This window comes from Collinsella sp. AF37-9, assembly GCF_003475115.1.
Classification (GTDB): Bacteria; Actinomycetota; Coriobacteriia; order Coriobacteriales; family Coriobacteriaceae; genus Collinsella.
On sequence record NZ_QROQ01000002.1, the window covers coordinates 52271 to 167231 of the forward strand.

Annotated in this window: 100 protein-coding genes and 1 riboswitch (1 of these 101 only partly in view); of the genes, 49 read left to right on the top strand and 51 right to left on the bottom strand. The window is 60.2% G+C overall.

From position 1 onward, the window contains the following. Positions 1-472 precede the first annotated feature (472 nt). Positions 473-1426 carry a tRNA-dihydrouridine synthase gene (locus DW024_RS01020; RefSeq protein WP_118376741.1) on the top strand — a complete coding sequence of 318 codons (954 nt, stop codon included), beginning with the start codon at positions 473-475 and terminating at the stop codon, positions 1424-1426. A gap of 144 nt (positions 1427-1570) precedes the next feature. Here DW024_RS01020 and DW024_RS01025 read toward each other — a convergent pair whose 3' ends face one another. The 3 genes from DW024_RS01025 to DW024_RS01035 form a co-directional block, all read right to left on the bottom strand. Further along, entirely contained in the window at positions 1571-1837 is a 267-nt protein-coding gene (locus tag DW024_RS01025) for a ribbon-helix-helix protein, CopG family (RefSeq protein WP_117645840.1), read from the bottom strand. A gap of 328 nt (positions 1838-2165) precedes the next feature. Then, positions 2166-2411 carry a glutaredoxin gene (locus DW024_RS01030; RefSeq protein WP_118376742.1) on the bottom strand — a complete coding sequence of 82 codons (246 nt, stop codon included), beginning with the start codon at positions 2409-2411 and terminating at the stop codon, positions 2166-2168. A 51-nt stretch (positions 2412-2462) separates the two neighbouring features. After that, positions 2463-3290 carry a TipAS antibiotic-recognition domain-containing protein gene (locus DW024_RS01035; protein WP_118376743.1) on the bottom strand — a complete coding sequence of 276 codons (828 nt, stop codon included), beginning with the start codon at positions 3288-3290 and terminating at the stop codon, positions 2463-2465. Positions 3291-3430: 140 nt separating this feature from the next. On the opposite strand from DW024_RS01035, the gene DW024_RS01040 reads away from it, so the two are divergent. Both DW024_RS01040 and DW024_RS01045 read left to right on the top strand, forming a co-directional pair. After that, positions 3431-4168 carry a tRNA (N6-threonylcarbamoyladenosine(37)-N6)-methyltransferase TrmO gene (locus DW024_RS01040; protein ID WP_233541292.1) on the top strand — a complete coding sequence of 246 codons (738 nt, stop codon included), beginning with the start codon at positions 3431-3433 and terminating at the stop codon, positions 4166-4168. Between the two features lie 112 nt (positions 4169-4280). Continuing rightward, on the top strand, positions 4281-5492 hold the full coding sequence (locus DW024_RS01045; protein ID WP_118376745.1) for a MalY/PatB family protein: 1212 nt from the start codon (positions 4281-4283) through the stop codon (positions 5490-5492). A gap of 96 nt (positions 5493-5588) precedes the next feature. On the opposite strand, the gene DW024_RS01050 is transcribed toward DW024_RS01045, so the two are convergent. Then, on the bottom strand, positions 5589-6068 hold the full coding sequence (locus DW024_RS01050) for a pyridoxamine 5'-phosphate oxidase family protein (protein WP_055252525.1): 480 nt from the start codon (positions 6066-6068) through the stop codon (positions 5589-5591). A 41-nt stretch (positions 6069-6109) separates the two neighbouring features. Further along, entirely contained in the window at positions 6110-8914 is a 2805-nt protein-coding gene (locus DW024_RS01055; RefSeq protein WP_158572102.1) for a transporter substrate-binding domain-containing protein, read from the bottom strand. 198 nt (positions 8915-9112) lie between these two features. Between DW024_RS01055 and DW024_RS01060 the strand changes: the two genes are divergently transcribed. From DW024_RS01060 to DW024_RS01070, 3 genes are all read left to right on the top strand, one after another. Then, positions 9113-9538: a potassium channel family protein gene (locus DW024_RS01060; protein WP_055252221.1), complete on the top strand. Its 426-nt coding sequence runs from the start codon at positions 9113-9115 to the stop codon at positions 9536-9538. A gap of 36 nt (positions 9539-9574) precedes the next feature. Then, the gene (locus tag DW024_RS01065; RefSeq protein WP_118376747.1) at positions 9575-10108 is read left to right on the top strand and encodes a TIGR00730 family Rossman fold protein; all 534 of its coding nucleotides are present in this window, start codon (positions 9575-9577) and stop codon (positions 10106-10108) included. Between the two features lie 125 nt (positions 10109-10233). Next, complete coding sequence (locus tag DW024_RS01070; RefSeq protein WP_118376748.1) at positions 10234-11532, top strand: chloride channel protein; 1299 nt, start codon at positions 10234-10236, stop codon at positions 11530-11532. A 182-nt stretch (positions 11533-11714) separates the two neighbouring features. Here DW024_RS01070 and DW024_RS01075 read toward each other — a convergent pair whose 3' ends face one another. Genes DW024_RS01075 through DW024_RS01085 form a run of 3 tightly spaced genes read right to left on the bottom strand, consistent with a single transcriptional unit; the run spans position 11715 to position 13695 of the window. Then, positions 11715-12413, bottom strand: coding sequence for an ABC-2 transporter permease (locus DW024_RS01075; protein ID WP_118376749.1), 699 nt, complete (start codon positions 12411-12413; stop codon positions 11715-11717). Next, positions 12410-13291 carry an ABC transporter ATP-binding protein gene (locus DW024_RS01080; RefSeq protein ID WP_117582837.1) on the bottom strand — a complete coding sequence of 294 codons (882 nt, stop codon included), beginning with the start codon at positions 13289-13291 and terminating at the stop codon, positions 12410-12412. The genes DW024_RS01075 and DW024_RS01080 overlap by 4 nt, the downstream gene beginning before the upstream one ends. A 23-nt stretch (positions 13292-13314) precedes the next feature. Further along, positions 13315-13695, bottom strand: a complete 381-nt coding sequence (locus DW024_RS01085; protein ID WP_117582838.1) for a GntR family transcriptional regulator — start codon at positions 13693-13695, stop codon at positions 13315-13317. A 469-nt stretch (positions 13696-14164) separates the two neighbouring features. Here DW024_RS01085 and DW024_RS01090 point away from each other — a divergent pair, with 469 nt between their 5' ends. From DW024_RS01090 to DW024_RS01100, 3 genes are all read left to right on the top strand, one after another. After that, a complete protein-coding gene (locus DW024_RS01090; protein ID WP_117717017.1) occupies positions 14165-15778 on the top strand; it encodes a peptide chain release factor 3 in 1614 nt (537 codons plus the stop codon). 156 nt (positions 15779-15934) lie between these two features. Beyond that, entirely contained in the window at positions 15935-16657 is a 723-nt protein-coding gene (locus DW024_RS01095) for a VUT family protein (protein ID WP_233541293.1), read from the top strand. Positions 16658-16666: 9 nt separating this feature from the next. Next, a complete protein-coding gene (locus DW024_RS01100; RefSeq protein WP_117757275.1) occupies positions 16667-17347 on the top strand; it encodes an SDR family NAD(P)-dependent oxidoreductase in 681 nt (226 codons plus the stop codon). Between the two features lie 50 nt (positions 17348-17397). Here DW024_RS01100 and DW024_RS01105 read toward each other — a convergent pair whose 3' ends face one another. Together DW024_RS01105 and DW024_RS01110 are read right to left on the bottom strand one after the other, a co-directional pair. Further along, positions 17398-18123 carry a uracil-DNA glycosylase gene (locus DW024_RS01105; RefSeq protein WP_118376750.1) on the bottom strand — a complete coding sequence of 242 codons (726 nt, stop codon included), beginning with the start codon at positions 18121-18123 and terminating at the stop codon, positions 17398-17400. 86 nt (positions 18124-18209) lie between these two features. Beyond that, on the bottom strand, positions 18210-19112 hold the full coding sequence (locus DW024_RS01110; RefSeq protein ID WP_117803779.1) for a DMT family transporter: 903 nt from the start codon (positions 19110-19112) through the stop codon (positions 18210-18212). 158 nt (positions 19113-19270) lie between these two features. On the opposite strand from DW024_RS01110, the gene DW024_RS01115 reads away from it, so the two are divergent. After that, positions 19271-20137, top strand: a complete 867-nt coding sequence (locus DW024_RS01115; protein WP_118376751.1) for a LysR family transcriptional regulator — start codon at positions 19271-19273, stop codon at positions 20135-20137. 27 nt (positions 20138-20164) lie between these two features. Here DW024_RS01115 and DW024_RS01120 read toward each other — a convergent pair whose 3' ends face one another. Next, entirely contained in the window at positions 20165-21547 is a 1383-nt protein-coding gene (locus tag DW024_RS01120; protein WP_118376752.1) for an MATE family efflux transporter, read from the bottom strand. Between the two features lie 178 nt (positions 21548-21725). Here DW024_RS01120 and DW024_RS01125 point away from each other — a divergent pair, with 178 nt between their 5' ends. Beyond that, positions 21726-22541 (top strand): putative RNA methyltransferase, encoded by an 816-nt coding sequence (locus tag DW024_RS01125; RefSeq protein ID WP_118238029.1) that lies wholly within the window; start codon positions 21726-21728, stop codon positions 22539-22541. Between the two features lie 128 nt (positions 22542-22669). Here the strand turns inward: DW024_RS01125 and DW024_RS01130 are convergent, their stop codons facing one another. Then, complete coding sequence (locus tag DW024_RS01130; protein ID WP_118376753.1) at positions 22670-23071, bottom strand: hypothetical protein; 402 nt, start codon at positions 23069-23071, stop codon at positions 22670-22672. Between the two features lie 435 nt (positions 23072-23506). On the opposite strand from DW024_RS01130, the gene DW024_RS01135 reads away from it, so the two are divergent. After that, positions 23507-24211 carry a class I SAM-dependent methyltransferase gene (locus tag DW024_RS01135; RefSeq protein WP_118376754.1) on the top strand — a complete coding sequence of 235 codons (705 nt, stop codon included), beginning with the start codon at positions 23507-23509 and terminating at the stop codon, positions 24209-24211. Between the two features lie 48 nt (positions 24212-24259). On the opposite strand, the gene DW024_RS01140 is transcribed toward DW024_RS01135, so the two are convergent. Continuing rightward, the gene (locus DW024_RS01140) at positions 24260-24556 is read right to left on the bottom strand and encodes a hypothetical protein (RefSeq protein WP_118376755.1); all 297 of its coding nucleotides are present in this window, start codon (positions 24554-24556) and stop codon (positions 24260-24262) included. Positions 24557-24633: 77 nt separating this feature from the next. Between DW024_RS01140 and DW024_RS01145 the strand changes: the two genes are divergently transcribed. After that, a complete protein-coding gene (locus DW024_RS01145; RefSeq protein WP_118376756.1) occupies positions 24634-25122 on the top strand; it encodes an N-acetyltransferase in 489 nt (162 codons plus the stop codon). A gap of 118 nt (positions 25123-25240) precedes the next feature. Here the strand turns inward: DW024_RS01145 and mscL are convergent, their stop codons facing one another. After that, on the bottom strand, positions 25241-25666 hold the full coding sequence (gene mscL / locus DW024_RS01150) for a large conductance mechanosensitive channel protein MscL (RefSeq protein WP_118376757.1): 426 nt from the start codon (positions 25664-25666) through the stop codon (positions 25241-25243). 244 nt (positions 25667-25910) lie between these two features. Between mscL and DW024_RS01155 the strand changes: the two genes are divergently transcribed. The 3 genes from DW024_RS01155 (at position 25911) to DW024_RS01165 (ending at position 31671) form a co-directional block, all read left to right on the top strand. Beyond that, positions 25911-27914: a translation factor GTPase family protein gene (locus tag DW024_RS01155; RefSeq protein WP_118376758.1), complete on the top strand. Its 2004-nt coding sequence runs from the start codon at positions 25911-25913 to the stop codon at positions 27912-27914. A gap of 93 nt (positions 27915-28007) precedes the next feature. Beyond that, positions 28008-29126 carry a BREX system ATP-binding domain-containing protein gene (locus DW024_RS01160; protein WP_118376759.1) on the top strand — a complete coding sequence of 373 codons (1119 nt, stop codon included), beginning with the start codon at positions 28008-28010 and terminating at the stop codon, positions 29124-29126. A 52-nt stretch (positions 29127-29178) separates the two neighbouring features. Further along, the gene (locus DW024_RS01165; RefSeq protein WP_118376760.1) at positions 29179-31671 is read left to right on the top strand and encodes an excinuclease ABC subunit UvrA; all 2493 of its coding nucleotides are present in this window, start codon (positions 29179-29181) and stop codon (positions 31669-31671) included. A 40-nt stretch (positions 31672-31711) separates the two neighbouring features. On the opposite strand, the gene DW024_RS01170 is transcribed toward DW024_RS01165, so the two are convergent. From DW024_RS01170 to DW024_RS01190, 5 genes are all read right to left on the bottom strand, one after another. Next, the gene (locus DW024_RS01170; RefSeq protein WP_118376761.1) at positions 31712-32812 is read right to left on the bottom strand and encodes an ATP-binding protein; all 1101 of its coding nucleotides are present in this window, start codon (positions 32810-32812) and stop codon (positions 31712-31714) included. 111 nt (positions 32813-32923) lie between these two features. Then, positions 32924-33523 (bottom strand): tRNA (cytidine(34)-2'-O)-methyltransferase, encoded by a 600-nt coding sequence (locus DW024_RS01175; protein ID WP_118376762.1) that lies wholly within the window; start codon positions 33521-33523, stop codon positions 32924-32926. A 102-nt stretch (positions 33524-33625) separates the two neighbouring features. Continuing rightward, positions 33626-34756, bottom strand: a complete 1131-nt coding sequence (locus DW024_RS01180) for a GTP-binding protein (RefSeq protein WP_118376763.1) — start codon at positions 34754-34756, stop codon at positions 33626-33628. Between the two features lie 86 nt (positions 34757-34842). Beyond that, entirely contained in the window at positions 34843-35184 is a 342-nt protein-coding gene (locus DW024_RS01185) for an arsenate reductase family protein (protein WP_055252194.1), read from the bottom strand. Between the two features lie 17 nt (positions 35185-35201). Next, a complete protein-coding gene (locus DW024_RS01190; protein ID WP_117635528.1) occupies positions 35202-35825 on the bottom strand; it encodes a flavodoxin family protein in 624 nt (207 codons plus the stop codon). A 334-nt stretch (positions 35826-36159) separates the two neighbouring features. On the opposite strand from DW024_RS01190, the gene DW024_RS01195 reads away from it, so the two are divergent. Next, a complete protein-coding gene (locus DW024_RS01195; protein WP_117635527.1) occupies positions 36160-36480 on the top strand; it encodes a DUF3784 domain-containing protein in 321 nt (106 codons plus the stop codon). 284 nt (positions 36481-36764) lie between these two features. Here DW024_RS01195 and DW024_RS01200 read toward each other — a convergent pair whose 3' ends face one another. Further along, entirely contained in the window at positions 36765-38294 is a 1530-nt protein-coding gene (locus tag DW024_RS01200; protein WP_118266781.1) for a diguanylate cyclase domain-containing protein, read from the bottom strand. A gap of 126 nt (positions 38295-38420) precedes the next feature. Next, positions 38421-41138 carry an EAL domain-containing protein gene (locus DW024_RS01205; RefSeq protein WP_118266783.1) on the bottom strand — a complete coding sequence of 906 codons (2718 nt, stop codon included), beginning with the start codon at positions 41136-41138 and terminating at the stop codon, positions 38421-38423. 324 nt (positions 41139-41462) lie between these two features. Here DW024_RS01205 and DW024_RS01210 point away from each other — a divergent pair, with 324 nt between their 5' ends. Then, on the top strand, positions 41463-42332 hold the full coding sequence (locus DW024_RS01210) for a patatin family protein (protein ID WP_118376764.1): 870 nt from the start codon (positions 41463-41465) through the stop codon (positions 42330-42332). Positions 42333-42507: 175 nt separating this feature from the next. On the opposite strand, the gene DW024_RS01215 is transcribed toward DW024_RS01210, so the two are convergent. The 3 genes from DW024_RS01215 to thiM are packed head-to-tail and all read right to left on the bottom strand — an operon-like array spanning position 42508 to position 44384. Beyond that, the gene (locus tag DW024_RS01215) at positions 42508-43203 is read right to left on the bottom strand and encodes a thiamine phosphate synthase (RefSeq protein WP_118376765.1); all 696 of its coding nucleotides are present in this window, start codon (positions 43201-43203) and stop codon (positions 42508-42510) included. Then, the gene (locus DW024_RS01220) at positions 43200-43541 is read right to left on the bottom strand and encodes a thiamine-binding protein (RefSeq protein ID WP_233541294.1); all 342 of its coding nucleotides are present in this window, start codon (positions 43539-43541) and stop codon (positions 43200-43202) included. Before DW024_RS01220 ends, DW024_RS01215 begins: the two co-directional genes overlap by 4 nt. Before the next feature lie 3 nt (positions 43542-43544). Next, the gene (thiM, locus tag DW024_RS01225; protein WP_055250739.1) at positions 43545-44384 is read right to left on the bottom strand and encodes a hydroxyethylthiazole kinase; all 840 of its coding nucleotides are present in this window, start codon (positions 44382-44384) and stop codon (positions 43545-43547) included. A 51-nt stretch (positions 44385-44435) separates the two neighbouring features. Then, a riboswitch (TPP riboswitch) is annotated at positions 44436-44546 on the bottom strand. A gap of 161 nt (positions 44547-44707) precedes the next feature. Here thiM and DW024_RS01230 point away from each other — a divergent pair. The 4 genes from DW024_RS01230 (at position 44708) to DW024_RS01245 (ending at position 49269) form a co-directional block, all read left to right on the top strand. Further along, the gene (locus tag DW024_RS01230; RefSeq protein WP_118376766.1) at positions 44708-45616 is read left to right on the top strand and encodes an HAD-IIB family hydrolase; all 909 of its coding nucleotides are present in this window, start codon (positions 44708-44710) and stop codon (positions 45614-45616) included. 10 nt (positions 45617-45626) lie between these two features. Further along, on the top strand, positions 45627-46523 hold the full coding sequence (locus DW024_RS01235; protein WP_118376767.1) for a LysR family transcriptional regulator: 897 nt from the start codon (positions 45627-45629) through the stop codon (positions 46521-46523). A 155-nt stretch (positions 46524-46678) separates the two neighbouring features. After that, positions 46679-47812 (top strand): 5-methyltetrahydropteroyltriglutamate--homocysteine S-methyltransferase, encoded by a 1134-nt coding sequence (locus DW024_RS01240; protein WP_233541295.1) that lies wholly within the window; start codon positions 46679-46681, stop codon positions 47810-47812. A 122-nt stretch (positions 47813-47934) separates the two neighbouring features. Beyond that, a complete protein-coding gene (locus DW024_RS01245; protein WP_118376769.1) occupies positions 47935-49269 on the top strand; it encodes a uracil-xanthine permease family protein in 1335 nt (444 codons plus the stop codon). 59 nt (positions 49270-49328) lie between these two features. On the opposite strand, the gene DW024_RS01250 is transcribed toward DW024_RS01245, so the two are convergent. The 4 genes from DW024_RS01250 to DW024_RS01265 all read right to left on the bottom strand — a co-directional run bounded on the left by DW024_RS01250 (position 49329) and on the right by DW024_RS01265 (position 55560). After that, a complete protein-coding gene (locus DW024_RS01250; protein WP_118376770.1) occupies positions 49329-49994 on the bottom strand; it encodes an alpha/beta hydrolase in 666 nt (221 codons plus the stop codon). 207 nt (positions 49995-50201) lie between these two features. Continuing rightward, entirely contained in the window at positions 50202-51992 is a 1791-nt protein-coding gene (locus tag DW024_RS01255) for a carbohydrate-binding domain-containing protein (protein ID WP_158572103.1), read from the bottom strand. Between the two features lie 271 nt (positions 51993-52263). Then, a complete protein-coding gene (locus DW024_RS01260; RefSeq protein ID WP_158556470.1) occupies positions 52264-54039 on the bottom strand; it encodes a carbohydrate-binding domain-containing protein in 1776 nt (591 codons plus the stop codon). Positions 54040-54246: 207 nt separating this feature from the next. Beyond that, positions 54247-55560, bottom strand: coding sequence for an NCS2 family permease (locus tag DW024_RS01265; RefSeq protein ID WP_118376772.1), 1314 nt, complete (start codon positions 55558-55560; stop codon positions 54247-54249). 193 nt (positions 55561-55753) lie between these two features. Here DW024_RS01265 and DW024_RS01270 point away from each other — a divergent pair, with 193 nt between their 5' ends. Then, positions 55754-56173: a peptide deformylase gene (locus DW024_RS01270; protein ID WP_117563534.1), complete on the top strand. Its 420-nt coding sequence runs from the start codon at positions 55754-55756 to the stop codon at positions 56171-56173. A gap of 131 nt (positions 56174-56304) precedes the next feature. After that, positions 56305-57270, top strand: coding sequence for a choloylglycine hydrolase (bsh, locus tag DW024_RS01275; RefSeq protein ID WP_117629622.1), 966 nt, complete (start codon positions 56305-56307; stop codon positions 57268-57270). Positions 57271-57372: 102 nt separating this feature from the next. Here the strand turns inward: bsh and DW024_RS01280 are convergent, their stop codons facing one another. Then, positions 57373-58284, bottom strand: coding sequence for a DMT family transporter (locus DW024_RS01280; RefSeq protein ID WP_118376773.1), 912 nt, complete (start codon positions 58282-58284; stop codon positions 57373-57375). 118 nt (positions 58285-58402) lie between these two features. Between DW024_RS01280 and DW024_RS01285 the strand changes: the two genes are divergently transcribed. Continuing rightward, positions 58403-59260: a LysR family transcriptional regulator gene (locus DW024_RS01285; protein WP_117757314.1), complete on the top strand. Its 858-nt coding sequence runs from the start codon at positions 58403-58405 to the stop codon at positions 59258-59260. Between the two features lie 202 nt (positions 59261-59462). Beyond that, positions 59463-60944 carry an aminotransferase class I/II-fold pyridoxal phosphate-dependent enzyme gene (locus DW024_RS01290; protein ID WP_117637011.1) on the top strand — a complete coding sequence of 494 codons (1482 nt, stop codon included), beginning with the start codon at positions 59463-59465 and terminating at the stop codon, positions 60942-60944. A 199-nt stretch (positions 60945-61143) separates the two neighbouring features. Here DW024_RS01290 and DW024_RS01295 read toward each other — a convergent pair whose 3' ends face one another. Beyond that, positions 61144-61554 (bottom strand): peptide deformylase, encoded by a 411-nt coding sequence (locus DW024_RS01295; RefSeq protein ID WP_118376774.1) that lies wholly within the window; start codon positions 61552-61554, stop codon positions 61144-61146. A 214-nt stretch (positions 61555-61768) separates the two neighbouring features. Between DW024_RS01295 and DW024_RS10170 the strand changes: the two genes are divergently transcribed. After that, positions 61769-62680 carry a hypothetical protein gene (locus tag DW024_RS10170; protein WP_199576899.1) on the top strand — a complete coding sequence of 304 codons (912 nt, stop codon included), beginning with the start codon at positions 61769-61771 and terminating at the stop codon, positions 62678-62680. A gap of 425 nt (positions 62681-63105) precedes the next feature. Here DW024_RS10170 and DW024_RS01305 read toward each other — a convergent pair whose 3' ends face one another. From DW024_RS01305 to pdxS, 3 genes are all read right to left on the bottom strand, one after another. Next, entirely contained in the window at positions 63106-64227 is a 1122-nt protein-coding gene (locus DW024_RS01305) for an IS110 family transposase (RefSeq protein WP_118376775.1), read from the bottom strand. A 267-nt stretch (positions 64228-64494) separates the two neighbouring features. Further along, positions 64495-65082: a pyridoxal 5'-phosphate synthase glutaminase subunit PdxT gene (gene pdxT / locus DW024_RS01310; protein WP_118376776.1), complete on the bottom strand. Its 588-nt coding sequence runs from the start codon at positions 65080-65082 to the stop codon at positions 64495-64497. Between the two features lie 20 nt (positions 65083-65102). Beyond that, complete coding sequence (pdxS, locus tag DW024_RS01315) at positions 65103-65993, bottom strand: pyridoxal 5'-phosphate synthase lyase subunit PdxS (protein ID WP_118376777.1); 891 nt, start codon at positions 65991-65993, stop codon at positions 65103-65105. 143 nt (positions 65994-66136) lie between these two features. Here pdxS and DW024_RS01320 point away from each other — a divergent pair, with 143 nt between their 5' ends. Continuing rightward, positions 66137-67573, top strand: coding sequence for a PLP-dependent aminotransferase family protein (locus tag DW024_RS01320; RefSeq protein ID WP_158572104.1), 1437 nt, complete (start codon positions 66137-66139; stop codon positions 67571-67573). Positions 67574-68114: 541 nt separating this feature from the next. After that, on the top strand, positions 68115-68996 hold the full coding sequence (locus tag DW024_RS01325; RefSeq protein ID WP_158572105.1) for a hypothetical protein: 882 nt from the start codon (positions 68115-68117) through the stop codon (positions 68994-68996). 242 nt (positions 68997-69238) lie between these two features. Here the strand turns inward: DW024_RS01325 and DW024_RS01330 are convergent, their stop codons facing one another. Continuing rightward, positions 69239-69802 (bottom strand): ferritin family protein, encoded by a 564-nt coding sequence (locus DW024_RS01330; protein WP_199576901.1) that lies wholly within the window; start codon positions 69800-69802, stop codon positions 69239-69241. A gap of 254 nt (positions 69803-70056) precedes the next feature. Between DW024_RS01330 and DW024_RS01335 the strand changes: the two genes are divergently transcribed. The 6 genes from DW024_RS01335 (at position 70057) to DW024_RS01360 (ending at position 75789) form a co-directional block, all read left to right on the top strand. Then, on the top strand, positions 70057-71277 hold the full coding sequence (locus DW024_RS01335) for an iron-containing alcohol dehydrogenase (RefSeq protein WP_118376781.1): 1221 nt from the start codon (positions 70057-70059) through the stop codon (positions 71275-71277). Positions 71278-71285: 8 nt separating this feature from the next. Then, a complete protein-coding gene (locus tag DW024_RS01340) occupies positions 71286-72665 on the top strand; it encodes an aldehyde dehydrogenase (RefSeq protein WP_118376782.1) in 1380 nt (459 codons plus the stop codon). A 91-nt stretch (positions 72666-72756) separates the two neighbouring features. Beyond that, positions 72757-73083, top strand: a complete 327-nt coding sequence (locus tag DW024_RS01345) for an HIRAN domain-containing protein (RefSeq protein WP_117582884.1) — start codon at positions 72757-72759, stop codon at positions 73081-73083. Between the two features lie 18 nt (positions 73084-73101). Next, positions 73102-73281 carry a hypothetical protein gene (locus tag DW024_RS01350; RefSeq protein ID WP_117582885.1) on the top strand — a complete coding sequence of 60 codons (180 nt, stop codon included), beginning with the start codon at positions 73102-73104 and terminating at the stop codon, positions 73279-73281. Positions 73282-73347: 66 nt separating this feature from the next. After that, positions 73348-73893 carry a metallophosphoesterase gene (locus tag DW024_RS01355; protein ID WP_118376783.1) on the top strand — a complete coding sequence of 182 codons (546 nt, stop codon included), beginning with the start codon at positions 73348-73350 and terminating at the stop codon, positions 73891-73893. Positions 73894-74031: 138 nt separating this feature from the next. Continuing rightward, complete coding sequence (locus tag DW024_RS01360; protein WP_118376784.1) at positions 74032-75789, top strand: DUF2130 domain-containing protein; 1758 nt, start codon at positions 74032-74034, stop codon at positions 75787-75789. Between the two features lie 79 nt (positions 75790-75868). Here the strand turns inward: DW024_RS01360 and DW024_RS01365 are convergent, their stop codons facing one another. The 3 genes from DW024_RS01365 to DW024_RS01375 form a co-directional block, all read right to left on the bottom strand. Further along, positions 75869-78550 (bottom strand): RNA helicase, encoded by a 2682-nt coding sequence (locus DW024_RS01365; protein ID WP_118376785.1) that lies wholly within the window; start codon positions 78548-78550, stop codon positions 75869-75871. 309 nt (positions 78551-78859) lie between these two features. After that, the gene (locus DW024_RS01370) at positions 78860-79699 is read right to left on the bottom strand and encodes a tRNA (guanosine(46)-N(7))-methyltransferase TrmB (RefSeq protein ID WP_117582889.1); all 840 of its coding nucleotides are present in this window, start codon (positions 79697-79699) and stop codon (positions 78860-78862) included. Between the two features lie 118 nt (positions 79700-79817). Beyond that, entirely contained in the window at positions 79818-80690 is an 873-nt protein-coding gene (locus tag DW024_RS01375) for a hypothetical protein (protein ID WP_022094355.1), read from the bottom strand. 267 nt (positions 80691-80957) lie between these two features. Here DW024_RS01375 and DW024_RS01380 point away from each other — a divergent pair, with 267 nt between their 5' ends. The 4 genes from DW024_RS01380 (at position 80958) to DW024_RS01395 (ending at position 85457) form a co-directional block, all read left to right on the top strand. Beyond that, entirely contained in the window at positions 80958-81680 is a 723-nt protein-coding gene (locus tag DW024_RS01380) for a helix-turn-helix domain-containing protein (RefSeq protein ID WP_118376786.1), read from the top strand. Continuing rightward, on the top strand, positions 81680-82576 hold the full coding sequence (locus tag DW024_RS01385) for a DUF4097 family beta strand repeat-containing protein (protein WP_158572106.1): 897 nt from the start codon (positions 81680-81682) through the stop codon (positions 82574-82576). The genes DW024_RS01380 and DW024_RS01385 overlap by 1 nt, the downstream gene beginning before the upstream one ends. A 97-nt stretch (positions 82577-82673) precedes the next feature. Further along, positions 82674-84581: an elongator complex protein 3 gene (locus DW024_RS01390; RefSeq protein WP_118376788.1), complete on the top strand. Its 1908-nt coding sequence runs from the start codon at positions 82674-82676 to the stop codon at positions 84579-84581. Next, the gene (locus DW024_RS01395; protein WP_118376789.1) at positions 84582-85457 is read left to right on the top strand and encodes a spermidine synthase; all 876 of its coding nucleotides are present in this window, start codon (positions 84582-84584) and stop codon (positions 85455-85457) included. A 135-nt stretch (positions 85458-85592) separates the two neighbouring features. Here the strand turns inward: DW024_RS01395 and DW024_RS01400 are convergent, their stop codons facing one another. The 9 genes from DW024_RS01400 to DW024_RS01440 form a co-directional block, all read right to left on the bottom strand. Then, positions 85593-88037, bottom strand: a complete 2445-nt coding sequence (locus DW024_RS01400) for a DEAD/DEAH box helicase (protein WP_118376790.1) — start codon at positions 88035-88037, stop codon at positions 85593-85595. A gap of 116 nt (positions 88038-88153) precedes the next feature. Next, a complete protein-coding gene (locus DW024_RS01405; RefSeq protein ID WP_117645733.1) occupies positions 88154-89458 on the bottom strand; it encodes an ATP-binding protein in 1305 nt (434 codons plus the stop codon). Beyond that, a complete protein-coding gene (locus DW024_RS01410) occupies positions 89451-91211 on the bottom strand; it encodes a TerB N-terminal domain-containing protein (RefSeq protein WP_233541296.1) in 1761 nt (586 codons plus the stop codon). Before DW024_RS01410 ends, DW024_RS01405 begins: the two co-directional genes overlap by 8 nt. 88 nt (positions 91212-91299) lie before the next feature. After that, positions 91300-92085: a DUF554 domain-containing protein gene (locus DW024_RS01415; protein WP_233541297.1), complete on the bottom strand. Its 786-nt coding sequence runs from the start codon at positions 92083-92085 to the stop codon at positions 91300-91302. A gap of 49 nt (positions 92086-92134) precedes the next feature. Then, positions 92135-93565, bottom strand: coding sequence for a hypothetical protein (locus DW024_RS01420; RefSeq protein WP_118376791.1), 1431 nt, complete (start codon positions 93563-93565; stop codon positions 92135-92137). Positions 93566-93583: 18 nt separating this feature from the next. After that, positions 93584-93865 (bottom strand): hypothetical protein, encoded by a 282-nt coding sequence (locus tag DW024_RS01425; RefSeq protein ID WP_118376792.1) that lies wholly within the window; start codon positions 93863-93865, stop codon positions 93584-93586. After that, positions 93849-94448 carry a hypothetical protein gene (locus DW024_RS01430; RefSeq protein WP_118376793.1) on the bottom strand — a complete coding sequence of 200 codons (600 nt, stop codon included), beginning with the start codon at positions 94446-94448 and terminating at the stop codon, positions 93849-93851. Before DW024_RS01430 ends, DW024_RS01425 begins: the two co-directional genes overlap by 17 nt. Before the next feature lie 89 nt (positions 94449-94537). Further along, positions 94538-95047, bottom strand: a complete 510-nt coding sequence (locus tag DW024_RS01435; protein WP_118376794.1) for a hypothetical protein — start codon at positions 95045-95047, stop codon at positions 94538-94540. Next, complete coding sequence (locus tag DW024_RS01440; RefSeq protein ID WP_118376795.1) at positions 95044-95340, bottom strand: hypothetical protein; 297 nt, start codon at positions 95338-95340, stop codon at positions 95044-95046. Before DW024_RS01440 ends, DW024_RS01435 begins: the two co-directional genes overlap by 4 nt. A gap of 346 nt (positions 95341-95686) precedes the next feature. On the opposite strand from DW024_RS01440, the gene DW024_RS01445 reads away from it, so the two are divergent. The 3 genes from DW024_RS01445 to DW024_RS01455 are packed head-to-tail and all read left to right on the top strand — an operon-like array spanning position 95687 to position 99312. Continuing rightward, the gene (locus DW024_RS01445; RefSeq protein ID WP_118376796.1) at positions 95687-97288 is read left to right on the top strand and encodes an FAD-binding oxidoreductase; all 1602 of its coding nucleotides are present in this window, start codon (positions 95687-95689) and stop codon (positions 97286-97288) included. Between the two features lie 2 nt (positions 97289-97290). Continuing rightward, entirely contained in the window at positions 97291-98106 is an 816-nt protein-coding gene (locus DW024_RS01450; protein ID WP_118376812.1) for an electron transfer flavoprotein subunit beta/FixA family protein, read from the top strand. Continuing rightward, complete coding sequence (locus tag DW024_RS01455) at positions 98107-99312, top strand: electron transfer flavoprotein subunit alpha (RefSeq protein ID WP_118376797.1); 1206 nt, start codon at positions 98107-98109, stop codon at positions 99310-99312. It begins immediately after the preceding gene. On the opposite strand, the gene DW024_RS01460 is transcribed toward DW024_RS01455, so the two are convergent. Continuing rightward, a complete protein-coding gene (locus DW024_RS01460; protein WP_118376798.1) occupies positions 99309-100121 on the bottom strand; it encodes an HD domain-containing protein in 813 nt (270 codons plus the stop codon). The two genes, DW024_RS01455 and DW024_RS01460, sit on opposite strands and share 4 nt — an antisense overlap. A 162-nt stretch (positions 100122-100283) precedes the next feature. On the opposite strand from DW024_RS01460, the gene DW024_RS01465 reads away from it, so the two are divergent. From DW024_RS01465 to DW024_RS01480, 4 genes are all read left to right on the top strand, one after another. Continuing rightward, positions 100284-100940, top strand: a complete 657-nt coding sequence (locus tag DW024_RS01465) for an AzlC family ABC transporter permease (protein ID WP_255413751.1) — start codon at positions 100284-100286, stop codon at positions 100938-100940. Next, entirely contained in the window at positions 100930-101253 is a 324-nt protein-coding gene (locus tag DW024_RS01470; RefSeq protein WP_035137063.1) for an AzlD domain-containing protein, read from the top strand. The genes DW024_RS01465 and DW024_RS01470 overlap by 11 nt, the downstream gene beginning before the upstream one ends. 150 nt (positions 101254-101403) lie before the next feature. Continuing rightward, positions 101404-102426: a 2-keto-3-deoxygluconate permease gene (locus tag DW024_RS01475; protein WP_118376800.1), complete on the top strand. Its 1023-nt coding sequence runs from the start codon at positions 101404-101406 to the stop codon at positions 102424-102426. Between the two features lie 190 nt (positions 102427-102616). Further along, the gene (locus DW024_RS01480; RefSeq protein WP_158572108.1) at positions 102617-103759 is read left to right on the top strand and encodes a diguanylate cyclase; all 1143 of its coding nucleotides are present in this window, start codon (positions 102617-102619) and stop codon (positions 103757-103759) included. Positions 103760-103860: 101 nt separating this feature from the next. On the opposite strand, the gene DW024_RS01485 is transcribed toward DW024_RS01480, so the two are convergent. Together DW024_RS01485 and DW024_RS01490 are read right to left on the bottom strand one after the other, a co-directional pair. Then, entirely contained in the window at positions 103861-104796 is a 936-nt protein-coding gene (locus DW024_RS01485; protein ID WP_118376802.1) for a DMT family transporter, read from the bottom strand. Positions 104797-104895: 99 nt separating this feature from the next. Beyond that, a complete protein-coding gene (locus DW024_RS01490; protein ID WP_117655184.1) occupies positions 104896-108642 on the bottom strand; it encodes a phosphoribosylformylglycinamidine synthase in 3747 nt (1248 codons plus the stop codon). A 184-nt stretch (positions 108643-108826) separates the two neighbouring features. On the opposite strand from DW024_RS01490, the gene DW024_RS01495 reads away from it, so the two are divergent. Next, positions 108827-110389 carry a cation:proton antiporter gene (locus DW024_RS01495; protein WP_118376803.1) on the top strand — a complete coding sequence of 521 codons (1563 nt, stop codon included), beginning with the start codon at positions 108827-108829 and terminating at the stop codon, positions 110387-110389. A gap of 161 nt (positions 110390-110550) precedes the next feature. Here DW024_RS01495 and DW024_RS01500 read toward each other — a convergent pair whose 3' ends face one another. After that, a complete protein-coding gene (locus DW024_RS01500) occupies positions 110551-111300 on the bottom strand; it encodes an SDR family NAD(P)-dependent oxidoreductase (RefSeq protein WP_117629660.1) in 750 nt (249 codons plus the stop codon). 217 nt (positions 111301-111517) lie between these two features. Then, positions 111518-112861, bottom strand: a complete 1344-nt coding sequence (locus tag DW024_RS01505) for a homoserine dehydrogenase (RefSeq protein ID WP_118376804.1) — start codon at positions 112859-112861, stop codon at positions 111518-111520. Between the two features lie 494 nt (positions 112862-113355). Between DW024_RS01505 and DW024_RS01510 the strand changes: the two genes are divergently transcribed. After that, complete coding sequence (locus DW024_RS01510; RefSeq protein ID WP_118376805.1) at positions 113356-114543, top strand: ABC transporter substrate-binding protein; 1188 nt, start codon at positions 113356-113358, stop codon at positions 114541-114543. 139 nt (positions 114544-114682) lie between these two features. Next, positions 114683-114961, top strand: the beginning of a protein-coding gene (locus tag DW024_RS01515) for a branched-chain amino acid ABC transporter permease (RefSeq protein ID WP_117637818.1). It continues 603 nt past the right edge of the window; only the first 279 of its 882 coding nucleotides appear in the window; the start codon lies at positions 114683-114685; the stop codon falls past the right edge of the window.

Sequence of the window (114961 nt, forward strand, 5' to 3'; positions counted from 1 at the left end):
GGGGGGGGGGGGGGGTCAATTCTGAATGTGACAAATGGGCTGTTCCTTTGTCACATCGGGGACTGCGGAATCGAGGTCTAATACTTTTCCCGAGAAGTGAACGAGTGAAAACGGACTCCCGAAGCATCGACACTTTTGGCGTGCAATTTCCTGCGGTTTTGCCAGTCAAATCCTGCGGTTTTGACGCCTAAAAATGTCAATGCTTCGGGGGTCCAAATACAGCCGTTCACTTCTCGGGAAAAGTATTAGACCTCGAAATATGGGCGGCGTTCGCGAACGGCAACTAGCTTGCGTCCGGTAGCCGGCACTTGGGGCAAAGGGACTGCCCTTTTGCCCCTTCACCATTGCATCGTATCTGGTGTGGAAAAAATATCGCCTGCGTTCTCGCGCCTGCGAAGAGTTCCTGAACCGCTTGAATGGGACGTGACAAAGGGACTGTCCCTTTGTCACATTGATTTGAGAGTGGATGTTGATGAATTTATCGCTGGCCCCTATGGAGGGGATTACCGGGCATGTGTTCCGTCGCGTGCATGCGGAGTGCTTTGGCGCGCTCGATTGTTATTACACGCCGTTTTTGCCGCCGCCGCGGGTGGGCAACCGCTTTGGTGGCAAGGCGTTTAAAGAGGTCGATCCTGCCAATAACCAGGGGCTTAACGTAGTACCTCAGCTGATGTCCAAGAATGCGGACGAGTTTGTGTGGGCGGCGCAGGTGCTCGCCGAGATGGGGTACCGCGAGGTCAATCTCAACCTTGGCTGCCCCTCGGGTACGGTTGTTGCCAAAGGCAAGGGTTCGGGCTTTCTGCGCAACCTGGATGAGCTCGAGGTGTTCTTGAGCGACGTGTGCGAACGCTCACCCTTGCCGGTGTCGGTCAAGACCAGGCTGGGGTTGGAAAGCGATGACGAGTACGAACGCGTGCTCGACCTCTATTGCCGCATGCCGCTGGCAGAGCTGATCGTGCATCCGCGCGTGCAAAAGGACCGTTATACGGGCTCGCCGCGCAAAGAGTTTTACGGCGAGACGTTGGAGCGGGCGCCGTTTCCCGTGGCCTATAACGGCGACATCTTTGATCTTGAGGACATGGATGCGCTGGTGGGGGCCTATCCCGGAACACGCCACGTAATGTTGGGGCGCGGCTTGCTTGCGAATCCCGCGCTGGCTCGCATGGTTAAGGGCGGCCCTGCCGCCACGGCTGCCGACTTGCAGCGCTTCCATGACACGCTGTTTGCGGCCTATGCGGACGAGATTGGAGGCAACGCGGTCTTTCGCATGAAGGAGTGGTGGTTCTACGCCAAATGCGCCTTCGCCGATCCCGCTACCGTGCACAAGCTCGTGCGCAAGACCAAAAAGGTCGATGAATATCGTGCCGCCGTCGAGCGCGTCTTTCGTGAACAGCCGCTTGCGCCTACCGCGCGCTTTTGCGGCTAGTTAGTCATCGGGGACGTTCTTTAACGACTACTCATTTAAGTGCGTCCCCAACGACTATGTTGCAAAAGCTGTACGTCAGCACCCAAAGATGTCGAAAAAAGTCGACTTTGGATGCTGACATACACGTTTGGGTTCGGCGGGGGACTAGGCAATCCTTGCGTCAAGGGTAATGAGCTCCCTGAGCCGCTCTGCGCGTGTCTGCCCATGACGCTTTGCCTTTGCGTCAAATGCTTCAAGAACCGATTCACCCACACGTGCCGATAAAACAACGCTTGGTTCATCGGAAATCGGCGGCCTTCCCAACTTGACGGTGTGGCCCTTTGGCCACTCATCTTTTTCGTATGCCGCTGCGGCTTTTTCTAGCTCACCGGGAGCAAACCCCATCATCTTTTCGAGCTGCTTGGCGTCCATAGTGCCTCCTATCGATCGATTCCGATTTCCCTGAGCACCTTGCGCGTAGGAGGGACAAGGGCGTGGTAAATGATGTAGCCATCCCGATCGGGGCAACATCGAGCGATGAGCTCCATGAGGCGGCTTCTCTTTTTGTATACAATTTTGTAGACAAAAATACAAGTAACTAGTCATTTAAGAACGTCCCCAATGACTACCTGTGGTGGGCCCATGCAAAAAGCTGTACGTCAGCATCCAAAGATGTCGAAAAATGTCGACTTTGGATGCTGACGTACATGTTTGTGCCGTATGGGTTTGTGCGTTGGGGCCGGCCGACCGCAATAGAACGCTAGAGCAGGTTCTTCTGTATCCACGCGATGATGTCGTTCGATTCGTAGGGTGGCGTGCCGTCAATGAACAGGCAGGGAACTTGGCGCTTTCCGCCGACGGCGATGAGCGTCTGCTCGGCATCGGAATCGGTCGAGATATTACGCTCGGGGATGGTCACGCCGTTATCGGCCAGGAAGCGCTTGACCTTTATGCAATACGGGCAGCCGGTCATAACGTAGAGCGCGAGCTCGTGATCAGTAGCCATAGGTCTCCAATCGGTTGAGGTTTCGATTGAAATACCCAAAGCCGCCGCGGTCTATGCACGCGTCAACGACGACTCGATTGCCTGTACCAGAAACGCCGTGGCTCCGGTGCCGCAGGGCTTGTCGTAGTAGTCAACAAAGCGCTGGTCGGCAAGATAACCATTGGCGAGGCCCAGGTATGCTTCGTCCTGGGGCTCGTGTCCCCAGTTAAGGCCAACCCATCGGCGGTGCATTGCGACAAGCTTGCGGGCTTCGTTACTCTTTGGATCGCCGTCGTCCATGGCAATCGAGAGCTGGCCCAAAATCGCGCGCTCGAGTTCTTTCATGTCGTTCCATGTCTCGGGATCCATATCCAGCAGTGCTTCGTTTGCGGCGTCGATCGCCTCGTCGCCATAGCGCGCTCGCGCCTCGGCACCGTAGCGCTCCTCGTTTTCCTGCACGGTGCGCCAGCGCTCCAGTTGGGGCAGCACGGCGCCCATGAGCGAGACGGCCTCGTCGAGTGACATACCGGTGTTTTGCGCCAGACGCGGGGCGCAATCCTCGATCATCGCCTCCATCGTAGTCTCGTAGGTGTACTTGCCGCGGTCGTAGCACCACTTGCAGTAATGGTCGGTCGTGGCGCCCGCGGCATCGGTGCCGCAGTCGTCGGGCGTGAGTATCATGCCGCAGCTCTGGCAATAGTGCTCGGGCATTTCGAGCAGGTGCGACAGCGGTTCTCCGGTTACGGCGGCAATGAGCTTCATCATGTCGATGCCCGGTGTGACCTCGCCGCGTTCCCAACGGCTGACGGCTTGGCGCGTGACGTAGAGCTTGGCGGCGAGCTGCTCTTGGGTGAGATTGTTGGCGCGACGGACGGCGATGAGCTTTTCTGCGAAGGCCATAACGGCTCCTTTCTGCTGGTTGATGGCTTAAGCATACGCGGCGGCAGGCACCCTTCCAAGCAACCGTTGGTTGCATGCAGATGGCGATGAGCGGGAATCGCGGCCCCTCGCCCGCGCACCAGTGCCGTACAATGACCGGCATGGAACCTATTGCACACATACATACCGACCTGCCGCAGAAGTTCGGCATTCCGCGCAACAGCTTTTTGGCGCCTCATCTTGAGGGGCGCATCGTCTTTGAGCAGGAATTTGCCTTTAACGCGGCAGTTGAGGGCCTGGACTCCTTCTCTCACCTATGGCTGCTCTGGCGCTTTGAAAACGGAACGCCCGGCGGCACGGCGGAAGACATCGCCGCCGATGCCAAGGCGCAGGACAGGTCCGGCACCAACGCCAAGTGGTCGAAGACCGTGCGTCCGCCGCGCCTGGGTGGAGCCGAGCGTGTGGGCGTGTTTGCCACACGCAGTCCGTTTCGCCCCAATCCCATCGGGCTTACCTGCGTCAAACTCGATCGTGTCGAGCTTACCGACGACGGCCCTATCATCCATGTGTTGGGGGCCGACCTGCGCGACGGCACGCCCATCTACGATATCAAGCCCTACATTCCGTTTGCAGACTGTCACCCGGACGCGACCGGCGGCTGGATTGAGGACGCGCCGTGGCAAGAGCTTGACGTTAAGATCCCGCAAGCACAACAGGATATGGTCCCACCCGCAAAGCTTCCCGGCCTGGTCGAGGTCCTTCGCCAAGATCCGCGCCGCGCGGGCAGCAAGCACGAGCCAAACCGCGTGTACCATCTGGCCTACGCCGGGCTCGACATATCGTTTACGGTTGACGGAACCAGGCTGACGGTAACCGCCGTCAACGATGCGCAAGACTAGCCGGCCGCACGTCCGCATCTGCTAAATTCAACGCCAAACCCCATGCCAAAATCGCCCGTGCTGGTGGACAATAACGCCTACCGAAACAATCCGCTTTGCACGGGAGCTCAGCATGAAATACGACTTTACTTCGCTTGTCGACCGCCACGGTATGGACGCCATCGCCGTTGACTCCTGGGGCGAGATCCCCGGCATGGCCCCGAACGCGCCCGATGAGGGCTTCGACCGCATCCCCATGTGGGTGGCGGACATGAACTTTGCCACGGTGCCTACGGTCCAGGAGCACATCATTGAGCGCGCCCAGCACCCCATGTTTGGCTATTTCGATCCGCGCGACGAGTACTTCGACCGCATCATCGAATGGCAGAGCCGCCGCAACGGTGTTAAGGGCCTGCTCCCGAAGCATATCGGCTACGAAAACGGCGTACTGGGCGGTGTCGTGTCGACGCTGCGCGCGTATGTCCAGCCGGGCGATGCGGTGCTGGTCCACAGCCCCACCTACATCGGCTTTACCAAGTCCATCGAGGCTGCGGGTTATCGCATTGTCCACAGCCCGCTTAAGCTCGACGACCAGGGCGTGTGGCGCATGGACTTTGAGGACATGGAGCGCAAGCTCGCCCAAAACCACATCCATGCCGCGGTGTTCTGCTCGCCGCACAACCCCTGCGGCCGCGTATGGGAGCGCGATGAAATCGAGCGCGCCATGGACATCTATCGCCAGCACGATTGCGTGGTGATCTCGGACGAGATTTGGTCCGATATCATCCTGCCGGGTCACAAGCATATCCCGACGCAGTCGGTGAGCGAGGATGCCCGCATGCGCACGGTTGCCCTTGATGCGCCCAGTAAGACGTTCAACCTGGCGGGCCTGGTCGGCAGCTACCACATCATCTATAACGAGACGCTGCGCGACCGCGTGAGCGCCGTGTCCAACAAGACCCACTACAACGAGATGAACGTCCTTTCGATGCACGCGCTTATCGGCGCCTACCAGCCGCAGGGCTACGAGTGGGTCGATGAGCTCAACCAGGTCATCCAGGGTAACATCGCCTATTTCTGCGATTACGTGGACGAGCATTTTGAGGGCGTGTCATATTCGCGCCCGCAGGGCACGTATATGGTGTTCCTGGACTGCACCGAGTGGTGCCGCGATCATGGCCACGATATTCAGTGGCTGCTCGACGAGGGCGCGCGTGTGGGCGTGGGCTATCAGGACGGCCGTCCATTCCGTGGACCCTGCCACATTCGCGTGAATCTGGCACTGCCGCTTTCGCGTGTAAGGGAGGCGTGCGAGCGCCTGGACCGCTACGTTTTTGGGGTATAGGGGGCGCTCGATTCGAGTGCTGCCCCATGTGCCCACGCCGTCAAAATGCGTGGGCACATGGGGTGCAGAGGGTAGCGAGCGCGTTTTCGGCATTCGCTACTTTTCATGAATCTGCTTGCCGCAAAGATGTTCAATCGAAATCTCGTAGAGTTGGACGCCCTTTATGTCTTTGGCGATCTCCTCCTCGACTTCTTCGGCAGAAGGGTAGTACTTAAGCGCGAGCTGACGGACTTTGTCCTCGATAAACGCGGGCGCTTCATCTACCAGGCGACAACGACCAAAGACAACGGTACTCATAACGTAGGGAGCCCAGTCGCCGTCCTTGTACCACTCGTTGCCGTAAACGGTAAAGCAGACTTTATCATCATGCTTGAGTGAATCGACCTTGTGGCCAGCCTTGGCGCCATGGAAATAAATCTTGTCGTGCTCGGCGTCAAAGAAGTAGTTGACGGGAATGGCATAGGGGTAGCCATCATCGCCGTTGACGGCAAAGACGCCGCGCTTGCAGGTAGCGAGCAGTTCGCGCGCTTTCTCGTCGGTGATGGCGCGTTTCTTTCGACGTAAGGGCCTAAACATCGTTGGCTTCCTTTCTACTGCGCATGGTGGTTGAGCACAAACTATAGCGAAACAGCCCCGTTTTTCTTGATACAGGCGAGTGTGTTTTTGAGCTTGCTAAAGTCGAGCGGTTTGGGCAGATGGGCGTTCATGCCGGCGTCGTGTGCCGCCTTGGCGTCTTCGGCAAAGGCGTTGGCGGTGAGCGCGATGATGGGGATGTCGGCCGCATCGGCCTTTTCGCTCAGGCGGATCGCGCGGGTTGCCTCGTAGCCGTCCATGCCCGGCATCATGATGTCCATCAGGATCGCATCGAAGCTGCCGGCGGGACGACCAACATATAGATCGACCGTTTCGTTGCCGTCGGCGGCGCGAGTCACGACGATGCCTTCGCTTTCGAGCAGAGCTTGGGCAATCTCGGCATTGAGTTCGTTATCTTCTGCCAAAAGGACGTTCATGCCGGCGAGCGAGCAGCTGGTTACCTGCGTGTCTGCACATTCTTTTATCTGAGGGTTCTTGTCGATATCGAGCGGAATCCGGACGTCAAACGTACTCCCCACGCCAACCTCACTCGAAATCTCAATCGTGCCGCCCATCATATCGATGAGCGATTTGACGATAGACATGCCAATGCCGGTTCCTTGGAACTTGCTGCGCGCATCGTCGCCTTCCTGGGCAAACGGCTCGTAAATGTGTGCCAAAAACTCGGATGTCATACCAATGCCGGTATCCGAGACGCTAAAGCAAAACACGGCGTGCTCGTCGTCGACCGGTTTGATGGTCGATGAGAACGTGACGGTGCCTCCGTGCTTGTTGTACTTGATGCTGTTGTCGAGCAGGTTGACAAGGATCTGCCGAATATGGGTGGGGCTGCCGATCATATATTGGTCGACAGCGTAGGGCTCGCTGGTATCGAGCATGGTTATGCCACGGTCTGATGCGCGGAGCTTGCACAGTACGAGCGCATTGTCGCACAGCTCTTTAAGGTTGAATGATTCGTGCTCGAGCGTCACTTTGCGCTCCTCGATCCTGCCCATCTCGAGGATGTCGTTAATCAGTGACAGCAGGTGATTGGCGGCAACGCGCGCCTTGGCGCGGCTTTCGCGGGCGACCTGCATGTCGCCTTCTCTCAATTCCTCAATTTCGATAAGACCCAGGATGCCGTTGAGCGGCGTGCGGATGTCGTGGCTCATGCGCGTGAGGAAAGCGGTTTTGGCGGCGTTGGCGGCATCGGCTTTCTGCCGTTCCTCCTGTGCGCGGTAAAGCGACCAGACAAGGATGACGATGCCGGTGAGCAAAATGCAGATGACGACTGCCGCAATGACGATGCGGTTGCGGTAGAGAAGTCGGAACGCATCCGATTCTTGCGCCGAGTACGATGTGGGGAAATAGCTGTTTGCAGAGAGCGATTCACCTGCATTGACGATGCCCTTATTGATGATTCCCAGCAGCTCGGGCTTGCCGCGCGAAATTAAACACGATAGTTGCGCCGTGTTGGTGAGTTCCTGTGTTTCGAAATCCTCGATGTCGTAGATGTCGCGGAGAGTTTCCAGGCGCGTGCTGGGGACAATGATGCAACGTGCCTTCCCCTCATTGAGGGCTTTGAGCACCTCGCCGTCATTCGAATACTCGGTTACCGTTGCGTTCGGAAAGAGACTTTCGAGCTCAAAACGGTTAACGATTGTGCTCTTTGTACAAGCGATGTTCTTAAGGTCGCTGTTCAGGTTTTTGCCACTGTGAATGGCGGTCAGCGAAACCGTTCCCATCGAGTTTGACTGGATGACCCCTGTCTGCTCGGCGAGCCAGTAGTCGCGAAACAACGGCAGGGCGACATCGATGGTTCCGTTGGAAAGGGCTTTGATCATTTGCTTGTTGTTCGAGAGTGCGATTGTTTTGACCGTAATGTCAAACTTGTCGTGCAACGTCGTTGCAAGCGAGGCGAGCGACCCTTCCATCTCGCCGTCGTCATTTTGCGTACAGTAGGGAAGTTGGTTTTTAAGATAGCCGAGCGTGATGGTATTGCCGTTTTCTTTGAGCCAGGTGGTCTCGGTGCCGGTGAGCGATGACGAGCCACTGTTTTGGGTCGAGTAACTCGTTTTGACTTCCTCGTTATAGCGCGGGTTATCGCGGGCGATGGTCGTCATGGCGGCGTTGATGTCGTTCATCAGGTCAGGGCGGCTTTTGGGAACGGCAAAATAGTAGTCGCTCGAGCCTACGTAGAACATGGGTGACGCATCGGGCGACGAAATGGTGTCGTTCATGATGACGGCGTCGACCTCGCCGTCTGCAAGCGCCTCAAAGAGGGCGCTGCCGGTGTCGATTTCTTTATAGGTGCAGGTAACGTCTTCGTTGGCGAGCCACTGCTGGCCGACGATAGTTTGCATAACGCCAGAGTTGCAGCCGATGGTGAGGCCTTGGAGCGCCTGGGGGTCACCCTTGGCCAGATCGTCGCGGTCGGGCCTGGCGTAGATGTAGTAGCGCTCGGTGCCCTCGGGGTTCGAGGAAAAGAGCAGCTTCTGCTCGCGTTCTGCCGAATACGAGATGTTGGGCATGAGGTCGATTTCGCCTGCTTCGAGCATGTCCATAAGCTCGGAGAAGGTGCCGCTAACGTATTCGTATTGCCAGCCCTTTGTGTAATACGAGAGGGTCTGGAGGTACTCGTAGCCCCATCCCGAAAGTCGCTCGCCCGGCATGCCTTCCTGGAAGCCTTTGTTGTTGACGAGCCAGCCAACGCGGACTGTCTTGACCTGCTGGTCGGAGTCGGCGGCAAAGGCGGGGGCGGGCATGACGGCGCTCAGTATGGCGAGCGCGGCAAGCGCGACGGCCAGGGTGCGATATAGAGCCAAGCGAAGGACGGCGGAAGGTTTCACATGAAATCCTATCGAGTTGAGACAATTTCGCATAAGGATACCAGCTCAGCCTGCCCATTCAGCCGCCGCACCGCTAAACGGTCACTCCCGGCAGTTGGGGACAGTCCCTTTCTGCCGGCAGAAAGGGAACGTCCCCAACTGCCGGGTGTGGGACAATAACGAGCGAATGTGATTGGGCGTCTGGGAAAAGGGGTCGCGATGAACAAGTTGAGGACGCTTGCCGACGTGTTGCGCCAGGCTGGCTTTGCACGCATCACGGGCCTGTTTCTCGTCTTCTATCTGCTGTGCTCGACAGCCGTCTGGCTGTCCGAGCCCACGACCCTTACGTTTGGCGACGGCCTCTGGTTTAGCTTTGAGACCGTATCGACCATCGGCTTTGGCGATATCCCGGCCGAGACGCCGGTTGCCCGCGCTATCACTGTCGTTTTGAGCGTCATCAGCATCTTCTACATCGCCATGCTCACGGGCGTGGCGGTGAACTACTGCAATACGCTCATCAAGATGCGCCAAAAGGACACCATGGCGCGCTTTATGGACGATCTTGAGCATTTGGAAGAGCTCGATCGTGACGAGCTTGCCGACCTATCGCGCCGTGTGCGTGAATATCGCCGACGCCAACGCTAGAACGGGCGCCGCGCGTCACGATGAGGGGGACTAAATATGAATATCACGGTATACCTGGGCGCCAGCGTTGGTAACGACCCAGCATTTTTGCCTGCGGTGCAAGAGCTAGGCAACTGGATTGGCTCCAACGGGCACGCGCTGGTATACGGCGGGTCCAAATCGGGCCTGATGGGTGCGCTCGCCGATAGCGTACTCGATGCCGGTGGACACGTGACGGGCGTGGAGCCGAGCTTTTTTATCGAGGCCGAGTTTCAGCACGATGGCATCGACGACCTCATCGTGACGAGCGACATGGCCGAGCGCAAGGCCAAGATGATTGAGCTCGGTGACGCGTTCATCGCCTTTCCCGGTGGGACGGGTACGCTCGAGGAGATTGCCGAGGTCATGTCCGCCGTGTCGTTGGGGCATCTCGATGCGACGTGCATCCTGTACAACCTCGGGGGCTACTACAACGATCTCAAGGCGCTGCTCGGACACATGATTGATAAAGGGCTTTCGAGTCCGAGGCGCCAGCAAGGCATTTACTTTGCCGACGATTTGCGCGAGATTGCCTCGATTATTAACGGATAAGTCTTGAGCCTGCCCCACTATGACTCCCAATGGTGTCGTTTGCGGCGCAGACGGTTGGCTCGTTCGGGCAACGCTCGCTCTACAATAAAACGTATCTTTGTCGATTTTGACCACGGGAGGTCCCGATGGACAACCTTGCAAAACCCAAAAACCGTGCGCTGTTTTTAGTGAGCGTGGCCGTGACCGGTGCGTTTGCGGGCGCCGCGGTCTGGCTGTTTTTCTTTGCGATGGAGCACGGTATCGACTATCTATGGACCGAGATCCCTCATATGCTGGGCGTCGCTTCGCCCGAGCTCGCGAGCGGTCCGTTCGGTTTTTTGCCGTACCCGTTTTTCGTCTGCCTGCTGGGCGGCCTGCTGATCGGTCTGTACGAAAAGATGACGGGCACCAAGACTGATGACCTCAACCAGGTGATGGCCAAGGTTAAGCAAGACGGTCGCTACCCGTACGACAACCTCGGCAAGCTTTCGCTTGCGGCATTGCTGCCGCTGCTGTTTGGCGGAAGCATTGGACCGGAGGCCGGCCTGACCGGCGTTATCGCGGGTCTGTGCAGCTGGGTCGGCGACCGCATGCGTCGCTTTGACGCCGAGTTTAGGCAGCTCACGCTGCTGGGTACCCAAGCTGCCCTAACGGCGCTCTTCACCGCTCCCATCTTTGGCTTTGTGGCGCCGCTCGCCGGTAGCGCCGATGGTCGGGGCGCTGGCGAGGACTCCGCGTCCGACGAGATCACCATCAAGCTGCCCAAGGCGCAAAAGACCGTGGTCTACGGCATCGCGATTGCCGGCGGCCTGGGCACCTATCTGCTGCTCGGCCAGCTTATGGGTGGCGGCATGGGCATGCCGAGGTTCGAGGCTGCCGAGGTGGGCAACCTGGAACTTGTCTGGCTCATTCCGCTGGCGTTGGTCGGCACCGTATGCGGTTGGCTGTACTTTGTCTCCGAGCATGCAAGTGAGGCGCTGTCCCATGCAATAGGGGAGCGCCCCGTCGTCAAGGCCATGCTGGCTGGTCTGGCGCTCGCCATCTGCGGCACAGTTCTGCCTTATACCATGTTTGCCGGTGAGACCCAGGCCGACGTACTTATGGAGACCTACCTCACCATCCCCGCCGGTGTGCTCATCGCGACCGGTCTTGTCAAGGCCATGCTGACCCCCGCCCTCATCAATATGGGCTGGCGTGGCGGCCACTTCTTCCCGGTTATCTTTTCGGGCGTGAGCTTGGGCCACGGCTTCGCTATCCTTACCGGCGCCGATCCGGTCTTTTGCGTCGCCGTCTGCACGGCCTCGACGATGGGCGCCGTTATGCGTCAGCCGGTCATGGTTGTGGGCTTGCTGCTCATGTGTTTCCCGCTCAAGGGTATCGTCTGCATGATCATCGCCGCCGTTATCGCCGCTGGCATTCCGCTGCCCAAGCCGCTGCGCAAGTAGCACGGCGGCGCACGGTCAATACAAACATCTCAAGCCCGGTGTGAGGGTGTTCAACTTGAGCTTGTGCCCTTTGACGGGTCGTTATTTTCAAAATGCTGCTGTAATCCACGACACGGGTTGAGCGCCTTCCCAATAATGGGCCACGCCGATCTGTGGCGCATGTCCGATGATACCGCGCCTGCCTACAGGTCGCGTGCTCGATAGACCTTGGTACTGATGGCGCAACTCAGTGCAAAGAGCACGAGGGCCAGTACGGCAATTCCTGCGCACAGGCAGCCGAGGACGGCGGGATCGGGATTTGCTCCGGCAATCGACATAAGCCAGTTGCTAATGGGGTTGGAGGAGCTCAGCGTGGCCATGGCAAAGCACCCGAGCAGGGCAAACAGGCCAACGGATAGGCGCAGCGCCTCCATGTGTCCAAGGCGAAAGAACAGCGGCTGCGCCAAAAACACCATCATGAGGGAGATGAGCATCGATGCTGCCGAGGCTATTGCGATCTCAAAGACCGTCTGTCCCGTCGAAGGAATGCCCGCGCTGTTGAAGAGCGGGATGGCGACGATACTCAAAAGCGTAGCTGCACATGCCATGGCGGCGGAGAAGACAATAACGCTCAGGTAGCGGGCACAAATAATGTCTTTGCGCGAGAAGGGCAGCGTTGCCCGATAACGCTCCCATCCGTTTTGATTGTCGAAGCCGGCCAGCGAGCTCATGACCATGATGGGTGACATGGCGCTGACCGCGCAGGCGCCGGCGCTCATGCCGGAATCGCCGTCCGATGCGTTGGCAAGGGTCAGCACGACGAATATGAACAAGCCGACACCCGCAATGCTCGGGACAAGTGAGCGAACGATGGCGAGCTCGGACATAAAGGCGCGTTTCATTTCGAAGCCCCTTTCAGCGTGAGGCGCAGATAGTCATCAATGGTTGCCCGGTCGCAGGGAATCTCGGGAAAGGCCTCGAGCGCCTCGCGACGGTTGGGCACGAGCACGTCCACGCTATAGGCGTGGTGGGCGGCGCGAGCGCCTTCGACGCAAGCCATAAGCTCGGCGGCCTGTGCTTGGGTGCAGTGGGCGATGCCGGCGCGGTCGGTAATGTCCTCGCGCGGCAGGTCAAACACAATCGAACCGTTATCGATGCAGATGACGCGGTCGGCGGCGCGATCGAGGTCGGACGTAATGTGGCTCGAGAGCAGCACACTGTGCTGGCCGTCGGCGACAAAGGCGAGCAGCTCATCGAGCAGCTCCTCGCGCGCCATGGGATCGAGGCCCGCAGTGGCTTCGTCCAAAACGAGCAGCTTGGCATTGTGGCTGAGCGCGCAGGCGAGCTGCAGCTTCATGCCCATGCCGCGGGAGAGGTCTTTTACCTTGGCTTTGGGATCAAGGCCAAATCGGTCGATAAATCTGGCGAATGTTTCGCGACTCCATGTGGGGTACGCCGGGCCTACGAGCGTCTCGATCTGGCCCACCTTGAGCGTGGAGGGGAAAGGACACGTGTCCAGGACAAGACCGACGCGGGAGCGCAGGTGACGCTGTGCCTCGCCGGGCGCGTTGGCGTCGCAGTGCTGTCCAAACAGATGCACCTCGCCGGCATCGAGCTTTATAAGCCCGAGCGCGGCGCGAATGGTCGTTGTCTTGCCGGCGCCGTTTGCGCCCACAAAGCCGACAATCTGGCCGGGCTCCACGGTGAGTGTGACATCGCGTAGCGAAAAGCGGTCGCTTACGCGGCGTGAAACGCCTTTGAGTTCTAGCAAGTTTTGCATGGTATAGCCTTTCTTGCAGATGGCTACTGCATGGTCTCGGGGGCTACAAGGTCGAGCATTTCGTGCAATTTGTCGCGCGTGACGCCCAGGGTTTCGGCCTGCGTAGCGGCCTGCGCAAGCAACTCTTCGATATGGCAGAGCTGGTTTTCGCGCAAGAGTTCCTGGTTTCCCTCGGCGACAAAGCAGCCCTTGCCCTGCACGGTGCAGATAAAACCGAGTTGCTCCAGGTCGGCATAGGCGCGCTTGGTGGTGATGACGCTCACGCCCAGGTCGCTCGCCAGCGCGCGGATACTGGGGAGCTTGGCTCCCGCAGCGAGTGAGCCCGAAAGGATCTGGGCTTTGACCTGCGAGGTTATCTGCTCGTAGATGGGCTTGTCGCTCGAATTGGATAGGATGATGTCCACAGCGGCTCCTTAGCTGTTGGGCTACACGTGTATATAACCGGTAAGCACAGTATATATACACTATGCACAGTTGCGCAAGAGGGAAATATGGGCTCGTCTGTCCCTCCGTTCGTTTATCTCGATCTGTAACATCTGAAGTCAATTTTGGCGGCTAGATGTTACAGATCGAGACAGCCTCGATCTTCCTGCTGGTTTATCTCAATCTGTAACACTTAGGCCTGATTTTGATGGCTAGATGTTACAGATTGAGACATTGGCTGCCCGCCTGCCAGTTTGTCTCGATCTGTAACAGGTAGGGGCTCAAAACCCGTCTTACTGTTACAGATCGAGACAATCCTTGAGGCGGCTGCCCGCTACAGAGCGAGCTCAGCTGATGAATTTGTCCTGATAGGTGCCCTATGGCGGGATTTCGCGGCTACAATGGTGCGGTTACAACGACGTAATGCACTCAATGCAAGAAAGGATCCGCATGGCAAGCCTGTCGGATGAAATCTCGTCGCGCCGCACGTTCGCGATTATCAGCCACCCGGACGCCGGTAAGACCACGCTTACCGAGAAGCTGCTGCTCTATACCGGCAGCATCCAGACTGCCGGCTCGGTCAAGGGCAAGAGCTCGGCCAAGCATGCCGTCTCGGACTGGATGGACATCGAGAAGGAGCGCGGTATTTCCGTTACCTCCTCGGTGCTGCAGTTCACCTACAACGGCGCCTGCGTCAACATCCTCGATACCCCCGGCCACCAGGACTTCTCGGAGGATACCTACCGTACCCTTATGGCCGCCGACGCCGCAGTCATGGTCATCGACGGCGCTAAGGGCGTCGAGGCCCAGACCAAAAAGCTCTTTAAGGTCTGTACGCTGCGCCATATTCCCATCTTTACCTTTGTGAACAAGCTCGACCACGAGGCTCGCGATCCGTTTGAGCTCATGGAAGAGATCGAGAACGTCCTGGGTATCAATACGTATCCCATGAACTGGCCGATCGGCAGCGGGCGCAACTTCCGCGGCGTGTTCGATCGTCAGACCCGTCGCGTCATTGCCTTTGAGGGCGACGGCCACGCCAACGCCACCAAGAAGGTCGCCGAGGTCGAGGCCGAGCTGGGCGATCCGGCCATGGACGAGCTTATTGGCGAGGAGAACCACAAGAACCTGATGGACGACATCGAGCTGCTCGATGGCGCCGGTGACGAGCTCGACCTGGATGCCGTGGCCTGCGGCAAGCTGAGCCCGGCGTTCTTTGGCTCGGCACTCACCAACTTTGGTGTGGAGCCCTTCCTTAAAGAGTTCCTGCGTCTGGCCCCGACGCCGCGCGCCTATACCGATACACTCACCAGCGAGCCGGTCGCGCCCGCCGAGAACGACTTTAGCGGCTTCGTGTTTAAGATCCAGGCCAACATGGACAAGAACCATCGCGATCGCATTGCCTTTGTGCGCATTTGCTCGGGCAAGTTCGAGCGCGGCATGGATGCCTTCCATGTGCAGGGCAACCGCAAGCTCAAGCTTGCCACGGGCACGTCGATGATGGCCGATGACCGCGCCATCGTGGACGAGGCGTACGCGGGCGATATCGTGGGCTTGTTCGACCCGGGTATCTTTAGCATCGGCGACACCGTGTGCTCCGGCAAGCGCCACGTGCAGTATCCGCAGATCCCGACGTTTGCCCCCGAGATGTTTGCCCGCATTACGCAGGTCGACACGCTCAAGCGCAAGCAGTTTGTGAAGGGCATGGAGGAGCTTGCCCAGGAGGGCGCCATCCAGATCTTCCGCGAGCTGGGTGCCGGCATGGAGAGCGTCATCGTGGGCGTGGTCGGCGTGCTGCAGTTTGAGGTACTCGAGCGCCGCCTCAAGGCCGAGTACCGTGTTGAGGTTCGTCGCCAGCCGCTGCCCTATACGGACATCCGCTGGATCCAAAACGACCCCGACACCATCGATATCCCGGGCCTTTCGCTCACGCGCGATACCCTGCGCGTCGAGGACATGCGCGGCGGCAAACTGCTGCTGTTCACGAGCCCGTGGAACGTGGACTGGGCTACCGACCACAACCCCGACCTTGTCCTGTCGGAGTTCGGCAACGTAACGTTTTAGCGCACCGGGGCGGTGATCCTGTGGGGCCGCCGCGCCGTTTGCTTGCCTGCCGCCGCGTGAGCGGCTATCATACCCACCGTCGCCTCAAGACCGTGGCGGCCGAGCAGTTCGGGTCCGATATCCTGCTCGTTAAACCTAAAACCAAAGGAGTACATAATGATCAAGAAGGTCATGGAGGACTACAAGGTCCTGTTGCGGAGCATTCCCGCGGCAACGGTTTCGCTGTTTATCGTGAGCGTTATCATGATGAACCTGCTGGCCAACAAAGAGCTCATCAGCCTGCCGTATCTGGCACTCGATTGCGGCTTTGTGGTGAGCTGGGTTTCGTTTTTGTGCCAGGACATGATCTGCAAGCGCTTTGGCGCCAAGGCATCCATCAAAATCTCTATCCTCGCACTGCTGGTCAACCTGGCTGTGAGCCTGTGCTTTTGGGCATGCTCGCTCACGCCCGGCATGTGGGGCGCCTACTACGACACGGGTATGATCGAGGTCAACACCGCCCTTAACGCCACCATCGGCGGCACCTGGTACGTGGTGTTTGGATCTTCGCTCGCCATGCTCGTCTCTGCCGTCGTTAACTCCACGCTCAACCAGTCGCTCGGCCGTATGCTCAAAAAGAATAACTTTGCGAGCTTTGCCTTCCGCTCCTATGTGTCTACAGGCGTTGGCCAGTTTATCGACAACCTGGTCTTTGCCATTGTGGTGAGCCACACGTTCTTTGGTTGGACCTGGGTGCAGGTCCTTATGTGCTCGCTGACCGGCGCTGTTGCCGAGCTGCTGTGCGAGGTCTTCCTGAGCCCTGTGGGCTACAAGGTCGTGCGCGGCTGGGAGCGCGAGAATGTGGGCGCCGAGTATCTCGAGCGCCACGCAACCGCCTAAGGAGCAAATATGCGGGTTTTGATCACGGGCGCTTCGGGCGGCATTGGAGCCGCGTGCGTGCAGCGCTTTTTGGACGAGGGCCACGAGGTCGTGGGCTTTGATTTGCTGCCGGCAGCGATCGAGCACGAGCGCTATCGCCATCTGATCGTCGATGTCCGCGAGCCGGACTCGTTTCCAGGCGAGCTTGAACCCCAGGTGATCGTGAATGTTGCTGGTACGCAGGACTCGGCCGACGATATTGCCGCCAACCTGTGCGGCACCATCAACGTGACCGAGCGCTACGCCTTTGTGGGGGAGGGGCTTGCCGCCAAGCCGGCGCCGGCTATTACATCCGTGGTCAATGTGGGGTCGGCGAGCGGGCATACGGGATCGGAGTTTCCCGCCTATGCTGCCAGCAAGGGCGGCGTTATCGCCTACACCAAAAACCTTGCAAACCGCCTAGCACCGCAGGCCATCGCCAACAGTGTGGACCCGGGCGGCGTTATCACGCCGCTCAACCGTTGCGTGATGGAAGACGAGCACCTGTGGAACCAGATTATGGAGCTCACGCCGCTTAAACGCTGGGCCACCGCCCAAGAGATCGCCGAGTGGATCTACTTTGTGGGCGTGACCAACCGGTTTATGACCGGGCAGAGCCTGCTGATCGATGGCGGCGAGGCCGGCCGCACCCAGTTTATCTGGCCCGAGTAGAAAACGCGCCCGATGGAAATCCGTCGGGCGCGTTTTTGATGTATTGATTTTTAGCCGAGGCAAGTCCAGTTGACGGGGGTCGAGCCGTGCTGTTCGAGTAGCCGATTGGCTGCCGAGAAGGTGCGCGACCCTATAAAAGCGGGGAGTTCTGCCGTGGCGCGGTTGGCCGAAAGCGGCGAGGGGTGCGTGGAGGCAAGGCAGAACTTGCCGGTTGCCTTGCCCGCGCCGGTCGCGGCGAGCTTGCCCTCGACCATCTGCTGGGCAAAGCGGCCCCATGCCAAAAAGACGACCGGCTGGGGCAGCTGGCAGCAACGTTCGATAACGTAGTCGGTGAGCGTGCTCCAGCCCAGCTTGGCGTGTGAGTTCGCGGCATGCTCGCGCACGGTGAGCGTGGTGTTGAGAAGCAGGACGCCCTGTTGTGCCCATGGGGTTAGGTCTCCCGTGGCGGGAATGGGGCAGCCTAGATCGGCATTGAGCTCCTTGTAAATGTTGCGCAGGCTCGGCGGCAACTTGGTTTGCGTCGCGGGGACCGAGAACGACAGCCCCATGGCCTGGTTGGGCCCGTGATAGGGGTCTTGACCCAAGATGACAACCTTGACCTGGTCGGCCGGCGTGTAGGCGAGGGCATTGAGGATGTCGTCTTGTGCCGGGTAGATGGTCTGCTCGGCACGCAGAAGGGCGATGCGCTCGAGCAGCTGGTTCGTAGTGTCACGTACCGGCTGCGGCGCATCGCCCAACCAAGTTGCTATGTTGCGGTCGCGAGTTGCAGCGTCCATGGAACTCCTTTAGGGCAGATGCTTTGTCGGCATCTATTGTAAAGGCGTCGGAGACCTTTATGCCGCGGCTGTATGAGGAGTGGGGTCTACGAGACGTGCTCGGGCGCTGCCGCCATATGAGCATGCCCATGTGCGCGGAGGCGCGGAAGCTCGACAGTTGCCACCATGACGCCGGTGAGGATGAGGGCGGCGCCAAGGAAGGCGATGGGGCTCAGGACCTCGCCGACCAGGAAAAACGAGAAGACGGCGGAGCAGACCGGCTCGAGCGAGAAGGCGAAGCCAGTGGTTTCGGCGGGTACGTGGGGCTGCACGAGCGTCTGGGTGATAAAGCCGTAGGCAGAGCAGATGAGTGCGAGCGCAACGATAACGACGATCTCGCTCGGCGTGCTGGGAAGCGTGAAGCCGCCAAAGGTAAATGCGGCGATACCCGAGAACAAGCCGCCGAAGCCCAGCTGCCAAACGCCCAGAGCCAGCGGATCGACTTCTTCGACAAAGCGCTTGGCGATGATAATGTGGCCGGCATAGATAAAGGCCGAGAGCAGCATGATGATCGCGCCGGGATTCAGGCTGGTAAAGTCGGCGCCCGAGAGCAGCAACATGCCGCAGGTGACGATGGCGGTGCCGATGAGCACCTTGCGCTCGGGGGCGCGACGCAGCAGGGCCGCGTTGGCAAACGGCACGATTACGACCGTCAGGCTCTGCAAAAAGCCGGCGGTGGAGGCGGAGGTGAGGCTGGAGCCCAGGCACATGCAGGTGATCTCGGTTGCCATGATGGCGCCGATGATGGCGGCGCGGACCATCAGGTCACGGTTGATGCGCACCGCGTGCTTGTGGAAGAGCAGCAGGCAGGCCGCAAAAGCGATGATGCAGCGCAGCGCGACGATGCTCGTGGCGTTCATGCTGTCCATGCCGATCTTCATGAGGGGGTACGAAAAGCCCCATGCGACGGGAACGGAAAATGAGAGCGCGATTGCTTTTTTGCGATCCATGGGACTCCTTTTGTTACAGAACGGTTTCGCAAAAAGGATTCTGCTCCCAGATATGGATGTAGTAAAGCGAATGTATCTTCAGTATGATTAAGAAATACTAATGTTGGAAGAAAAAGCCCTGGCAAAACGTTTTACGGCTACATCGATGTGGAGGCACGATGGCATCGCGGTATCAGATTGTATGTATGGTGGTCGATTGCGGCAGCCTGAAACGTGCCGCCGACGAGCTGGGCTATACGCAAAGCGCGGTGAGCCAGGCCGTCAAGGCGCTCGAGCGCGAGCTGGGCACCACGATTATCGAGCGTGGCAAGCAGGGCGTCTCACTGACGCGCGACGGCAAACAGTATCTGCCGTATCTGCGCCAGATCGTTACGGCCGAGGCCGAGCTTGAGGGCAAGCGCCTGGAGTTGCTGGGGCTTTCGTCGACCGACATTCGCATTGCGACGTTTACCAACGTGAGTCGTACTGTGTTGCCGCGTGTGATCCGCGACTTTGGGGCCCTGCATCCGGGCGTGCGCTTTACCCTCAAGCAGGGCGATTACACGCGCAATGCCCAGTGGGTGCACGATGGCATGGTTGACTTTTGCTTTACGGCACGCGGATTTACCACGGGGCTTCAGAAGCGCGTGGTCTATCACGACGAGCTGGTGGCGCTGTTGCCAGCCGTCCATCCACTGGCGGCAAAGGAAAAGGTGACGCTTGCCGACCTGGCGTCCGAACCGTTTGTGCTGCTGGATGAGGGCGAACAGAGTCTGGTGCTCGATGCGTTTGCCGCGCACGGGCTATCGCCGCATGTGACGAGTGAGGTCACCGATGACTACACCATTATGGCGATGGTGGAGGAGGGCCTCGGTGTGAGCATGCTCTACCGCCGTACCGTCGAGGGCATGCGGGCCGATATTTGTGTGCGTCCCATCGTGCACGCTCCCTCACGCGATGTCGTGGCAGCCTGGCGCAGTTGGGATACCATGCCTATCGCTACGAGGCGCTTTATCAACTATATGAGCTCGCATATCGTCAATTAATGACTGGCGTGGCGTTGAGCGCGGTGTTTAGCGGGCTGTCGCTTTGGCTTGGGTGGCGCGATAGGTGCGTGCCGGGTGGCAAAGTAGTACCGCCACGACCATAAAGAACGCCGTAGTGCCCAGGCTGATGGGGTAGACCATCATGATGTTCGCAAAAGTGCGGAAGTGCGGGAACACGCGGAACACCCAATAGAAGCGGATGCCGCAGACGCAGATCATGGTGATGAGGGCGGGCGTGAGCGAGATGCCAAAGCCGCGCAGATAACCGGACATGTTTTCGTAGAACATGCTAAAGGCGTATGCCGGGAAGATCGAGCACACGCGGATATAGCCGATCGAGACGATGTTGGGATCGCTGTTGAACAGCGACAGGATCTCGCGCCCCAGGCCGACAATGACGACAATCGTGGTGAGCGCGACGATGCCGCCTTCGACCAGGCAGACCTTGAGCGTCTTGGTGCAGCGGTCAATCTGGCGGGCACCGTGGTTTTGTCCCACAAAGGTGGTGCACGCCTGGCTAAAGCTGTTGAGCAGGTTGTAGCACACGTACTCCAGGCTCATGGCGGCGCTCGATGCGGCCATGACCTCGGTGCCCAGACTGTTGATGGCAGACTGGATGATGATGTTGGCGATGGCAAAGACGGCGCTTTGGATGCCGGCGGGCAGGCCGATCTTGACGATGCGCTTGAGGGCGACGGGGTCTAAGCCTAAGTCGCGTGGGGTGACGCGGACGACGGAGTCGGTCTTGAGCAGGCGGATAAAGAGCGTGGCGGCGCTGACGGTGTAGGCGATGGCGGTGGCGATGGCGACGCCCGCGACGCCCCAGTGGAGTACGGGGACAAAGATGAGATCCAGGCCAATGTTGAGGACGGTGGACACGGCGAGCGCCTGCAGCGGCATGCGGGTGATGCCGACGGAGCGGAAGATCGCGGCCTCAAAGTTGTAAAGCAAGATCGAGGGCATGCTGAGCAAAAAGACGCGCAGGTAGAGCGAAGCGAGCGGCATGGTTTCGGCGGGAACGTTGAGCGCGGCAAGCATGGGCTCGGCAAAGATCTCGCCCAGTGCGATGACGACAAAGCCCACGAGCGCCATCAAAATCGAGGTATGGACGGCGCGTTTGACCATGTTCTGATCGTTGCGGCCGATAGCGTTGGCAATGACCACGTTGGAGCCAAGCGACATGCCGATAAACAGGTTGAGCATAAGACTGGTAAGCGGAACATTGGAGCCGACCGCCGCCATGGCGAGGGTTCCCTGGTCGCCTGAGAAGTTACCGATGATGACCGTGGCGATGAGGTTCGATAGCTGCTCCAAGATGCTCGTGGCGGCCACGGGGAAGGCGAACAGGGGAATATTGCGCCACAGTGAGCCGGTGGTCATGTCAATGTGCTTGGACGCGGTATCAGCCATACGCTCTCAATCTCTAATATGCTCTTTCGTGCTTATTTGCGCAGATGATGATACTCCTAATCGACTAGTCATTGGGGACGTTCTTGAATGACTAGTCGTTTAAGAACGTCCCCAATGACTAGGTGGGGAAGGCGTGCGACAATGGTGGGCGTTGTGTAGTCCGCGCTAAGGAGTTGCCATGTTGTTGTGTCCCGTTTGCCATGAACCGTTGGTGGACGATGAGCGCGGTGCTGCATGCGCGGGCGGGCACCGGTTTGACCGTGCGCGCGAGGGCTATCTATATCTGCTGCGCTCGTCCAAGAGCGGTGACTCCATGGGTGATCCCAAGTCGCAGGCGCGCAGCCGTCGTGACTTTCTGAACCGTGGATACTATGCGCCGTTGCGCGATGCGATGGTCGAGCTGGTGCGCGAGCGGGTGTTCGGGCGCGCTGCGTCTGCGAACGGCCCCATGACCTTGCTCGATATTTGCTGCGGCGAGGGCTACTACACCAGCGCCATGGGTGCGGTGCCGGGCGTGGATGCTTATGGCTTTGACCTGGGTAAAGAGATGGTGCGCCTGGCCGCCAAGCGCGGCGATGCGACCTACTTCGTGGCCAACATGAAGGATATCCCTGTGGCCGATGGCGCCTTCGATATGGTGACCGAGCTCTTTGCCCCCTTTAACGAGCGCGAGTTTGCCCGCGTGCTGGCACCCGAGGGCTCGCTCTACACCGTGGTGCCGGGTGCCCGTCATCTGTTTGGGCTCAAGGAGGTGCTCTACGACACGCCATATCTCAATGACGAGAAGCTGCCGCAGACGACCGAGCTCGAGTTGGTCGGAACGCAGCGGGTGTCTGCGAACATTACGCTCCAGACCCAGGCTGACATCGAGGCGGTGTTCCAGATGACGCCGTACTACTACCGCACGCGCCCCGCCGACAAAGAGCGCCTGGCAAACCTGGACACCCTTCAAACCGACATCGACTTCATCATCGCCGAGTACCGCCACAGCTAACAACCTGCCAAAAAGGGACAGGTTTATTTTGGCAGGGTTTATCTGGGCAAACGTAAAGGGCCGACCGCGGAGATGCGCGATCGGCCCTTTTTAGTTGCTTGGCTACAAAGGTTATGAGAAGCGAGCGCTTACAGGCGGTCCTTGTTCTCGGCCTTAACGGTGTGCGCCTGCTGAACAAAGAACAGGTCGTAGACCACGATGACAAAGGCGACGATATTGATGGAGCTGCCGCCGAGCGCGGGAAGCGTGAGCACGGCCTGCGCAATCGTGGCGATTGCGGCAACGATGCCGAGCTTAAACGCGCCATCCACCTGCGAGGGCTTATTGGCGCCCTTGATGCCGGCGACGCCTGCCGCAAGATCGACAACGCCCTTGGCGATAATCACGGCCGCGGCGAGCATGGCGTTCGATCCGTAGGTGGACTCGAGCTTGCCGGTCGCGATGCCGGCGATTCCCATGATGAGACTGGCGATGCCCAGAACAAAATAAATCAGGGCAAGGATTTTGAGTGTCTTGCGAGCGGCGCTCATAGCTGGTCCTTTCGATGCGGGCGCGGAGAATCTGTCGCACCCAGGTTGCGGCACATATCGTGAAGCACATTGTAGTTCAACGGGGCGATGCATGCGTTTGAAAGCGTTTCTTACCTGCACGGTCCAACCTTTCAAAAAGGAAAGCTGGGCGTAAGTCAAATCGATGGCAGCTCATGTACGGCGCTGCGATGATGAAGGCGTAACAAGGAGTTGGTCTAAGGAGGAGCCATGATGTACGGAACAGGGCAAGTGCGCGAGCCGCGGTCGTTGGGAAGGCGCATGAGTGATTCTGTGATTGCCGCCGTGTGCACGGGATTGATGGCGGTGCTTTGCATTGGGATGCTGTGGACCATGTCGCATGTGGGACAATAGCGGACGGTTGGGCGCCGACAGAGGCGGCGCTCGCGTATTCGTTTTGCTTGTTAAGGAGTGCCCATGGGCGTCGTCGATCCCTTTTCTGTTGCTCGGGCGGCAGGGCTCGAGTTAACCAGGACACCCGAGGGCCTCACGCTCACCGATGGCTCGATGGAGCTGCGAGCCGATTTTGCCCGCATGCTTCCACGACTCAAGCAGGGCCGCTTGCAACAGGAGCTGCTGGTGAAGGCCGCGCGCGCGAAAGGCGTTGAGCATCCGTGGGCAATCGATGCCACGGCAGGTTTTGGCGAGGATTCGCTGCTGCTGGCAGCCGCGGGCTTTGCGGTCGATTTGTATGAGCAGGACTGCGTGATCGCGGCGTTGCTTCAAGATGCGCTGGACCGCGCGGCAGATAATCCGGCGCTTGCGACAGTCGCGGCGCGCATGCGCTTGCATGCGGGCGAGGACAGCATTGCCGGCCTTCGCCATACAGCTGAGCTGGTCGAGCACGGTGAGCTCGCGGCTCCCGATGTGGTGTATCTGGACCCCATGTTTCCCGAGCGTACCAAGAGCGCGGCGGTGAAAAAGAAGTTTCAGCTCTTGCACCATCTGGAACAGCCGTGTGCCGATGAGGAGGCGCTGGTCGAAGCCGCGCTTGCGCCGCGCCCGCGCAAGGTTGTTATCAAGCGGCCGGTGAAGGGGCCGCTGCTTGCCGGCGTTAAGCCGAGCTATCAGCTTGCGGGCAAGGCCGTTCGTTACGATGTTCTGGTGCCGCCGCGCCCGTAGCTTCCGTACAACGGCTGGCACTCCGTCAGTGCTGTGCCGATGCGGGGTCTATTTCCAAGGGTGCGACGTCAGGTGCCAGCCGCCGCAGTATTCGCATTTGTAGCAGGCCAGCCCGCGACGTCCGCGGTTTTCGCAGTCGGCCATAACTGCTTCGACCTCGGCGCGCGTGTCGTAACGGTTTTTGCGCTCGCACGACTTGTAGCGCCAGGCTTCATCGCGCGCGGCGTCCAGGGCGTCGCGGCGCTCGTCCTCGCGCGCAAACAGGTCGCTCATATCGCCGCCGGTGGCAGCGCCCAAAAACTCGCTTTTGGCCTTTGACCAGGCGGCTCGCTTTTTGCTTCCCATCTGCTTCGCGCCCCTCTTCAAACGCTGGTATCATTGCTCAATCAAAGTGATACCAATAAACGTGAGGTCGCCGCGTGATGATCAGAAAAACCCTCGATACCGACATTCCCGCCGTCATAGGTATCTATGACGCCGCTCGCGCTTTTATGCGCGCACATGGCAACGCCACACAGTGGCCCGAGGGCACACCTTCGGCCGAGCAGCTGGCTGCCGATATCGCCGCCGGTGGCAGCTATGTGTGCGAAGTCAACGGTCGCGTGGTGGCGACGTTTGCCTTTCTGCCGGGCCCGGACGAGTGCTATGACGTTATCGAGGACGGTCAGTGGCGTAGCAACACTCCGTACGCCGTACTGCACCGCGTGGCGTCCGACGGCACCGTGCACGGTATCGCGGCCGCGATGTTTGCCTTTGCCAAGGAGCGCGCTGACCACCTGCGTATCGATACGCATGCGGACAACCTGCCCATGCAGGGCGCGAGCATGAAGGCGGGGTTCGAGCGCGCCGGCGTCGTGTATGTGTCAGACGGCACGCCGCGTGTTGCGTTCGACTGGCTGCGCGAGGCATAAGAGCGGGAACGCGTATCAACAATCCATGTACATGAAAATGGCCCCGGGTGGGGCCATGTTTGATTGCCACGCTGGTTTGCGAGGCGGTAGATGTGGCGCGCTGCCGGCTCTAAGGCGCCTACGGCCGGGGCAGCTCGCTTCCGCAGTGGCAACACTTGGTCGCGCCCTCATGTACCTCTTCTAGGCAATAGGGACAGACGGGCTTGGGCGCAGCTTGTTCGGCGGCGGTACCGGCGAGCTTGTCGCTAATTTCCTGCGCCTTGTTGAATGCCTTGACGATGGCAAAGACGATCGCCGCCACAATCAAAAAGTTGATGCACGCGCCAATGAACGCTCCAAAGTCGATATTGGTTCCCGGCACCACCAGCCCCGAGATCTCGGTGGCGCTGCCGCCGGCAATCACGGAGATAAGCGGGTTGATGATGTTATCGGTAAGCGAGGTCACGATAGAGGTAAATGCGCCGCCGATAATCACGCCGACGGCCATGTCCATCACGTTGCCGCGGTTGATGAATTCCTTGAACTCGTTGAGTAATGCCTTCATGGTGGCTCCTCGCTGTTGTGGGGCTCGCGTTGTTGCCGCCCCAGATGAGTCCCGGCAGACAAAAGGGGAGGTGCCGGCTTTCGCAAGGCGCGAACCTACGAAAATCGCCGCGCGGCAACGCGGGGCGATGAGCTCGGTCGGGGGATAGGGCCCGCTTCGCCCGCCGGCCCGTAAATTGTATCATCCAGTGTGGAACGAGGGTGCCCGTTGCCGCGTGCGATGGGCCTGCAATAAGAGGAGGGCCATGTCGAAGCAAGCGGTCGTTGGAATCTTGGCGCATGTCGATGCCGGCAAGACTACGCTGGCCGAGGCCATGCTGTTCAACGCGGGTCGCATTCGCAAGCGCGGCCGTGTGGACGACGGCGACTCGCACCTGGATACCAGCGCTATCGAACGCGAGCGCGGCATCACGATTTTCTCGTCGCAGGCCGTGCTCGACCACGGAGATACCCACGTCATGCTTGTGGACGCCCCCGGTCACGTGGATTTTTCGGCCGAGGCAGAGCGCACATTGCGCGCGCTCGACTACGCGATTTTGGTTGTGGGCGCCAACGATGGCGTGCAGGGGCACACCGAAACCCTGTGGCGCCTGCTTGCACGTTATGACATCCCGACGTTCATCTTCATCAACAAGATCGATTTGGAGAATCCTGGCCGCGATGTTTTGCTGACACAGCTTGGGCAGCGTCTTTCCGAGGGCTGCCTGGATGCCAATGAACTGCTGGCGGGCGGCGCCGCTTGGGAGGACGCTGCCGCGTTGGACGAGGCAGCCCTCGAGGAGTTTCTTGAGACGGGTGAGCTTTCCATCGCAACGCTGTCGCGCATGGTTGCCGAGCGCAAGCTCTTTCCCTGCTTTGCCGGCTCGGCGCTCAAGGACCAGGGCGTGGGCGAGCTGCTGGACGGCATATGCGCGCTGATGCGTGAGAGGGCGTGGCCGCCGGAGTTCGCCGCGCGCGTCTATCGTGTCAGCCGCGGGGATCGCGGCGAGCGTTTGGCTTGGGTTAAAGTGACCGGCGGCACGCTGCACGCAAAACAGATGATTGGCGGACGTTCCGGTGCCGAGGCATGGGAGCAAAAGATCGATCAGGTGCGCATCTATAACGGCGAGAAATACGAGCTTGCACAGAAAGTTGCCGCTGGCGGCATCTGCGCCGTGACGGGTCTTGCACACGTTCGCCCAGGGGACGCCCTGGGCGCGGAGCCCGCGGGCGATGCGCCCGTCATTGCGCCAGTCCTTACCTATACGGTGCTTCCGGGCGAACACGATGTCCACGCGGTGTTCAAAGCACTGACTGAGTTGGCGGACGAAGATCCTATGCTCGGCGTAAGCTGGAATACGCATCTTGAGCAGATTCATTTGCAGTTGATGGGCGCCGTGCAGCTCGAGGTCGTGCAGCGGGTGTTGGCCGATCGCTTTGGCCTTTCGATTGATTTTGAGTCTGGCGGCATTCTCTATAAGGAGACTATTTCGCAGCCGGTCGAGGGCGTGGGCCACTTTGAGCCACTGCGCCACTATGCCGAGGTACATCTGCGCCTGGAGCCATTGCCGGCGGGTTCGGGCGTGCAGTTTGGCACCGTTACCTCGACCGACGAGCTCGATCCTAACTGGCAGCGTCTGGCGCTCACCAACGCCATGGAGCGCGATCACCTGGGCGTGCTGACCGGCTCTCCCATCACCGATGTGCGCATTACGCTCACGGGCGGCCGTGCGCATGCCAAACACACCGAGGGCGGCGATTTTCGCCAGGCCACGTACCGCGCGATTCGTCAGGGTTTGATGCAGGCGCGTGAGGCCGGCGCGGCGGTGCTGTTGGAGCCGTGGTATCGCTTTGAACTCGAGGTGCCGGGGGAGTGCGTGGGCCGGGCGCTCTCGGATGCCACACGCATGGGTGCCGAGTACGAGCCGCCGACGATGGCGGGAGACCGGGCGAAGCTTGTGGGTCGTGTGCCGGCATCTGAGGTGCAGGATTACGCGCTGGAGGTGGCCGCCTACACGAGTGGTCGCGGTCATCTGTACCTGGAGTTCGCCGGCTATGCGGCTTGCCATGATGCCGAGCGCGTCATCGAGGCGGCCGCCTATGAGCCCGAGGCCGATCTGCCCAACACGCCCGATTCGGTCTTTTGCTCTCACGGCGCCGGTTACACGGTCAAATGGTACGACGTACCCGCCGCAGCCCACGTAAAGGTCGATCCCGCCACCTTCCGCCCCTGGCGAGCGGCGGACGCCGAGTTTTTCGGCCATAGGTGATAGAGGGTCAGTCTCTTTATCGCATCCTGTTAGTATAACTCGGTATAAGTTGGTATAACTATTACCAGGGTTTGCCAATCCGAGGAGGCCGACATGAATCCAAATCCCTTTAAGCCCACTGCTGGCAAGCGGCCCCCGGTACTCATCGGCCGCGAGTCGGTCATCGAAGATTTTGAGGAAGGGCTCGATAACGGCGCTGGAGCGCCGGGCAGGTTCATGCTCATTACGGGAAACCGCGGCTGCGGCAAAACGGTTCTCCTGCGGGAGCTGCAACGTTTGGCTAGCGAGCGCGGATGGGCGGTTGTTTCCGATTCCGCTTCGCTTGGCTTATGCGACCGCTTGGCCGAGGCGCTTCGCTCGAATAAGCCCGTTGTGACGTCAATGGAGTTCGGTCCGTCGTTTGGTCGGATGTCGGTTGAGGCGGCGCGAGCAAAAGGCGAGACGTTGCGAGGGCTGGTCAACGAACGCCTCAAGAAACTCGGGCCAGGCAAGGGCATACTGTTTGCGATTGACGAGGCGCAGTCTGCGTCTATCGAGGAGCTGGCGGCGCTGGCCGTTCTCTATCAGCAAGTGCTTGGAGACCAAGATGCCACGGGCTTGCCCGATAGCGACCAGCGCGGTCTTGCGCTGGTTTTTGCCGGCTTGCCTAACATGGTTGACGATTTGCTCGAAGAGCCGAGCGTAACGTTTCTGCGCCGCGCCCAGCAGCGTACGCTGGGGGCGATTTCTTTGCCCAAAGTGCGCGATTCATATATCCAGACGGTCAAAGACGCTGGTCTTTACGTTGACACGGAGACGGCGGACCTTGCGGCACACAAGAGCATGGGGCATCCCTATATGGTCCAGTTGGTGGGCTATTACATGTGGCGCTCTGCCGTCCGGCGCAACTCGCAGGTCATTGAAAGGTGCGATGTCGAGGCTGGCCATGCGGATGCCATCTCTGAGTTCTACGAAGCGGTCGACGCGCCCCTGTATTATGGATTGCGCAGTCCGCAACGCCTCTTTATCGAGGCCATGGCTGCTGACGAGGGTAAGCCGACGCGCATGGCGGACATCATTGAGCGTTGCGATCGCACCCAGAGCTGGGCGAGTAAATATCGCGCAAGCCTGATTCGCGAGCGCGTCATCGAGGCTGCCGGATACGGCCTCGTCCGATTTGTCGTGCCCATGCTGGGCGCGTACATTCGCGATCGCGTTTTATGGCACGAGTAATGTGACAAAGGGTCTGTCCCTTTGCCACGTTCGGCTAACAGGAAGGGGAGCGATGACGGTGTCGCAACAACCAAGCGCTATCGAAGTACGTGGCGCGCGTGTCCATAACCTTAAGGACATCGATATCGATATTCCGCTGGGAAGGCTCGTGGGCATTGCCGGCGTGTCAGGTTCGGGCAAGAGCTCGCTGGCGCTGGGGGTTCTGTATGCCGAGGGCTCGCGTCGTTATCTGGAGGCGCTCAGCACTTATACCCGCCGTCGTCTGACGCAGGCCGAGCACGCACAGGTGGACGAGGTGCTGCACGTGCCGGCGGCGCTCGCATTGCGTCAGCGTCCTAGTGTGCCAGGCGTGCGCTCGACCTTTGGCACCATGACCGAGCTCAACAACAGCCTGCGCCTGCTCTTTAGCCGCTGCGCCCATCATGTGTGCCCGCATTGCGGGACGCGTGTGGAGCCGAGCCTTAACGTGGCCGCGGGCCTGTCGCTCACGTGCCCCGCATGCGGCCGCGAGTTCTATGCGCCGGGTGCCGAGGACCTTGCCTTTAACAGTGGCGGCGCGTGTTCTACCTGCGGCGGCACCGGCGTCATGCGCGAGGTGGACGAGGCGAGCCTGGTGCCCGACGAGTCAAAGACCATCAACGAGGGCGCGGTGCTTCCCTGGGGCACGCTCATGTGGGACCTGATGAAGCAGGTGGCCGGCGAGATGGGCGTGCGTACCGACGTGCCGTTTAACCAGCTCACGCCTCAAGAGCGCGACATCGTGTTCCATGGCCCGGCAGTTAAGAAGCACATTCTCTACGTTCCCAAAAATGGCGAGGGCGCCACGCCGCTCGACTTTACCTATTACAACGCCGTCTATACCGTCGAGAATGCGCTCGCCAAGGTTAAGGACGATAAGGGGCTCAAGCGCGTTGCGCGCTTTTTGCGCGAGGGACCGTGCCGCGATTGCGGAGGCACGCGTCTTTCCGAGGCTGCGCGCCAGCCCCAGGTGCGCGGTATCAATCTGGCACAGGCGGCGGCCATGACGCTGGGCGAGGCGATTGAGTGGGTGCGCGGAGTGCCCGCATCCTTGCCGACCGAGATGCAGCCCATGGCGACGGATATCTGCGATTCGTTTTTGAGCACGGCCCGTCGCCTGGTCGATCTGGGTCTCGACTACCTTTCGCTCGACCGCGCCGGCGCCACGCTTTCCACGGGTGAGCGCCAGCGCGTACAGCTCGCCCGCGTGGTGCGCAACCGATCGACGGGCGTGCTGTATGTGCTGGACGAGCCTTCGATCGGCTTGCATCCTGCCAATGTCGACGGCTTGGTGGGCGTGATGCGCGATCTGGTGGATGACGGCAACACCGTGGTTGTTGTCGACCACGACACGCGCGTGCTGGCAGAAGCCGACTATCTGGTCGAGATGGGCCCCGTTGCCGGAGCAGGCGGCGGTCATGTGATCGCCGCCGGTACGGTGGGTGAGGTCGAACAATCGCAGGGCAGCCGCATCGCGCCGTTCTTGCGCACGGACCCCAAGCGCTTGCGCCCGCAGGTGGCTGACGACGAAATGTTCGACCTAGGCCATATCCGCATGGCGACCGATGCCATCCATACCGTCAAACCACTCGAAGTCGATATCCCGCGCGGCCGCCTTGTCGCGGTGACGGGCGTTTCGGGTTCGGGCAAGACGACGCTGGTGCTCGAGACGCTCATCCCGGCGCTCAAGGCGCAAGCGGCCGGCGAGCGCCTGCCGAGGCACGTGCGTTGGGTCGATGCCGAGGGCATCGCGCGCGCCAACCTGATTGACGCCACGCCCATTGGCGCCAACGTGCGCTCGACGGTGGCGACCTATGCCGACATCCATGATGAGCTGCGCCGCGCCTTCGCCCGTACGCCCGAGGCCAAGGCGGCGGGGTATAAGGCGGGTGCCTTTAGCTACAACACCGGTGCCTTGCGATGCCCCACGTGCGATGGCACGGGCTCGATATCGCTTGACGTGCAGTTTTTGCCCGATGTCGAGATCGTCTGTCCTGCATGTCGTGGCTCGCGTTATGCGGATGCCGCCTCGCATATCCATCGCGAGGGCAAGGACGGCAGCCTGCTTACGTTGCCGCAACTTATGGATATGAGCGTGGACGAGGCACTCGATGCCACGGTAGGACTCAAGAAAGTCCAGGCGCGCCTGCAGACCTTGCGCGACCTGGGGCTGGGATACCTGACACTTGGCGAGCCCACGCCGGCGCTCTCGGGCGGCGAGGCGCAGCGCCTTAAGCTTGCGAGCGAGATGGGCCGCGTGCAGGACGATGCCGTATTCGTATTCGACGAGCCCACGATTGGCCTGCATCCGCTCGATGTTCAGGTGTTGCTGAGTGTGTTTGATGGCCTTGTTGCCAAGGGCGCCACGGTTATCGTGATCGAGCACGACCTCGACCTTATCCGTAACGCCGATTACGTGATCGACATGGGCCCGGGCGGTGGCGACGCGGGCGGGCAAATCGTCTGCACCGGTACGCCGGGCGACATCACGGCCTGCTCCAAGAGCATTACCGGTCGCTACCTATAGGCGATGTGACAAAGGGACTGCCCCTTTGTCACATTGACTTCTATTTCACGCATTGAGCGGCGAGATAGTCGCGGAAGAATGGCAATTCAAAAGCGACGATTCCGCGCCCGCGTTCTCCAATGATGCCGGCATCTATCATGCGGCGTCGGTAGCGGGAGACCTGCTGCGGAGAACGCTTAAGGCGTTCGACAAGGTCAGCGGTGGTGGACTCTTCCTCGTCATCGAGCATGGCGATGAGGAATCGCTTGTCCTCTGCAGTGAGTTCCCGATAGGTTGCCGCGAGGATTCGGTCATCCATCTCGTCGCGTGCGATTTTGATTCCTAGGTCAAAGTCACGTGACGAGATTTCCTTCGAATCGCTTGTAAGATCCCAGGCACGGTAGCCTACGAGTTGCAATAGGAAGGGAAAACCAGAGATCGAGCGAACGGCTCTATCGATTCCCTCAGCATCTGCTAGGCGATCGTTTTCCTGGATTGTGCGAATTAGGGCCTCGCGCACGTCATAGTCGGCAATGCGACCCAGATGATATTGTTGGGCGCGGCGAAGGAACGAGACCGTCTTGTGGTTCAGTAGCGTCGATACGTTGTTGGGAAGTCCCGCCATGAGCAGGGCGACGCGTTTCCCATCGGTCACAAAGTGCTGATACGTCGCTGCGAGCTGAATCATCTCGTCGAGTGTCGGGTCCACCTCGTCAACCGTGACGAGCAGACCGGTGCCCGCCTCGTTGAGCTGGTCGATGATGTCGCTCATGCGATAACGCCAGGTTGAGACATCGTGAACGCGATTGACCTCGATGCTTCCGAGCGGTGCAATTCCGAGACCGGTGACTTCGAAGTTGTTAGACGGGTCGATAAGATGGCCTGCAGCACGTTTGGCCCCGAACTCGATTTCCTCAAGCATTCCCGAGAGCGCGGTCGTCTTTACGGCAATCCAGCCATGGGATTCCGCCCTTGTCGCGAGCGACGACATGAGAGCGGTTTTACCGGTTCCACGCGCACCTGAGAAGATCGAGGTCAATTCCGGGCGTCTACGCTGGCTCAAGAAGGCACGGTCCAAATCCCGAATAATCTGTTGTCTGCCGGCGAGATGGGCAGGAACCTCACCAAAACTGGGGGTAAACGGGTTCTCGAGATATTCCACAAGGCTCTCCTTTCACATCGCCGTTTAACTCCATTTTATTCTAGTTAATTCTGGTTAAAAGCGACGGCTCGTTATTTGGTGCATCAATGTGACAAAGGGACAGTCCCTTTGTCACATGCCAGGAAAGCCTGTCTGGCGCAGGGCTTCGTAGAGGACGATGGCGGCGCTGTTGGAGAGGTTGAGTGCACTAATGCGGTAGTCGGCCGGGTCGATAAAGTTGCCGCAGATATCCTGCCGAAGGATGGCTTCGTGGCTGTCCTTGGTATGCCCGAGCGCCTCCTCGTGGGCTTCCCAGACTTCGGCGTTATCGAGCGAGTCACAGTCGCGTAGCATGGGAATGCGCTCACAGCATGTGGACGCTGCGGCGAGCAGCTCTTCGGGAATCCCCGAGCTCTCGCTGCCAAAGACCAAGAAGTCGCCATCGCGGTAGGTGCTCTGCGCATAGGTGCGGCGCGCTTTTTTGGTCAGCAGGTGCAGGCGCTCGTCGGCAGGGGAGAGGCCGTTGCGCGCAAGGAAATCCTCCCAGCCGGCATATGTCGTCACGTCCAAGTTTTGCCAGTAGCCCAGGCCGGCGCGACGCACCGTCTTGTCGTCGAGCGAAAAGCCCAGTGGCTCCACCAGATGCAGGCGGGCGCCGGTAACTACGCAGGCGCGGCCGATATTGCCCGTATTGGCCGGGATCTCGGGCGCATACAGCACAATGTTGAACATGAATCTCCTTGGCTCAGAACGAAAAACCACCACGAAGGGGACAGGCACCTTCGTGGTGGTTTTGGCGGTTACGTGGGCGGAAAAATGCCCGCTTCGATAAACCTAGGCGCGGTGCCAGTCGGTCAGGCAGGCATCGAGGGCGGCGATGAGCGCATCCTTGTCCATGTGACGGCCGATGACGCACAGGCTCGTCATGCGATCGCCCGTCTCGTCGTCCCAAATCTGCATGATCTCGGGGTTCTCGTCGATAATCTTCTGCTTCTCGCCCTCGGGCGCAGAATCGACAAACAGGCCGTTCTCCATCAGGCGCATCTGGTGGCCGGCCTGCTCGAACATGTAGCACATGTCCGGATCGCCGGTCTGCCACAGCGGGCCCTTGACGCGAATGACCTCGTCGGGCCACTCCTGCTCAACAAAATCGGTGAACTTCTGCAGGTCGAACGGCTTGCGGCGCGAGTACACAAAGGTCTCGATGTCGTACTCGAGCACCTCGGGGTCGTCGTGCTCCTCGGGATGCTCCATGGCCTCGATCCAGGCGGCGGAGTTGTAGGCGCGCATAAAGTCGAAGCGGTCGGTGTCGAGCAGCTCCTCCATGGGGACCTCGCCGTTTTGGGCCTCGATAATCACGGCGTCCTTCTGCAGGCTGCGCACAATGGCCTTAAGCTCTGCGATTTGCTCGGGGGTGACGGTGTCAGTCTTATTAAGAATCAGCGTGGAGCAAAACTCGATCTGCTGGATGAGCAGGCTCTCGATGTCGTCCTCGTCGATATCCTCGGCCAGCAGGTCGCGGCCGCCGTTGAACTCGTCGTACATGCGGGCGCAGTCGACCACGGCCACGATGTTGTCGAGCGCGAGCTTGGGCTCGCCGCCCACCTTGGCCTCGTCGCAGAAGCTCGAGATGGTGTAGGCGATGGGGATAGGCTCGCAAATACCCGAGGCCTCGATGATGATGTAGTCGAACTTGCCCGAATCGGCGATGCCCTGCAGCTGGTTGGCCAGGTCGTCCGAAAGCGTGCAGCAGATGCAGCCGTTGGTGAGCGGGATGAGGTCGTCGGTCTCGGAAAGGCCGCCGTCGGCGATAAGGCTGGCGTCGACGTTGATCTCGCCGATATCGTTGACGATCACGGCGGCGCGGATGCCGCCGTCGTTGGCGAGGATGTGGTTGAGCAGCGTGGTCTTGCCGGCACCGAGGTAGCCGGTAAGCATGATGATCTTCACGGGTTTGTAGGGCATGTGCCCTCCTTTGTTAGACATGGCTTACAGTTGAATCTTATGCCAAACGCCAGCTCTTATACCCACGCGCCGACAAATAACACAGGCTACTCCCAGGCTCCCCACACATCGGGACAATAGCCGACGGTGGCCTTTTTGCCGTTGCGCACGATGGGCTCGGCCAGAACCTGCTGGTTCTCGAGCAGCTTGTCGAAGCGCTGGCTGGGGGTAAGGTGCTGGATGAGCGCGAGTGTCTCCTCGTCCTTGGCTTTGGGGTTGAGCAGCTTGTCGATGCCGCCGACCGCCTGCATCACGCTCGTGAGCTCGCCCTTGCTCATCTCTTTTTCCTTAAGGTCAATAAACTGCACCTTAATGCGGCGCTCCTTAAAATAACGCTGGGCCTTCTTGGTATCGAAGGACTTCTTAGTCCCGAAAATTTGCACGTTCATATTTATGTTCCGCCGTTCTACCGAATAAAGTTGGTTCGCTCGCGATCGGCCTCGGGGGCTTCGATGCCGGCGGCCTTTCCCGCCTCGATGCAACGCAGCAGCCAGGCCATGTTTTTACCGATGTTTCGCATGGTGGCAAGGCCCTCGGCGTCCTGGGCGGCCTCGCCCGGCATGGCACCGAAGACGTTGTTCCAGTAGGTGGATGCTACCACGGGCATCTGGTTGATGGTGAAGTACTTGTTGAGCACGTCGAAGGTGGTCGACGTGCCGCCGCGACGGGCAACGGCGACAGCGGCGCCCGGCTTGTGCGTAAAGGCCTTGCTGCCTGCATAGAATGCGCGGTCGAGTGCCGAGAGGATGCGTCCGCTGGGATGTGCGTAGTAGACGGGCGAGCCAAAGACAAAGCCGTCTGCCTGCTCGGCAGCGGCAATCAACTCGTTGACCACATCGTCGTCAAAGGTGCAACGGCAATCGAGCTTGCCGCACTGGCCGCAACCAATGCAATCGCGAATGGGCTTGGCGCCCAGCTGAAACATCTCGGCCTCGATGCCTTCGGCGTTAAGCTGCTCGGCGACCTCGGCGAGCGCGCGAGCGGTGTTGCCGTTTGCCTTGGGGCTGCCATTGACCAAAAGAACCTTCATCACAAACTCCCTCTGCTGTTGGTGACTTCTGCAGAGGATTATCGCACGAGCGGGCAGATGGCGTGGGGCACGATGCCGGCCCCGAGGGCCCACGGCAGGCACGCTTACCAGGTACGAGCGGGATACGGTCCAGAGGATGTTGGAGTGCGGGGCCTCGTGCGAGCAGATTGTAAGGGGTCTGGGCGGGTCGCCCTCGATGGCGAGCTTTGAGGCCTTGGAAGGCGGGCTGCTGCGGCGGCTATGGTTTATACTAAGGCGGTTGCTATCGAGTAATTCATACTTGGTTTGATTCGATTGTGAATGCGTAACTAGGATGGAAAGCAAAGGAAACTCTATGGAAACAGAGGATGCTGTTTGCTTGATGACTTCGATTGCCTTGATTGTCCTTTCAATCCAATACCGAAGAGGAAGATGGCTCTGCTCAATTGCTGGATATGATGTCACAAAAAGGGAGAGCGAGATTGATATACGCCCTTACGCAAAGCTGATTTCTTCTGTGACGTTATGGATGGGGCTGCTGTTTTTCTTGTGGGCGGTAGAGGGCTGGGTACGCGATTGGAATACCAGCGTTTTTGAAGTTTTGGTTCTACTTCTGTTCAGCTTGGCCTCTTTGTCGTTCGTGCGGCTCGTTAGGTTTGTGTTTATGAGGCGATAGCCAGCGGAAGTGGCTGGACGACAAAATGGACCAATGCAGCCAATTGTCAATAGAATTTGATAGGCTTGGCTTAACAGATTTACTCGAGGGCATATCCGTGGCGGGGGATAGGTTCTATCTTGTTGAGCACTTATTTGCATCAGGCAAAGTAAACCAAGAGTATCGAAACGGTGCCCCCGGGCCCCGGGAGGGACTGAGGGGACGTTCGGCTAACTGCGGGTACGACCTATTTGCCCAATGTGTTCGGTTGAGATCGGAAATTAACCATCATGCGCCCCATAACGCTAGTCCAGCTTGGTGCCCGGTACCTGCGGCGCCTCTTTAATCAGCGCATTAAGTTCGTTCAAAATGGAAACGGGCTGTCGGTCGACGGCATCTAGATGAAGTGTGGCCACACGAATGGGCGGCTGATATTCAAATGAGCCAAAGAGTACGGGCGACCCCAAGAACCGCTCGATTTCTTCTGCGATCGCGTCGGTCTCTTCGGGATCAAGGTCATCGAAAAGCGCCACGAACATCGGTCCGGTCGAGCGGAACAGACGGCCCTTGCCGCGCGAACAGTCCATGAGGCAGGCGGCACTTTCTGCCAAAACGCGGTCGCCCGCATCAAAGCCAAAGCGGGCATTGACCTTGGCGATGTCGTCGATTTTGATGGCGACCAGGCCTGCCTTGCGCGCCACGCGACGCATTTCGCCAATGGCGTTGACCAGGGCGTGGATATCGCCCAGGCCGGTCACGGAATCGGTCGTATCCGCCAAGCTTCGGTTGATGATAATGCCCACATACATGTTGGGCTCGGTTTCGGTGCTATCCAAGCGGTAGCCCGTACACTCGCACAGCGCATATTTACCAGCGGTATTCATGACGCGATACTGCATGTAATGGAAGTGCCACGCGCCGTTTACCACCATATCGAGCTCGCTGCGCACGTTGTCGCGGTCCTCGGGGTGAACGCGGGCGAGCCACATATCGAGCGAGTTATAGGGATGCTGGGAGGGCAGGTCAAAATCGCGCACGGCATTAATCGACCATTGCGATTCGCCGGTATCGAGGTTAAGGATAAACGGATAGCGCGTCTCGGAGCTCATGGAGATCGCTTGGAACACCCGGTCGTTGCAGGGAGGCTGATCGGCGATCGGGCGCATGGACGCGTCGTTTTCCTTCGGCTGCTGCACACGGTGCATGAGCTTGTAGCGATACATTTTGCGGTCGGCGTCCATGGTCATCTGGCGACGCGTATCGCCAGCGAGTGGGTCGACGCGCGAGCAGCCAAAGCTAAAGCTAGCGATCATGGGCGCTTTGCCGCCCGATGTTGCCTCGATAAGGTCGGTGCGCGTCCGCTCCAGGCGCTGCTCGAGTTCGGCTTCATCTGTCGTGGGGGATACGAGTACAAATTCGTCTCCACCGATACGGAACAGCAGGTCATTGGGTTCCATTGTCTCGGTGAGTGCACGGCAGATGCTCAGGATGTAGCGATTGCCCTCGGTGTGGCCAAACGTATCGTTGCAATGCTTAAGGCGATCGATATCGATATAAGCGCAGGTGAAGGGGGTGCCTTTGTGCCAAAGCAGCTCGGCATAACGGTGGAGTCCAGCACGGTTGCCAAGATTGGTGAGCGAATCGATATAGGCGCCGCGCTCAAGCAGCTCGCGTTCTTGCTGCAGGATGGCAAATGTCTTCTGTAGCTGCTCGCCGATGGCGCACAGCTCCGTGGGCAGCGCGGCAACATCGAGCTCGGCGGTCGAGACCCCGTTCGCAAGTCGCTGAAGATAGGCAATGATCGATTGCTCGCCCAGGCGATACGACTCGTTCATGATGGATAACCTCCTTGGGCACAACAGTGGTTTGCATCATATCCCCAATTCGGTTTGGATTGGGGGCATAAGTTAGCCAATGGGGACAAGCGCCCCTTCGGCGGTATCGTTTTGCGCGCGAGCGTATCAGTTTTTGTTGCCGCCATCGAGCAATGCCTCAAAATCCTTTGCCTGCATGGGGCGGTAGTAGAGGAAGCCCTGAGCGTAGTGGGCACCCATGTGGAGCAGCATGTTCGCCTGCTCGTTTGTCTCGACGCCTTCGATTACAACGGGCAGATGGAGCGATTGCGCCATCTCGAGCATTGATGAAACGATTTGCGCGCTACGGCTTTGATCGCGGTCGGTGGGCACAAACGTGCGATCAAGCTTGATGACGTCGACGTTGACGTTCTTGAGCATCGCGAGCGTAGACTGGCCGGTGCCAAAATCGTCCATGTAGGTCGAGAAACCGCGAGTGTGTAGGTCGGCCGTCAGCTTATCCACGGCCTCGGACTCTCCCGTATAAGCCGTCTCGGTGATCTCAATGCGCATGAGCTCGGGCGGTAGGTTGTATTGGGCGGCAAGCGCCCCCATATGCTCGGCGACGTCGCAGGCAAGGATATCCACGCGCGACACATTGAGCGAGATCGGAACTACGCGCAGCCCTCGATCGATGCACTCACGCAGCCACGAGGCGACGCCCTGCCAAACATATTTGTCGAGCGTCACCACAAAACCGCTTTCCTCGAGAGCGGGGATAAAGGTGGTAGGTGAAATGAGGGAGCCATCCTTGTCAATCCAGCGTGTGAGCGCCTCGGCGCCAACGATCTCGCCGGTTTCCATGTCGACCTGGGGCTGCACGTAGTAGGTAATGCGGCCGTTTGAGAGCGCATACTGGAATTCGGTCAGCGTGCGGTGGAACGCGATTTCGTGCTCGTATTCCTCGGGGCGGAAAATGGCAATGCGCTCCTTAAAGTCGTTTTTTGCGCGCCGATTGGTAAACATGGCCTTGGCCTGCGCATCGATGGTGATTTCCTCGTTGGAGTCGATGGGGTAGACGCCCATGGACGGCCAGAAGCCCACGCCGTCATCATGCTTGACCACGGCCTGGCGAACGCGGCTATAGATCTGATGGACGGTGTCGTGTTCAAAGGGGATGAGTACGCAAAAATCGTCTTGGCCCCAGTACCCTGCGACGCCCATGGCGGCATTCTCGATGTCCTTGAGAACCGTGCCCACATCGGCGAGTACGCGGTCGCCCTCGGCCTGTCCGTGCCATTCGTTGAACAGTCGCATGTGCCCCATATCGACGGTGGCGATACACCAGGCGCCATTGCGCCTTGTCTCGAGAAATTCGTTGGCGCGGCGCATAAACTCGCTGGGTCGATAGAGACCCGTGAGCGGATCGATGCGTTCGGCGATGGCGCTTTTGCGCTCCACCTCGGGTATGGGGAGGCTGTCGTTGGGAACAAGCCCGCCGGCCGTGCGAATGCGACGGTCGAGTTCGCCTAAAACGGCGGCCGTTTGATTGGTCAGGTGCTCGTAAAAGGCCGGAACGACAAGACAGACGGGGGTAATAGTGTCGCCCGCGATTCGAACGGGAGCGAAAACGGCCTCTTTGAGATGTTGGATCAGTTGCTCGAATGCTTCGTGATCCAAATTGTTGCTAAGCACGACGAACTGGGCGTTGCGTGAACGGAAGACGCGACTCCTGCCGCGAGTAATCGACAGCATGCGGCCTGCGTATTCGGCGAGCATGTTGTCGACGGCCTCGGCCCCGTAGAGCTCGTTGAGCTTTGCCGTGCCGCGAACGCGCACTGCTATAAGCCCCGTCTCGCAACGGTCGCGACGGCAGGCATCGATAGCGTTGATCAGCGTGCGCTGCGTTCCGAGACCCGTGGCGGCGTCGACGGTCTCGGCAAGCGAGTGGTTGACGAGCTCGCCGACATAGAGCGAGGGGACATTTCCGTCGCCGTCGATACGAAACCCGCGAGCACGGCCGAGGATGTAATCGCCGGCGGCATTGCGCACGCGGTACTGCATGACGTGACGATGTTTGGAGCCGTCATAGATTTGGTCGATGTCGTTGGTATAGGCCTCAAGGTCATCGGGATGGACACGCGTTTTCCAATAATCGTGACAGTTGTCTATATGCTCCGAAGGAAGACCAAGATCGCGCAAGGCGCCTTGTGACCAAAGGGTTCGATGTTTGTCCAAGTTCTCGATAAAGAAATAGCGGCCTTCGTTGAGCATCGAAAGGGCGTCGAAAATTCGATCGCTTATTTCGAAGTCGTCGGTGTGGGCTTGTGCGATATTGCGTCGATCAAGGTGCACGGCATGACGTAGCTTGTAGTCGTACATGCGATGGTCGGCATCGTTCGTCAAGCGATTGGGGGCTTCGCCCAGGGCGGGGTCGGCGTGTGCCACTCCGTAGCTAAACGAGTGAGGCATCTCGGCATCGTTGTTTTTGAGCAGGACCGTTCGGCAGCGTTCCAGACGTTCGGCGAGGTCGTCCTCGGTTGCAATCGTAGACAGGATGGCAAACTCGTCGCCTCCCAGACGAAACGCCGCTTCGTCCACCTCCATATACAGCTTGAGATAGAGGCTTACCTGCAAAATATAGCGGTTGCCCTCGTCATGGCCAAAGACGTCGTTGCAGTGCTTGAGATTGTCGATATCGATGTACGCCATGGTAACGGGGGTGTCCTGCTCCCAGAGCTCCTCGAGGGAACGGGCAAAGCCGCCGCGGTTGCCAAGCCCGGTAAGCTGGTCGGTAAAGGCGGTCCTGACCAGATCCTCCTGACGCTTGAGAAGGTCGCGGACGGTCTTTTCGAGCGTTTCAGTGTAATTGCTGGGGGTATCCATGCTGTAGGCGGCTTTCTGGGGTCGGGGCGGATTGCGTCGGGCGAGCTCGTTGTGCACACGCGTTGTTGCTCAACGCCTCGCGTGTTTCCAAGCCCCCGCCTTGCCGCGTCGTTGGGTTTATTTGTCGGCTGACGTTCGTTGCTGATAACTACTGAGTAGTATAAACAACTGTTTTGGTTTGTATATGGGTGTCCATGCGGTGGATGGCTATTATTCGCCAAGCGGTGGCGCTACGACGCAATGTTCGATGAAAATACGACTGAGGCGATATGTGTTGGCGGCTATACTTGTCCCGGTTTAAAACGCAGGAACGGAGACGGTCGCATGGCACAGCCAGATACGACGCCCACGGTGGGGCTTGCGCTCGAGGGAGGCGGCTACCGCGGTATGTATACGGCGGGCGTGCTCGACGTATGGATGGAGCACGGCTTGACCTGCGACCATATGGTGGGCGTCTCGGCGGGCGCGGCGTTTGGCTACAACTTTAAATCGCGCCAAATCGGCCGTGCCATTCGCTACAACAAGGCCTATTGCGCTGACAAGCGCTATGCGAGCGTGACGAGCTGGCTGCGAACCGGCGACATGTTCAATGCCGAGTTTGCCTATCACGAGGTGCCCATCGAGCGCGATCCCATCGACCTTAAGGCTTATCGTGCCTGCCCCATGCGGTTCACCTGCGCGTGCACCGATATCGAGACGGGCAAGGCCGTCTACCATGACTTGCCCTATGGCGACGAGCGCGATATCGAGTGGATCCGGGCGTCATCGGCGATTCCCGTGGCAACGCGTCCTGTCGCCATTGAGGGGCATAAGTATCTGGACGGCGGCGTTGCCGATTCCATTCCCAGCGCCTGGCTGTTTGCGCAGGGCTATGACCGCAACGTGGTGGTGCTGACGCAGCCGGCGGGCTTTGTAAAGCAGCCCAATAGCGTGATGCCCATGCTGCGTCGCGTGTATCGTCACTATCCGGAATTTGTTGCGGCGCTTGAGCATCGGCACGAGGTCTACAACGCCACGCTCGATGACCTAGCGCGTCGCGAGGCCGCTGGCGAGGTCTTTGTGGTGCGGCCGAGCGAATCGGTAAAGGTGCCGTCGCTGTGTCGCGAACCGGATGAGCTCGAGCGCATCTATCAGATCGGCCGCCACGATGCGCAAGCGACGTTGCCCGCGCTGGAAGCGTATCTGGCAGAGTAGGGCAAACTGCCGCGCGCTCAGCGGAAGGCGCATCCCGGAATTTACGTTCAGAATGGGATGCGGTTTCCCAATGGAGCTGCAAACGGAAAGCGCATCCCGGAATGGACGTCCAAACTGGGATGCGCTTTTTCGCTATTGAAGATGTGAGGCTGCGGAGCAACTGCTCGGCATAGGCCTATGCCTGCTGCCAGGTATCGACGAGCTCCTTGGCTGCGGCGTGGGGGTCGTCGGCGCTGCAGACGGCGCTCACTACGAAAAAGCCGTCGACGCCAGTGGCCTTGAGCTGCGGTAGGTCGGCCGTCTTGACGCCGCCGCCCACCACGATGGGCACGGGGCTTGCCGCGTGGAGTGCGGCCAGGTCCTCAAAGCTCTTGGTGATGATAGAGCCGTCGGCCGCGCGTCCGCAGTCGCGCTTGGTCTCGGTCTCGTGGAGTGGGCCGATGCCCAGGTAATCGACCAAACTCATGTCGGCGGTCTTGACGTACTCGAGCATTTCCTCGCAGCGGGCCGAAAGGCCCACGATGGCATCGGGGCCCAGCAGCTTGCGACAGGCCTCGACGGGAATATCGCTCTGACCCACGTGCACGCCGTCGACAGCAATACCCTGCTCGCGCGCGGCAAGCACACAGTCCAGACGGTCGTCGATGAGCAAGGCGACCTGACCGGTCTTGCCGGCCCGTGCGATTGCCTGCGCGGCGTCGCCGGTCAGCGCGATGATCTCGCGGGCACTTGCCACCTTGGAGCGCACCTGGATGCAGGTAAAGCCGGCGTCGAGTGCCTGGGCCACCACATCGCCCACGGGGCGTCCGAGGGTGTTTTCGGGGCCGAGCACCAGATAGGCCGAGATATCAAGGTTGTCGCGGATGCTCATCGTGCTTCCTCCTGCTTTTTGATTTGTGCTTCCATGCGCTCGAGTTTGCCGGTCATGGTGTCGGTAAATCCGGGTCGAATATCGGCTTTGAGCGCGACTTCGGTGCGGATGCCCTTGCTCGCCAACACAAAGGTCGCGTCGCGCACGACCTGCATGACCTCGTCCCAGTCGCCCTCGATCTCGGTGAACATCGAGGTGGTGCGGTTGGGAAGACCGCTCTCGCGAATGACGCGCACGACCTCGGCGACCTCGGCGGACAGCTCATCGCCGGTGCCGCATGGGGCGATGGCCACGGCGACGAGCGTGTTCATGCCGGCATTGGTTGCGGGCTCGGACATGGCTTATGCCTCCTCGAGCTCGAGTTGGTTATCGGCGATGTCCTGGGCGGTTGCGCGATAGAGCTCGTCGATAAAGGCGACCTTAAAGCTTGCCGGGGCATCGGCGACAGCGGCGGCACGCGTGCCGGCAACGTTGTAGACGGCGGTGCTACAGATGGCTGCCGTAAACGGATCGGCAGCGCAGGCGTACACAGCCAGCACACCGCCCTGCGAACAACCGCAGCCGGTGATCTTGGACATGAGCGGGCTGCCGCCGTAGGACTTGGCTACCGTCGTGCCGTCGGTGATCAGGTCGACTTCGCCCGAGACCACTACGGCGCCGCCGGTGTAGCGAGCGAGCGCCACAGCGGCATCGCGGGCGGCGTCGACCGTGTCGGTGGTATCGACACCGCGCACGCGGCTCAGATCGGCTGCCTCGCCCTCAAGACCCCACAGGCCGGCGAGCGCGATGATCTCGGAGGCGTTGCCGCGCACGATGGCGGGCTTGTACTGCTTGAGTTCGTTTACCAGCTGGGTGCGCAGGCTACCGATGCCCAGACCCACCGGATCGAGCACCCAGGGCTTGCCGGCGTCGTGTGCCGCCTTGGCCGCGCGGGGAATCGTCTGTTCGTAGATGGGGAAGAGCGTGCCCATGTTGAGATAGATGGCGCCGCCGCCGGCAACGAGCGCCTCGCCCTCGTCGGGCAGATAGACCATGGCGGCCGAACCGCCCACGGCGAGCTGCGCGTTGGCGACAAAGTCGATCGTCACCGTGTTGGTGATGGAGCCGGCCATCGGATTGGTGGCGCGAATCTCCTCCACGGCCTTGACCATATGTTGCTTAAGCTGTTCCGAATCAATCACTGCACATGCCTCCTTGGCATAGAAAAGGGGCGCTGTGCATAGACAGCGCCCCTGTAAAGGCGGCATGCTCCCTACGCCAGCATTAACTGACAGGTTCAAAGGATTGGGCCCTATGCCCTCTCAGCCTTGTGGTTTGCACCGCCGGCACTCCCGCATCGAATCTGTTGTTCCCTATACTAGCGCACCTGCCAAAAAGGGACAGATTTATTTTGGCAGGTGGCGACAGGGGCGCTGCATTTTCCCAGATAAAACCTGCCAAAATAAACCTGTCCCTTATTGGTAGGTCGTTACAATGGTTACGGTGAAAATGACTGGGGGACTCTATGATCAAACTTGTGCTGACCGATATGGACGATACGCTGATTCCAGCCGGGCATGACGGCGCCAGTGACTACGCCATTGAGGGTATTCATGCCATGCAGGCGGCGGGTCTGCACTTTGGCCCGGTTTCGGGTCGCCAGCCGTCCGCGATGGGCTGGATGTTCAAAAATCGTTCCGAGTGCTTTTCGACCGGTGCGTTCTGCAACGGCCAAGTCATGTTTGTCGACGGTCAGGCGGTCGCTTCGCGCGCGACCGACAACGATGCCCTGATGCGTCTGGCCGATTACCTCGAGCAAGAGACCGACGATACCTATCTAAAGGTCTACAGCCTGGGTGACGACTTTTGGGATAACGATGCCTATTGCGTGACGAGCGACCCCGAGCGCGTGCGTCGCGCCATGGAGTCGGGCGGCAACGCATGGCTCAAAGGCGAAGAGGCTCCGTGCCGTCCCGCTGTCGATGATGCCCCGGTATACAAGGCGAATATCTGGAGCGCCCGCTCGCGTGAGGAGCTCGAGGAGCTACGTGAGCGCGTTGCCGCTGAGGTACCGGAGCTCTCACTCGTGTTTCCCAACAATCGTGTGCGCCTGTTCGATATCCTTCCAGCAGGTTGGGACAAGGGTTGCGCCGCGCTGGAGCTGGCACGCGCTTTGGACCTGACGCTCGACGAGGTGGCCGTATTCGGTGATTCCGATAACGATCTGCCAATGATCGATGCCGTTCCCAACTCCGTTGCAGTCGCCAATGCCAACGAGGCTGTCACGGCTGCCGCGCGCTGGCATATCGGCGCTGCGGTAGACGATGCGGTCGCTGGGGCTCTGCATCAGATTGCCGCCTGCGCCGCGACGGGGGAGATGCCGCCGTTTATGCGTCAGATGGATGCGACGGGTTTCGACGTCACGAACGTCTAGGGAGGGCGCTATGAAGCTTCAGCAGCTCAGGTATGTCGTCAAAGTTGCCGAATGCGGCAGCATCACCGAGGCCTCGCGCCGGCTCTTTGTGTCGCAGCCTTCGATCACCGCATCGATTCGCGATCTCGAAAACGAGATGGGTGTGCATATCTTTGAGCGCACCAACAAGGGTGTCATTGTGTCCGAGGAGGGCGAGACCTTCTTGGGCTACGCGCGACAGGTGCTCGACCAGGCCGATCTGCTTGAAGGCAAGTACAAGGGCGCGTCCGAGCAGGTGCCGCACTTTAGCGTGAGCTGCCAGCATTATTCCTTTGCCGTCAACGCGTTTGTCGACGTGATCCGCGAGTTCGATGCCGCACGTTACGACTTTACCCTGCGCGAGGAACAGACTCACGAGATTATCGAGGACGTCGCGCATATGAAAAGCGAACTGGGCATCCTGTACTTATCCGAGCATAACCGCGAGGTTATCGAGCGCATGCTGGCGGCCAACGAGCTCGTATTCGAGGGGCTTTTCTGCGCCACGCCGCATGTCTTTGTATGCGCCGACCATCCACTGGCGGACCACGCCAGCGTGACGCTCGAAGATCTCGAGGACTATCCGTTTTTATCCTACGAGCAGGGCAGCTACAACTCGTTTTATTATTCCGAGGAACTGACCTCGACCTTTGAACGCCGCAAGAATATCCGCGTGCGCGACCGTGCGACGTTGTTCAACCTGGCCATGGGCCTCAACGGCTACACGGTATGCTCAGGCGTGATCAGTCACGAGCTCAACGGTCCCGGCATCATCTCGATTCCGCTCGATGTGGACGAGTACATGGAGATCGGTATTATCACACGCAAGAACACAACACTCACGCGCTACGGGCAGGCCTATATCGACGCGATTCGTCAGCATATCTAGGCTGCTGTGCTCCGCGCGGGTCAAATTTCTTTATGGCAGTCCAGACTGATATAGGAATCATCTATATCAAACTGTTGTAAACGTATATTTTACGATGGCCATATGAGCGCTCATACTCTGTCCCAGTAAAGCAACCAATGCAAAGGGAGATATCTATGAGTGCTTTAACCACGCTGAACGCGCCGTTTCGCGCCGATATCGTCGGCAGTTTTCTTCGTCCGCAGGCCGTAAAGGATGCCCGCGCTGCCTATGCGGCAGGCACGCTTGATGCCGAGGGGCTTAAGGCTGTCGAGGACGATGCCATTCGCGATTTGGTGGCAAAGCAGAAGGCCGCCGGCCTGCAGGTCATCACCGATGGCGAGTTTCGCCGCAGCTACTGGCACCTCGATTTTATGTGGGGGCTGAACGGCGTCGAGCGTCGCACCTCGCGTACGGGCTATATGTTCCACGATGAGGAGACCACCGCCGACACCGCCGTGGTAACCGGTCCCATTAGCGGCGAGAGCCACCCCTTCGTCGAGCACTTTAAGTTTGTCAAGGCACTTGAGGGCGAAGCCCACGTTGCACGCCAGACCATCCCGGCGCCTATCCAGACGTTCTCTGAGGTCACGCTCGATCGCTGCGATGGGCAGCAGGAGAGCCTGCGCGCTGCCTATAAGACCGATGAGGAACTTGCCGACGCCATTGCAGCCGCTTATCGCACGGTGATCGCCGACCTGTACGCAGCAGGCTGCCGCAACATCCAGTTTGATGACTGCACCTGGGGCATCTACTGCGATACCGATTTTGTCGCCAAAACCGGCATGAGCCCGGTCGACCTGCAAAAAGTAAGCGAGCTGGGCGTGGCGCTCAACAACGCCGCCATCGAGGGTAAGCCCGACGACCTGGTCATCAACACGCATGTGTGCCGTGGTAATTACCACTCCACCTATGCCTTCGAGGGCGGCTATGACCCCATCGCGCCGTACCTGTTCGCACACGAGAACGTTGATGCGTTTTACCTTGAGTTCGATACGCCGCGTGCCGGTGGCTTTGAGCCGCTCAAGTACGTTGCCCCCGGCAAGAAGGTCGTGTTGGGCCTAGTGACCACCAAGGCCGCTGAGCTTGAGGACGAGGATGCCGTCGTCGAGCGCATCCGCGAGGCGGCAAAGTACGTGCCGCTCGAGAACCTGTATCTGTCTCCGCAGTGTGGCTTTGCCAGCTGCGAGATTGGCAACAAGCTGACCGAGGACGAGCAGTGGGCAAAGATTGCGCTGGTCAGGCGTATTGCCGAGCGCGTTTGGAAATAGCGCTAGCGTTTGCAGGTGGCGGCGCGTGCGAGACATGGCGCATCGCGTACAATGGTTCGGATCGTATCGTTCGGGCAGGTTATCCGATATGCCCGATCGCCCTTCCATTCGAAAGGACATCCATGTCCCAGTCTTCGACGCCCGCCGTCACCGATGCCATCTACGACGCATCGTCGCTCGGCCGCCCGCGCATGTTTTTGCTCGGCCTACAGCACCTGTTTGCCATGTTTGGTGCCACGGTGCTGGTGCCCGTGCTCACCGGTCTCTCGGTTTCGGCAACGCTTTTGTTTGCCGGCTTGGGCACGCTGCTGTTCCACTTCCTGTCGCGCGGTAAGGTGCCGGCATTTTTGGGCTCATCGTTTGCCTTTATTGCCGGTTATGCCGCCATCGCGCCCAACGGCGAGGCCGAGCTTTTGCCCTACGCCTGCCTGGGCGTTGCCTGCGCCGGTCTACTCTATCCGGTACTTGCGGCACTCTTCCGCGCGTTTGGCGCCAAGCGCGTCATGCGCTTCTTTCCGCCGGTAGTGACGGGCCCCATCGTCATTTCCATCGGCTTGATTCTGGCGAGCTCCGCTATTGCCAACTGCCAGACCAACTGGCTTGTGGCTGTTATTGCCGTTGCCGTTATCGTGATCTGCAACATTTGGGGTCGCGGCATGGTTAAGATCGTGCCGATCCTGCTGGGTGTCGTGGTGAGCTATGCCGTTGCCGCCGCGTTGGGTGAGGTCGATTTTTCGGGCGTTGCCGCCGCGCCGTGGGTCGGTCTTCCCATCGTGTGGGACAACACCGTGTTTGCACTCTTTGGGCCGCAGTTCGATAGCGGCCTTGCCACGACCGCCATCATCACCATCATGCCGTTGGCCTTTGCAACCATGATCGAGCATATCGGTGATATCTCCGCTATTGGCTCCACCTGCGAGCGTAACTACATTGCCGATCCCGGCCTGCATCGCACGCTGCTCGGCGATGGTCTCGCCACGATCCTGGCTTCGCTCTTTGGCGCTCCGGCCAACACCACGTATGGCGAGAACACCGGCGTGCTCGCTCTGACGCGCGTGTTCGACCCGCGCGTGATTCGCATTGCCGCGTGCTGCGCCATCGTGCTTTCCTTCTGCCCCAAGTTCGCTGCCGTGATCGCCGCCATGCCGCCATGCGTTATCGGCGGCGTGTCGCTCGTACTCTACGGCATGATCAGTGCCGTAGGCGTGCGCAACCTCATTGAGAACCAGGTCGATTTCCAGAACAACCGCAACGTGCTGGTGGCCGCTCTTGTGCTCGTGCTTTCGCTCGGCATCGCGTACAGCACCGCCGGCGCCATCGTGTTGGAGCTGGGCGGCGTGACGATTTCGCTTTCGGGTCTTGCCGTGGGTTCGCTGGTGGGTATCGTGCTCAATGCGATTCTGCCGGGTAATGACTTTGAGTTTGATGTCTCGGAACTCGAAGGGTCTGCCGAATAGCAGCTGTGTCCAACTCAGTTAAAAAGCCGGCCATGCGTCCGATGCGCATGGCCGGCTTTTTAGTGCGCAAGAACCCAGTGGATGCCACGCGCCATGCGCAGGTCGGTTTGGGCAAAGTGGTTGCCGGGGTTGAGTTCCAGTGTTGTGAGGATGCCGCGCTCAACGAGCAACGTTTCCATTGCGCGCGTGTCGTCAAGTACGTGCCGCATCATGCGGTTGGGCGTCTTGGTTTCCTTTTTGCCGAGTGACAGATAGACGGCCTGCGGGTTGCCGGCAAAAGGGGCCGTGCTGGCGCGATCGACAAAGTCGGGAAACCACAACGACCCCGATGCGCTTGCGGCGCGGCTAAAGGCGTCGGTTTGCCAGAGGGACCAGAGCGCGAAGAGGCCCGCGAGCGAGTAGCCGGCAATGCCGCGCCAGGTGGGCGGCTGAGGAAGCGACGACTCGGCCTCTGGGATTATCCAGTTCAACAGCTCATCGAGAAATCCGGATGCCTGACCGCCAAAGGGCTCGGCATCGCGCACGGTTCCGTCGCATCCCCAGGGGCTCAGCTCGCGATTCCAGTTGAGGCTGCCAATGCCGACAAGCGTGAAGGGCGGGCAGTTGAGCTCTCGGCAGCGTTCATAAACCTCCGCGCCGTCGCCCATGACCACGGGAAGATAGATGACTGGTGCGCTTTCGGCATGCTGTGCATGAACGGTTATCTGCTTTTGATGCGCTTCCATGACGGGCTTCTCTCGGCGTTGTGATATCGACGGCCCCCATTGTCGCACGCCGGCTCATGCAGGTTGGGCTAGACCAAAGACAATCTCGTGCATACCCTGCGGACGCATATGGAAAACGCCACCGCCGGAGGGGAGCTCGGCGGTGGCGTTGTTAAACGGTGCTGGGACTCGGGGTCTTCGCGGGAGCTGCCATGTGCGCAGAGGCGTCTAAGAGCGCTTGCGGCTCGCCATGGTGCCTGCGGCGATAGCGGCTGTTCCCGCAAGGACGGTTGCCACGATGACCGCACCCGAGGTGTCGCCGGTTGCCGCGAGCACGCCGGTAGTCTTGGCTTTCGTGATTGAAGCCGCAACGGCCTTGGTCGGCTTTGAGCCCTCAGGCTTGGGGTTCTGCTTGGACTCCGCGGGCTTGCTTTCTGCGGGCTTGGTCTCGTCGGGCTTGGGGTCTTCCGGCTTGGCTACCTCGGGAGGTGCGATGACCATGCTCTTGGCGACAGCTTCGTTATAGGGGGAGTCGATCACAGCGTCGCCCGTGCCGATGGCTTGGCCTGCCTCGTAGATGCCGTCACGGAGCTTGCGATAGTCAATGACCTTGCCGCCTTCGGGCGTCTGGATGGCGGCGTTCTCAATCTTGATGGTGCCGATTGTCTTGCCGTCAGCGCTCATGGCACGGGCAAAGATTGCCGCTGTATCTCCTTCGGCCGTTACCTTGCTGCGGATGATCGAGATGACTGCGGGTGTGACGCCCTCGCTGGTCTGGGCGATGATGCCGATGTTCTCGCCTTGGGGCTCGGGGCTCGTCTCACCATCTTGGTTTTCGCTGTAGGGGATGGGGCCGTCGCCGTTCTCGACATAGCGGGCTATGGCCTTGACAACGGAGTCGCTGATGTAGATGTGGCCACCCTCCTCGTTGGGTCGATCGTTTCTGGTGGAGAATGCAGCCGAAACCTCGCCTTCCGCAAACGCGTCCACGGTGGAGCCGTTCTTGACGACGATATCGTCTTGGTAGGTGAAGAGGGCAATGGCGTCACCGTATCTGCCTTTACTTGCGCGGACTGTCACGTTTGCATGATCGAGTGTGATGCCCTTGTGGGCATAGACGCCATATTCAACACCGTTTGCGTTGAGGGAGGCGTTTGTGGCTGCGAGGCTGCCCTTGGCCTCGACGGCGGCGTCTTTCTCGGAGCTCGCCTTGACCTGGCTGCCGTCCGAGATATTGATGTTGCCGCCGCTCCAAATGGCCTCACCATCGGCTGAGCTTGCCTCGACTGTGCCGCCACCCTTGATGGTGAGGTTCTTGTCGGTTCCGATACCCTTGTCCTTGGTAGCCCTGGCGGTGACGGCCCCGCTGTCGTCAATCGTGATATTGCCGTTTGCCCTGATGCCATCCGATACGCCCGTGGCGTTGACGTTGCCCGAACCTTTGATAGCGAGATCGCCCTCGGCGTCGATGGCATCAAACCCAGCGCTCGTGGCGTTGACGGATCCGGCTCCGTCGATGTTGATATTACCCGTGGAAAGGATAGCGTCCTCAGTAGATGTCACGCTGAGCGTGCTGCCCGCGTCGCCTTGGATATTGAGCTCGGCGTTCTCATTCTTGCCATGAGAAGCCTTGATGCCTTCGATCCAGTCGGCAGTGACGATGTTGTTTCCCGAGTAATTCACGTTGAGCTTGCCTGCGGCCTGGATCTCGCCGCCGTTATAGTTGTTGAGCTTCAAGTCGTCGGCGCCGTCCCACGACCAGGTGCCGGTCTCGTCGCCCGCCGCAGTGCCGGCGTTGTATTTGGTTTCGCCGACCTTGACCCATTCCGCCGCGAGCGAGACGCTCGGCATGAGCAGCGAGCTCACCGTGAGCGCGCACACGGCGCCTACGACGATGCGGCGCGTCACGCGGCGCCAGCTGCCGTGCGCGAGTCCTATGCGACGGCGAACGTCGGGTTCGGCAACATGGGTTCCGGCGGTAGTGTCATTGCGTTTGGGGGTCGTGAACAAGGCTGCCATGGTTGCTCCCGTTCTCATAGGGCCTATACGGCTAGGTTCAGCGTATCTGCTGGATGTTGCCGGCGGTAGTGCCGTTTGGAGGGCAAAATGGCCAAAATGGGGGAGAAATAGGCCGCACGCCGGCGCAGGGACCGACGCTAAAAGAAAAGCGCGGGGCCGCATGGCGACTCCGCGCTTTATTGTTCAGCTTTTGCAGCCTTGCCCTTACGCTACGAAGAAGTAGACGGGGAAGGCAAGGGCTGCGATCCACCCGTCCTGTGCGAAAAAGTGTTTACGAACGTTTGCGACTCGCCAGGGCGCCTGCGGCGATGGCGGCTGTTCCCGCAAGGGCGGCTGCCACGATGGCTGCGTTCGAGGTGTCGCCGGTTGCCGCGAGCTTGCCGACGGTCTTGGCTCCCTTGGCTGCAACTGCAACGGTCTTGGTTGTCTTCGTGCCCTCGGACTTGGAACCCTCGGGCTTGGTCTTGCCGTGCTTTTCCTCGGGCTTGGTCTCCTCGGGAGGCACGATGACCGTGCTCTTGGCGACAGCGGCGTCATAGGGGGAGTCAATCGTGGCATCGCCCGTGCCAATGGTCTGCCCCGCCTCGTAGACGATGCCGTCGCTGAGCTCTTCCTTGTTGCGATAGTCAATGACTTTGCCGCCTGCAGGCGTCTGGATGATGGCGTCCTTGATTTCGATGGTGCCGATCGCCTTGCCGTCCGCGCTCATGGCAAGGGCGAAGATAGCCGCCGTGTCTCCCTCGGCCGTGACCTTGCTGCGGACGATCGAGATGGTCGCGGGCGTGATGCCCTTCTCGGTCTGCGCGAAGATGCCGATGTTCAGGCCCTCGGACTCAGGGATGATTTCGTCGTTTTGGTCTCCACTGTAGTGGTCGGGGCCGTCGCCGCCGGTCTCGGCATAGCGGGCTATGGCCTTGACAACGGAGTCGCTGATGTAGATATGGCCACCCGCTTCGTCGGAGTAGAAATTACTGGTGGAGATTGCAACCGAGAACCTGCCTTCTGCGAGCGCATCCACAGTCGAGCCGTTCTTGATGACGATGTTGTCCTCATCGGTGAAGAGTGCGCTGGCTTCCCCGCCATCTGAGCTTGCGCGGACCGTCACGGTCGCGCCATCGAGCGTGATGCCCTTGTAGACATAGATGCCATACCCAACGCCACTTGCGTTGAGGGAAGCGTTCGTGACCGTGAGGCTGTTTTTACCGTCGATGGCGGCGTCTTCCTCGGAGCTTGCCTTGACCTGGCTGCCACCCGAGATCTCGATGTTGCCGTCGGCCCAAATCGCATTGTCTTTGGTAGAGCTTGCCTCTACCTTGCCGCCGCCCTTTATGATGAGGTTCTCGTTAGCATCGATACCCTGATCCTCGGTGGCCTTGGCGGTGACGGTTCCGCTGTTGTCGATCGTGATGTTGCCGTCGGCCCTGATGCCATCCGAATCGCCCGTGGCGTTAACGTTTCCCGAGCCCTTGATGGTGACATCGCCCCCGGCATCGATGGCATCGTGCTCGGTGCTCGTGGCGTTGACAGTGCCAGCGCCGTCGATGTTGATGTTGCCGACGGAAGTGATGGCGTCACGAGAAGATGTCACGTTGAGCGTGCTGGACGCGTCGCCCTGAATATTAAGCTCGGCGTTCTCGTTCGCGCCATCCTTAACCTTGATGCCGCGGCCGTTGTCGTTAGTGACGGTGTTGTTGCCCTCGTAGCTCACGTTGAGCTTGCCCGCTGCCTCGATCGCGCCGCCGTTATAGCCGTTGAGCTTCATGTCGTCGGCGCCATCCCATGACCAGGTACCGGCGGCGTCTCCCGTGGGGCCCGCGGCCGCTTCGTGGCGGACGCCGCCAACGTCCACCCACTCGGCTGCGAGCGAGATGCTCGGCATGAGCAGCGAGCTTACCGTAAGCGCGCATACGGCGCCTACAACGATGCGGCGCGTCACGCGGCGCCAGCTGCCGTGTGCGAGCAGCGTGCAACGGCGCAGGTCGGGCTCGACAAAATGGGCTCCAGAGGTTTTGTCATTGCGCTTGGGGGTCGTGAACAAGACGGCCATGGTTACTCCCATCCTCATAGGGCCTATGCGGTTATATCCAGCATATCTGCAGGATGTAGCCGTCGGTAGTGCCGTTTGGAGAGCAAAACGTCCAAAACTTGCGAAGCAATACATCGCGCGTCCGTGTGGTGCCTGGCTTTAAAAGCAAAGCGCGGAGCCGCTCGATGCGACTCCGCGCTTTGCTGTTTGGTATTGCGAATCTTGCGCCTACGCTACAAAGAAGTAGACGAGGAAGGCGAGGGCTGCGATCCACATGAGCGGCTTGATCTTGGAGGCCTCGCCCTTAAAGAGCGCGACGATCACGTAGGCGATAAAGCCCAGGCCAATGCCGGCAGAGATGGAGTAAGTGAAGGGCACGCCGGCGACAATCATGAACGCCGGGAAACCCTGCGACACGTCGGACCAGTCGATCTCGGAGGCCTCGCTCATCATGAGGTAACCGACGTAGACCAGAGCACCGCAGGTGGCGGCGCTGGAAACGATGGTGACGATGGGGGAGAAGAACGCGGCGAGAATGAACAGCACGCCGGTGGTGACAGAGGTGAGGCCCGTGCGGCCACCGTCGGCAGCGCCAGAGGTGGACTCGACGAAGGTAGTGATGGAGGAGACGCCCATAAAGCCACCGGCAGCAGCGGCCACGGAGTCGACGACCAGGATGGGACGGATGTCCTCGACATTGCCGTCCTCGGTCAAGAACTCGCCCTGCTTGGCGACGGCCATCGCGGTGCCCATGGTGTCGAAGAAGTCACTCATGAGCAGCGAGAAGGCAACGACGAGCAGCATCGGGTCGGTCAGAACCTTCACGATGGCCATGTTGCCATCGGCGGTGCTGGCAAACGGGGCGCCAAAGGTCGAGAAGTCGAGCGGTGCGATGAGGCCCTCGGGCGCATGGGTGACGCCCAGCGGGATACCGGCGATAACGGCAACGATGATGCCGATGAGCAGCGAGCCCGGCACGTTGCGGGAAGCCATGGCAACCGTCACGACGATGGAGATGATGCCGACGATAAAGGTGGGGGAGGTGATGTCGCCCAGACCGACGAGTGTACCGGCGCCAGCGGTGATAATGCCGGCGTCGCACAGGCCGATCATGGCGATGAACAGACCCAGGCCCACCGAGATAGCGTGGCGCAGAACCACGGGGATGGCGTCCATAATGGCCTCGCGCAGGCCGCAAAGGACGAGCAGCAAGATGACGACACCCTCGAGGAAGATGACGCTCATGGCCACGTGCCAGTCACCGCCGCACATGGTGGTGGTGATGCCCGCAATCATGGCGTTGATGCCCAGGCCCGACGCGCATGCGAGCGGACGGTTGGCGAAGATGCCCATGCAGATGGTCATGATGCCGGCGCCCAGGCAGGTGGCGCAGGCGAGCGCTCCCGCATCAATGCCAGCGCCCGAGAGCACTGCGGGGTTGACGGCGATGATGTAGGCCATCGCCAGGAATGTTGTCAGTCCAGCGCGAAGTTCGGTCCCGATTGTGGACTTGCGCTCACTGACGTGAAAAAGTTCGTCCATGCATACCCTTTCCTTGTTCAGCCCCGAGTTTAGGCCGATTGACACGAACCCACTTACTATATCGTCTTTACAACCTTGCTGTTCCTCGCATGTTGATGTTCGGCGCTTTGTAACAGACGGACGGTATTTATCGCATGAAAATGTGTGGGTACCGTATACTTAAGCGGTTACAACGACCCCTATGGAGGAACGTATGATTAAAGAGCTTTGCCACGACGAGGCTATCCTGTCCCAGCGTTGCGAGGTTGCGACCGTCGAGGACGAGTCGGTTGCTCAGGACCTGATCGATACCATCAAGTCGCTCGACGATGCCGGCTGCCTTGCCGCTAACCAGATTGGCGTTACCAAGAAGGTCTGCGTCTACCTGGACGACGCCGGCGAGCCCCACGTGCTCTACAACCCCCGTCTGGTGTTTGGCCTGGGCGCCAGCAAGATGGAGGAGAGCTGCCTGACGCACGAGGAGGTCACCAAGTCCACGCGCTATATCAAGTGCAAGGTTGCCTTTGACCAGATCGTCGATGGCAAGATGCGCGAGCGCAAGCAGGACTTTGTGGGCTTCGAGGCGCAGATGGTCCAGCATATGATCGACCACTGTCTTGGAAAGTTGGTCTAAGGGGACCAAAGCACCGCACTTCGTCTCTTTTGGTCCGGGCGTGACATTGTTGTCATGTCCGGGCTTTTGTGTTTAGCGCCTTTTTGTTTGGTGACAATAACCTTAGCAGGACCGTAAAGCTAGGAGGCGCTATGTGCACGAGCATTCGATTTACCGATAATTCTGGCCACATGTATCTGGGCCGCAACCTCGACTGGAGCTTTGACTACGGCCAACAGGTTCGCGTGATGCCGCGCGGGTTCCACATTCCGTATTCGTTTATCGACGATGCGTCGGCGGCACACGCGGTAATCGGCATGTGCATCGATTACAAGAACTATCCCATGTTTTTCGACTGTGGTAACGATGCGGGTCTGGCTGTGGCGGGGCTCAACTTTCCCGGCTATGCCGAGTATGCCGAGGGCCCTGTCGACGGCAAGAACAATATCGCGGCCTATGAGTTTCCCCTGTGGGTGGCAGCGACGTTCTCGACGGTCGATGAGGTCGAGGCCGCGCTGCGCGACACGGTGATTGTCGCCAAATCTGCCGGAGAGGGGCTGGGCGTGTCGCTGCTCCATTGGATTATCGGCGACAGCCAGCGCAGCATCGTGGTCGAGATGATGGCTGACGGCCTGCATGTATACGACGATCCGGTCGACACCCTTGCCAACCAGCCGACCTTCCCGTGGCACATGGAAAACCTGCGCACCTATATCACCGCCACAAGCGATTTTCCGCAGACGGCGACATGGCGTGGCGCCGAGCTTAAGCCCTATGGAGCCGGTGCCGGCATGCGCGGCATTCCGGGCGATTGCTATTCGCCGAGCCGTTTTGTAAAGGCGGCGTACCTCAATGCCAATTACCCGCAAAAGGAGAGCGAGACCGAAAACGTCGTTCGCATGTTCCGCTCGCTCGAGGGCGTGGTGATGATTGAGGGGGCGTCCAGGATGGGCGATGGCAAGTTCGAGAAGACTATCTATACCGGATGCTTTAGCGCGCGCACGGGCAATTATTACTACGCGATGTATGGGGATCCGTCGATTCGTTACGTGAGCCTGATGGATGCCGAGGGCGCGAGCCCCGATAGGCTCGTGGTTCCCGAGCCGCGTCGTTCGTAGCCCATAGCTTTACTGCAGTGCAAAGCGCCCCTGCATCTCCTGTGAGGTGCAGGGGCGCTGCGACCTGGGCTTTATCCCGCATGCGCCCCGAGAAAATGTCCCTTAAGCGCGTGCTGCCTGGGCGATACCGGCCTTGGTGCTTGCGCGTTTGCCGGCGAGTTCGCAAAAAATCGCGCCGCCGATGATAAGCGCGGCGCCCATCAGGCGGACCGGTGTTATGGCTTCACCCAAAAGGGCGGCCGAGAACACGACCGCCGAAAGCGGCTCGAGGTAGCCGACGACGGCGACGGTCTGGACGGGCAGCTTGGCGACGGCGCTAAAGTAGAGCAGGCAACCAATGCCGGTGTTGACGACGCCGAGCATAGCGACGGCGCGCCAATCAATGCTGGCGGCGACGCCGGCGGACAGGAACGAGGGAGCGCCCTGCGTGATGAGCGTGAGGGCCAGTGCGGTCACAAAGGCGGCGCTCACTTGGAGTGCGGAGTTCTCGAGGCCCTCGATGTGCGGCGCACCCTTGCTGGCGATGACCATCAATGCATAGCAGAAGGCCGAGGCGATTCCACAGACGATGCCCGCAATGGGCATATTGCCGCCTAGACCTTGCGCTGCAATGAGAAAAGCACCGCAGGCGACGGCGACAAAGCCGGCGATTTTGCCGCCGGTCAGCTTTTCGCCAAAAATGAGCGGGGAAAGGGCCATAACGATGATGGGGCCACAGTAATACAACAGCGAGGAGATACCAACGCCGATCGTCTGATAGGCGCGGAACAGGAAAATCCAGCTGGCGCCCAGCGCGGCGCCCGAGACGATGAGCGCTGCGGCCTCGCGGGGGCGAGACGGAGCCTGCAGGTTATGGCGCTTGGTTATGAAGAGGATGGCGGCAAGGGTGAGAGCGCCCAAAAACGTGCGCAACAGTACGATATCGGAGCTCGGCAGCGCGATGGCAGCGGCGATGATGCCGTTGGAGCCAAACAATAGCAATGCTGCTAAGTACGTAAACAATCCGTTGTTCATGTGCTGACATCCCCTCTATATCCGAACATGTTCACTATGGGTGAACTGGCTTTAGAAGAAAAGCGAATATAATGCATGGATAACATGACAAAAACTCATGTAAAGGTGGAGGGGTGCCGTGGAAACGAATATTCAAAAGATGCAGGTTCTGCTCGAGACCGTGCGGGCCGGCAGTTTTACGCGCGCCGCCGAGCGGCTGAGCTATTCGCAGTCGGGCGTGAGCCGCATGGTGGGCGACCTTGAGACCGATTGGGGTTTTAAGGTGCTCGACCGCAGCCGCGAGGGTGTGGTGCTTTCTGCCGATGGGCGGCAGATCATGCCGGCGGTTGAGGCGCTCTGCGAGGAGTTTGGCCGCCTGCAGCGACACGTGGACGAGATGCGTGGGCTCATGCGCGGCAAGATCTGCATTGGTACGTTTTCGAGTGTGGCGACCCACGTGCTGCCACCGGTCATAGCGCGTTTTCGCGCCGATCACCCGGACGTCGATTATGAGTTGCTGATGGGCGATTACTCAGAGATTGAACAATGGGTGGCGGAGGGGCGCTGCGACCTGGGCTTTATCCCGCGTGAGCCCCGAGAAAACGGCATGGCATCACGGTCTTTAGTGTGTGATGAGCTGATGGCGGTGGTGCCGACAGATTCGTTGCTTGCCACGGCGGAGTTCGTCTCTCTTACCGATTTGGCAAGAGAGCAGTTTATTCTGCTGGAACGGGGTACCGATGATGAGATTACGCCGCTATTCCGTCGGGCGGGGCTGGCGGTGCGCTCAAAACTGTCGACTTGGGATGACTATGCGATTATGGCTATGGTCGAGGATGGCCTGGGCGTGAGCATTCTTCCCGCGCTCATCTTGCGTCGCTGCCAGTTCGATGTTGCTGTGCGTCCGCTCGAAGGGCATCCCCATCGGCAGATCAACGCCATATATCGAACGGCCGATGTTTCGCTTGCCGCCGCTCGTTTCCTCGAATACCTCTAAATGCGTGCACGTCGTTATCGCCTTGGGATAAATCTCGAGGTCTTGCTCATTTTATTTTTGAAATTGAACTTTTCGAAATAGCACGGCGTTATACTGCTGCCTAAATTGAACTCAGGTTCAATTCGTGTTGTATAAATTGAACTTTGCCAGCAAGGAGGTTCTAGTGGCCCAAGAGACGTTTAGCGATCGTCTGCGACAGGCTATGTCCGATCGCGACGTTCGCCAGTCGGACGTGATCCGCGCATCGGAGATGCTCGGCAAAAAACTCGGCAAGAGTCAGATGAGCCAATATGTGAGCGGCAAGACGATTCCGCGGCGCGATGTGGCTGAGCTGCTCGCCCGTATTTTGGAGGTCGATGTTACCTGGCTGCTTGCCGGCGACGCCGATCAAGGCGAGGCATCATCACCCCGCAACGATTCCAAGCCCGAACCCCATCCCTCAGCTCAAATTGCAAGGAGCACCACCATGCGTACTTTTTCTAAATCCACCAAGCTCGATAACGTCCTGTATGACGTGCGCGGTCCCGTCGTCGACGAGGCCGCCCGTATGGAGGACGAGGGCGAGCGCATCCTCAAGCTCAATATCGGCAACCCGGCGCCCTTCGGTTTCCGCACGCCCGATGAGGTCATCAAGGACATGCGCCAGCAGCTGCCCGACTGCGAAGGCTATTCCAACTCGCGTGGCCTGTTCTCCGCGCGCAAGGCGATCATGCAGTATTCGCAGATCAAGGGCCTGCCCAACGTTCAGATGGAGCATATCTACACGGGCAACGGCGTGTCCGAGCTCATTCAGCTTTCGATGAACGCGCTGCTCGACAATGGCGACGAGATTCTGATCCCCAGCCCCGACTATCCGCTCTGGACGGCGTGCGCAACCCTTGCCGGCGGTCATCCTGTGCACTATCTGTGCGATGAGCAGGCGGATTGGTATCCCGACCTGGAGGATATGGAGTCCAAGATCACGAGCGCGACCAAAGCCCTCGTTATCATCAACCCCAACAACCCCACGGGCTCGGTCTACCCGCGCGAGGTGCTCGAGGGCATCGTCGAGGTTGCACGCAGGCATCAGCTGATGATCTTTGCCGATGAGATCTACGACCGCCTGTGCATGGACGGCTACGAGCACGTCTCGATTGCCTCGCTCGCTCCTGATCTGCCCTGCGTCACCTTTAGCGGCCTTTCCAAGTCGCACATGATCGCGGGCTATCGTATTGGCTGGATGGTGCTTTCGGGCAACCAGCGCTGCATGAGCGACTTCATCATGGGCATTAACATGCTCTCCAACATGCGCCTGTGCTCCAACGTGCCGGCTCAGTCGATCGTTCAGACGGCGCTCGGTGGCCATCAGTCCGTCAACGACTACATCCGCCCCGGCGGCCGTGTCTACGAGCAGCGCAACTTTGTGTATGAGGCGCTCAACAAGATTGACGGCATCTCGGTGGTTAAGCCGCGTGCGGCGTTCTACATCTTCCCCAAGATGGATGTGAAGAAGTTCAACATTACCGATGACGAGCAGTTCGCCCTTGACCTGCTGCACGAGAAGAAGATCCTGATCACGCGCGGCGGCGGCTTTAACTGGGCTGAGCCCGACCACTTCCGTATCGTGTACCTGCCGCGCATGGAAGTGCTCAAAGAGTCCCTCGAAGACCTCGCCGACTTCTTCGATCACTACCGCCAAGCGTAGGGGATTGGATATGTTCCGCTGCGAGGGTTAAGACGTCGCAGGGTAGACATACGACAGCGAGCGAGCCGCATTCACGCCAATCTGACGTTCAGCTTCAAGGGCGCGACCAAAAGGTCAGCGCCCTCTCATTTCACGTCACCTTGGCGCAAATGCGGCTCGCGCAGCGTCAAGCGGTCCGCCGTTCGGTAGAACGGCGGAACTAAATTACGATTCCGTTGCAATGATCGATTTCGTGCTGGATGATCTCGGCGGTGTAGCCCGAGAAGTTTTTGATGCGGTGGACAAAGTTCTCGTCCAAATACTCAACCTTAATGCGGCGATAGCGGGTACAGGGACGCTCGCCGATCAGCGAGAGGCATCCTTCGCTTGTCTGATAGACATTGACCTGCTCAAGAATTTGAGGGTTGTACATGAGCAGCGACTTGGTGCCGTCCTTTACGCAGATGATGCGTTTGCGCACGCCGATCATGTTGGCGGCGAGGCCTACGCACTCGTGCTCATGCTCGAGGAGCGTATCCAGGAGGTCCTGCCCGGTCGCGGCATCGTCGGGGCCCGCATCTTCGGAGGGCAGGCGCAAAAAGAACTCGGATTTCATGATGGGCTTAATCATGGCGGGCTCCTTAAGGTGGATACGTTTGGTTCAGGCCATGATACCGCGACATGTCGCATTAATGTGTGCACATAGATTCTGCAGCTAGATTGGATGGCGACGCCATAAACTAATGGACGTTTTGCCGAGAGGCATGAATGTTTAAAGCGCAAAGAGTGCGCGACGGGCCCCGCGAATGGGGCGATGATGCCCGAGAGGGCCAAGAAGGAGTCTCATGTCCGAGAACGAAGAGATCATGAACGAGACCGAGAACGAGACCATGGCTGCCGAGGTCGAGGCAGTCGAGACCGTGGAGACCGAAGCTGCCGAGGTTGAGGCCGCTGACGAGGTTTCCGCCGAGGAGGAGGCCGAGGTTGTCGAGGCCGCCGTTGATTACGATGACGAAGAGCTGATGGACAAGATGCAGAAGGCCGCCCGCCTGCTGCGTAGCCGTCGCTTTGCTATTTCCAAGGAGGAGGAGGCCAAGGCCGAGCGCATGGCGAACATCGAGCGCGCCATCAAGCTCCTTGACCTCAAGCCCAAGATGGAGCAGAAGGAAATGTCCGACCTGCTGGGCATGCGCCTTCGTGAGCTCGATGGCCTGATGGCCGAGGCCGAGGCTGCCGATCTGGTCGGCCGCATCGACGACGCCGAGGGCGACATGCGCAAGATCGTCGTCTTCGCTGCCGAGGATGCCGCCGAGGGCCTGGTTGAGCTTGCCAACAAGAAGGAGAAGCTCCTGCCCGAGCTTTCTTACGAGGAGGCTACCGAGCTGATGGCCGCTCTCGATAAGGTTATCGCTCCGCTCGTCGCCATGGGCCTGGACGAGGACCGCGGTCCTCGCGGCGGCCGTGACGATCGCGGTGGCCGTGGCGGCGACCGCGGCGGTCGCGGCGGCTTTGGCGATCGCGGTGGCCGTGGTGGTGACCGTGGCGGCCGCGGTGGCGATCGTGGCGGCCGTGGCGGCTTTGGTGACCGTGGCGGCGACCGTGGTCCTCGCGGCGGCTTTGGCGGCAACCGTGGCGGCTATGGTGACCGCGGTGGCAACCGCGGCGGCTTCGGCGGCAACCGTGGTAACGACCGCGGCGGCCGCGGTGGCGATCGTGGCGGCCGCAACGGTGGCGGCTTCCGCGGCAACCGCTTTTAGGGGTTACGCGGTTCTACGAACCGCGTAACTAGTTGACGCTGCGCGCCCACCAGAGCGACAACTTGTCATTCAAAGAGGACGGCATGACCAGAAGGTCTATGCCGTCCTCTTTTCATGTCAATTTGTTCGCTCTGGTGGGCGCTCGCTCATATGACCCAATCCGCTGTCAAGAGCCACAATGGCCCCGCCGACCGCTTGCAATCGGTCGGCGGGGCCTGCCGTTAACCCGTCCCGGTCCGCCCCCGGCATGTCATCGACGCCTTCGGCTCAGTCTCATATCCGCGGATACCGTTCTGTCGGCCCGCACTCCATTCCTTCGGCGGGGTTCCCCAAGTCTGTCGAGGCGCATGCGGAGGGCTCCGCGCGCACAGCGAAATAGGGGGTATCCCCGAAGGCCGCCCGGCTCGCCGGGGCGGGGGCTATGTCTATTCCGCGCCCTCCCGGCACATCATGCCGAGGGCCCAGAGCCACCTCACGAGCTCGGCCGCGGTGGCCGCGTTAGCCTTCGCCGCGGGCATGCCGCGGGCGAGCATCTCCTCGCGCCGCCGCAGGAGCCGCTCGGACCCCTTCCTTCCGTGCATCCTTATCTCGAGGGGCACGCCCGTGTCCCTCGGCATGAGCTTCGGCTGGTGCCGCGCCGCGGCGTAGCGCCATGAACCCTCAACGGCCAGCTTCCTCACGAGCGCGTTGCCCGCACCGCTGATGCCTCCGAGCCGCACGGAGTCGCCGCTCGACCTCTGACTCGGCGCGAGGCCGAAATAGGCCGTGACCTGCCTTCCGGAACGGAACCTCGTGAAGTCGCCGACCTCGGCCGAGAAGGCTGCGGCCAGCGCGAAGGCGCAGCCCTTGATCGACTGGAGGGCGGCCACCTCCGCGGCGATCGGGCTGGCATCCACGGCCGCCCTGTACTCGGAGAGCAGATCCGCCCGGGCCTCCGCCGCGGCCTCGACCTCGCTCCTCAGGGCGGCGAGCGTCCGAACCCCGCCATCGTCCTCCGGCCTGACCTTGTCGAGCCACCTCAGGAAGTCGTAGGTCCAGTACTTCCTCGGGTTGCCGGCGGGCGTGGTGCCGCCGTAGGCGAACCCTCGCTTTGCGAGGAAGGCGAGCAGCCGCTGCTTGGCGGTCGCCAGGCGCGCGGTCGCCCCGTCGTAGGCGCCGGCGAGGTCCCTGATGCCCTCGACCTCGGGGGAGGGGACCCATACGGGGGAGATGTCGTGGGCGAGTATCGCCTTGGCCATCCTGGCGGCGTCGTTCCTGTCGTTCTTGGAGGCCGAGTCGGCGGCCGACCTGGGGATCTTCGAGACCGCGGCGACGACACACTCGACGCCGAGCCCGGCGAGCTCCCTCTGCGGGGCGAAGCCGGGGTAGCCGCTCTCGTAGGCCGCGAGCGACGGCCCGGGGAACCCACCCATCCACCCGGCGATCTCGCCCCAGGGGTTGCCGGGGAACCTCCTCGTCACGGCCTCGCCGGTGTCCGCGTCGAGGGCGCAGACGGTGGTCGACCTCAGGTGGACGTCCATCCCGAACGCGGTAGAATACTTTGGCATGGGAGCCTCCCAACCTCGTTGCGGCGCGGCTGCGCCTATGGCACTTCAACATCATTGTCGCAGCCCCGACCCGCGGTCACGAGCGGGGGCTCCTATCTTTTTAGTGCCCTCGGATTGGGTCATAGTGTCTGTCGGTACCAAAACATCGGCATCCCCAAGGGATCATTTGCACCAAAGAATGAGAGTGGATAATCTCCCGCTATGAGCCCATATTCATGCTCAAGGTGGGAGATTATCCACTCTCGTTTCGTTTGTTGATTTCGATGCCTACATTTGTAGGAACAGTTCGTGGAGGCGGGTGTCTTCATCGAGTTCGGGATGGAAGGTGACGCCGAGCTGGTTGCCCTGGCGGGCGGCGACGATACGGCCGTCGACTTTCGCTAAGGCCTTGGCATTGCCGTACACTTCGACGATGCGGGGTGCACGGATAAATGTTAATGGCACTTCACCGTCGATGCCGTCTACCTGGCCCTTGGTGCGAAAACTGCCGAGCTGTCTGCCATAAGCGTTGCGCTCAACGAGTACGTTCATGGTTGCTAGGCGCGGCGTTCCCTTATCGTCGTGTGCGGCAAGATCGCGCGCCAATAGAATCAAGCCGGCGCAGGTGCCAAGGACGGGCATGCCTTCAACAATGTGGGTGCGAAGCTCCTCGAGCATGCCAAGCTCATCAAGCAGCTTCCCTTGAACGGTAGACTCGCCGCCGGGAAGTACCAGACGGTCAAAGTCCTGCTTCAAATCAGCCGCCTGCCTTAGCTCAATACAGCGTGCGCCCAGCTCGGATAGCCTTGCCTCGTGCTCGGCAAAAGCGCCTTGGACCGCCAGCACGGCGACCGTCTGGTCTGCGTAATCGCTCATGTGCGATCCCTTCTGCTGGACTAGCGCCCGCGTTCCTCCATGATGATCTCGATTTCGTCGGCGTTGATGCCCACCATGGCCTCGCCCGGGTCTTCCGAAAGCTCGGCGATGAGTTTGGCATCGGTGAAGTTTGCCACGGCCTTGACGATGGCGGCTGCGCGCTTGGCGGGGTCGCCGCTTTTAAAGATGCCCGAGCCGACAAAGACGCCTTCGGCGCCCAGCTGCATCATCAGCGCGGCGTCGGCGGGGGTCGCTACGCCGCCGGCGGCAAAGTTCACGACGGGAAGCTTTCCCGTGGCATGGACCTCACGCACCAGCTCGACCGGAACCTGCAGTTGCTTGGCTGCCTCAAAGAGCTCGTCGTCGCGCAGGGCAACAACGTCACGGATCTGCTTTTGGATCTTGCGCATGTGACGCACGGCCTGAACGACGTCGCCCGTACCCGGCTCACCCTTGGTGCGAATCATCGTGGCGCCTTCGGCAACACGGCGCAGCGCCTCGCCCAGATCACGGGCGCCGCAGACAAACGGCACGTCAAACTGGGTCTTGTCGATATGATAGACGTCGTCGGCAGGGGAGAGAACCTCGGACTCATCGATGTAGTCGATCTCGACGGCCTGCAGGATCTGCGCCTCGACGATGTGACCGATGCGGCACTTGGCCATGACGGGGATGGAGACGGCCTCCTGGATGCCCTTGATCATCTTGGGGTCGCTCATGCGCGACACGCCGCCTGCGGCGCGGATGTCGGCCGGGATGCGCTCGAGCGCCATGACGGCGCAGGCGCCCGCCTCCTCGGCGATGCGTGCCTGCTCGGGCGTGGTGACGTCCATGATGACGCCGCCCTTGAGCATCTGCGCGAGCTCGCGATTGAGTTTGACGCGATCGGCCTTGTTGGTCTGTTCTGCCATGGTTGCTCCCTTGGTTGGCATGTACATTGCTTGACGGAACATCCTATCGGGGAGCTGGGTATGGCGAAATACTCAGTTTTCGAGATAATAACAAGGTCAGACTAATGCCAGATTGAATGATTCGATAAGGTCAGGTGATGCCCATGCTTGACTACAATTTGGAAAATCGCGGCGAAGCATCGCTCTATGAGTATGTTTACCAGCAAATTCGAGATGATATCGTTGCTGGACGCATTGCGGCGGGGGAGCATCTGCCGTCTAAGCGCGCCTTTGCCAGTCATCTGGGAATCAGTGTCATTACCATCGAGAACGCATATAGCCAGCTACTTGCCGAGGGCTATATTTGCTCAATGCCGCGTCGTGGCTACTACGCTTGCGAGCTTCCGGATGCACCGGTCTTGGCTTTGGCTGCGGAGGGCATCGACCGAGATGCCGTCTCTGTGGGCCCCAGTGCGCGTGATGTCAACGGACAGGTCGAGCGATTCGATGCGCTTTCTCCTTCCACTTTGGAGGCGGCGCGGCTTTGGCAAAGCGCACTGCGGGCGACGCTGGCATCCGAAGACGAACGCGAAATCTTTTCGACCGCGCCGGCACAGGGCACCGCTCGGCTACGATGCGCAATTGCTCACCATCTGCGCGGGACAAGGGGCATGAATGTCGACCCCGACAACATCGTTATCGGTGCGGGCGCCCAGCTGCTCGATACCATGTTGGTTCAGTTGCTTGGCGCGGACAAGGTGTATGCCGTCGAGGATCCAGGCTATTTGCGCTTGACGCGCATCTATCAGGCCATGGGTTGCGAAGTGCGGCATGTCCCGTTGGATGCTGAGGGCGTGGACTTGAGCGCGCTGCAGAAAACCAGGACCGATGTCCTTCATCTGATGCCGTCTCATCAGTATCCGACCGGTCTTGTGACGAGCATTGCGCGTCGCTATGCGCTGCTGAGCTGGGCCGCCGAGCGACCAGGTCGGTATCTCATCGAAGATGACTTTGATTGTGAGTTTCGCCTTGCCGGCAAGCCGATTCCCGCGCTCGCGTCGATCGATGCCGCCCAGTCGGTTATCTACACCAACACGTTTTCGAAGAGCCTTTCATCGGCGTTGCGTTTGGCGTACATGGTGCTGCCCGATGAGCTAATGGAGAGGTTTAGGCGCAACCTTGGTTTCTACGCCTCGTCGGTAAGTTCTGTTGATCAGGTTGCCTTGGCGCGTTTGCTGGAATCGGGTGATTACGAGCGACATGTGAACCGCGTGCGCGTTCGTGCTCGCGAGGCGCGTGATGGCCTGGCGGCGCTTGTACGGAAGGCATTTCCGGCAGGGGGAGTCTCGATCGAGTATGCAGACGCGGGCCTTTACTGTATCGTGGTTGCGGAGCGTGGAACGGGCGGAAGCACTTTTGCACGGGCCCTCACGCGCTCGAGCATCCCTTTTATCGATATCGGTGACTGTTTTTGGTGTGCCGATGGCGCATCTGTCCCTGAAAACTCAACTCAAATTCTTGTTCAGTATGACGATCTGAGTCCAAAAGTACTAACTACCTTGGAATTGCAGCTAATGGGGGGCACTCTGCAACCTAAGTGAGTAGACTTTTAGCACTTTGGCGACCAGGCAGTTTTGTAACAAGCTATCTACCTGCGGTTTTGAAAAGCAGGATGACCGGCCTGCTCGGGATGTTCAAAAAAGTCTACTCACTTGCCGCGCAAAGCTCCTGCATGAGAAAAAATGGGGTTTTCAACAGGGCTTCGTCCAGCTCTCGGCAAGCTTTTGGCCAGTTGGGGAGGGCTGTTGAAAACTTGGCAGTCCGTTCGGCGCCATTTTTGGTGCGTTCGCGCCAATGCGTGACTGACTGGGTTGAAATTCGTGTTTTCCTGTGCCTATGAAGGATCTACTTTGTGACATATCAGCTTTTAGGTACTGGCGTTTGCCTCCTCAAGTCCGCGCTTTGTGTCCGCCGCTTCCACGACCGGAAGAAGACCGGCAGCGATATGATCTCGCCCGCAACCCGACGGCTGCGGTCGCGCTCGGTTTTCCGTTGTATACATTGGTTCGGACGAGAAACAAACGGACTTGTCCTGCCAGCATTAGGCAGCGGCTGTTTCTTGGTGAGCTTCCCAGGGAATCCGTGCTGGAAACGGAGCATGGGGTTTTGATTACGTCTCCTCTACTGACGGCATTCATCATGTTGCGGCATCTGACGGATCTTCAGCTTCTTTTGGTATTGGCGGAGATGTGTGGCTTGTTTGCGGTGTGTGCCCTGCCGGCGGCACTTGAGGCGGAGCTTTCGCGTGCAATTGATTCGGGCGCGATTTCGACAACGTTCGGTTGGGTGCGCTGCCCGTCCGAGGACGGCACCGCCTCAAATTTATGGCGTCGAGACGCTTTGGTTTTGGGCGGAGACCTTGACCGTTTTTGTTCAGATGTTTGCGGGATGCGTTACGGCAATAGATTTATAGCGGTATCGCAACTCGTTCCATTGGGCGCCGCGTCGCCTTTTGAGGTCGAGGCGTATTTGCTACTTGCACTGCCGCGATCCCTGGGAGGAGAAGGTTTTTGCGGCATAGAGCTCAATGTTGAAGTGATGCTAAGCACAAGTGCTCGAGCGATTGTGGGAAAGTCCCGTGTATATATCGACCTACTTCTTTCTTCGCTGGACGGCAGGCGACAGGTGGCCATTGAATGTCAGGGAAAGGCCTCGCACGGACGCACAGGGGATGGCTTGCGTGACGCTGACCGCATGACGGCCCTTCAGGCCATGGGCTACGATGTACTTCTCCTGACGCACAGACAGATATCCGATGAGGGTAGATTCCACGCGATCGTTAAGGCCGTATGCAGGATGCTCGATGCTGAATATCGTGATAAAAGCTCAGATGAGCAAAGGGCTGAGACATTACTCCGGTCTGAACTGTTCGTTGACTGGACAAAATTGGGAGTAATTGACGGAAAGATGCCCGTTAGACACAAAACAGCTCGATCGTGGACGGCTGCGGTTCTAAGTGAGTAGGCTTTTGGCACTTTGGTGACCAGGCCGTTTTGTAACAAGGCATTTACCTGCGGCTTTATAAAGTGATATGGATGGCCTGCTCGGCAAGTTCAAAAAAGTCTACTCACTTAGTTTTTGACGAGAAGCCGATGCCGAAGGCGGTCCTATTTCAGGGCGTTAACAAGTTCGTGAGGCACGAAAAAGGCCCGAACCAATACGGTCCGGGCCTCATCGAGCTAGAGGTTATGTCTCAAGCGGTTGGCTTAGCCAAAGTAGCGCTTGAGCAGGCCGGCGAAAGCCTTGCCGTGGCGGGCCTCGTCGCGAGCCATCTCGTGCACGGTGTCGTGAATGGCATCAAGGCCAGCGGCCTTGGCGCGCTTGGCAAGATCGGTCTTGCCGGCGGTGGCGCCGTTTTCGGCCTCAACGCGCATCTCGAGGTTCTTCTTGGTGGAGTCGGTTACGACCTCGCCCAGGAGCTCAGCAAACTTGGCGGCGTGCTCGGCCTCCTCGTGGGCAGCCTTCTCCCAGTACAGGCCGATCTCGGGATAGCCCTCGCGATGAGCGACGCGAGCCATGGCCAGGTACATACCGACCTCGGAGCATTCGCCCTCAAAGTTAGCGCGCAGGTCGGCAACGATGTCCTCGGAGACGCCTTCTATCTTGGCGACGCCCACGACGTGCTCGGCAGCCCACTCGAGCTGGCCCTCCTCCTGCTTTAGGAAGCGAGAACCGGGGACGCCGCACTGGGGGCACTTAAAATCCTCGGGCAGCTGGTCGCCGTCATACTCTTCAACATAACCGCAAACGGGGCAAACAAATTTCATGATTCGATCCTTTCGATCGATGGCGATGGGGCGCTTGTCCGGTCCCGTAAGGGCCCTCTCCGGACGTGCGTCTTGACGAGTTCTATTATCCATAAATGCAACCAAATGTGAAGCCTATTAGGAATGATTTTTAATAAAACAATTTCAGGCATGTGAAGATGTTGATTGATTAACGATTGGCAGGCCGTCTGAGATTTCCGCCGAGTACAATCGGTCGAGCAAATGTTGACCAATCAACAAATGAAGGAGCTTCCTTTATGCATTTAGCCCGCCGCGCCTGGTGCCGCACGTATCAAACGGTTTTTCGCATCGCATTGCCGGTACTGCCCTATACCGAGCCACGCATTCTGGAACACGCTGAGGATGTGCCCACAGTGCTTCAAAAGCGCTCGATACAGCGGGTCCTTATCGTGACGGATTCCGGCATTGCCCGCCTGGGGCTCACGGCACCGCTCGAGACAGCGCTCGCGTCCAAGGGAATTGGCGTTGCGGTTTATGCCAAAACATCGGCGAATCCCACGGTCTCAAACGTGGAAGAAGCGGCGTCCCTGTATCGAGCGCGCGCCTGCCAGGCCATTATCGGCTTTGGTGGCGGTTCGGCCATGGACTGCGCCAAGGGTGTGGGGGCGCGCATTGCGCAGCCAAACAAGCCCATCAACAAGATGCGCGGGCTGCTGCGGATTCATCATCGCCTGCCGCTGCTCATCGCCGTTCCCACCACGGCAGGCACGGGAAGCGAGGTCACGCTTGCAGCGGTCATTACCGATGACGAGTCGCACTACAAGTACCCCATTAACGACTTTGTGCTTATCCCGCGCTTTGCGGTACACGACCCCGAGTTTACGCGCGGCCTGCCCGCCTCCATTACGGGGCAGACGGGCATGGATGCCCTGACACATGCCGTCGAGGCCTTTATCGGCCGCAGCACCACGCCCTATACGCGCAAGATGGCGCGTCAGGCGGTACGGCTTATCCACGATAATTTGCTCGAGGCCTATGAGCATGGCGACAACATGCGTGCGCGCCGCAATATGCTTTCGGCGGCGTATAAAGCGGGTGTTGCCTTTACGCGCTCCTATGTTGGATACGTTCATGCCATCGCGCACAGCCTGGGCGGCCGATACGGAATTCCGCACGGTTTGGCCAACGCGATTATCCTGCCGCACATGCTTCGCGCTTATGGCGAAGCCGCTGCTCCCAAGCTCGCCGATCTCGCCCGCATGGCGGGCATTGCGCCGGCTACTGCGCAGGACAGTCTTGCGGCTGAGGCCTTTATCGATTGGGTCGACCGCATGAACGCCGCCTTGGGCATTCCCAAATTTGTGACGGGCATTCGCCGCTCCGATATTCCGCAAATGGCGGCCCATGCCGATGCCGAGGCCAATCCGCTATACCCCGTTCCACTTTTAATGGATCGTTTGGAGCTCGAGCATATGTACGAAGTTATCGCAGGTGGTATGTTTGAGGGCGAGAACTAGGAGGGTCCATGAACACCGGGGAAATTGCGCGCATCATCGGCGACCAGCGCGCCTACTTTAAGACGCATGCCACGTTTGATGTCGATGCTCGCCGCCGTGCGCTCGTGAGTTTACGCGATGCGGTGCGGGCCCACGAGGCCGATATTGCCCATGCGCTCAAGACCGATTTGGGAAAGTCGCATGACGAGGCCTATATGTGCGAGATTGGCACGTCGCTTTCCGAGATTCGTTATCAGATCGCTCATGTGGCTCGATGGAGTCGTCCGCGCCTGCGTCCGTGTGACCTTGCCAATGCCGTGAGTGTGTGCAAGACGCAAGCCGTGCCCTATGGCGTCACGCTCATCATGGCACCGTGGAACTACCCGTTTTTGCTAACACTCGAGCCACTCGCCGGCGCCCTTGCCGCGGGCAATACTGTGGTCATCAAGCCGAGCGCCTATGCTCCGGCATCGAGCGCGGTGCTCAAGCAAATCTGTGAAGAGGCATTTGATCCGCGCTTGGTGACGGTTGTCGAGGGCGGGCGCGCCGAGAACGAAGCGCTGCTCGATGAGTGCTGGGACAAGATCTTCTTTACCGGTAGCGTTCCGGTCGGCAAGCTCGTCATGGAGCGCGCAAGTAAAAACCTTACGCCCGTGACGCTTGAGCTGGGCGGAAAGAGTCCCTGCGTCGTGGATGCGACGGCAAACTTGAAGGTCGCGGCGCGGCGTATCGCCTTTGGTAAATGGCTCAACGTGGGGCAGACCTGCGTGGCGCCCGACTACCTGCTGGTCGATGCGCGCGTGCACGACGAGCTGCTGGGTCTCATCAAGGAGGAAGTCCGCCGTATGTTTGGCGAGCATCCGCTCGACAACGAGGATTACGGCCATATCGTCAACGCCAAACATTTTGTGCGCGTACGCGGGCTGATCGATCCCGATAAGGTTGTGCTGGGAGGTACCGCGCGCGAGGTTTCGCTCAGGATCGAGCCGACGATTTTGGATGGCGTGTCCCCCGATGACGCCGTGATGCAGGAGGAAATCTTCGGCCCCATCTTGCCAGTGCTGACGTTTGAGAGCTTAGACGAGGCCGAGACGTTTATTACTGATCGTCCGACGCCGCTGGCCCTGTATATCTTTAGTCAGGATCGCGCGGTTCAGCAGCGCTTTGTGCGTTACGTGCCCTTTGGCGGCGGCTGCGTCAACGACACGATCATGCACTTGGCTACGAGCCATATGGGCTTTGGCGGCATGGGCACGAGCGGTATGGGTCAGTATCATGGACGCGAGAGCTTCGATACGTTCAGCCACAGGAAGAGCATCGTGAACAAGGCAACCTGGCTGGACGTGCCATTCCGCTATGCCCCTTATGCAAGCTGGAAGCACAAGTTCGTGCGCATGTTTGTGCATTAGAATCAGATAAGGATGAATTTATGTCCGCACGGGCCCGTAGACTTCTCGATAAGGTCAAACGCTGGTTTATCCGGCCGTTAGAGGAGTTGCCATGTACGAGCCTTCACGTGTTCTTCTGTCGTTTCATATCGTAGGATTTCAATATGCCGACGGTGCTTTGGTCCTAGGCGATCTTAAAGCGGGCGATAAACTGACGCTGTGTGCCGAGCACGATAATCCCCATGATCCCGAGGCGGTTGCGATCTATTACGGCAACACCAAGCTTGGCTATGTTCCGGGAAACGAGGTCGGCCCGCTGTCCTTGATGATGTATTACGGCCACGAGGATGTGTTTGAGGCCCGCGTACAACAGGTTGCCCCCGAGCGCAGCCCGTGGCATCAGGTGCGCGTTGGCCTCTATGTGGTGGATGCTCGCTAGTCGGCAATGGAGGCTGCCATGTTTGATGACGATGACCTGTTCGATCTGACAGATGACCCGTTTGAGTGGGATATGCTACTTGATGACGATGAGTTGGAGCAGGACCGCAAAAAGCAAAAGGATAAGAACACTCCGGGAAAAGATTCGAATAAAAAGGACAAGCGCCGCCGCGGACTGTTCGGCGGGCTCTTTGGATAACCGCCGCATCGCTACGTCTGTATACTTAGCACGAGTTGAACGCGTTGCGAAATGAGGGCATAGACGATGATGTGGTTTACCGCCGACCTGCACCTGGGCGATACGAATATCTTGCACGATATGGATCGACCGTTTGATTCGGTCGAGGAGATGAACCGCAAGGTCATCGACGCCATCAATGAGCGCGTGGCTGCGGACGACCGCCTCTATATTCTGGGTGACTTTACCTATCGTTTGCCCCTGGCGGAGGCGGTGCGCCTGCGCGAGCGCATCGAATGTCAGAACATAACGCTCATTCGTGGCAATCATGACGGTGACTGGGAAGATCCAGCTTCGCCTCAAATCTGGGATGACGTGCGCGATTACCTGGAGATTGCCCCCGGCTATGCCAAGGGGCATCGCCTGGTGATGAGCCACTACCCTATGCTCAGCTGGAATGGCAAGGCGCGTGGTGCCATCATGCTACACGGGCATATCCACAGCAGAGGGGACCGTACCAACGCGCGCAACCGCGATCGCGAGCGCCCTATCTTTCGCTACGATGTCGGTTTTGATGCCAACGATTACAAGCCCGTGAGCCGTGACCAGATCCTCGGCTTTTTTGGGCTGTAATTCTCGAATCACCACAAAGGGAACAGGCGCCTTTGTGGTGATTCTGGCGCCGTTGCCATTATGGCAGCGGCGTCTTTTTTGTCCGCGCGGCGCGGTAGAGTGTAGGCGGTTGAAATTTGCGTCCATCGAGGAGCTGCTATGAACGAGATCAAGTGCCCGCATTGCGGCGAAGTTTTTAAGGTCGACGCGTCCGGCTATGCGGATATCGTCAAGCAAGTGCGCAATGCCGAGTTTTCGCGCGACCTTGATGAGCGCGTGAAGGCGGTCCAGCGCGAGGGCGAGCAGGCACTGGAGCTTGAGCGCTCGCGTTCGACGGCTGCCTTGCAAAAGGCAGAGTCTCAGCGCAATGCCCAGCTTGTCGAGCAGAAGAACGCCGCGGAGCAGAAGCTGGCACAAGAGGTTGCCAAGCGCGACGCTGAGCTTGCCGAGCTGCGCGCCAAGCTCGAGAGCGCTGTCACAGAACGCGAGAGCGCAAGTCAGCGCGCGGCGGTTGAGGCCCGTGCCGATGCTCAAAAGGAAAACGCTGAGCTTCAGCGAGAAATCGACAATTTGCGTGCGCAGCTGGAGCGCAAAGATGACGAAGCCAAGCTCGTCGAGTCGGCGGCGCGCAATGCTGCTCAAAACGATTTGGCTGCACGTGATGCTCAGATTGCCGAGCTGCGGGCCAGGCTTGCCGCGGCGGACAAGGCCCAGGAGATGGCGCTTGCCGCCGCCGCGGCAGAGTCGAAGCGTGAGCTCGATACCGCTCGCAGCGAGGCCGAGCGCGCGCTTGCTGACTACCGTGCGCAGGTACAAGAGAAGTTTTCCGCCGAAAAGGCTCAGTCTGAGCAAGAGGCCGAGGGTCTGCGTGCCCAGCTGCGTGAGCAGGAGCTGATGGCAAAAATGAACCTGTCGGAGGCGGTCGCCGCGGCGGAGCGAGAGCGCGATGAGGCACGTGCCAAGCTGACGAGCGAGTTGGCGGTGCGCGATTCTCGCGAGGAGCAGGCCAAGGCGGCACACGAGCTCGAGCTTGCGCAGGCCAAGCGTGCGAGCGATGACCTGATTCGCTACAAGGATGAAGAGATTGAGCGCCTTAAGGACATGAAGGTCCGCCTGTCCACCAAGATGGTGGGCGAGTCGCTCGAGCAGCACTGCGAGACCGAGTTCAACCGTCTGCGCATGACGGCATTTCCTAACGCGTACTTCGAGAAGGATAACGATGCATCCGAGGGTACCAAGGGCGACTTTATCTTCCGCGAGTGCGACGCGAGCGGCAACGAGGTCATTTCGATTATGTTCGAGATGAAAAACGAGAACGACGAGACCGCGACCAAGCACAAAAACGAGGACTTCTTTAAGAAACTCGATCACGATCGTCGCCAGAAAGGCTGTGAGTACGCGGTGCTCTGCACGCTGCTCGAGCCCGAGAGCGAGCTCTATAACGCGGGAATTGTGGACGTGAGCTATCGCTATGAGAAGATGTACGTGATTCGCCCACAGTTTTTCATCCCCATGATTACGCTTCTTCGCAACGCCGCCATGGGTTCGCTTCGCTATAAGCAGGAGCTGGCGGAGTACAAACAGCAGAATATCGACGTCACGAACTTCGAAGCCAAGATGGAGAAGTTCAAGAATGATTTCGGTCGCAACTACGAGATCGCGAGCCGCAAGTTCCAAACGGCGATCGATGAGATTGACAAGACGATTAGCCATCTGCAGAAAACCAAGGAGGCGTTGCTGTCCTCCGAGAACAATCTGCGCCTAGCCAACAAGAAAGCCGACGATCTTACCATTCGCAAGCTCACGTGGGGCAACAAGACCATGAAGGCAGCGTTTGACGAGGCGCGCGGGGCCGCGCCAGAGACAAACGATGAGCCCGCCGAGGCGGATTCGTATGAGGTCGAAGATGCCGAGTAAGGCATAGCAGATAGTGCAAAAGCGGGGCCGCTGACGATATTGCCAACGGCCCCGCTTTGTTTCGTTCCAGTATGTTCGGCTAGTTCTCGAGCAGGTCCTCGATAAAGCCGACGCGGTAGTTTTTGAAGATGACCTCGCCGCCGTCTTGCGTGGCGTCCAGATCGACATCGCCCATGATGCCAAAGTCGTGGTCGCCACCCTCGTCGGCAAAGATCTGGTGCACGCGCCATACGTGCGCGGTCTTCTCGTCGGACTCGTCGATGGAAAACATCGCGGCGCTGCGGGCATCTCCGTCGGTGAGGATTTCCTCGTGCTGCTCGTGGTAAGCGTCGAGTGCTTTTTGCCAGCGGATCTCGCTCATGCCCCAGTCGTCGTCGAGCTCGCCAAGGTCGCGAACGTGCTCGCGGGCGGCAAGGGTCACGCGGCGGAAGAGCGCATTGCGCACCAGCAGCGTGCAGCCGCGGCGGTCCGCCACGACCTCGTCGATGCCCTGTGGCGGCGCGGAATCGAGGGCTGCCGGGTTGCCGGCGTTCTCCCACTCGTCCACCAGGCTCGAGTCGACCGAGCGCACCACAAAGCCCAGCCACGAGATAATGTCGCGCAGGCGCTCGTCGCGCTTCTCGATGGGTACGGTGCGGTCGAGAGAACGGTAAGCCTCTGCCAGGTAGCGCAGCAAAATGCCCTCGGAGCGGGCGATGCCGAGCTTTTGAATGTAGCCCTTAAAATCGCTCGCGCTTTCCAGCATATCGCGCAGGACGCTCTTGGGAGAGAGCTGGTAGTCGTTTGCCCAGGGTACTTCCTGGCAGTACTTGTCAAAAGCGGCGTCGAGCAAATCCTCGAGCGGCTTTTCGTACGTGACGTCCTGAATGCGCTCTAGGCGCTCCTCGTATTCGACGCCATCGGCCTTCATTTCGGCCATGGCGCGATCGCGTGTGGCGCGCTCCTGGGCGCGGAGCACCTGCTTGGGGTCCTCGAGCGTGGCCTCGACCATGCTGATAAGGTCCATGGTATAGGTCTCGCTCTCGGGATCGAGCAGCTCCAATGCGGCAAGCAAGAACGGCGAGAGCGGCTGGTCGAGCGCGAAGTCCTCGGGCAGATCGACCGTCAGCGCATAGTCGATGTCTGGTGTGGCATCGGCCGGGGCGTCGGGTGCGGGCGGCACCTCGGTGCGCACGACGACGCCGGAATCGATGAGCGTGGCGAAGATTTCGTCGGCGCGAACCTCGAGCTTAGCCTTTTCCTCGGGAGTCTGCAGGCTCGTCTCGATGAGGTCGTGTACGCGGGCGCGGGCATCGCCGCCTTGCTCGACCACGCTAATCACCATGGAGTGTGTGATGCGCAGACGCGGTTTGAGCGTCTCGGGCTGCGTCTCGATCAGGCGCTCAAAGGTCTGCTTGTTCCAGGTGACAAAGCCCTCGGGGGCCTTTTTCTTTTTAATCTTACGGAGTTTTTTGGGGTCATCGCCCGCTTTGGCCATAAGCTTGGCATTCTCGATCTCGTGCTCGGGTGCCTCGGCGATCACCATGCCCTCGGTATCGAAGCCCGAGCGGCCGGCGCGACCGGCTATTTGATGGAACTCGCGGGCGCGCAGACGACGCATCTTGTAGCCATCGAACTTGGTGAGCGCGGTGAGCACCACGGTGTGGATGGGTACGTTGATGCCGACGCCGAGCGTATCGGTGCCGCAGATGACGGGCAGCAGGCCCTGCTGTGCCAACCGTTCGACCAGCAGACGATAGCGCGGCAACATGCCGGCATGGTGCACGCCGACGCCGCATCCAAGCAGACGTTTGAGAATCTTGCCAAAGGCCGTGGAGAAGCTCGTCCCCTTTGCCGCTTCTTTGATGGCCTCGCGCTGCTCCTTGCTGGCGATGCCAAAATTGGCGAGCGACTGCGCCGTCGCAAGGGCGGCATCCTGGCTAAAGTGCACGATATAGAGCGGGGCCTCGCCGCGGCGCATGGCGAGCTCGACCGTGCCCTCGAGGGAGGTCGTCACATAGTCGTAGCTCAGCGGAACAGGACGCGGGGCATCGACAACCAAGTCGCAAGCAGCGCCGGTGTGCTCCTCGAGAGAGGCGGCGATGGCAGTGACATCGCCGAGCGTGGCGCTCATGAGCATAAACTGCGTGTGGGGCAGGGTGAGCAGCGGCACCTGCCAGGCCCAACCACGATCGGGGTCGGCAAAGTAGTGGAACTCGTCCATGGCGACGCAGCCCACATCGGCATCTTCGCCCTCGCGCAGCGCGTCGTTAGCAAGGATCTCTGCCGTGCAGCAGATGACGGGCGCTTTGGTATTGATATGCGTATCGCCGGTGATCATACCGACGTTATCGCGGCCGAGCACCTGTACCAGGTCGAAGAACTTTTCGCTGACCAAGGCCTTGATGGGGGCCGTGTAATAGCAGCGCTTGCCCTGCGCCATGCCCATAAAGAGCATTCCCAGCGCGACGAGCGATTTGCCCGATCCGGTCGGTGTGCCCAAAATGACGTGATCGCCGGCAGCCAGGTCCATGAGGGCCTCTTCCTGGTGGTCCCACAGCTCAATACCGCGATTGCTCGTCCATTCAAAGAAGCGCTCGAAGGCCTGGTCGGGCGTGAGCCATGGTTCGGGCTCGCTGCGGTCTTCGGGCTCCCACCAGGTGGGGGAGAGCGCGCCGAGCGAACCGAACTCTGCCTCGGTTCCCGTGCCGCCCGAGAATGAGCTGGCGGCCCCGGCGCCGGAGACGGTGCTGGCGACGGTATCTGTCGTAGTCTGTGCCATGTGGTTGCTTTCTCTCGCGATTGTCCGCCAACTATTATGGCGTAGCGTCGCATCGATGCGTTCGCAGGCAAGAAAATGCAGGAAATGGGCGTTCTGCCCAGCCGTTTAGTGTAGTCGCTAGCCAAGTGAGTAGACTATTTGCGATATTGCGAGCACATGGCTTTTGCGTAAGGGCTCTACCTGCGGTTTTAGTTTTCGTTATGCGGGCTGTGCTTGGCTATTGCAAAAAAGTCTACTCACTTAGGTTTGAGGGCCGTTCGCTGGCGCCTATTTGTGCTTGTTTGCCGACGCCGCGACCATCAGAAGCCCCTAGGACTCCTGCGGTAAGCGCTTCTTGCCTTTGCGAGCACGGTTTCTAAAGTTCTCGACGGCTTCTTCCATGCCCAGGGGTACATAGGTGAGCTCATCGAGGTTATCGGGCAGGTAGCAGGCAAGGCTTTGCTCCTGCGCGCGTCCTACTGTGAGCTGTTCGTCGGTTGGCTGCGCTCCGGGCATGGCGCAAATGCCATAGACGACGGCACCCATCTCTCGCGTGCGGCATTCATATTCGGTCTCGGGATGCTCGGGATGGTCGCGGCGGACGTCATCACTTACCCAAAGCGTGTCGTAGCCCGCCGCGGCAAACTGTCCCAGGGCGTAGTCGCGCAATGGCTTGCTGTCGGTGCGCAGCGTAACGGTGGCGCCGTCTGAAAAGAGCGGGCGGTAGAGCATCAGATGGTCGACATGGACGAGTCGTTTTTTGGCGTACTTGGCCTTGGGCTGCGGCGTGGGAAAGTTGATGGTGATGGCATCGAGCTCGCCTGCGGCAAACAGCCGTGGCAGTGATGTGGCGCCTCGGGGCAGGACAAGTGCGTTGGTCAGCTCCTGCTCGCAGATTTTCTGTGCGGCATAGGCGATGCAGATAGGCTCCTGGTCCATGCCGATAAAGAGCGTGTTTGGCTCGCGGGCCGCGCGCTCTACAAGGTACGTTCCCTTGCCACAACCAAGATCCAGGTGAAGGTGCTCAAAAGGCTTGCTGCCAACTGGCGCGCAAGCCGCGCGCCAATCTCCGACATAGGCCTCGGGGTTCGTCTCAATCGCATCGGCGTAGCGCTCCAGGCGCTCCTCGAGCACAAAGTTCTTAGGCGTGCGGACGTGGACGGCTCCCATGAGGCTCCTTGGTCATAAGTATGGAACGCATAGCTGCGCGTTCCGTCAATGGTTTGAAAAAGGGTGGACATAGTTTGCCCGAAAGATGTGGTGCGGTCCGGCGGCGAGTCGTCGGTGCCTACAGGCGCTTGAGAATCACATAGCGGTTGAGCTCGCCGCTGCGACCGTCGGCATGGAAGCGCTCAAGCTCGCGTACGGGAACCTCGCCACTCTTGTAGAACGTACGTACGCCGCGCACCAGGTCGGTGATCTGCTGATCGTCAAAGTGATGGCAATAGCGGTAGGCGTGGCGGTCGTTTTGCCAGCCAATGAGGTGGTCGCCGGCTTCAAACTGCGCGGAATCGTAACCCTCAAACGGCGGGGTGAGTTCGGCGCGGGCTTCGGCTCGAACGGCCTTGCGCGCCATGCGCTCATCGTTCATAAACTCCCAAAAGCTGATGGCGATGATGCCGCCTGGGCGCGTCTGACGTACCAGGGCGTCGAGCACGCGTACGCGGTACTCGCACGACGGCACGTGGTGCATAAAGCCAAAGCAGACCGAGATGTCGGCGAGCGGGGCGTCGAAAAGCACGTCGGGTGTCTCGGCGGGGTTGAGCTTCATCAGGGCGTCGAGCACGTCGAGCTCCTGGAAGTGTAGGTTGGGAATGCGCAGCGCGTGGCCATGGGCATCGATGGCCAGGTCTTGGCACGAGTCGACGCCATAGAACTCAAACGGGCAGCTGGCATCTGCCGAGGGGTTTGCCCCGTCGACGCCCTTGGCGGCAAGTGCGCCGCCGGCGGCAAAGTTCTCAAAGCGCATATTTCCGCAGGCAAGATCGAAGACGCGGACGGGATGCTCGATCGTGGCCACGTCGAGCTGCTCGAGCGCGATGTCCATAGTGCGCACCCAGCCGGGCCACGGGGCCTGGCGCGTATCGGAAAAGGAGGCGGAGTGCTCGCGATAGAACGTATTGTTGAGCTGGATGAGCGATGAGGCGAAATCGCGGTTCACGGCGCGGAACTCCCTCCGTTGGCGGTGCGGAATAAACAGTACGACCATACTACCGTTAACGCCGCAACGGGGACAACCGAGCCGCGGGTCATTGCTTTGTTTGGACACATTTCCGCAGCTCATATGCACCCGCAACCGCCGGTTGTCAAAAATCTCACTAGAATAGGTGGCGTGCTTTTGGCGGTGGCGGATACATTTTTAACTGTGCAAGGCGCCTTAAGAACAAAAACGGTCCGGCGGCACGGCTGGCATCACATAGGAGGAACCATGAATGTAGAAACTGCGCAGCGGCTCGCCGACCTTCGTCGCAGCAAGGGTTTTAGTCAAGAGGGGCTGGCGCGAAAGATGGGCCTGTCGCGTCAGGCGGTCAGTAAATGGGAGCGTGCGGAGAGTTCGCCCGATACCGAGAACCTGATCTCGCTCGCCAAACTCTATGGCGTGAGTTTGGACGAGCTCCTCAATCCGAGCGATGAGATCGAGGACGATATCGAGTTTGAGAACGAGGACCGCGCCCGTCAGCGCGAGGCCGAGGCGGCAGAGCGCGCCCGCACCCATGAGGCCGCGGCACGCGCCACCGAGGCGGCAACGCAGGCAAGTGACGCGGCAGCCAAGGCGGCGCAGGCGGCAAGCTGGAGTGCACAGGCCGCCAATGCCGCTACGGCGCAGGTGACGGGTGCCGGCGCGGCCGGCCCGACTCCGGTGAAGGGTCCGTTCCAGTCGTTCCCGTACTGGGCCGTGTGCTGGCTGCTGTTCTTTTTGCTGATGTTCCTGTTTGGCGCCGGCCCCTTTGCCGCGCTGATTTTCTTCACGATTCCCATCTATCACTGGGTGGCACGTGCGCTCGATGGCGATTGGGCGCGCGGGGATATTCAGGTTGGTCCGGCGCCGGCGGTCGCTAGGACTAAGGGGGAGGACGTTTCCACAGCGGTTGACGCTGACATGGCTGCCGCGACCACCGCTGAGTCGAGTGCCAAAGAAGGTGATGAATGATGAAGCTCTCGCATGAGTCTAAGAGGCGCTTGGGCATTGGCATCGGAGCGTTTGTGCTCATCATCGGGCTTGTCTTTGGCATTTCGCGGACATTGATTCATTTTGATGGTCCGTGGGATCTCGACGATGTTGTATCCGGCTTGTCTGGTATGGGCGATGCGTTTGACGAGGACGATTCCTTGAATAGCGGTAACTATTCCGCTCGGCCTCAACAGCTTTCGAGCGAAACGTTTGATGCCGACGCGTTCACATCACTTGACTTGGACGTGACGTCGGGCACGGTCGAGGTCAAACACGTCTCCGGCGGGCCGGTGCGCGTAATTGAAAGCGGTCGCGTGGCAACGGGGACCGTCGCCTTCGATGCGGCAACCAAAAATCTGGCCGAGGTTAAGGGTTCTACGCTCAAGATTCGCCAGTTCGATTGCGATGACGAGCGCGCCATTGACCGCACGGTTACCGTCGAACTGCCGCGCGAAGTTGCCGATAACATGGTGGGCATTACAGCGAATGTAGGAGCGGGCGATCTGACGGTCACGGACATTGCGTGTCATGACCTCAGCCTGACGTTGGACTCGGGAGACGTTGAGTTTGCGGGCACTGTAACCGACACCCTGAATGCCAAGGTCGGTTCGGGTGATGTGACGTTCGAGCTCTACCAGGCCCCCGCGAAGTCGATGGACGTAAGCGTGGACTCGGGCGATGTGGAGATAGCGGTTCCGAACTCTGCGGGCTTTAAGGCGAGTCTCACCGTGGGCAGCGGTGACTTCGAGAGCGATTTCCTTCCGCTTGGCTACGATGGCGAGACCATATTGAATCTTGAATTCGACAACGGTGATAAGTCTGCCACGTATCGTTTTAAGGTCGGTTCGGGTGACATGTCGTTTGATCCGGAGTGACATGCGGTTTTCGGAGATCGGTACATATAGGCATGCTCTTTGATGGAGGCGCCGGAGCCGTGACGGGTTCCGGCGCCTTTGCCTTTACAATGGGGTCATGGAACAGATTATCTTGAACATACTTGAGGCCCTGCGCCGCGGCGAGACCGTAGACGACAAGGCACTCGTCAAACTGATACATGCCGAGGCGCGCCGCGAGGGTGCCGACAAACGCGACCTGGCCAAGCGCCGTCTGCTGCCGTTCTACCAGCGGGTGAAGCGCGAGGAGCCGGCTCGGTGGGCTGGGTGGAATGTCGATGCCGAGCTGGAGCGTCAACTGCTGCAGGTGCTGCGTATGAAGCCGCGCCGAACGGCCTCGGGCGTGGCGACCATTACTGTCATTACCAAGCCGTGGCCGTGCTCGGGCGATTGCCTGTTTTGCCCCAACGACCTGCGCATGCCCAAGAGCTATCTGCACGCTGAGCCGGCGTGTGCCCGTGCGGAGCAAAACTGCTTCGACCCGTATCTGCAGGTGAGTGCCCGTTTGACGGCGCTTTCGCAGATGGGGCATGCGACCGATAAGATTGAGCTTATCGTGCTCGGCGGTACCTGGAGCGATTATCCGCGAGGGTATCAGACGTGGTTTATGTCGGAGCTCTTCCGCGCGCTCAATGACGATGCCGTGGCTGGTGTGGCGGCTAACCCCATGTTGGCGCGTCCGGGCATCAACCGTGCCGAGGCGGGGCGCCTGCTCGATGACGCTCCCGCCGATGCCCTGCCGCCGGTGGTAACAGAGCGCCGCGAGCGCTATCGAGTTGCCGGCATTGCGACAGACGAGGCCAAGCTCGCTGCCGGCGTTGCCGGCGAACAGGAGCGTGTGGATGCTGCCGTGGGATGCTATAACCGTGCGGTACGTCGTCTGTACGGCCCCGGCACGCCGTGGGGCGAGGTCACCGAGTGGCAGACGGCAACGATGGAGGAGCTTGAGCAGCGGCAACGCATCAACGAGACGGCGAAGCATCGCGTGGTGGGATTCGTTATCGAGACGCGCCCCGATGCCGTAACGCCGCAGGCCCTCACGCTCATCCGCCGCCTGGGCTGCACCAAGATTCAGATGGGTATCCAGAGCCTCGACCAGCACCTGCTCGATATCAACGAGCGTCGCATTTCGGTGGCGCAGATCGAGCGGGCGTTTTCGCTTGCGCGCCTGTTTGGCTTTAAGATCCATGCGCATTTTATGCTCAACTTGCTGGGCGCCACACCCGAGGGGGACAAGCGCGACTACGAGCGCTTTATGACCGAGGGGGCCTTTATGCCCGACGAGGTCAAGGTCTACCCGTGTGCGCTCATCGAGGGCTCGCGTCTGGTGGGCTGCTATGAGCGCGGCGAGTGGCGTCCCTATACCGAGGAAGAGCTGCTCGATGTGCTTGCCGACGACATCGTGGTGACGCCGGCGTTCTGCCGCATCAGTCGCATGATCCGCGACTTTAGTTCCGACGACATTATGGTGGGCAACAAGAAGCCCAACCTGCGTCAGCTCGTCGAGAATCGCTTGGCGGCTCGTGGAGAAGGCGCAGTGGTGCGCGAGATTCGCTATCGCGAGATCAGTACCGCGGGTGCCGACTTGGATGAGCTTTCTCTTGATGAGGAAGTGGCGTACGAGACGCCGGTGACTTACGAGCGCTTTTTGCAGTGGGTGACGCCGCGGGGCAAGATCGCGGGCTTTTTGCGGTTGTCGCTGCCCGACCATTCGTTTGTTGCCGCGCATGCGGACGAGTTGCCGACGACGCCGGACGAGGCGATGATTCGCGAGGTGCACGTGTATGGCATGGCGGCACGCGTGGGCGACCAGGGCCAGGCGGCGCAGCATCACGGGTTGGGGCGTTTGCTCGTAGAGCGTGCGTGCGAGATTGCCCGGGATGCCGGCTATGCGCGCATCAACGTGATCAGCGCGATCGGTACGCGCGAGTACTATCGCCATCTTGGTTTTTATGACCATGGCCTTTATCTGCAAAAGGAGCTCTAGATGAACAAGCCGAGTGTTTCTGCCGGCGTCGTTGCCGGCGTTGCTCTGGGAGCCGCGGCGCTTGGTGCGGCCGCTGTCGCTGTTCGTGCTGCCTGTCTGCAGGTTGCGCGAACCCGCAATGGGTTGGCGCGTGTGAAGCGCGTGCACGACGAGGGCGGCGACGAAGTCCGCGTATTGGTGCAAGGCGGCGTCTACCAAAGCGCGAGTTACGTTGGCGAGCGTTGGGCTGAGCCCGCCTTTGCGTACTATCGTGCGTTTGACGACGTGTTTGAGGCCGAGGATGCGATGCGCGACGTTTATGGTCACGGTATCAGCCGTATGCTCATGCTGGGTGGCGGCGGGTTTGCCTATCCCAAGTTTGCACTGATGTCGCACGAGGGTTTGCGCATGGACGTCATCGAGTATGACGGAGAGATTACGCGTCTGGCCCGCCGCTGGTTCTACCTAGACGAGCTGGAGCGCACGGCGGGCGATCGCCTGCGGGTGATAACCGCCGAGGCTCGTTCATATTTGGGCATTACGAGCGTGGGGCATCGTCGCTACGATGTGGTCGTGAGCGATTGCTTTGGCGGTGCCGAGCCCGTGCGCGAGCTGGCGACGGTTGAGGCGTTGCGTTTGGTGCGGGGTAGCTTGAACTCGGGCGGCATCTACGTGGCTAATATCGTGAGCTCGAACGAGGGGAACGATGTGACGTTCCTGCGCGACTGCGCTGCCACGGCACTCGAGGTGTTTGCCTATGCTTGGGTGGTCCCATGTGGCGATGCGGAGTTCGGTGGCGAGGAGAACTACCTGCTCATCGCCAGCGACGGCAACTACGCCTTTGCCGAAGCCGTGCCCTTCGATTCCGACTTCCTCGGCATCGCCCTCCACGACTAGCCTATTCGGGGTGGGCTTCTTTCGACCAGTCTTTTTGGGACGGGGCTCTTTTAGCTACCCCTGCCGTTAGTCAGCCAGACCGTTTGCGTTACCTGCCAGGGTAGCTAAAAGAGCCCCGTCCCAAAAAGACTGGTCTTAGGCGTGGTCGCGCCAGCCGAGAACGCGCTGCTTCATGTCTTCGATGTCGAGCACGCCTTCGGCAAAGCCCTTGCGCACGAGCTCTTCGGGAACAAACTCGTCGTAGCGGTCAAAGTAAGGCACCTCGCCAGGATAGACGAGCTCGATGGGATCGAAGTCCTTTTCGGCCTCGGCGGCGAGCACCTCAAAGAACGTCTCCTCGTCGGCCTTCATCTTAAACTGCATAAAGTACGGGCGTGACGAGTCGAGTCCGCGAAGGCCCAGTTCAGCGGCGCATTTGATTTTAAGCATGCGCTCGAGTGCTAGGAAGGCGTAGCTGCCCAACCAGGGGAAGAGCACCCAGGTGTCGCCACCCAGGTTGATGAGCGGCTTAGTTCCCGCGCCCGAAATCTCGGCGGTATGACGAGCCTGCGCCAAGCGAGCCCGTGCGTTACCCATAAGGTACGGATATACTGCGTGCTCAGTGAGCGCTTGGCGCATGCGCTCGAGCACATGCGTGTTAATGTCGCCGGGGCAGTCGCCAAAGTAGGCCGGCACCCGGCCCTTGACCTGCGTGGCAAAGACAGTGTGGCGCTTCCAGTCCACTTCCTCGACAATCCAGCAGTGTCCGGCGATGGCGATGCGCTCACCGGGCGGGGGCGGATTAACGATCGTGCCCAGCTCGGCCGATTCGCTCCGGACGGTAAACTCCTCGTTTTCCTGGAACACGGCGTAGAACTTAAAGTTGTTGATGATGCGCTCGCCCGCGAGACCCACGATGAGCCCGCCACCTTCGGTGACCTGGATATGGTCGATCTTAATGAGGTGACGTAGCAGCACACGGTAATCGTCTGCCGAGACACGGTGGAAATAGCTGAGCGTGAGCACGCGCTGGGCAAGTTCGGCCGGCGTGAGCTCGCCGGTGCTGGCGAGGGTCGACATAGTCTGGTGATAGAGCAGGCTGTAGGGGAGACGATCGAGCTCGGGTGGCTCGACCCACTTTTCCTCGCGATAGAGTTGTACGAGCGCGATACCCTGCAGGAGCTTCCAGGGAATGGTTTCGGGCATCATCGTGCGCGGCTCGGGCTCTTCCTCGCGCATGACAAACCACATCTCGGGCGGAAGATCGCGACGGCCTGTGCGCCCCATGCGCTGCAAAAAGGAGCTGACGGTAAACGGCGCGTCAATCTGGAAGGCGCGCTCCAGGCGGCCGATATCGATACCGAGCTCCAACGTAGAGGTGGTGACGGTTGTCTGCGTCTGCTCCTCGTCGCGCATGAGCTCCTCGGCCGTCTCGCGTAGCGATGCCGAAAGATTGCCGTGATGGATGAGAAAACGGTCGGGCTCGTGCCGGCTCTCGCAGTAGCTGCGCAGCATGGAGCACACGGCCTCTGCCTCCTCGCGCGAGTTGGCAAAGACCAGGCATTTGCGGCCGCGCGTATGCTCAAAGATATAGCCCATGCCGGGGTCGGCGTTGTCGGGCGCCGTGTCGGTGGGGTTGAGAAGCGCCTGCTCGGTCGCTCGTGGGATGTCGACTTCGCCCTCGGGGGCCGAGGAAGTGCGACGGTCTTTGGGAGCGGCCTTGTCCCGCGCCTGCTCACGACGTTGACGGTGTTCTTCCTGTGTAAGCTGTCCGCTGTGGCACATGTCTTGTCCGGATGCGGGCAGCGCCGCGGGCGCCGCCGTCTCAATACGCTCGCAAGCAAGCACCTCGGCTTCTTGTGGACCTGTGCCTACGAATCCTCGTTGCTGAGCCTGGGGGCCCGAGTTGTAGAAGTGCTCCATGGAGATGCGCCACACGCGGCGCGGTTCCTCAAAGCGGGGGATAACGCAGTCGCGCCCCGTTCCCTTCGAGAGAAAAGCGCCCGTGCGCTCGGGGTCGCCGATGGTGGCCGAAAGGCCAATGCGTCGGGGCTGTACGCCGGCCATGCGCGAGAGTCGCTCGATAAGGCAGAGCGTCTGCCCGCCACGGTCGCCGCGCATGAGCGAGTGGACCTCATCGATGACCACATAGCGTAGGTCGCAGAACATGCGCGGGATCGCCATGTGCTTATGGATTAAGAGCGCCTCGAGCGACTCGGGCGTAATCTGCAAGATGCCGCTTGGCTTTTTGATGAGCTTGGCCTTGTGCGACTGCGAGACATCGCCATGCCAGTGCCAGACGGGGATGTCGGCTTCTTCGCACAGGTCATTGAGACGGACGAACTGATCATTGATGAGCGCTTTGAGGGGGCCGATGTAGAGGGCGCCCACGCTCGCGGGCGGGTTCTCCCAAAATTCGGTCAGGATGGGAAAGAAGGCTGCCTCGGTTTTGCCGGAAGCCGTGGATGCCGTCAGGAGCACATTATCTTGCGTGTTAAAGATGGCATCAGCTGCCGCAACCTGGATAGAGCGCAAGCTCTCCCAATCGTGGGAGTAGATGAAGTCTTGGATAAACGGGGCGTAGCGGTCAAAGGCGTTCACGAGGCCTCCTTTCAAAAGCGAATCTCTCAACGCGGCGGGCAGTGGCTTGCTGCATTACTGCTTCAACGTTTGCCCAGATAGAGCCTGCCAAAATAAACCTGTCCCTTTTTGGCAGGTTAGATGGTGAATTCGGCGAAGTTACGGTCGCCGCCTGCGGTATCGGTGTCGCCTGTTGCGGCTGCCGGCGCCAGCGCGTCGCCGCCGACGCTTTGCAGCAGCTCGGCCACGTTGGCGTCGGGGTTTTGGCATAGGATGTCGAGCAACTCGATAAAGTCACGAATGACTTCACGCGGCGTCAGATGCGTGTCGGCTCCCACACGACCGAACTCGATCTTGAGGAAGTCCACCAAGTCGTTCTCGGTAAGCGTGGGCGTCCAGCCAAAGTAGCCGGCGTGAATTTGCATGAGTTTTTCGATGAGCACCAGTAGCTCCTCGTAGGTGAGCGGCTGCAGGCGGATGATGGGTGCGAGCATGTCCTTAAGGTCCTGGCGCGCAAAGCGACCCTGAGCGAGTCGGCTGCGCAGAGCCTCGTAGGAGAACACACCGCGGCGGCGGTCTTCGATGGAGGTTGGCGTGCCGCCCATGATCATGCCCAGGTACTGCGCCTTGCCCTGAAGTGTGTCGTTGTACATGGTCAGGATCTTCTCGTAGTTGTACTGGCGCGTGATGGCATTGGGAATCTTATACAGATTCACGAGCTCGTCGATGAGCACCAGCATGCCCTTGTAGCCGCTGCAAACCAAAAAACGCGCGATGAGTTTGACGTAGTCGTACCAGTCGTCATCGCTGATGATGGTCGAGGAGCCCAGCTCGGCGCGCGCCTCGCTCTTGGTGCGGTATTCGCCGCGGATCCATTTGGTCACGCGGCTCATGGTCTCTTCGTCGCCCCCGGATGCGGCCATGCGATAGCGGCGGAGCATGCGGGTGAAGTCGAAGCCGTGGACCATCTCCTCGAGCGGGGCCAGTTGGGCATTGACGACCGACTCGTCGACGTCGGCACATGAGGCGACCCAGCGATCTAGGATAAGGTTGAGCGCACCGCCCTCGGGGCGCGTCTTGGTCGATATATTGCGGATGAGCTCGCGGTAGGTGGCAAGGCCCTGTCCCTGACCGCCCTGCAGGCGGCGCTCGGGCGACAGGTCGGCATCAGCGACGACGAATCCCTCGCCCATGGCGTGCGTGCGGATGGTCTGGAGCAAAAAGCTCTTGCCGGCGCCGTAACGACCGACCAGAAAGCGGAAGCTCGCGCCACCGTCGGCGATGAGGCTCAGATCGGTGAGCAGGGCGCGGATCTCGACCTCGCGGCCTACGGTGATGTAAGGAAGGCCGATGCGCGGGACCACGCCGCCCTTGAGCGAGTTGAGAATGACGGCAGCGACGCGCTTGGGCACGCGAGGTGCTGCGGATGCGGTATCACTCATGGTCTAGGTATCCTCTCACGTCTGCTTCGTAGTCCTCGATAATCTGCGGCCCTGCCGCGCCAAATTCAATTACGGTGTCACCCACCAGGTCAAAGAGCGCCTCGTTGATGGTATCGACGAGCATGTCCTCGCTCTGCCCCGAGTGCGCCACTGCCGATGTCACTTGCGCTACGTTTTGCTCGAGCAGTGCGCGAAGGAAGGCATCTGCGGCGGGCGCGAGTTTGTTCGCAGCTTCGATGGGCGCGGACGTTACGGGTGCGGGCGCAGACACGAGGAGCGGTGCCACGACGCCAAACTCTTCGGTGGAGACGGTCGGCTCGTCGGGTTCGTCTTGCCGTATGGTCATCTCGCCAGGTTCGGCAGTCATGTCGGGCGCAGACTCGGTGTTCGGTTGCTCGATAAGCGTCGCCTCGACTTCCACAGGCGCGCCGTCCTCGCGTTCCTCGTCGATCAAAAGCGCTTCGCGCGTTTGCGCGGCGGCGCTCCGAATGTGTCCCAGCTGACTCAGATCGATATCGATCTTGACGGGCTGGTGTGCGGCGTCCCACGAAAGCCATGCCACAATCTCGTCATCGATAATCTTGGCCAGATATTTGGGGACCTTTTCTTCCTTAAGGGGATGGGCGGGGTCCAGCGCCTGGCGTAGGCGTTGGTCGCAGGCGCGCATCATTTCACCGAGCTTGCTGCTCTTTTGCCTGCTGCCGTGGATACGCATGCATTCCCAAAAGCCGTTTTGGCAACGGTAGATATGGATAGGATTCAGGCGGTATTCGCAGTCCTCGTGGCGCTCGGGCGCAAAGAATACGGCCGAGGCAAACATGGTGTAGGGCATGGCCGTCTCCTCCCCAAATAAACTCGCCACGATGCCGGTCTTTCGGTGCGTGTCATAGTAGCGCGCCATACGGACATACACGGCGCATGCCACGTGGCGCAGATCGCAGTGGTGGCTGCGGTCGAGCCGCGAGTTACTTAGGTTGTACGTGGAGAGGGCGTTGATGGCGGCCATGAGTCGTTCCTCGCGCACCTCATCGGGCGGAAGGGGGAGCGTGGGCTCGGAGATTTTGCGACGCTTAGGGGTCTGGCCGGACGGTGCCGGTGCTGGTACAAGGTCTCGTGCCGCGCGCCGCAGCTCGACAAGGGCGTTATCGAACATGACGGTTTTAGAGTCGCGAAGCAGCTTGGGGTCGAGCCCGTGGAACACGGCGTAATCCTGCAGCCACACGCGCGCAAACCGGTCGATGCCGGGCTCGAAGGCGCGATAGACATCCCAAAAGGCCTTGATCTTGTTAAAACCATCGAGCGGATTATCTACGCCAATGCCGCAAATCAGCTCATAGAGATACAGAAAGGCAAAGGACGTAGACGTTTCCTCGACGGTTCCGCGGCGCACTTGGGCACGCCAGGTAAAGTAGCCGCGCAACTGTCGATTGCTCATGGCATTGTAGGTGGGAAAGTACGACTTAAAGGTGCCGTTGTAGGGGCAGTCGTCCTCAAAGTCGGCCATCAGCAGGCCTTGGCGGTAGAAAAGCTCGGCTTCCGAAAGCCAACGACCCGCCCCGCCCTTGGGGTCATCCTGCCAGCGCGATATCTCGCGCATTTTGCGGTACTGGTCGGGGAGGAAATTCTGCATCTGTCGGCCGGTTTTGAGAATCGGCTCGTCTGCGTAGATTTCGTTTGAGAAGCGGGCGGACTGATGGGTCCGGGCCTCGGCCATAATGCGCTCGATGAGCATCTTGATGTCCTGGTCGGCCACCGCTTCTCCTCTCCTAACGCAGCTTCGGTGACCTCATATCATAGCACAGCATCAAACAGGTGTTCGAGATACTGCTGCGTAGATAGATTTAGAACAGGAGGGCGTAGATGACGGCGATGACGACGGAGGGGAGCATATTGGCCGTGCGGAAGGTCTGAGGACGGATGAGGTTGACGCCGACGCAGAAGATGAGCATGGAGCCTACGAGCGAAAGGCTGTCGAGGGCTGCCGTGGTCATGATGGGGGAGAGTGCGCCGGCAAACAGCGTGATCGTCCCCTGGAACACGGCGACGGGCAGGGCGGAGAAGATGCAGCCGCGGCCAAGCGAGGCCGTCATGGTGCAGACGATGATGCAGTCCAGTGCGCCCTTGAGGGCAAGCGTTGACCAGTCGCCGAGCAGGCCGTCCTGGATCGATCCCACAATGGCCATGGCGCCGATGCACACGGTGAGCGAAGTCGAGACAAAAGCGTTGGTGAACTCGTTATCGCCCTCACTGCCAGTCTTGCGCTTGAGCCATTCGCCAAGGTTCTCGATGGCGGCTTCCAAGTTGACGGCCTCGCCGATGAGCGAACCGAGCGCAAATGAGACGATGAGCATGGTGGCACCAGTGGTCGCCAGCGCCTTCCCATCGATAAGGAGCATCTTTTGCATGGTGCCGCCCAGGCCGATAAACAGGACGCACAGCCCCGATGCTTTCATGAGCGTGTCTTGGATGCGCGGTGTAATGAAGCGGCCGCCCGCTAATCCCAAAAGACCGCCCGCAACTAAAAGCACAACGTTGATGACTGTTCCCAAGCCCGGCATGAGCCCTCCTGTATTGATGCCAACGTGGCAATCGTAGCAGAACGAAATGCGAGGCACATCGCGACTCATCTAATACGTTATATAAGTGGTGTTAGGAATGATGCGCAGCATTTAAGCCTCAGGTGGTTGTCGGGACATAGGGATAGTAGTCAAAGCGCAGTGTCATAAGCCGCTGTGGGGATTCAATAGCCGCGGCGATGATATTGGCATCGCGGGCGCGATCAAACCCTTCGAGTTCGATCTGATACGAGACGTCTTGCATAATGTCCAGACGTCGCCAGGCTAGGAGTGTGTCACCATCGAATTCCAAGGTTTTGCCTCCGTCTGGGGCAACGGCGTATAGACGCAGTTTAGCGGTGGTTGCAGGGTCGACAACCGTGACCTTTTTAATTTCGTTTCGAGTATTCTTGGCGCCCAACAGGGTGAGCAGTGTTGGGGCCACGACCTCGCCCGATGGCAAAAAGACGACTTCGATGGACTCGGGAAATGCGATGATGGCCGACTTGCGGACGGGCTGATTGGCGGCGGCAACTTCGATGTTCGCAGCGTCGATGACCTCCGTGTGGTCGAGCGCGGCAAGCACGCAGCAGTTACCTTCATCGATTTCTTGAGGATCAGCAAGCCCCAGACTGTCCGCGAGCTCGGGATCGTTTGGATCGGTAGCGGGCTCATTCGGTGCTTCGAAAGAAGCTGGGACGCTGTTTGTCGGCGACGGCGTGTCGCCCGCACCTGCTTCTTTGTCCGCGCTCTCTTCTTGTGTGGTTGCGTTGATGGGTTCGTCGTTTGAGGGGAGCGTCTTGGCGTCAAGCGCGGAGGGGAGAATTCCGATGGCTCCGGATCCGTTCCACTCCATTTCGAGAAGCACCGGGTCGGCAAGAATGCGTTGCCTGCTTTGCGCGTGGGCATCGATTTCAATAGGGCCTGCCTCTATCCCTCGTGTAAGGCTGAGTGATCCGTCTGACTTCTCGAAATGAGCGTCTGTGTCTTTGGTGCTGACGGCGTAGAACAGCAGGGACGCTTCTCCCGCCGCGACGGCATCGGTGCCGGCTTTGGTCAGCTGCAACGATGCCGTGAATGAGAGGGTGGGCTGCGTGTCGTCTGCATTCGCGGCGGCGCAGCCCAGACATATACCGCCTCCTTTCTCAAAAAACGTATCGTCGAAGACGACCTTCGCTCCGTTCGCCGAGTCATCGACCGAAGCGATGTCGATGCGCAGCTCTAAATTGCATGGATCGCCATCTGCATCGAGCACAACCGAGCGCCACGTGCAGACGGCGCACCCCGCCTGGGAGCCGCTTGCCTTGTTCGAACGATTGATATCCACGACTATCGAGCCGTCCGTATTACGACGAAGGCATCCCGAGGTTGAGATCGTGGCCTGTGCGATCGAAAAACGCTTGCACGCAATGGCGCTCGACGGATTTGGGGCGGAACTTAGGGCTGCTGGTAAGGAGTCTGCCATGACGGGAGTCGCCCAAGCGGCGACAGGCGTTCCGGTTGCGAGCGCGCCGCAGAGTGCGACGACGGGCAAAAGGTTCTTCGATGCCATGGGGTCTCCTTAGCTAATTTAGTGCGGCCTGTCCATGTTTTGTTTCTGGCTGCGTTTGATGTGCAGACCGAGGCCGGCGGTTCCTGCGCCTGCTGCTGTGGCGCCTGCTGCCAAGAGCCATCGTCTGTCGCCTGTCTGCGCCAACGGTTCCTCGCGGTCGCCGCGGTCGAGCTCCGAGAGGTCGACCGTCACTTGCGTGGCGGCCTGCGCCTGTTCTTGCTGGGCAAAGGCCATGGCTGGCCCAAACGCTAGGATGCCGACGGCGGCGGCCAGGGCGACGGCCTTATGCCGTGTGCGCACCGGGCTCGACCGTCCAGGTGATCGTTGCAACCTGATCGCCTTCGCCGGTTGCGCGGAAGATGTCGCGCGTGACGCGGGCGACGTTTCCGCTTGTCTTGAGTTTAATTTTGTCCTTGCCGCCGGCAATGCCCTGGTAACCCATGTCGAAGGCTGCGTTCTTGGAAAGATCGAGGCCCGTCCCCTGCATTGCGGCGCTGGCGTTCTGGAGTGCGCCGTCGGGGCCGACCTTAAAGTCGATGGAGTTCTGCGCGGTTCCGGCCTTGGCGTCGGCGGCAATGGTCCAGGTGTTCATGGCGTCGATCTTCATGTTGGTGACATGGATGCCGTAGGCCGAATGATTGTCGATGTTGGTTGCGTCTTCTGAGGGGCCCTGAAGCGTGCCGTCGGCCTTGGCGACGAAGGGAATAACCGTCGGAACTTTGAACTCAACGTTGTCGATCTCGGTCCTGACCATTACTTTCGTGGTTCCAACGCGCCCGGCTGCCATAGCTGGCGTCGGGGCGGCGCCCATTGCGAGCGCGAGCGCGAGCCCTGCGCCCACGACGAGCGCTCTGGCTCCGTTCATGTTCCTGGTGATGTCCATGGTCGTTCCTTTCTATTCGCCGCGGGCCGTCCCCGCGATGATTGGACGAATGCTGGTGAATTGCGTGCGGTGCCGCGTCGGCCGGAAAGCTAGTTCTCGGCTTGCTCAACCCGTACCTTGACACGTGTCGGATTGCCGTGGCTGTCGAGGGTCTTTGCATCGAGTGCCTGGATCTCGATGTACGCCTCGCCTTCTTTGATGTCGCCGGCGGGGCACGTCTCGATTGTCTTGCCGGTCTCGACCACACCGGATTCGTACATGGTCTCGTCGTTTTGGATGACGCGGAATCGCTGGGGAAATTTATTGTCTTGGACGTTTTGCACGTTGACGCGCAGCTTGCCGTCCTCCTGCAGCTGAGCGACCGGCGCGACCGAAATCGTCATCATGTTGTCGCGGACGATGGCGTCGAGCTCATCTTGGATTTCCTGACGCGTTTTGCCCTCGGCCGTCGTGACCGAAGCGCCCGCCTCGGGTACGGGCTGCGACTGCCAAACGTATAGTCCTACGGCGACAAGGGCGCAGACGATGGCCAAGCAGGCAACGATGAGCTTCTTGCGACGACCCAGGTCTGCAAAGCGGGGCGGCTTCTTTGCGCTCATGCGGCATCCTTGGCGGTATAGATGCGCGCAAAGGTGGACGGGTCCGCTCCAAAGAGCATGTGAAGCATCAGGCGGCGCGAGTAGACGAGCTCTTCGAAGTCGGGAGGGAGCTCGATGTCGTGGATATGCGCGATATGGTGGGCGAGCGCCGAGAACGACTCGGGGTCGCAGATCACATCGGTGGTAACGTGGTAGACCGCCGTATCGGGGAATGCCTCTTCGTCGAAAGGCAGGAGATGGGGATCGTCGTCGACTTCGATGGCGATGCCGTACTGGGGCCAGTAATATGCCATGGGAACCTCCCTGCTTCTGGGGCCAAAACTTCTGTCGGTTTTGGCTGTCGATGCCGACGGTATCAGCCGCTACTTGACCAATTGCTGACCAAATGCTTGACGGATTGGTGTCTCCGCAGGTAAAAGGCGGCAAAAAATACTCCAACTTTTTTCGAGCGACAATCGAGCGGTCGGCGACGGCGGGGCGATATTTGTCAAAAGCATCGTCTGCCGAGGAAATCCAGCCGCTCGCCGAATTGCACGAACGTAAAAATCGCCAATTATGGAGACGGTCTCGAACACGTCGACGAAACGATGCGGTAACATCTCCCTGCAAACACTGTAGTTAGCTAAAGGGGGAATTCGCGTGTCTGCAACCATCAAACCCTTCACCGACGAGTTCGAAGAGTATGGCCGCGATGAATCTCGCGCATCGGGCGAAGCATCGAGCATCTCGTTTCCGACAACGGAAAACGAGGTCCGTGCCATTTTGGAAAAGCTCCATGCCGAGCGTGTCCCGGTAACGGTTCAGGGCGCCCGAACCGGCCTTGCCGCCGGTGCCGTGCCCCACGGCGGGCATATCCTCAATACTTCCCGTATGAATTGCTACTTGGGCCTTCGCCGCGATGAACAAGGCCAATTTTTGCTGCGCGTGGAGCCGGGCGTTGTGCTCTCGGAGCTGCGCAAGCAGCTGAGCAAGAAGATGCTGCCGACCGCTGGTTGGGACCAGGCATCGCTTAAGGCCTACGATGAGTTTCAAGAGGCCCCCGAGCAGTTCTTTCCCACCGATCCCACCGAGGCGTCTGCCTGTCTGGGCGGTATGGCGGCATGTAACGCCTCCGGTGCCCGCAGCTACGCCTACGGCCCCATGCGCCCACATATCACGGGACTCCACGTCGCGCTGGCTGATGGCGATTTGCTTGAGCTCCAGCGCGGCGAGGCTTTTGCCCAGGGCCGCCACCTGTCGCTCGTGACGGCAGCAGGCCGTGCACTCGAGCTCGATCTTCCCGACTACACCATGCCCAAGACCAAAAATGCTTCGGGCTATTTCGTTGCTGAAGATATGGATGCCATCGATCTGTTTATCGGCGCGTGTGGCACAATCGGCGTCATAACCGAGCTCGAGATTGCCCTGCAGGCGGCGCCTGCGGTCGTTTGGGGTGTGAGTTGCTTTTTCGATAGCGAGGACAAGGCGGTGTCCTTTACCGATTCCGTGCGCCCTGTCCTGTCCCATGCGGCTGCCATCGAGTACTTCGATGCTGGCGCCCTGGATATTCTACGTCGCCAGCGCGAGCAGTCGACGGCGTTTGCCTCGCTGCCGGCGCTCGACAAAGAGGCCAAGGTATGTGTCTACGTGGAGCTCGATTGCGATGACGAGGCCCAGGCGACCGAGGAACTGTACCACCTGGGGTGGGTACTAGAGCTTGCGGGCGGCAGCGACGATGCGACATGGGTCGCGCGCACCGAGGTCGATCGCGAGTGCCAGCGGTTCTTCCGCCACGCGGTGCCCGAGAGCGTCAGCATGCTTATCGATGAGCGCCGCCGCATGGATCCCACCATCACCAAGCTGGGCTCGGACATGTCGGTGCCCAACGCACGCTTGGGCGATGTCATCGGCCTTTATCGCCGCACGTTAGCCGAAAGTGGGCTTGAATCTGCTGCCTGGGGGCACATCGGTAACAACCATCTGCATGTGAACATCCTGCCGCGCGACGCGCAGGACTACCGTCGCGGTGGCGAGCTGTTTGCCCAGTGGGCTGCGGAGGTAACGGCTATGGGCGGTGCCGTTTCTGCCGAGCACGGCGTCGGCAAGATCAAGGCGGGCTTCTTAGAGACGATGTACGGTCACGAGGCCATGGTCGAGTCGGCGCGGCTCAAGCTCCAGCTCGATCCCGACGGGCAGCTGGGTCGCGGCAACCTGTTTTCGGAGAAGCTCTTGGATGAGCTCGTCCAGAAAGGGGGCGCGTGAAGATGAGCGATTTCCATATGGTGGTGTGCGTCAAGGCCGTGCCGGGCAGCACCGAGGTCAAGATGGACCCCAAGACCAATACCATCGTGCGCGATGGCAAGCAGGCGGTCATTAATCCCTTTGATGCGAGCGCTTTGGAATGCGCGCTGGCGCTGAAGGACGACTTTATCGGCTTTGGCATGGATGTGCGCGTGACGGTGGTGTCGATGGGCATCCCCGCGACCGAGTCGCTGCTGCGCGACTGCATCGCCCGAGGCGCCGATGACGCACTGCTGCTAACCGATCGCGCCTTTGCAGGTGCCGATACCCTGGCAACCGCCTATGCCCTTAAGTGCGGCATCGAGGCGCTCGACGAGGACTTCGACCTGCTCATCTGCGGCAAGATGGCGGTGGATGGCGATACGGCCCAGATTGGTCCCGAGCTTGCCGGTGCCTTTGAGATTCCCTGCGTGACCGACGTGAGCTGCGTGCAGAGCGCGGGCTTTACGACGTGTGGCTCGCTGGCGCTCGTTCACGGATGCGATGCCGGCGAGGAGACGGTGTGCCTGGAGATGCCGTGCGCGATGACGACTGCCAAGGAGATTGGCCAGTTGCGTATGCCGAGTATTGCCGGTATTCGCGCGGCAGAGGAGGCGGACGTGCGCGTGGTCAGTGCCGCCGACGTGAACGCCGACCCCGCGCGTTGCGGTCTTGCCGGGTCGCCGACACAGGTCGTGCGCTCGTTTGTGCCCGACCGTGACCAAACGTGCAAGGCCGTTGAGGGGACGGCGTCCGAGCAGGCGGTAGAACTTGCCAAGATTATCGAGGGGATGGCATAGATGAGCGGACTGATTATCGATAGCGAAGCCTGTATCGGCTGCGGTCGCTGCGTTCGCGCCTGTGCCTCGGGCGGCATCGTAGTGGAAGGCGAGCGACCCAACCGATGCGCCCACGTAACCGACGGCTGCATCCTATGCGGTGGGTGCGTCGACGCCTGCCCTGTCAACGCTATCTCGATCGAGCGTGACGAGGCCGCTGGTGCGGTGGACCTTGATGCATATCGAGACATTTGGGTCTTCGTGCAGACTGACGAGCGCGACGCCGTGGCTCCCGTGGCCTACGAGCTCATGGGCAAGGGGCGCGAGCTTGCCGATGCTCGCGGCTGCCGTCTGGTGGCACTGGTCGGTATGGGCCCCGAGGGTTCTCTCGGTGACCTGGAGCATCTGGTTTGCGCGGGCGCCGACGAAGTCCTGGCCTGTCGCGACGAGCGCCTGCGCCAAAACGATGCGGAGGTCTACGCCCACTTGATCTGCGATTTGGTAGCCGAACGCAAACCCGAGGCCATCCTATACGGTGCGACCGCTTTTGGCCGCGAACTGGCACCCGGCGTTGCCGTGCGCTTGCAGACGGGCCTTACGGCTGACTGCACCGTACTTTCGATGGATACGGAGACGGGACTGCTGCAACAGACGCGTCCGGCGTTTGGCGGCAACCTGATGGCCACCATCGTCTGCCCCAATCATCGTCCCCAGATGGCAACGGTTCGTCCCGGCATCTTTAAGGCACCCGACTTTGACTACGGCCGCTCCGGCACGATCACCCAGATATCACTTGCGGATGATGCTAAGGCTCGTGTCGAGATCTCGATTCCCGCCGAGGAGTGGAGGCAGCAGGCCTCGATCGCCGATGCCGAGCGCCTGGTCGTGGTGGGCCGCGGCATTGGCTCCAAGAAGAATCTGCCCCTGATGCGAAGGCTCGCCGAGGCTCTGGGAGCCGAGCTTGGTTGCACGCGACCTGTCGTGGAGGCCGGCTGGTTGGAGTATCGCCATCAGATTGGCCAGACCGGCGTATCGGTTTCGCCCAAGCTTCTCGTGAGTATCGGTGTTTCGGGCGCCATCCAGCATCTTGCCGGCATCGGTGGGGCGGAGTGCATTATCGCCATTAACGAGGACCCGGATGCCCCCATTTTCGGTGCTGCCCAGTACAAGGTTGTTGGGGACGCCGTCGAGGTCGTCGAGGAGCTGCTGGCCCAGCTTGAGCGCTAGGCGCGCGCCAGCCAGTTGCGCATCTCGTCCTTTAGGCGGCTCCAGGCTGCCTGCGTGGCGGGGTCGGTAAAGGGGCGCGTAATGCCAAAGGGCGCGTCGAGCAGGCGGTAGATATCGCCCTGCTCGCGCGCCAGCGCGCGGCTCGCTGGATAGACGAGCTCAAACATAAAGCAGATGAGTCCCACCAGGTAGTCCGCCGGCTCGTTGCGCTCGTCGCGCGCGACGCACCGATGCTCGTCAAAGGCGGCAAGTGTCGGCGACGAGAAACGGCTGCCGAGAAACGTCTTCTCGTCCACCTTGAGGATGGTGTCGACGGTGCTGTCGGCGATGGTGCGCATAATGTCGATTTTGTCGCCATCGCGCACGATATCGCAGAAGCGCTGTGTACGCTCGTTGAGTTGTGCCGGTAGACGAAAGTCGCTGTGATAGGCGATGCTCGCGCGGATGAGCTCGTCGTGCTCGTCGGCCTCGATAAAATCTCGGATGCTTGTTGTGGCGGGCGCGTCGTCGGGGTTCTCGCCAAAGAGGACCCCGACGCCCAACGCTGCATGGCTCATACTCTCGGCGTCCTTAAAGGTGTCCCAGCGCCGCAGCTGCTCAAAGCGGCCCATATCGTGTAACAGGCCGCAAAGCCAGGCCAGGTCAATATCCTCTGTCGACCAGCCCTGCTCGCGCGCTACGGCATCGCATGCCTCGGCCACATGGTACGTATGCTCGATTTTGAGCGCGATGCGTGGGCTGGTGGCGTCGTAGGCATCGGTGTAGCTTTTGAAGGCCGCGCGCGCCCGGTCTCGATCGATAGCTGTCATAATGACTTCCTAAAAAGTTGTGTCTTTCGATCCGGTGGCAATTGTAGGTGAACTCGGTTGCTGTCGGATGATGATTCTGCCGTGTCGCTACATGCGGCTCGGAGACTTTGTCAGGATGAGAAGCGTATGGTGCTCAAAATCGTTAGAACCGTCTGGCCAGTGATGCTTACCTATGTTGCAATAGGCGCGCCGTGCGGAATGATCATGGGGCAGACGGGAATGGAACCCTGGATGGTCTTTGCCCTGAGCAGCACGTTTGTGACGGGCAGCGGCCAGTTTATGATCTGCAACCTGTGGCTGGCGGGCGTGCCTGCAGCATCGATCGTCGCGAGCGTTGCTGCCATCTCCTCGCGCTTTGCGCTTTATTCGGCATCGATCGCACCCCATCTGGCGGGCGCCTCGAAGCGTCAGACGCTGGCTGTTGCCGCGACGCTCACCGAGGAGGCATACGGCATCTCGCTTGCCAAGCTGGTTGAGGGGGAGGATTGGGGCCCGCGCGAATCCTTCGTGCTCAACGTGATCCTCATCGCGACATGGGGCGCTTCGTGCACGATGGGTGCCATCGCCGGTGCCGTTGCCGATGTTCCCACCGCTATTGCGAGTTTCGCCTGCACCTCGCTCTTTATCTGCCTGCTCTTTTCGCAGCGGCTGTCGCGCGGCAACGTTGTCGCGGCGGTTTCGGGCGCGGTGTCCGTCGCCGTATGCAAGTTCTTGGGCCTCGTGAATATTGCCGTGCCGGCAAGCGTCGTGGTCGGCATTACCATTGCGCTGGCGTGCGATGCTGTATTTGACGGAAGAGGTGCCCGCGATGCCCGTTAACGAGTTCTTGGTTCTGTGGCTGTCGTCGTGGGCTGCTATCGCGTTCTTTCGCATCGCGCCGGCGTTCGCCTTGCGCGGGCGGACCCTGTCGCCCCGCATTACCGAGGCCCTGGGCTATATCCCGCCCGCCGCCTTTGCCGCGCTGGTCGCCAACGACTTGGTGAGTCCCGGCGCGTTCGACGCGGGGCTCTGGCCTGCCTTGGTTCCCTGGATTGCGGCCGCCGGCGTCGTGGTCGTGGCGGTCAAGACAAAATCGATGCTGTGGTGCTGCGTCTCGGGCATCGTACTCTATATCGTCTTGAGCCTTATATAGGGGTGGCGTCGCGGGCGCCGAATCTCGTTCCATCCCAACTTGTCGAATTTTTCACCGAGCTGGTCTATTTCTTCTGGTACCATGGTCAAACTTTACTGTAGCAAAGCGTGACGTGGGCTTTTGTACCCCGTCAGCGGAAATGGGGGTTTCATGGCACAGGAAGCGAACGCCAACGAGCAAAAGAAATTCAAGGTCCCGCGCATCCCGGGCGACATCATGATCTATCCGATGATCGTCGGTCTTTTGCTCAACACCTTCTGCCCGCAGGTTTTTGAGATCGGCGGCTTCTTTACGGCTGCCTGCCGCGGTGGCTCCAATACCATCGTCGCCGCGATCCTGCTGTTTGTGGGCGCCGGCATCAGCTTTAAGTCCACGCCGGGTGCCATCAAGACCGGCATCGTCGTGCTGATCCCCAAGCTGGTCGTCGCAGCGGCTCTCGGCCTGGGCGTGGCATATTTCTTTAACGACAACTTCCTGGGTCTGAGTTCCGTGTCTATCATCGGCGGCATCACGTTTTGCAACATGGCGCTCTATACGGGCATCATGGGCGAGTTTGGCGATGAGTCCGAGCAGGGCGCCGTCGGTATCCTGTTCTTTACGGCCGGCCCTGCCGTCACGATGATCATCCTCGGTGTTTCCGGCCTCGCCAACATTCCCATTGGCACCATTATCGGCTCCATCTTGCCACTCGTTATTGGCATGGTTCTGGGCAACCTGTTCCCGTTTATCAAGAACCTGCTGGTCCCCGGCGCCAATCCCGCGATCGCTGTCATCGGTTTTCAGCTCGGTGCGTCCATGAGCCTATCGAGCTTTATCACCGGCGGTATTTCCGGCATCTTGCTGGGCCTTGTCACGCTGTTTGTCGTCGGTCCCATCACCTTTGCGTTTGAGCGTCTGTGCGGCGGCAATGGCAAGGCCGCTGTGGCTTGCTCCACCATTGCCGGCACGGCTATGACCACACCGGTTGCCCTCGCCGAGGTCGCACCGCGCTACGCCGAGCTTGCGCCCACCGCGTACGCTCAGATCGCCACCGCCGTTATCATCACGGCGATCATGGCTCCGATTCTGACTGGCTGGGTCGACAAGAAGTTCTGCCAAGGCAAGGAGGATCTGCCGCCTGTCGGTGTCGAGGCCATCGAGGAGGCTGTCGCGACTGACATCGATGGCGAGTAGCAATCGATACCCATCAATGATGCCGGCGTGTGCAATTCGCGCCGTATGGGCGCCCGAACAGAAACTGTTTTGCAGTGATGTTCGGGCGCTCTGCTATTATCCCCTTTACCCCTGCGGAGTAAAGGGGTGTTTATTGCCCTGATTCGAATTGGGCGATTCTGACCACTTGGATATTGAAGGGATGGCGCTAGTGGTTAAGGCACTCAAGATTGAGATATTCGTGCTATGCATGATTGTTCTTATCGGGCTTGCCGTACGAAGCCGTCGCTCCCTGTTCTCGAGCACCCAGCAGCTTTTGTTTAGCATGCTGGGCTACACGTCTGCTGCGTACATATTATTCGATATGATCTGGACGCTTTCGGACGGTGTGGACGGCACGTTGGGCATTGCTGCCAACTGGATTTCCAACGCGGTTTCGTTTTCGCTCTTTGCTATCGCGTGTCTCATTTGGTTTATCTATTCCGAGACGGTGCAGGGTTCTCGCCTTTTGACCTCGCGCTATAGGGTGGTGCTTGTAGCGTTGCCTACGGCTCTGGTGGTCGTGCTGGCGTTTACCAGTTACTGGACGCAAGCCCTGTTCTATATCGATTCGCAGGGCGTGTATCGTCGCGGCTTTGCCTATATGATCCAGCCCATCGTCAGCTACTGTTACGTTATACATACGTCCCTGCATGCATTTGTGCAATCTCGCAGGGTCGAGAGCCTGCAGACGAAGGCCATCTATCGAACCTTGGCATTTTTCGCCATTCCGGCCCTGGTGGGCGGTACCTTTCAGGTCGTATACTCGGTGCCCGGCCTTTGTGTCGGCATAATGATTAGCATGTTGCTGCTCTACATCATCTACCAGGAGCAGCTCATCTCGACCGACCCGTTGACTGGACTTAACAATCGCAACCGTTTTGAGACCTATATGCTGTCGCTCTTCTCAAATGTGGATCAGGCCGAAGATGTATATCTGCTTATGATGGACGCCGACGGCTTTAAGCAGATTAACGATCTCTATGGGTATGTGGAGGGCGACCACGCTCTTCAGGTTGTTGCGACGGCGCTCAAGGATGCCTGTTCGCCGGCTGGTGGCTTTATCGCACGTTATGGCGGCGATGAGTTCGTGGTGCTCCAAAAGGCAGCGGCGGAACAGGACATCATGCGTCTGTGCGCGGCAATCAACGATGAACTCGCACGCGCCGAGGTGCCGTATCTGTTGCGGATGTCCATCGGCTATGCACGGGTCGGTGATGGTGTCGATACCTGGCAAGATTTGCTTCGCGCCGCCGACGCGGAGCTCTACCGCGTAAAGTACGAGAAGAAGAAAGCTGGCGTCCAGATACGCTAGAAATAGGGGCGCACGCTTGCGTGCATGGTGGCCCTCGGCTCTCCGATGTATTCCATTAAACTAAAGTATGTGAATCCCCTCTGCTAAATAAGGGCAGTTCGCTAGGCCTTTTTAGGCCTGTTGACGATGATGATGCCGCCGCAGACCAACAGCAGGGCGACTATAACGGTAACGGGGCTCGTGCCGGCGCCCTCGCCGAGCAGCAGCGCACTCAACAGCACACCAAAGACGGGGTTCATAAACCCAAAGACCGAGACGCGGCTGACGGGGTTGACGGCAAGCAGGCGCGACCATAGCGAGTACGCGATGGCGGAGATGAGTGCCATATAGATAATGAGCGCGATGGCGGGGATGATCGCGGTGGGGGAGAGCGCGCCGCCCATCAAAAACCCGATGGCGGTGAGGACCAGGCCGCCGACCAAGAACTGCCACCCGGCAAGCAAGACACCGTCGTGCTCGCGCGAGAAGATGCCGATCAGGCAGGTCGACAGGGCACCCGCGACGGTGGAGGCCAGGATAAAGCCCTCGCCGTCGAGCGTAAAGCCAAAGGTGCCGTCCGCGCCCGAAAGGTTGACGAGCGCGACGCCGGCAAAGCCCAGTACACAGCCGAGCACCTTGGCCGCATCGAGCTTTTCGGTGCGAAACGCCAGGGCGGCAAAGAGGATTGCGAGGAAGTTGGCGCTGGCCTCGATGATGGAGCTCGACATGGCGCTGGCGCGCGAGAGGCCCAGATAGAAAAAGAAGTACTGCCCGATAGTCTGGAAGAGCGACAAGACAAAGATGGGCTTGATGTCGCGAGCCTGCGGAATGAGGGGGCGGCGTTGGGCCGCACTCATCCCAACGATAACCAGGGCGCCGGCAAGCGTGAAGCGCAAGCCCGCAAAGAGTAGCTGCGAGGCGCTATCGTGCGCCGGGATCCCAAAGAGTGCGTAGCCGATCTTGATGCAGGGAAAGGCCGATCCCCAGAGTGCACAGCAAACAAGACAGCCCAGGATGAGTCCGGGCAGGGTGGCGAGATACGGCTTGCGGCTTTCCATGATGTCCTTCCTACATGCGCGAAGCAAAAAAGAACCCGCCACCGGATGTGTCGGTGGCGGGTGTTGTTACCCGAGGGGATTGTACCCGATGGGAAAGGCTTAGGCGAAGTAGGCTACGCCGCTCTCAAAGATCGGCATGAACTTGTCGCCGGGGACATGCTCGGGCACGTTGCGGTACAGGTTGTCGCCGCGACGCTCGGCATGGCCCATCTTGCCCAGGACGCGGCCGTCGGGGCTCGTGATGCCCTCGATGGCGAGTGCGGAGCCGTTGGGGTTGACGGAAAGGTCCATGCTGGGCTTGCCGTCCTCGCCCACGTACTGCGTGGCGACCTGGCCGTTGGCGATCAGCTGGGCGAGCACCTCGTCGTTGGCGACAAAGCGGCCCTCGCCGTGGCTGATGGCGACGGTGTAGGGGTCGTCGAGGCTGCACTGCGACAGCCACGGGGACAGGTTGGACGAGATGCGGGTGCGCACCAGGCGGCTCTGATGGCGACCGATGGTGTTGAACGTCAGCGTGGGCGCATCGGGCGTGGCGTCGACGATGTCGCCGTAGGGTACCAGGCCGAGCTTGATCAGGGCCTGGAAGCCGTTGCAGATGCCCAGCATCAGGCCGTCGCGGGCCTTGAGCAGGTCGCGAACTGCCTCGGTGACCTCGGGAGCGCGGAAGAACGCCGTGATGAACTTGGCGGAGCCGTCGGGCTCGTCGCCGCCCGAGAAGCCGCCGGGGATCATGACGATCTGGCTTTGGCGGATGCGACGGGCAAGCTCGTGGGTGCTTTCGGCAACAGCCTCGGGCGTGAGGTTGTTGATCACGAAGGTGTCGGCCTCGGCGCCGGCGGCGCGGAAGGCGCGGGCGCTGTCGTACTCGCAGTTGTTGCCGGGGAACACCGGGATAATCACGCGCGGGCGGGCGATTTTGGCGCCGCCGTACACGTGGATATCCTTGGTGCGATAGTCGATGGTCTCGACCTCGGGCTGCTCGCCGGTGCTGCGGTAGGCAAAGACGCCTTCGATGCCGCTCTCCCAGGCCTCTTGGAGCTCGGAGAGCTCGATGACCTCGGAGCCGGTGTCGATGACATAGCCCTCGACGGTGGTGCCCAGGGGCTCGACGACAACGCCGTCGGCGACCTCGGGCAGCTCGGCGTCATCGGCGAGCTCGACGATAAAGCTGCCGTAGAGCGGGGTGAAGAAGCTCTCCACGTCCACATCCTCGGCAAGCTCGATACCGATCTGGTTGCCGACGCACATCTTAAAGAGGCTCTCGGCGCCGCAGCCGTAGCCGGGCGTGGAGATGGCCAGGGCGTTGCCGGTAGCAGTGAGCGCCTCGACGGCGTCAAATGCGGCGAGCAGCTGCTGGGCATCGGGACGGTAGTCCTCGCCGTAGGTGGCGGGGGCGATGCGGACGACGCGGTGCGTCAGACCCTTGAACTCAGGGGAGACAGCGCGCGCCGCGCGGCCCACGGCCACAGCGAAGCTGATCAGGGTCGGCGGAACGTTGAGCTCGCCGGCCTCGTCCTCAAAGGAGCCGCTCATGGAGTCCTTGCCGCCGATGGCGCCGGCACCCAGATCGACCTGGGCCATAAGGGCACCCAGGACGGCTGCCATGGGCTTGCCCCAACGCTCGGCCTCGGTGCGCAGGCGCTCGAAGTACTCCTGGAAGGAGAGGTAGGCGCGCTTGTGCTCAAAGCCGGCGGCAACGAGCTTGGCGATGGACTCGACTACGGACAGGTAGGCGCCCGCAAACTGGTCGGCCTCCATCAGGTAGGGGTTGAAGCCCCATGCCATAGCGCTCGCCGTGGTGGTCTCGCCGTCCACGGGGAACTTGGCGACCATGGCAGAGCTCGGAGTGAGCTGCGTCTTGCCGCCAAAGGGCATGAGCACGGTCGCGGCGCCGATGGTGGAGTCGAAGCGCTCGGAAAGGCCCTTGTTGGAGGCGACGTTGAGGTCGGTGACAAGCGAGGTCATGCGCTCGGCAAGCGTGGTGCCGGCCCAGCTGGGCTGCCACACGCTACGGGCGCAGACGTGGGCGACCTGGTGCTTGGGCGCACCGTTGGAGTTGAGGAACTCGCGGGACAGGTCGACGATGGCGACGCCGTTCCAGGCCATGCGCATGCGCGGCTCGGCGGTAACCTCGGCGATGACGGTCGCCTCCAGGTTCTCCTCGGCGGCGTAGCCCATGAACTCATCGACGTCACCATCGGCGACGGCGCAGGCCATGCGCTCCTGGGACTCGGAGATGGCGAGCTCAGTGCCGTCAAGACCGTCGTACTTCTTGGTCACGGTGTCCAGGTCCACGTACAGGCCGTCGGCAAGCTCGCCCACGGCGACCGAGACGCCGCCAGCGCCAAAGTCATTGCAGCGCTTGATCAGACGGCAGGCGTCGCCGCGGCGGAACAGGCGCTGCAGCTTGCGCTCGACCGGGGCGTTGCCCTTCTGGACCTCGGCACCCGAGGTCTCGATGGACTCGGTGTTCTGGGTCTTGGAAGAGCCGGTAGCGCCACCGATGCCATCACGGCCAGTGCGGCCGCCCAGCAGGATGATCTTGTCGGTGGGGGCGGGGCACTCGCGACGCACGTGGTTTGCCGGGGTGGCGCCCACGACGGCGCCGACCTCCATACGCTTGGCGACGTAGCCGGGGTGATAGAGTTCGTTGACCTGACCGGTGGCAAGGCCGATCTGGTTGCCGTAGCTGGAGTAGCCGGCGGCAGCAGTGGTCACGAGCTTACGCTGCGGCAGCTTGCCCTCGAGCGTCTCGGACACGGGGACGGTGGGGTCGCCGGCGCCGGTGACACGCATGGCCTGGTACACGTAGCTGCGGCCCGACAGCGGGTCGCGGATGGCACCGCCCACGCAGGTGGCGGCACCACCGAAGGGCTCGATCTCGGTCGGGTGGTTGTGGGTCTCGTTCTTAAAGAGGAACAGCCAGTCCTGGTCCTCGCCGTCGACATCGACCTTCACCTTGACGGTGCAGGCGTTGATCTCCTCGGACTCGTCGACATCGGTCATGACGCCGGTCTTCTTGAGGTACTTGGCGCCGATGGTGCCCATGTCCATGAGGCAGACGGGCTTGGTGTCGCGACCGAGTTCGTGGCGCATCTCCATGTAGCGGTCGAAGGCCTGCTGCACCACGGCGTCGTCGATCGTCACGTCGTCCAGGACGGTGCCGAAGGTGGTGTGGCGGCAGTGATCAGACCAGTAGGTGTCGATCACGCGGATCTCGGTGATGGTGGGGTCGCGATCCTCATCGCGGAAGTACTGCTGGCAGAAGGCGATGTCCGCCTCGTCCATGGCAAGGCCGCGCTCGGAAATAAAGGCGGCAAGGCCGGCTTCGTCGAGCTCGCGGAAACCGTCGAGCACCTCGACGGGCTGGGGCTCGGGGGTCTCCATGTACAGCGTCTCGGGCAGGTCGAGCGAGGCGATGCGCGCCTCGACGGGGTTCACCACGTAGTGCTTGATGGCATCGATGGCGGCCTCGTCCAGAGCGCCCGAGATCATATAGACCTTGGCGGAGCGCACGGCGGGGCGCTCGCCCTGGCTGATGAGCTGCACGCACTCGCTGGCGGAGTCGGCGCGCTGGTCAAACTGGCCAGGCAGGAATTCGACGGCAAAGACGGCGCCATCGCTTGCGGGGAGCTCGTCGTAGGTCACATCGACCTGGGGCTCGCTAAAGACGGTCGGCACGCAGGACCGGAAAAGCTCCTTGTCGATGCCCTCGACGTCGTAGCGGTTGATAATCCTCAGGGCCTCGATGCCCTTGATGCCGAGAATTTCGGTCAGCTCGCCCTTGAGCTGCTGAGCCTCGACGTCGAACCCGGGTTTCTTCTCCACGTAGATACGAGAGACCATTGGTTCCTGCCTTCCTGATCGGTTGGGCGTACGGTACGGTATGCGGCAGCGGTCGGTTTGCGGGGTCTGCCCTGCGGTCGCCTTGAGCCACATGTTTGTAAACCTCACTATGATACGACAGCTCGCGGCGCGTTGAGGACGGCGAGGGTGCTACAGTGAAGCGCAAACAAGAGAAAGGCATCACATGGCATTCGTTTCGCTCGCCATCATCGCACTCGTGGCCTTTGCGAGTCCTTTTATCGCCTCGGCGATTCCCGGAAAACCCGTTCCCGAGACGGTCTTTTTGCTCGTGCTCGGCGCGGTACTGGGACCCCATATGCTCGGCGTCATCCATGTAGATGCTGAGGTCTCGCTGGTGTCCGAGCTGGGCCTGGCCTTTTTGTTCCTGCTTGCCGGCTTTGAGATCGACCCCAAGAGCATCACGGGCGTCGAGGGGCGCTACGGCTTGGCGACGTGGGTCGTCACGTTTGGTATCGCCTGGCTTGCCGTGCGCTTTACCCCGTGGTTCTCAGTCAGTCATTTCGACGGTATCGCCGTGACGCTTGCCCTCACTTCGACGGCGCTCGGTACGCTTGTGCCCATCATGCGTGAGCGCTCGCTCACCGGCACGCGCGTGGGCGACTCGATTCTCGCGTATGGCACTTGGGGCGAGCTCGGTCCCGTGCTCGCCATGTCGGTGCTGTTGTCTGCCCGTACGGGTGTCGAGACGCTGTTGATCTTGGGGCTGTTCGCCGTGGTGTGCGTGCTGCTTGCCGTGGTCCCCAGTCGCTCCAAGCGTATTGGCAGCCGCTTCTTTGCCTTTATTCAGGAGCGCGCCGATACGACTTCTCAGACGTTCGTGCGCCTCACAGTGCTCATCCTGGTCACGCTCGTGGCGTTTTCCGCCATTTTTAGCCTCGATATCGTGTTGGGCGCTTTTGCCGCGGGCTTTGTCCTGCGCTATATCATCCCCGAGGGCAACCATACGCTCGAGCTTAAACTCGATGGCCTTGCCTATGGCTTTTTGATCCCGGTGTTCTTTACCGTGTCGGGTGCCAAGATCGACCTGACTGCTGTAGCATCGCGCCCCGGCTTGCTCGTGGGCTTTATCGTGGCGTTGCTGGTTATCCGCGCCGTGCCCATTCTTATTTCCATGAGCATTTGTCCTGCGACGCGCGATGTGTCGGCGTATGGCCGCATTACCGTGGCCCTGTACTGCACCACGGCGCTGCCGATTATCGTCGCCGTGACGAGCGTCGCTGTCAACGCCGGCGCATTATCACAGGGCGTCGCTTCGGTTATGGTGGCGGCCGGCGCCATCACGGTGTTCCTGATGCCACTGCTCGCGCAGCTCTTCTACCGCGTGGTCGATGCCGCGCCGGTTGCCGCCGTGGCAGAGGTTGCCGAGCATCCATCCGATGCGCTCGACATCCTGCGCGCCCACCACGACCTAGCGAGCCTGCTCGCACGCGAGCACGAGCTGCTGACATCGCATGGCCATGGTCGCGTATTCGAGGGCCTGCCTACGCTCGATACGATTGCCGAGCGTCTTTCCGCCGAGGCAGCGAGCGGCCACATCGATGCCCGCATCGTGGACGCGGCGCATCTTCTTGCCGATAAGACCTATGGTGATGAGGTTGACCCGTCCGAGCTGACTCCGCGCGAGCGTCGCCGCCTGGAGCGCGCCAAGCTCGCCGTGCATGAGTATCGCCGTCGCATGCTGGAGCTTTATGCGCATGAAGAAGCCGACGAGGACGACGGCAAATAGCCGACGCTGGTGCGGAGGTGACATTCCCGTTTGAGGACGGACGCGAAACGGGACGCAGTTTCCCTTCAAACAGAAGAAGACGCGCTGCCCGCAGTTGATGCGGGCAGCGCGCCTTTTTTGGTTGAGCTATGTTGGGGCCAGGGGCCAAAGCTTGTGGCCTCTTAGGAGCGGGCGGCTCCGTCGACGGGGAGCACGGCACCCGTAACATAGGAGGACATGTCGCTCGCCAAGAAAACAAAAGCGTTGGCGACATCCTCGGGCTCGCCCATGCGACCCAGCGGAATGGTGGCGATGATGGGCTTGATGACCTCTTCGGGCAGGTTGGCGACCATATCGGTCTTGGTTACGCCAGGTGCGACGGCGTTGACGCGAATGCCCATGGGGGCGAGCTCGCGCGAGAGCGACTGGACCATGCCGTTGACGGCGAACTTGGACGTGGGATAGCCGACGCCGGAGGGCTGACCGTACTTGGCGACCATCGAGCTCGTGGTGGTGATGGTGCCGCCGTGGCCGGCCTCGGTCATGATCTTGGCGGCAGCCTGGTGGCCATTAAAGACGGCGACGACGTTGAGGTCCATGACCTTTGCAAACTCCTCGGCCGTGTAGTCCAAAAGGGGCGAGCGCTGGGAGATGCCGGCATTGTTGACGACCGTGTCCAGGCCGCCCATATCGGTGGCAGCTTGGGTAAAGGCCTCGGTTACGGCCTCGAGCGAGGTGAGGTCGCAGGAGCGGCCCCAGACCTTGGCCTCGGGATAGGCGGCCGCCAGCTTCTCAACGGCTGCGTCGGCAGTTTCCTGGCGCGAGCCAAAGACGGTGACGGCGGCGCCCTCCTCGATAAAACGGCAGGCGATGGCATAGCCGATACCGCGCGTGCCTCCGGTGATGATTGCTTTCTTGCCCTCGAGCAACATAGTGCTTCCTCTCATCGCGGGCGGACATTCGCAGCACAGCGTAGCGGTAGCCGGAATCGGCCGCGTTTGCATATCGGTGAACGGTAGCCCGCGTTACCGATGAACGGCTCGTGCAAATGCCGCTTTGCCGCTGTGCTTAGAAGCCGGATAGAAAAGGGCTCCCGTCCCACATAGGACGGGAGCCCCCCGAGGCGCGTATTGTTAAGCGGGTGTTGGACTAGTTGGCCATAACGCCTTCGGTCCAGGCCTCGACGTCCTCGATACGCAGGACGTTGGCGACCTCGGCCACGCAGTCGACGCTGGCAAGCTCGGCGGCGGCAGCCTGGACGTCCTTCTCGAGCGCGCGGTGCGTCAGGAAGATGACCGAGCAGGCATCGCTGACGCCCGACTTGCCGTCCTCGACCTGGTTGATGAGCGAGATCGAGATGTTGTGCTTGGCAAAGATGTCGACCGTCTCGGACAGGGCGCCCACGCGGTCGGCGACCTTCAGGCGCACATAGTACTTGGTCTGGAGCTCGTCCATGGGCTTAAAGGCGAGGTTGTGGCCATAGGGCTCAATCTCGGGCAGCGGAGCCACGCCGCGGCTGATCTGCTCGGAGAGCGACAGGATATCGCCCACGACGGCGCTCGCGGTGGGGAAGGAGCCTGCGCCGGCACCGTAGAACATGGTCTCGCCCACGGCGTCGCCTACCACGTAGACAGCGTTCATGGCGCCGTTGACCTTGGCAAGCATGTGGTCGGCGGGGATCAGCGTGGGATGCACGCGGACGTCGACGCCGGCGTCGGTGTTGCGGGCGATGCCCAGCAGCTTAATGGTGTAGCCGAGCTCGCGGGCCTGAGTGATGTCCTCGGCGCCGATGGTGCGGATACCCTGCTGGTACACATCGTCGGTGGTCACGCGGGTGCCAAAGCCGATGGAGGCAAGGATGGCCGTCTTGCTGGCGGCGTCGAAGCCGTCGACGTCTGCGGACGGGTCGGCCTCGGCATAGCCCTTGGCCTGCGCGTCGGCAAGCACGTCGGCGTAATCGGCGCCCTCGGCGTCCATGCGCGACAGGATATAGTTGGTGGTGCCGTTGAGGATGCCGGCGATGGTCAGGATCTTGTTGCCCACTAGGTCGTGCTCGAGCGTGCTGACAATGGGGATGCCACCGCCGCAGCTGGCCTCGCACTTAATCTGCACGCCGCACGCGCGCGCCTTTTCGGCGAGCGTCTCGACGTGACGGCCCAGCAGGGCCTTGTTGGCAGAGACGACGTGCTTGCCGTTCTCGAAGGCGGTGGTGAAGATCTCGGTTGCGGGATGCTCGCCGCCGATCAGCTCGACGACGATGTCGACGGCGGGGTCGGTGACGACGTCGTGCCAGTCACTCGTGAAGGCCTCGCGCTCAATGCCTGCCGCCTCGGCCTGCTCCCAGGCAAGCGCGCAGGCGCGGGTCAGCTTAAGGTCGATGCCGTAGGCTGCCAGGTACTCATCGTGGTGGCTCTTGATCAGACGGGCCACGCCGCCGCCGACGGTTCCCAGGCCGATCAGACCGACGTTCACGGTGCGCAGGGGTTCGCTCATAGATAGCTCCTTCGTGCATCTCATGGATGGATTAACCGCTTAAAGGTTGAGTGCATTCTAGCGTGAACAGAGGGCGCGTGCTCGCCAGGCAACAGGAGTCGCACAAAACGGCACCCCCGAAACGCTGCGGAAACATTGGAAACATGCTCGCTACAAACGGAACTCCGTAACAAACTGTCAACGTTTGCACCATAAGGTTTGCCCTGTACCGCAAGACGGCCGCATCGCGGCTAGCGAAAAGGGGGACACCATGTTTATTAAGAGCGGGAACGCTTGTAACAGAATGGAAACATTACTTTTACACAATAAAGTGGCATTACTGCATAAAAAAATAGAAATACGCAGAAATATGGATAAATGAACAAATCCAAAGAAAAGTTGAAATATTCGCCACTTTTCCTAACTAAAGCGTCTACTATTTTGCGAACGCCGAACACGGCGAAGGATGGCCTGTCGGGTAACCGAAACCCGACGAGATTTGAGAGGAGAGCCGCATGTCGAGCCTCACCGGTAAGTCATTGAACCCTGTTATGAATCGCAGGAGCGTTATCGCGAGCGCAGCAGGTCTGGGGGCGATGTCCATTCTAGCTGGCTGCTCCTCCAACGGCGGCGACAGCGGTTCCGCGTCGGGCGACGCTTCGTTTAAGATCGGCACCATCGGCCCGCTGACCGGCGCCAACGCGTCCTACGGCAAGTCCGTTACACAGGCTGTCGAGCTTGGCTGCAAGGATTTCTCGACTAAGGAGCTGCCGCTTGTCAGCAAGGCCGAGGACGACCAGGCTGACGGTGAGAAGGCCGTCAACGCCTTCAACACCCTGCTCGACTGGGGCATGCAGGCCCTCGTCGGTCCGACCACCACGGGTGCGTCGGTCGCCGTTGCCGCCGAGTGCGGCAACGACCCCGAGACGTTCATGATCACCCCGTCTGCGTCCTCCGAGGACGTTACCAAGGGCAAGGATTGCGTCTTCCAGGTTTGCTTTACCGACCCCAACCAAGGTGTCAACGCTGCCAAGTTCCTGGCAGAGAAGTATGCGAACGAGAAGTTCGTGCTGTTCTATAACTCCGGCGACGCCTATTCTTCGGGCATCGCAGATTCCTTTAAGGCCCAGGCCGCTAAGTCTAAGCTTGAGATTGTCGACGAGGAGACCTTTAAGGACGACTCCGCCACGAGCTTTACCAACCAGCTGACCAAGGCCAAGCAGGCAGGCGCCACCATGATCTTTGCGCCGATCTACTACACGCCGGCGTCCGTCCTGCTCAAGAACGCCAAGGACATGGGCTACGACGTCAAGATGATGGGCTGCGACGGCATGGACGGCATCCTGGGCGTTGAGGGCTTCGACACCTCTCTTGCCGAGGGTCTGCTGCTCATGACCCCGTTCTCCGCCGACGACGAGAAGAACGCCGACTTCGTCAACGCTTACAAGGATAAGTACGGCGATACCCCCGACCAGTTTGCCGCCGACGCCTACGACGGCGTGCATGCTGTGGTCGAGGCTCTCAAGGAGGCCGCCCTGGGCGTCGACGCCGACCCCACCGAGGTTGCCGAGAAGCTTCCCGAGGCTATGCTCAAGATTACCGTTGACGGTCTGACTGGCAAGCTCTCCTGGAACGACAAGGGTCAGGTCCAGAAGGACCCGACGGCGTACGTCATTACCGACGGCAAGTACGTACAGGCCTAATAGGCCGCCTTATATAGAGCGGTTTTGATCCCAAGCAGGGGAGGTTTTGGCCTTCCCTGCTTGCTTGGTATCTAGGGACGATGTAACGTCCCTGTTTCATACATCAACTGGAAACCTATTCGAAAGGGGGATGTGGAACATGACGGTCTTTATCCAATACCTGGTCAACGGCCTGTCCATGGGCAGCGTCTACGCCATCATCGCGTTGGGCTACACCATGGTCTACGGTATCGCCAAGATGCTGAACTTCGCTCACGGCGACGTCATCATGGTTGGTGCCTATGTCTCGTTCTGCGCCACGTCGTATCTCGGCCTCCCGGGCTGGGCATCTGTAATTCTCTCTTGCGCGGTCTGCACGATTCTCGGTGTTCTCATTGAGGGCCTGGCCTATAAGCCGCTGCGCCAGGCGGGCCCGCTG

What these genes read in the sequence shown, in the direction of transcription:
- DW024_RS01020 (WP_118376741.1), top strand. Translation starts at nt 473, where the DNA reads ATGAATTTATCGCTGGCCCCTATGGAGGGGATTACCGGGCATGTGTTC.
- DW024_RS01025 (WP_117645840.1), bottom strand. Translation starts at nt 1,837, where the DNA reads ATGGACGCCAAGCAGCTCGAAAAGATGATGGGGTTTGCTCCCGGTGAG.
- DW024_RS01030 (WP_118376742.1), bottom strand. Translation starts at nt 2,411, where the DNA reads ATGGCTACTGATCACGAGCTCGCGCTCTACGTTATGACCGGCTGCCCG.
- DW024_RS01035 (WP_118376743.1), bottom strand. Translation starts at nt 3,290, where the DNA reads ATGGCCTTCGCAGAAAAGCTCATCGCCGTCCGTCGCGCCAACAATCTC.
- DW024_RS01040 (WP_233541292.1), top strand. Translation starts at nt 3,431, where the DNA reads ATGGAACCTATTGCACACATACATACCGACCTGCCGCAGAAGTTCGGC.
- DW024_RS01045 (WP_118376745.1), top strand. Translation starts at nt 4,281, where the DNA reads ATGAAATACGACTTTACTTCGCTTGTCGACCGCCACGGTATGGACGCC.
- DW024_RS01050 (WP_055252525.1), bottom strand. Translation starts at nt 6,068, where the DNA reads ATGTTTAGGCCCTTACGTCGAAAGAAACGCGCCATCACCGACGAGAAA.
- DW024_RS01060 (WP_055252221.1), top strand. Translation starts at nt 9,113, where the DNA reads ATGAACAAGTTGAGGACGCTTGCCGACGTGTTGCGCCAGGCTGGCTTT.
- DW024_RS01065 (WP_118376747.1), top strand. Translation starts at nt 9,575, where the DNA reads ATGAATATCACGGTATACCTGGGCGCCAGCGTTGGTAACGACCCAGCA.
- DW024_RS01070 (WP_118376748.1), top strand. Translation starts at nt 10,234, where the DNA reads ATGGACAACCTTGCAAAACCCAAAAACCGTGCGCTGTTTTTAGTGAGC.
- DW024_RS01075 (WP_118376749.1), bottom strand. Translation starts at nt 12,413, where the DNA reads ATGAAACGCGCCTTTATGTCCGAGCTCGCCATCGTTCGCTCACTTGTC.
- DW024_RS01080 (WP_117582837.1), bottom strand. Translation starts at nt 13,291, where the DNA reads ATGCAAAACTTGCTAGAACTCAAAGGCGTTTCACGCCGCGTAAGCGAC.
- DW024_RS01090 (WP_117717017.1), top strand. Translation starts at nt 14,165, where the DNA reads ATGGCAAGCCTGTCGGATGAAATCTCGTCGCGCCGCACGTTCGCGATT.
- DW024_RS01095 (WP_233541293.1), top strand. Translation starts at nt 15,935, where the DNA reads ATGATCAAGAAGGTCATGGAGGACTACAAGGTCCTGTTGCGGAGCATT.
- DW024_RS01100 (WP_117757275.1), top strand. Translation starts at nt 16,667, where the DNA reads ATGCGGGTTTTGATCACGGGCGCTTCGGGCGGCATTGGAGCCGCGTGC.
- DW024_RS01105 (WP_118376750.1), bottom strand. Translation starts at nt 18,123, where the DNA reads ATGGACGCTGCAACTCGCGACCGCAACATAGCAACTTGGTTGGGCGAT.
- DW024_RS01110 (WP_117803779.1), bottom strand. Translation starts at nt 19,112, where the DNA reads ATGGATCGCAAAAAAGCAATCGCGCTCTCATTTTCCGTTCCCGTCGCA.
- DW024_RS01115 (WP_118376751.1), top strand. Translation starts at nt 19,271, where the DNA reads ATGGCATCGCGGTATCAGATTGTATGTATGGTGGTCGATTGCGGCAGC.
- DW024_RS01120 (WP_118376752.1), bottom strand. Translation starts at nt 21,547, where the DNA reads ATGGCTGATACCGCGTCCAAGCACATTGACATGACCACCGGCTCACTG.
- DW024_RS01125 (WP_118238029.1), top strand. Translation starts at nt 21,726, where the DNA reads ATGTTGTTGTGTCCCGTTTGCCATGAACCGTTGGTGGACGATGAGCGC.
- DW024_RS01130 (WP_118376753.1), bottom strand. Translation starts at nt 23,071, where the DNA reads ATGAGCGCCGCTCGCAAGACACTCAAAATCCTTGCCCTGATTTATTTT.
- DW024_RS01135 (WP_118376754.1), top strand. Translation starts at nt 23,507, where the DNA reads ATGGGCGTCGTCGATCCCTTTTCTGTTGCTCGGGCGGCAGGGCTCGAG.
- DW024_RS01140 (WP_118376755.1), bottom strand. Translation starts at nt 24,556, where the DNA reads ATGGGAAGCAAAAAGCGAGCCGCCTGGTCAAAGGCCAAAAGCGAGTTT.
- DW024_RS01145 (WP_118376756.1), top strand. Translation starts at nt 24,634, where the DNA reads ATGATCAGAAAAACCCTCGATACCGACATTCCCGCCGTCATAGGTATC.
- mscL (WP_118376757.1), bottom strand. Translation starts at nt 25,666, where the DNA reads ATGAAGGCATTACTCAACGAGTTCAAGGAATTCATCAACCGCGGCAAC.
- DW024_RS01155 (WP_118376758.1), top strand. Translation starts at nt 25,911, where the DNA reads ATGTCGAAGCAAGCGGTCGTTGGAATCTTGGCGCATGTCGATGCCGGC.
- DW024_RS01160 (WP_118376759.1), top strand. Translation starts at nt 28,008, where the DNA reads ATGAATCCAAATCCCTTTAAGCCCACTGCTGGCAAGCGGCCCCCGGTA.
- DW024_RS01165 (WP_118376760.1), top strand. Translation starts at nt 29,179, where the DNA reads ATGACGGTGTCGCAACAACCAAGCGCTATCGAAGTACGTGGCGCGCGT.
- DW024_RS01175 (WP_118376762.1), bottom strand. Translation starts at nt 33,523, where the DNA reads ATGTTCAACATTGTGCTGTATGCGCCCGAGATCCCGGCCAATACGGGC.
- DW024_RS01180 (WP_118376763.1), bottom strand. Translation starts at nt 34,756, where the DNA reads ATGCCCTACAAACCCGTGAAGATCATCATGCTTACCGGCTACCTCGGT.
- DW024_RS01185 (WP_055252194.1), bottom strand. Translation starts at nt 35,184, where the DNA reads ATGAACGTGCAAATTTTCGGGACTAAGAAGTCCTTCGATACCAAGAAG.
- DW024_RS01190 (WP_117635528.1), bottom strand. Translation starts at nt 35,825, where the DNA reads ATGAAGGTTCTTTTGGTCAATGGCAGCCCCAAGGCAAACGGCAACACC.
- DW024_RS01195 (WP_117635527.1), top strand. Translation starts at nt 36,160, where the DNA reads ATGGAAACAGAGGATGCTGTTTGCTTGATGACTTCGATTGCCTTGATT.
- DW024_RS01200 (WP_118266781.1), bottom strand. Translation starts at nt 38,294, where the DNA reads ATGAACGAGTCGTATCGCCTGGGCGAGCAATCGATCATTGCCTATCTT.
- DW024_RS01205 (WP_118266783.1), bottom strand. Translation starts at nt 41,138, where the DNA reads ATGGATACCCCCAGCAATTACACTGAAACGCTCGAAAAGACCGTCCGC.
- DW024_RS01210 (WP_118376764.1), top strand. Translation starts at nt 41,463, where the DNA reads ATGGCACAGCCAGATACGACGCCCACGGTGGGGCTTGCGCTCGAGGGA.
- DW024_RS01215 (WP_118376765.1), bottom strand. Translation starts at nt 43,203, where the DNA reads ATGAGCATCCGCGACAACCTTGATATCTCGGCCTATCTGGTGCTCGGC.
- DW024_RS01220 (WP_233541294.1), bottom strand. Translation starts at nt 43,541, where the DNA reads ATGTCCGAGCCCGCAACCAATGCCGGCATGAACACGCTCGTCGCCGTG.
- DW024_RS01230 (WP_118376766.1), top strand. Translation starts at nt 44,708, where the DNA reads ATGATCAAACTTGTGCTGACCGATATGGACGATACGCTGATTCCAGCC.
- DW024_RS01235 (WP_118376767.1), top strand. Translation starts at nt 45,627, where the DNA reads ATGAAGCTTCAGCAGCTCAGGTATGTCGTCAAAGTTGCCGAATGCGGC.
- DW024_RS01240 (WP_233541295.1), top strand. Translation starts at nt 46,679, where the DNA reads ATGAGTGCTTTAACCACGCTGAACGCGCCGTTTCGCGCCGATATCGTC.
- DW024_RS01245 (WP_118376769.1), top strand. Translation starts at nt 47,935, where the DNA reads ATGTCCCAGTCTTCGACGCCCGCCGTCACCGATGCCATCTACGACGCA.
- DW024_RS01250 (WP_118376770.1), bottom strand. Translation starts at nt 49,994, where the DNA reads ATGGAAGCGCATCAAAAGCAGATAACCGTTCATGCACAGCATGCCGAA.
- DW024_RS01255 (WP_158572103.1), bottom strand. Translation starts at nt 51,992, where the DNA reads ATGGCAGCCTTGTTCACGACCCCCAAACGCAATGACACTACCGCCGGA.
- DW024_RS01260 (WP_158556470.1), bottom strand. Translation starts at nt 54,039, where the DNA reads ATGGCCGTCTTGTTCACGACCCCCAAGCGCAATGACAAAACCTCTGGA.
- DW024_RS01265 (WP_118376772.1), bottom strand. Translation starts at nt 55,560, where the DNA reads ATGGACGAACTTTTTCACGTCAGTGAGCGCAAGTCCACAATCGGGACC.
- DW024_RS01270 (WP_117563534.1), top strand. Translation starts at nt 55,754, where the DNA reads ATGATTAAAGAGCTTTGCCACGACGAGGCTATCCTGTCCCAGCGTTGC.
- bsh (WP_117629622.1), top strand. Translation starts at nt 56,305, where the DNA reads ATGTGCACGAGCATTCGATTTACCGATAATTCTGGCCACATGTATCTG.
- DW024_RS01280 (WP_118376773.1), bottom strand. Translation starts at nt 58,284, where the DNA reads ATGAACAACGGATTGTTTACGTACTTAGCAGCATTGCTATTGTTTGGC.
- DW024_RS01290 (WP_117637011.1), top strand. Translation starts at nt 59,463, where the DNA reads ATGTCCGATCGCGACGTTCGCCAGTCGGACGTGATCCGCGCATCGGAG.
- DW024_RS01295 (WP_118376774.1), bottom strand. Translation starts at nt 61,554, where the DNA reads ATGATTAAGCCCATCATGAAATCCGAGTTCTTTTTGCGCCTGCCCTCC.
- DW024_RS10170 (WP_199576899.1), top strand. Translation starts at nt 61,769, where the DNA reads ATGTCCGAGAACGAAGAGATCATGAACGAGACCGAGAACGAGACCATG.
- DW024_RS01305 (WP_118376775.1), bottom strand. Translation starts at nt 64,227, where the DNA reads ATGCCAAAGTATTCTACCGCGTTCGGGATGGACGTCCACCTGAGGTCG.
- pdxT (WP_118376776.1), bottom strand. Translation starts at nt 65,082, where the DNA reads ATGAGCGATTACGCAGACCAGACGGTCGCCGTGCTGGCGGTCCAAGGC.
- pdxS (WP_118376777.1), bottom strand. Translation starts at nt 65,993, where the DNA reads ATGGCAGAACAGACCAACAAGGCCGATCGCGTCAAACTCAATCGCGAG.
- DW024_RS01320 (WP_158572104.1), top strand. Translation starts at nt 66,137, where the DNA reads ATGCTTGACTACAATTTGGAAAATCGCGGCGAAGCATCGCTCTATGAG.
- DW024_RS01335 (WP_118376781.1), top strand. Translation starts at nt 70,057, where the DNA reads ATGCATTTAGCCCGCCGCGCCTGGTGCCGCACGTATCAAACGGTTTTT.
- DW024_RS01340 (WP_118376782.1), top strand. Translation starts at nt 71,286, where the DNA reads ATGAACACCGGGGAAATTGCGCGCATCATCGGCGACCAGCGCGCCTAC.
- DW024_RS01345 (WP_117582884.1), top strand. Translation starts at nt 72,757, where the DNA reads ATGTACGAGCCTTCACGTGTTCTTCTGTCGTTTCATATCGTAGGATTT.
- DW024_RS01350 (WP_117582885.1), top strand. Translation starts at nt 73,102, where the DNA reads ATGTTTGATGACGATGACCTGTTCGATCTGACAGATGACCCGTTTGAG.
- DW024_RS01355 (WP_118376783.1), top strand. Translation starts at nt 73,348, where the DNA reads ATGATGTGGTTTACCGCCGACCTGCACCTGGGCGATACGAATATCTTG.
- DW024_RS01360 (WP_118376784.1), top strand. Translation starts at nt 74,032, where the DNA reads ATGAACGAGATCAAGTGCCCGCATTGCGGCGAAGTTTTTAAGGTCGAC.
- DW024_RS01365 (WP_118376785.1), bottom strand. Translation starts at nt 78,550, where the DNA reads ATGGCACAGACTACGACAGATACCGTCGCCAGCACCGTCTCCGGCGCC.
- DW024_RS01370 (WP_117582889.1), bottom strand. Translation starts at nt 79,699, where the DNA reads ATGGGAGCCGTCCACGTCCGCACGCCTAAGAACTTTGTGCTCGAGGAG.
- DW024_RS01380 (WP_118376786.1), top strand. Translation starts at nt 80,958, where the DNA reads ATGAATGTAGAAACTGCGCAGCGGCTCGCCGACCTTCGTCGCAGCAAG.
- DW024_RS01385 (WP_158572106.1), top strand. Translation starts at nt 81,680, where the DNA reads ATGAAGCTCTCGCATGAGTCTAAGAGGCGCTTGGGCATTGGCATCGGA.
- DW024_RS01390 (WP_118376788.1), top strand. Translation starts at nt 82,674, where the DNA reads ATGGAACAGATTATCTTGAACATACTTGAGGCCCTGCGCCGCGGCGAG.
- DW024_RS01395 (WP_118376789.1), top strand. Translation starts at nt 84,582, where the DNA reads ATGAACAAGCCGAGTGTTTCTGCCGGCGTCGTTGCCGGCGTTGCTCTG.
- DW024_RS01405 (WP_117645733.1), bottom strand. Translation starts at nt 89,458, where the DNA reads ATGAGTGATACCGCATCCGCAGCACCTCGCGTGCCCAAGCGCGTCGCT.
- DW024_RS01415 (WP_233541297.1), bottom strand. Translation starts at nt 92,085, where the DNA reads ATGAGTCGCGATGTGCCTCGCATTTCGTTCTGCTACGATTGCCACGTT.
- DW024_RS01420 (WP_118376791.1), bottom strand. Translation starts at nt 93,565, where the DNA reads ATGGCATCGAAGAACCTTTTGCCCGTCGTCGCACTCTGCGGCGCGCTC.
- DW024_RS01430 (WP_118376793.1), bottom strand. Translation starts at nt 94,448, where the DNA reads ATGGACATCACCAGGAACATGAACGGAGCCAGAGCGCTCGTCGTGGGC.
- DW024_RS01435 (WP_118376794.1), bottom strand. Translation starts at nt 95,047, where the DNA reads ATGAGCGCAAAGAAGCCGCCCCGCTTTGCAGACCTGGGTCGTCGCAAG.
- DW024_RS01440 (WP_118376795.1), bottom strand. Translation starts at nt 95,340, where the DNA reads ATGGCATATTACTGGCCCCAGTACGGCATCGCCATCGAAGTCGACGAC.
- DW024_RS01450 (WP_118376812.1), top strand. Translation starts at nt 97,291, where the DNA reads ATGAGCGATTTCCATATGGTGGTGTGCGTCAAGGCCGTGCCGGGCAGC.
- DW024_RS01455 (WP_118376797.1), top strand. Translation starts at nt 98,107, where the DNA reads ATGAGCGGACTGATTATCGATAGCGAAGCCTGTATCGGCTGCGGTCGC.
- DW024_RS01460 (WP_118376798.1), bottom strand. Translation starts at nt 100,121, where the DNA reads ATGACAGCTATCGATCGAGACCGGGCGCGCGCGGCCTTCAAAAGCTAC.
- DW024_RS01465 (WP_255413751.1), top strand. Translation starts at nt 100,284, where the DNA reads ATGCTTACCTATGTTGCAATAGGCGCGCCGTGCGGAATGATCATGGGG.
- DW024_RS01470 (WP_035137063.1), top strand. Translation starts at nt 100,930, where the DNA reads ATGCCCGTTAACGAGTTCTTGGTTCTGTGGCTGTCGTCGTGGGCTGCT.
- DW024_RS01475 (WP_118376800.1), top strand. Translation starts at nt 101,404, where the DNA reads ATGGCACAGGAAGCGAACGCCAACGAGCAAAAGAAATTCAAGGTCCCG.
- DW024_RS01485 (WP_118376802.1), bottom strand. Translation starts at nt 104,796, where the DNA reads ATGGAAAGCCGCAAGCCGTATCTCGCCACCCTGCCCGGACTCATCCTG.
- DW024_RS01490 (WP_117655184.1), bottom strand. Translation starts at nt 108,642, where the DNA reads ATGGTCTCTCGTATCTACGTGGAGAAGAAACCCGGGTTCGACGTCGAG.
- DW024_RS01495 (WP_118376803.1), top strand. Translation starts at nt 108,827, where the DNA reads ATGGCATTCGTTTCGCTCGCCATCATCGCACTCGTGGCCTTTGCGAGT.
- DW024_RS01500 (WP_117629660.1), bottom strand. Translation starts at nt 111,300, where the DNA reads ATGTTGCTCGAGGGCAAGAAAGCAATCATCACCGGAGGCACGCGCGGT.
- DW024_RS01505 (WP_118376804.1), bottom strand. Translation starts at nt 112,861, where the DNA reads ATGAGCGAACCCCTGCGCACCGTGAACGTCGGTCTGATCGGCCTGGGA.
- DW024_RS01510 (WP_118376805.1), top strand. Translation starts at nt 113,356, where the DNA reads ATGTCGAGCCTCACCGGTAAGTCATTGAACCCTGTTATGAATCGCAGG.